This is a genomic window from Pseudoxanthomonas sacheonensis (genome assembly GCF_031455975.1).
Lineage (GTDB): Bacteria > Pseudomonadota > Gammaproteobacteria > Xanthomonadales > Xanthomonadaceae > Pseudoxanthomonas_A > Pseudoxanthomonas_A sacheonensis_A.
This window is the reverse complement of the sequence record NZ_JAVDTT010000001.1, coordinates 858,128-973,470: the sequence shown is the minus strand read 5'-3', so window position 1 is coordinate 973,470 and position 115,343 is coordinate 858,128. Positions and strand designations below refer to the sequence as shown.

96 protein-coding genes and 4 tRNA genes (2 of these 100 running past the window's edge) are annotated in these 115,343 nt (G+C 62.9%); 38 read left to right on the top strand and 62 right to left on the bottom strand.

Translation table 11 applies throughout. The features are described 5' to 3' along the window. Nucleotides 1-39, bottom strand: partial view of an FHA domain-containing protein gene (locus J2W94_RS04410; RefSeq protein ID WP_310091573.1) — the 5' end (the start) only. 765 nt of this gene lie to the left of the window's left edge; 39 of the gene's 804 nt are visible here — the first part of the coding sequence; it begins with the start codon at nucleotides 37-39; the stop codon falls past the left edge of the window. A 101-nt stretch (nucleotides 40-140) separates the two neighbouring features. Between J2W94_RS04410 and J2W94_RS04405 the strand changes: the two genes are divergently transcribed. Next, nucleotides 141-416, top strand: coding sequence for a polyhydroxyalkanoic acid system family protein (locus J2W94_RS04405; RefSeq protein ID WP_310090499.1), 276 nt, complete (start codon nucleotides 141-143; stop codon nucleotides 414-416). Between the two features lie 61 nt (nucleotides 417-477). Here J2W94_RS04405 and J2W94_RS04400 read toward each other — a convergent pair whose 3' ends face one another. Further along, nucleotides 478-1,191 carry an FFLEELY motif protein gene (locus J2W94_RS04400; protein WP_310090498.1) on the bottom strand — a complete coding sequence of 238 codons (714 nt, stop codon included), beginning with the start codon at nucleotides 1,189-1,191 and terminating at the stop codon, nucleotides 478-480. 129 nt (nucleotides 1,192-1,320) lie between these two features. On the opposite strand from J2W94_RS04400, the gene J2W94_RS04395 reads away from it, so the two are divergent. The 3 genes from J2W94_RS04395 (at nucleotide 1,321) to J2W94_RS04385 (ending at nucleotide 4,433) form a co-directional block, all read left to right on the top strand. Next, nucleotides 1,321-2,616, top strand: a complete 1,296-nt coding sequence (locus tag J2W94_RS04395; RefSeq protein WP_310090497.1) for a patatin-like phospholipase family protein — start codon at nucleotides 1,321-1,323, stop codon at nucleotides 2,614-2,616. Nucleotides 2,617-2,702: 86 nt separating this feature from the next. Beyond that, the gene (locus J2W94_RS04390) at nucleotides 2,703-3,242 is read left to right on the top strand and encodes a phasin family protein (protein ID WP_310090496.1); all 540 of its coding nucleotides are present in this window, start codon (nucleotides 2,703-2,705) and stop codon (nucleotides 3,240-3,242) included. A gap of 216 nt (nucleotides 3,243-3,458) precedes the next feature. Next, nucleotides 3,459-4,433: a restriction endonuclease gene (locus J2W94_RS04385; protein WP_310090495.1), complete on the top strand. Its 975-nt coding sequence runs from the start codon at nucleotides 3,459-3,461 to the stop codon at nucleotides 4,431-4,433. A 36-nt stretch (nucleotides 4,434-4,469) separates the two neighbouring features. Here J2W94_RS04385 and J2W94_RS04380 read toward each other — a convergent pair whose 3' ends face one another. After that, nucleotides 4,470-6,458 carry an SDR family oxidoreductase gene (locus tag J2W94_RS04380; protein ID WP_310090494.1) on the bottom strand — a complete coding sequence of 663 codons (1,989 nt, stop codon included), beginning with the start codon at nucleotides 6,456-6,458 and terminating at the stop codon, nucleotides 4,470-4,472. A 164-nt stretch (nucleotides 6,459-6,622) separates the two neighbouring features. On the opposite strand from J2W94_RS04380, the gene J2W94_RS04375 reads away from it, so the two are divergent. The 8 genes from J2W94_RS04375 to arr all read left to right on the top strand — a co-directional run bounded on the left by J2W94_RS04375 (nucleotide 6,623) and on the right by arr (nucleotide 12,020). After that, nucleotides 6,623-6,880: an acyl-CoA-binding protein gene (locus tag J2W94_RS04375; RefSeq protein WP_310090493.1), complete on the top strand. Its 258-nt coding sequence runs from the start codon at nucleotides 6,623-6,625 to the stop codon at nucleotides 6,878-6,880. Between the two features lie 25 nt (nucleotides 6,881-6,905). Beyond that, a complete protein-coding gene (locus J2W94_RS04370) occupies nucleotides 6,906-7,532 on the top strand; it encodes a TetR/AcrR family transcriptional regulator (protein WP_310090492.1) in 627 nt (208 codons plus the stop codon). 35 nt (nucleotides 7,533-7,567) lie between these two features. Continuing rightward, nucleotides 7,568-8,494, top strand: a complete 927-nt coding sequence (locus J2W94_RS04365; protein ID WP_310090491.1) for a DUF6929 family protein — start codon at nucleotides 7,568-7,570, stop codon at nucleotides 8,492-8,494. A 143-nt stretch (nucleotides 8,495-8,637) separates the two neighbouring features. After that, nucleotides 8,638-9,033: a hypothetical protein gene (locus J2W94_RS04360; RefSeq protein ID WP_310090490.1), complete on the top strand. Its 396-nt coding sequence runs from the start codon at nucleotides 8,638-8,640 to the stop codon at nucleotides 9,031-9,033. Between the two features lie 157 nt (nucleotides 9,034-9,190). After that, nucleotides 9,191-9,658, top strand: coding sequence for a LuxR family transcriptional regulator (locus J2W94_RS04355; RefSeq protein ID WP_310091571.1), 468 nt, complete (start codon nucleotides 9,191-9,193; stop codon nucleotides 9,656-9,658). Nucleotides 9,659-9,734: 76 nt separating this feature from the next. After that, nucleotides 9,735-10,139: a VOC family protein gene (locus J2W94_RS04350; protein WP_310090489.1), complete on the top strand. Its 405-nt coding sequence runs from the start codon at nucleotides 9,735-9,737 to the stop codon at nucleotides 10,137-10,139. Nucleotides 10,140-10,234: 95 nt separating this feature from the next. Continuing rightward, entirely contained in the window at nucleotides 10,235-11,371 is a 1,137-nt protein-coding gene (locus tag J2W94_RS04345; protein WP_310090488.1) for a hypothetical protein, read from the top strand. Nucleotides 11,372-11,618: 247 nt separating this feature from the next. After that, a complete protein-coding gene (gene arr, locus J2W94_RS04340; RefSeq protein ID WP_310090487.1) occupies nucleotides 11,619-12,020 on the top strand; it encodes an NAD(+)--rifampin ADP-ribosyltransferase in 402 nt (133 codons plus the stop codon). A gap of 107 nt (nucleotides 12,021-12,127) precedes the next feature. On the opposite strand, the gene J2W94_RS04335 is transcribed toward arr, so the two are convergent. Next, nucleotides 12,128-12,547, bottom strand: coding sequence for a hypothetical protein (locus J2W94_RS04335; RefSeq protein WP_310090486.1), 420 nt, complete (start codon nucleotides 12,545-12,547; stop codon nucleotides 12,128-12,130). A 166-nt stretch (nucleotides 12,548-12,713) separates the two neighbouring features. Between J2W94_RS04335 and J2W94_RS04330 the strand changes: the two genes are divergently transcribed. From J2W94_RS04330 to J2W94_RS04320, 3 genes are read left to right on the top strand one after another with little or no spacing between them, the layout of a single operon-like run. Then, entirely contained in the window at nucleotides 12,714-13,568 is an 855-nt protein-coding gene (locus tag J2W94_RS04330) for a hypothetical protein (protein WP_310090485.1), read from the top strand. Next, a complete protein-coding gene (locus J2W94_RS04325) occupies nucleotides 13,546-14,175 on the top strand; it encodes a hypothetical protein (protein WP_310090484.1) in 630 nt (209 codons plus the stop codon). The genes J2W94_RS04330 and J2W94_RS04325 overlap by 23 nt, the downstream gene beginning before the upstream one ends. 21 nt (nucleotides 14,176-14,196) lie before the next feature. Then, nucleotides 14,197-14,712, top strand: coding sequence for a hypothetical protein (locus J2W94_RS04320; protein ID WP_310090483.1), 516 nt, complete (start codon nucleotides 14,197-14,199; stop codon nucleotides 14,710-14,712). Nucleotides 14,713-14,715: 3 nt separating this feature from the next. On the opposite strand, the gene J2W94_RS04315 is transcribed toward J2W94_RS04320, so the two are convergent. The 8 genes from J2W94_RS04315 to J2W94_RS04280 all read right to left on the bottom strand — a co-directional run bounded on the left by J2W94_RS04315 (nucleotide 14,716) and on the right by J2W94_RS04280 (nucleotide 24,285). Further along, entirely contained in the window at nucleotides 14,716-15,420 is a 705-nt protein-coding gene (locus J2W94_RS04315; protein WP_310090482.1) for a pirin family protein, read from the bottom strand. A 136-nt stretch (nucleotides 15,421-15,556) separates the two neighbouring features. Further along, the gene (locus tag J2W94_RS04310; RefSeq protein ID WP_310090481.1) at nucleotides 15,557-17,029 is read right to left on the bottom strand and encodes an efflux transporter outer membrane subunit; all 1,473 of its coding nucleotides are present in this window, start codon (nucleotides 17,027-17,029) and stop codon (nucleotides 15,557-15,559) included. Then, nucleotides 17,023-17,754 (bottom strand): SDR family oxidoreductase, encoded by a 732-nt coding sequence (locus J2W94_RS04305; RefSeq protein ID WP_310090480.1) that lies wholly within the window; start codon nucleotides 17,752-17,754, stop codon nucleotides 17,023-17,025. Before J2W94_RS04305 ends, J2W94_RS04310 begins: the two co-directional genes overlap by 7 nt. Before the next feature lie 70 nt (nucleotides 17,755-17,824). After that, nucleotides 17,825-18,559, bottom strand: a complete 735-nt coding sequence (locus J2W94_RS04300) for an SDR family oxidoreductase (RefSeq protein WP_310090479.1) — start codon at nucleotides 18,557-18,559, stop codon at nucleotides 17,825-17,827. 120 nt (nucleotides 18,560-18,679) lie between these two features. Next, complete coding sequence (locus tag J2W94_RS04295; RefSeq protein WP_310090478.1) at nucleotides 18,680-21,856, bottom strand: efflux RND transporter permease subunit; 3,177 nt, start codon at nucleotides 21,854-21,856, stop codon at nucleotides 18,680-18,682. 199 nt (nucleotides 21,857-22,055) lie between these two features. Further along, nucleotides 22,056-23,258 (bottom strand): efflux RND transporter periplasmic adaptor subunit, encoded by a 1,203-nt coding sequence (locus J2W94_RS04290; RefSeq protein WP_310090477.1) that lies wholly within the window; start codon nucleotides 23,256-23,258, stop codon nucleotides 22,056-22,058. Then, nucleotides 23,255-24,028, bottom strand: coding sequence for an SDR family NAD(P)-dependent oxidoreductase (locus J2W94_RS04285; protein ID WP_310090476.1), 774 nt, complete (start codon nucleotides 24,026-24,028; stop codon nucleotides 23,255-23,257). The genes J2W94_RS04290 and J2W94_RS04285 overlap by 4 nt, the downstream gene beginning before the upstream one ends. After that, the gene (locus J2W94_RS04280; protein ID WP_310090475.1) at nucleotides 24,025-24,285 is read right to left on the bottom strand and encodes a hypothetical protein; all 261 of its coding nucleotides are present in this window, start codon (nucleotides 24,283-24,285) and stop codon (nucleotides 24,025-24,027) included. The genes J2W94_RS04285 and J2W94_RS04280 overlap by 4 nt, the downstream gene beginning before the upstream one ends. Before the next feature lie 97 nt (nucleotides 24,286-24,382). On the opposite strand from J2W94_RS04280, the gene J2W94_RS04275 reads away from it, so the two are divergent. From J2W94_RS04275 to J2W94_RS04265, 3 genes are all read left to right on the top strand, one after another. Beyond that, entirely contained in the window at nucleotides 24,383-25,405 is a 1,023-nt protein-coding gene (locus J2W94_RS04275; RefSeq protein ID WP_310090474.1) for a LysR family transcriptional regulator, read from the top strand. 258 nt (nucleotides 25,406-25,663) lie between these two features. Continuing rightward, nucleotides 25,664-26,143, top strand: a complete 480-nt coding sequence (locus J2W94_RS04270) for a hypothetical protein (RefSeq protein WP_310090473.1) — start codon at nucleotides 25,664-25,666, stop codon at nucleotides 26,141-26,143. A 195-nt stretch (nucleotides 26,144-26,338) separates the two neighbouring features. Next, the gene (locus J2W94_RS04265) at nucleotides 26,339-26,677 is read left to right on the top strand and encodes a hypothetical protein (protein ID WP_310090472.1); all 339 of its coding nucleotides are present in this window, start codon (nucleotides 26,339-26,341) and stop codon (nucleotides 26,675-26,677) included. A gap of 39 nt (nucleotides 26,678-26,716) precedes the next feature. Here J2W94_RS04265 and J2W94_RS04260 read toward each other — a convergent pair whose 3' ends face one another. From J2W94_RS04260 to J2W94_RS04250, 3 genes are read right to left on the bottom strand one after another with little or no spacing between them, the layout of a single operon-like run. Further along, the gene (locus J2W94_RS04260; RefSeq protein ID WP_310090471.1) at nucleotides 26,717-27,370 is read right to left on the bottom strand and encodes an MIP/aquaporin family protein; all 654 of its coding nucleotides are present in this window, start codon (nucleotides 27,368-27,370) and stop codon (nucleotides 26,717-26,719) included. Next, nucleotides 27,367-27,870, bottom strand: coding sequence for an arsenate reductase ArsC (locus J2W94_RS04255; RefSeq protein WP_310090470.1), 504 nt, complete (start codon nucleotides 27,868-27,870; stop codon nucleotides 27,367-27,369). Before J2W94_RS04255 ends, J2W94_RS04260 begins: the two co-directional genes overlap by 4 nt. A gap of 15 nt (nucleotides 27,871-27,885) precedes the next feature. Then, nucleotides 27,886-28,236 (bottom strand): ArsR/SmtB family transcription factor, encoded by a 351-nt coding sequence (locus J2W94_RS04250; protein ID WP_310090469.1) that lies wholly within the window; start codon nucleotides 28,234-28,236, stop codon nucleotides 27,886-27,888. A 190-nt stretch (nucleotides 28,237-28,426) separates the two neighbouring features. On the opposite strand from J2W94_RS04250, the gene J2W94_RS04245 reads away from it, so the two are divergent. After that, the gene (locus tag J2W94_RS04245) at nucleotides 28,427-29,089 is read left to right on the top strand and encodes a hypothetical protein (RefSeq protein ID WP_310090468.1); all 663 of its coding nucleotides are present in this window, start codon (nucleotides 28,427-28,429) and stop codon (nucleotides 29,087-29,089) included. An 8-nt stretch (nucleotides 29,090-29,097) separates the two neighbouring features. Here the strand turns inward: J2W94_RS04245 and J2W94_RS04240 are convergent, their stop codons facing one another. The 5 genes from J2W94_RS04240 to msrA form a co-directional block, all read right to left on the bottom strand. Beyond that, nucleotides 29,098-29,928, bottom strand: a complete 831-nt coding sequence (locus tag J2W94_RS04240; RefSeq protein ID WP_310090467.1) for a CHAD domain-containing protein — start codon at nucleotides 29,926-29,928, stop codon at nucleotides 29,098-29,100. Between the two features lie 117 nt (nucleotides 29,929-30,045). After that, on the bottom strand, nucleotides 30,046-31,080 hold the full coding sequence (locus J2W94_RS04235; RefSeq protein WP_310090466.1) for an alpha/beta hydrolase family protein: 1,035 nt from the start codon (nucleotides 31,078-31,080) through the stop codon (nucleotides 30,046-30,048). 90 nt (nucleotides 31,081-31,170) lie between these two features. After that, nucleotides 31,171-31,548, bottom strand: a complete 378-nt coding sequence (locus J2W94_RS04230) for a hypothetical protein (RefSeq protein WP_310090465.1) — start codon at nucleotides 31,546-31,548, stop codon at nucleotides 31,171-31,173. Between the two features lie 317 nt (nucleotides 31,549-31,865). Continuing rightward, on the bottom strand, nucleotides 31,866-32,402 hold the full coding sequence (locus tag J2W94_RS04225) for a GNAT family N-acetyltransferase (RefSeq protein WP_310090464.1): 537 nt from the start codon (nucleotides 32,400-32,402) through the stop codon (nucleotides 31,866-31,868). 292 nt (nucleotides 32,403-32,694) lie between these two features. Beyond that, nucleotides 32,695-33,234, bottom strand: a complete 540-nt coding sequence (msrA, locus tag J2W94_RS04220; protein ID WP_310090463.1) for a peptide-methionine (S)-S-oxide reductase MsrA — start codon at nucleotides 33,232-33,234, stop codon at nucleotides 32,695-32,697. A 179-nt stretch (nucleotides 33,235-33,413) separates the two neighbouring features. Here msrA and J2W94_RS04215 point away from each other — a divergent pair, with 179 nt between their 5' ends. Continuing rightward, nucleotides 33,414-33,869, top strand: a complete 456-nt coding sequence (locus tag J2W94_RS04215; protein ID WP_310090462.1) for a hypothetical protein — start codon at nucleotides 33,414-33,416, stop codon at nucleotides 33,867-33,869. Between the two features lie 187 nt (nucleotides 33,870-34,056). Here J2W94_RS04215 and J2W94_RS04210 read toward each other — a convergent pair whose 3' ends face one another. Further along, nucleotides 34,057-34,650: a hypothetical protein gene (locus tag J2W94_RS04210; protein ID WP_310090461.1), complete on the bottom strand. Its 594-nt coding sequence runs from the start codon at nucleotides 34,648-34,650 to the stop codon at nucleotides 34,057-34,059. A 203-nt stretch (nucleotides 34,651-34,853) separates the two neighbouring features. On the opposite strand from J2W94_RS04210, the gene J2W94_RS04205 reads away from it, so the two are divergent. Further along, a complete protein-coding gene (locus J2W94_RS04205) occupies nucleotides 34,854-35,249 on the top strand; it encodes a GFA family protein (protein WP_310090459.1) in 396 nt (131 codons plus the stop codon). Between the two features lie 33 nt (nucleotides 35,250-35,282). On the opposite strand, the gene J2W94_RS04200 is transcribed toward J2W94_RS04205, so the two are convergent. From J2W94_RS04200 to J2W94_RS04185, 4 genes are all read right to left on the bottom strand, one after another. Beyond that, nucleotides 35,283-35,732 (bottom strand): hypothetical protein, encoded by a 450-nt coding sequence (locus tag J2W94_RS04200; RefSeq protein ID WP_310090458.1) that lies wholly within the window; start codon nucleotides 35,730-35,732, stop codon nucleotides 35,283-35,285. Nucleotides 35,733-35,891: 159 nt separating this feature from the next. Further along, nucleotides 35,892-36,509: a dihydrofolate reductase family protein gene (locus J2W94_RS04195; protein WP_310090457.1), complete on the bottom strand. Its 618-nt coding sequence runs from the start codon at nucleotides 36,507-36,509 to the stop codon at nucleotides 35,892-35,894. Nucleotides 36,510-37,401: 892 nt separating this feature from the next. Then, on the bottom strand, nucleotides 37,402-37,860 hold the full coding sequence (locus J2W94_RS04190; RefSeq protein ID WP_310090456.1) for a hypothetical protein: 459 nt from the start codon (nucleotides 37,858-37,860) through the stop codon (nucleotides 37,402-37,404). A 689-nt stretch (nucleotides 37,861-38,549) separates the two neighbouring features. Further along, nucleotides 38,550-39,209, bottom strand: coding sequence for a Pr6Pr family membrane protein (locus J2W94_RS04185; protein ID WP_310090455.1), 660 nt, complete (start codon nucleotides 39,207-39,209; stop codon nucleotides 38,550-38,552). Between the two features lie 424 nt (nucleotides 39,210-39,633). On the opposite strand from J2W94_RS04185, the gene J2W94_RS04180 reads away from it, so the two are divergent. The 4 genes from J2W94_RS04180 to J2W94_RS04165 all read left to right on the top strand — a co-directional run bounded on the left by J2W94_RS04180 (nucleotide 39,634) and on the right by J2W94_RS04165 (nucleotide 43,526). Next, nucleotides 39,634-40,539, top strand: coding sequence for an AraC family transcriptional regulator (locus J2W94_RS04180; RefSeq protein WP_310090454.1), 906 nt, complete (start codon nucleotides 39,634-39,636; stop codon nucleotides 40,537-40,539). A gap of 146 nt (nucleotides 40,540-40,685) precedes the next feature. After that, complete coding sequence (locus J2W94_RS04175; RefSeq protein WP_310090453.1) at nucleotides 40,686-41,993, top strand: alpha/beta fold hydrolase; 1,308 nt, start codon at nucleotides 40,686-40,688, stop codon at nucleotides 41,991-41,993. Nucleotides 41,994-41,995: 2 nt separating this feature from the next. Further along, the gene (locus J2W94_RS04170; protein WP_310090452.1) at nucleotides 41,996-42,607 is read left to right on the top strand and encodes a hydrolase; all 612 of its coding nucleotides are present in this window, start codon (nucleotides 41,996-41,998) and stop codon (nucleotides 42,605-42,607) included. Between the two features lie 148 nt (nucleotides 42,608-42,755). Further along, on the top strand, nucleotides 42,756-43,526 hold the full coding sequence (locus tag J2W94_RS04165) for an alpha/beta fold hydrolase (protein ID WP_310090451.1): 771 nt from the start codon (nucleotides 42,756-42,758) through the stop codon (nucleotides 43,524-43,526). A 279-nt stretch (nucleotides 43,527-43,805) separates the two neighbouring features. Here the strand turns inward: J2W94_RS04165 and J2W94_RS04160 are convergent, their stop codons facing one another. The 6 genes from J2W94_RS04160 to J2W94_RS04135 form a co-directional block, all read right to left on the bottom strand. Continuing rightward, nucleotides 43,806-44,027: an XAC0095 family protein gene (locus tag J2W94_RS04160; RefSeq protein ID WP_310090450.1), complete on the bottom strand. Its 222-nt coding sequence runs from the start codon at nucleotides 44,025-44,027 to the stop codon at nucleotides 43,806-43,808. Between the two features lie 123 nt (nucleotides 44,028-44,150). Continuing rightward, nucleotides 44,151-44,861: a hypothetical protein gene (locus J2W94_RS04155; protein WP_310090449.1), complete on the bottom strand. Its 711-nt coding sequence runs from the start codon at nucleotides 44,859-44,861 to the stop codon at nucleotides 44,151-44,153. 430 nt (nucleotides 44,862-45,291) lie between these two features. Then, the gene (locus J2W94_RS04150; protein ID WP_310090448.1) at nucleotides 45,292-48,819 is read right to left on the bottom strand and encodes a hypothetical protein; all 3,528 of its coding nucleotides are present in this window, start codon (nucleotides 48,817-48,819) and stop codon (nucleotides 45,292-45,294) included. A gap of 127 nt (nucleotides 48,820-48,946) precedes the next feature. Next, entirely contained in the window at nucleotides 48,947-49,975 is a 1,029-nt protein-coding gene (locus tag J2W94_RS04145; protein ID WP_310090447.1) for a DUF3644 domain-containing protein, read from the bottom strand. A gap of 250 nt (nucleotides 49,976-50,225) precedes the next feature. Next, nucleotides 50,226-50,300: transfer RNA gene (locus J2W94_RS04140), tRNA-Val, on the bottom strand. A 333-nt stretch (nucleotides 50,301-50,633) separates the two neighbouring features. Further along, nucleotides 50,634-52,256, bottom strand: coding sequence for an FMN-binding glutamate synthase family protein (locus J2W94_RS04135; protein ID WP_310090446.1), 1,623 nt, complete (start codon nucleotides 52,254-52,256; stop codon nucleotides 50,634-50,636). Nucleotides 52,257-52,954: 698 nt separating this feature from the next. Here J2W94_RS04135 and J2W94_RS04130 point away from each other — a divergent pair. Beyond that, entirely contained in the window at nucleotides 52,955-55,816 is a 2,862-nt protein-coding gene (locus J2W94_RS04130) for a bifunctional diguanylate cyclase/phosphodiesterase (protein ID WP_310090445.1), read from the top strand. A 197-nt stretch (nucleotides 55,817-56,013) separates the two neighbouring features. On the opposite strand, the gene J2W94_RS04125 is transcribed toward J2W94_RS04130, so the two are convergent. From J2W94_RS04125 to J2W94_RS04100, 6 genes are all read right to left on the bottom strand, one after another. Then, on the bottom strand, nucleotides 56,014-57,132 hold the full coding sequence (locus J2W94_RS04125; RefSeq protein ID WP_310090444.1) for an acyl-CoA dehydrogenase family protein: 1,119 nt from the start codon (nucleotides 57,130-57,132) through the stop codon (nucleotides 56,014-56,016). Between the two features lie 9 nt (nucleotides 57,133-57,141). Continuing rightward, complete coding sequence (locus tag J2W94_RS04120; protein ID WP_310090443.1) at nucleotides 57,142-58,302, bottom strand: acyl-CoA dehydrogenase family protein; 1,161 nt, start codon at nucleotides 58,300-58,302, stop codon at nucleotides 57,142-57,144. 18 nt (nucleotides 58,303-58,320) lie between these two features. Continuing rightward, entirely contained in the window at nucleotides 58,321-58,788 is a 468-nt protein-coding gene (locus J2W94_RS04115; protein WP_310090442.1) for a MaoC family dehydratase, read from the bottom strand. Between the two features lie 14 nt (nucleotides 58,789-58,802). Beyond that, nucleotides 58,803-59,981, bottom strand: a complete 1,179-nt coding sequence (locus tag J2W94_RS04110) for an acetyl-CoA C-acyltransferase (RefSeq protein ID WP_310090441.1) — start codon at nucleotides 59,979-59,981, stop codon at nucleotides 58,803-58,805. A 105-nt stretch (nucleotides 59,982-60,086) separates the two neighbouring features. Continuing rightward, nucleotides 60,087-62,168 carry a 3-hydroxyacyl-CoA dehydrogenase NAD-binding domain-containing protein gene (locus tag J2W94_RS04105; RefSeq protein WP_310090440.1) on the bottom strand — a complete coding sequence of 694 codons (2,082 nt, stop codon included), beginning with the start codon at nucleotides 62,166-62,168 and terminating at the stop codon, nucleotides 60,087-60,089. Nucleotides 62,169-62,263: 95 nt separating this feature from the next. Continuing rightward, complete coding sequence (locus J2W94_RS04100; protein ID WP_310090439.1) at nucleotides 62,264-62,980, bottom strand: 2-phosphosulfolactate phosphatase; 717 nt, start codon at nucleotides 62,978-62,980, stop codon at nucleotides 62,264-62,266. 186 nt (nucleotides 62,981-63,166) lie between these two features. Between J2W94_RS04100 and J2W94_RS04095 the strand changes: the two genes are divergently transcribed. Together J2W94_RS04095 and J2W94_RS04090 are read left to right on the top strand one after the other, a co-directional pair. Continuing rightward, nucleotides 63,167-64,399, top strand: a complete 1,233-nt coding sequence (locus tag J2W94_RS04095; RefSeq protein WP_310090437.1) for an acyl-CoA dehydrogenase family protein — start codon at nucleotides 63,167-63,169, stop codon at nucleotides 64,397-64,399. Nucleotides 64,400-64,623: 224 nt separating this feature from the next. Then, nucleotides 64,624-65,619 carry an NADPH:quinone oxidoreductase family protein gene (locus J2W94_RS04090; protein WP_310090433.1) on the top strand — a complete coding sequence of 332 codons (996 nt, stop codon included), beginning with the start codon at nucleotides 64,624-64,626 and terminating at the stop codon, nucleotides 65,617-65,619. Between the two features lie 115 nt (nucleotides 65,620-65,734). Here J2W94_RS04090 and J2W94_RS04085 read toward each other — a convergent pair whose 3' ends face one another. From J2W94_RS04085 to J2W94_RS04055, 7 genes are all read right to left on the bottom strand, one after another. Beyond that, complete coding sequence (locus J2W94_RS04085) at nucleotides 65,735-66,469, bottom strand: N-acetylmuramoyl-L-alanine amidase (protein ID WP_310090431.1); 735 nt, start codon at nucleotides 66,467-66,469, stop codon at nucleotides 65,735-65,737. Between the two features lie 167 nt (nucleotides 66,470-66,636). Next, entirely contained in the window at nucleotides 66,637-67,659 is a 1,023-nt protein-coding gene (locus tag J2W94_RS04080; protein WP_310090430.1) for a serine hydrolase domain-containing protein, read from the bottom strand. A 65-nt stretch (nucleotides 67,660-67,724) separates the two neighbouring features. Next, nucleotides 67,725-68,504: a M15 family metallopeptidase gene (locus tag J2W94_RS04075; RefSeq protein ID WP_310090428.1), complete on the bottom strand. Its 780-nt coding sequence runs from the start codon at nucleotides 68,502-68,504 to the stop codon at nucleotides 67,725-67,727. Next, a complete protein-coding gene (locus J2W94_RS04070; RefSeq protein ID WP_310090427.1) occupies nucleotides 68,464-70,050 on the bottom strand; it encodes a serine hydrolase in 1,587 nt (528 codons plus the stop codon). The genes J2W94_RS04075 and J2W94_RS04070 overlap by 41 nt, the downstream gene beginning before the upstream one ends. Nucleotides 70,051-70,082: 32 nt before the next feature. Next, complete coding sequence (lysA, locus tag J2W94_RS04065) at nucleotides 70,083-71,399, bottom strand: diaminopimelate decarboxylase (RefSeq protein ID WP_310090426.1); 1,317 nt, start codon at nucleotides 71,397-71,399, stop codon at nucleotides 70,083-70,085. A 164-nt stretch (nucleotides 71,400-71,563) separates the two neighbouring features. Beyond that, entirely contained in the window at nucleotides 71,564-74,581 is a 3,018-nt protein-coding gene (locus J2W94_RS04060) for a TonB-dependent receptor (RefSeq protein ID WP_310090424.1), read from the bottom strand. A gap of 43 nt (nucleotides 74,582-74,624) precedes the next feature. Next, nucleotides 74,625-76,124: a transglutaminase-like domain-containing protein gene (locus J2W94_RS04055; RefSeq protein ID WP_430540538.1), complete on the bottom strand. Its 1,500-nt coding sequence runs from the start codon at nucleotides 76,122-76,124 to the stop codon at nucleotides 74,625-74,627. Between the two features lie 317 nt (nucleotides 76,125-76,441). Here J2W94_RS04055 and J2W94_RS04050 point away from each other — a divergent pair, with 317 nt between their 5' ends. The 5 genes from J2W94_RS04050 (at nucleotide 76,442) to J2W94_RS04030 (ending at nucleotide 82,026) form a co-directional block, all read left to right on the top strand. Beyond that, nucleotides 76,442-77,857: an SH3 domain-containing protein gene (locus J2W94_RS04050; protein WP_310090422.1), complete on the top strand. Its 1,416-nt coding sequence runs from the start codon at nucleotides 76,442-76,444 to the stop codon at nucleotides 77,855-77,857. Between the two features lie 39 nt (nucleotides 77,858-77,896). Beyond that, nucleotides 77,897-78,991 (top strand): dipeptide epimerase, encoded by a 1,095-nt coding sequence (locus tag J2W94_RS04045; protein WP_310090421.1) that lies wholly within the window; start codon nucleotides 77,897-77,899, stop codon nucleotides 78,989-78,991. Between the two features lie 7 nt (nucleotides 78,992-78,998). Further along, on the top strand, nucleotides 78,999-79,847 hold the full coding sequence (locus J2W94_RS04040; RefSeq protein WP_310090419.1) for a MurR/RpiR family transcriptional regulator: 849 nt from the start codon (nucleotides 78,999-79,001) through the stop codon (nucleotides 79,845-79,847). Nucleotides 79,848-80,095: 248 nt separating this feature from the next. After that, nucleotides 80,096-80,785 (top strand): L,D-transpeptidase family protein, encoded by a 690-nt coding sequence (locus J2W94_RS04035; RefSeq protein ID WP_310090417.1) that lies wholly within the window; start codon nucleotides 80,096-80,098, stop codon nucleotides 80,783-80,785. Next, entirely contained in the window at nucleotides 80,782-82,026 is a 1,245-nt protein-coding gene (locus J2W94_RS04030; RefSeq protein WP_310090415.1) for a dicarboxylate/amino acid:cation symporter, read from the top strand. The genes J2W94_RS04035 and J2W94_RS04030 overlap by 4 nt, the downstream gene beginning before the upstream one ends. Nucleotides 82,027-82,160: 134 nt before the next feature. Here J2W94_RS04030 and J2W94_RS04025 read toward each other — a convergent pair whose 3' ends face one another. Further along, entirely contained in the window at nucleotides 82,161-83,237 is a 1,077-nt protein-coding gene (locus tag J2W94_RS04025; protein ID WP_310090414.1) for a serine hydrolase domain-containing protein, read from the bottom strand. 242 nt (nucleotides 83,238-83,479) lie between these two features. On the opposite strand from J2W94_RS04025, the gene J2W94_RS04020 reads away from it, so the two are divergent. Continuing rightward, a complete protein-coding gene (locus J2W94_RS04020; RefSeq protein ID WP_310090413.1) occupies nucleotides 83,480-83,653 on the top strand; it encodes a hypothetical protein in 174 nt (57 codons plus the stop codon). Nucleotides 83,654-83,700: 47 nt separating this feature from the next. Here the strand turns inward: J2W94_RS04020 and J2W94_RS04015 are convergent. Further along, a tRNA-Leu gene (locus J2W94_RS04015) sits at nucleotides 83,701-83,787 on the bottom strand. A gap of 132 nt (nucleotides 83,788-83,919) precedes the next feature. Between J2W94_RS04015 and J2W94_RS04010 the strand changes: the two genes are divergently transcribed. Beyond that, a complete protein-coding gene (locus J2W94_RS04010) occupies nucleotides 83,920-84,681 on the top strand; it encodes a 4'-phosphopantetheinyl transferase family protein (protein ID WP_310090412.1) in 762 nt (253 codons plus the stop codon). A gap of 31 nt (nucleotides 84,682-84,712) precedes the next feature. On the opposite strand, the gene J2W94_RS04005 is transcribed toward J2W94_RS04010, so the two are convergent. Further along, nucleotides 84,713-85,549: an alpha/beta fold hydrolase gene (locus J2W94_RS04005; protein ID WP_310090411.1), complete on the bottom strand. Its 837-nt coding sequence runs from the start codon at nucleotides 85,547-85,549 to the stop codon at nucleotides 84,713-84,715. Nucleotides 85,550-85,643: 94 nt separating this feature from the next. On the opposite strand from J2W94_RS04005, the gene J2W94_RS04000 reads away from it, so the two are divergent. Continuing rightward, nucleotides 85,644-86,468, top strand: a complete 825-nt coding sequence (locus J2W94_RS04000; protein ID WP_310090410.1) for an alpha/beta fold hydrolase — start codon at nucleotides 85,644-85,646, stop codon at nucleotides 86,466-86,468. Nucleotides 86,469-86,539: 71 nt separating this feature from the next. Further along, nucleotides 86,540-99,151: a non-ribosomal peptide synthetase/type I polyketide synthase gene (locus J2W94_RS03995; RefSeq protein WP_310090409.1), complete on the top strand. Its 12,612-nt coding sequence runs from the start codon at nucleotides 86,540-86,542 to the stop codon at nucleotides 99,149-99,151. Between the two features lie 21 nt (nucleotides 99,152-99,172). On the opposite strand, the gene J2W94_RS03990 is transcribed toward J2W94_RS03995, so the two are convergent. Next, nucleotides 99,173-100,006, bottom strand: coding sequence for a methyltransferase, TIGR04325 family (locus J2W94_RS03990; RefSeq protein WP_310090408.1), 834 nt, complete (start codon nucleotides 100,004-100,006; stop codon nucleotides 99,173-99,175). A 36-nt stretch (nucleotides 100,007-100,042) separates the two neighbouring features. Between J2W94_RS03990 and J2W94_RS03985 the strand changes: the two genes are divergently transcribed. Next, nucleotides 100,043-100,948 (top strand): cupin-like domain-containing protein, encoded by a 906-nt coding sequence (locus tag J2W94_RS03985; protein ID WP_310090407.1) that lies wholly within the window; start codon nucleotides 100,043-100,045, stop codon nucleotides 100,946-100,948. 4 nt (nucleotides 100,949-100,952) lie between these two features. Here the strand turns inward: J2W94_RS03985 and J2W94_RS03980 are convergent, their stop codons facing one another. The 14 genes from J2W94_RS03980 to lolD all read right to left on the bottom strand — a co-directional run. Continuing rightward, nucleotides 100,953-102,461 carry an oligosaccharide flippase family protein gene (locus J2W94_RS03980; RefSeq protein WP_310090406.1) on the bottom strand — a complete coding sequence of 503 codons (1,509 nt, stop codon included), beginning with the start codon at nucleotides 102,459-102,461 and terminating at the stop codon, nucleotides 100,953-100,955. A gap of 209 nt (nucleotides 102,462-102,670) precedes the next feature. Beyond that, nucleotides 102,671-102,744: transfer RNA gene (locus tag J2W94_RS03975), tRNA-Cys, on the bottom strand. Between the two features lie 91 nt (nucleotides 102,745-102,835). After that, nucleotides 102,836-102,911, bottom strand: a tRNA-Gly gene (locus tag J2W94_RS03970). Next, nucleotides 102,902-103,555, bottom strand: coding sequence for a CDP-diacylglycerol--glycerol-3-phosphate 3-phosphatidyltransferase (gene pgsA / locus J2W94_RS03965; RefSeq protein WP_310090405.1), 654 nt, complete (start codon nucleotides 103,553-103,555; stop codon nucleotides 102,902-102,904). The genes J2W94_RS03970 and pgsA overlap by 10 nt, the downstream gene beginning before the upstream one ends. Beyond that, nucleotides 103,555-105,411: an excinuclease ABC subunit UvrC gene (uvrC, locus tag J2W94_RS03960; RefSeq protein ID WP_310090404.1), complete on the bottom strand. Its 1,857-nt coding sequence runs from the start codon at nucleotides 105,409-105,411 to the stop codon at nucleotides 103,555-103,557. The genes pgsA and uvrC overlap by 1 nt, the downstream gene beginning before the upstream one ends. Nucleotides 105,412-105,422: 11 nt before the next feature. Then, nucleotides 105,423-106,844 carry a hypothetical protein gene (locus J2W94_RS03955; RefSeq protein WP_310090402.1) on the bottom strand — a complete coding sequence of 474 codons (1,422 nt, stop codon included), beginning with the start codon at nucleotides 106,842-106,844 and terminating at the stop codon, nucleotides 105,423-105,425. Then, nucleotides 106,844-107,332 (bottom strand): low molecular weight protein-tyrosine-phosphatase, encoded by a 489-nt coding sequence (locus tag J2W94_RS03950; protein WP_310090401.1) that lies wholly within the window; start codon nucleotides 107,330-107,332, stop codon nucleotides 106,844-106,846. Before J2W94_RS03950 ends, J2W94_RS03955 begins: the two co-directional genes overlap by 1 nt. Beyond that, a complete protein-coding gene (gene kdsB / locus J2W94_RS03945; protein ID WP_310090399.1) occupies nucleotides 107,329-108,114 on the bottom strand; it encodes a 3-deoxy-manno-octulosonate cytidylyltransferase in 786 nt (261 codons plus the stop codon). The genes J2W94_RS03950 and kdsB overlap by 4 nt, the downstream gene beginning before the upstream one ends. 186 nt (nucleotides 108,115-108,300) lie before the next feature. Next, a complete protein-coding gene (lpxK, locus tag J2W94_RS03940; RefSeq protein ID WP_310090398.1) occupies nucleotides 108,301-109,323 on the bottom strand; it encodes a tetraacyldisaccharide 4'-kinase in 1,023 nt (340 codons plus the stop codon). Beyond that, entirely contained in the window at nucleotides 109,320-111,065 is a 1,746-nt protein-coding gene (msbA, locus tag J2W94_RS03935; protein WP_310090396.1) for a lipid A export permease/ATP-binding protein MsbA, read from the bottom strand. Before msbA ends, lpxK begins: the two co-directional genes overlap by 4 nt. After that, a complete protein-coding gene (locus tag J2W94_RS03930) occupies nucleotides 111,062-111,484 on the bottom strand; it encodes an ExbD/TolR family protein (RefSeq protein ID WP_310090395.1) in 423 nt (140 codons plus the stop codon). Before J2W94_RS03930 ends, msbA begins: the two co-directional genes overlap by 4 nt. 8 nt (nucleotides 111,485-111,492) lie before the next feature. Then, the gene (locus J2W94_RS03925; RefSeq protein ID WP_310090394.1) at nucleotides 111,493-112,158 is read right to left on the bottom strand and encodes a MotA/TolQ/ExbB proton channel family protein; all 666 of its coding nucleotides are present in this window, start codon (nucleotides 112,156-112,158) and stop codon (nucleotides 111,493-111,495) included. 2 nt (nucleotides 112,159-112,160) lie between these two features. Then, nucleotides 112,161-114,548, bottom strand: a complete 2,388-nt coding sequence (locus J2W94_RS03920) for a DNA internalization-related competence protein ComEC/Rec2 (protein ID WP_310090393.1) — start codon at nucleotides 114,546-114,548, stop codon at nucleotides 112,161-112,163. A gap of 352 nt (nucleotides 114,549-114,900) precedes the next feature. Then, nucleotides 114,901-115,343, bottom strand: partial view of a lipoprotein-releasing ABC transporter ATP-binding protein LolD gene (lolD, locus tag J2W94_RS03915; RefSeq protein WP_310090392.1) — the 3' portion only. The gene runs 295 nt beyond the window's last position; only the last 443 of its 738 coding nucleotides appear in the window; its start codon lies off the right edge, out of view — the gene reads right to left on this strand; it ends in the stop codon at nucleotides 114,901-114,903.

The window sequence follows — 115,343 nt, the reverse complement described above, 5'->3', positions numbered from 1 at the left end:
TTGTTGGCGGTTGCCGAAATGGAGTCTGAGGTTTTCCACGACGCGCGAGACTAACATGCCGCGTTGCGGCTTGGACTCGGCGGCAAGCTTGCGCACAATAAGCACAGCACAACAAGTCCAGTACAGCAGGAACCGAGCCCATGCCCAGCATCGACATCCACCACGAACACTCCAAGACGCCGAAACAGGCGCGCAAGGCGCTGGAAGACGTCGCCGAGAAACTGTCCGAACGCTTCGGCATGCAACACGAATGGGACGGCGACACGCTCACCTTCAACCGATCCGGCGTCGATGGAAAAATCAAACTGTCGCCGAAGAAACTGCACGTCACCGCGCAGCTCGGCTTCATGTTGTCGATGCTGAAGGATCCGATCGAATCCGAAATCAGGCGCGTGCTGAGCGAAAAATTCGACTGACGTAGGTCGGGGCTACGCCCCAGACGCTTCGGTGATCCGCGCGTCGGGGCGTAGCCCCGACCTACCTAAACGGATCGGGGTCGCCTTCGAACAGCCGCTCGGCCACTACGCGCTCGGATTCTTCGATATCGGCGACAAAAGCCTTGCCGTCGCCCAGCGCGGAGAAAGCGGCGAAGCCGCGCTCCAGGAAACCCTGAAGCTCCCCCAGCCCACTGGCCTTGGCCGGACCGCGCGACAGGCGCAGCAGCATGGAAACGCCGGGAGTGCGCACCGCCTTCGCCAGGCCCACGCCCACTCCCGAGATCAGATCGATCTGATGCACGCGCAACCGCGGGTGCCCCACCTGGCGATAAGCCTTTCCATACAACTCCGCGTCCAGCCGCTTGCGTGTAGGGGCGATGCGTTGCAGTGCTTCGGCCATGCGCAGATCCAGCGCATGGGTCACCGCCCCTAGCTCGATGCCGCCGGCGACCGTGCCCAATACCGCCGCAGGCAACAGGCGCTGCATCATGGGCACTACCTTGGCTATGTTCGCGTCGCGCCGGCTGAAATCGCGATCGCCGTAGACGTCGGTCAGGAAGAAAAGCGCCGCCGCGCGCCGCTGCGGGTCGTAAAGGAAATGCTCGAAGCTGTTTTCCAGCCGCTTGGTCTGCCAGCTGCGCAGGATCGGCAGCCAGCGCAACCGGTTGCGGGGTTCGCGTTCGGGGTCGTGGAGGGCCTGGTGACAGGCCAGGCGGCGTCCGAGCCGTTCGATGAGGGGGTTGCCGCGTGCCATGCACCGAATGATCGGGGGGCAAGGTACCCGATCGCAAGCTTCCACCCTACTTATTGCTATGGGGATAACGTTTACAAGCTCTAGAACTTGTCGGCTACACTCGGGCAGTTTTTCGCAGCCGGATTGTGCATGCTCTCATTACATAGCGCCCAGAAACGTGGCTCCGATGGCCGCATAGGCCTTGCCATCGCCGGCGGCGGCCCCATCGGCGGCATGTACGAACTGGGCGCATTGCGGGCTATGGACGAGGCGATGGATGGCCTGGACCTGACCCGCATGGATTGCTACGTGGGCGTCAGTTCCGGCGCTTTCCTCGCCGCCGGCCTGGCCAACCGGATGAGCACCGCCGAGATGTGCCGCATCTTCATCACCGGCACCAGCGACGATGCCGAGTTCCGCCCGGAGATATTCCTCAAGCCCAACGTAGGCGAGTACCTGCGCCGCGCCGCCACCCTGCCCCGCCTGTATGCCGACTGGGCGCGCCGGCTGATGCTCAATCCGCGCAAGGCCACACGCTTGTCGGACTTGATCCTGCGTTTCGGCGGGCTGGTGCCGACCGGCCTCTTCGACAGCGAGGGTGTGGAAAGCTTCCTGCGCGATGTATTCACCCGCCGCGGCCGCAGCAACGATTTCCGCACCCTCGGCGCCGACTTGTTCGTGGTGGCGGTGGACCTGGACAGCGGCGAAGCCGTGCGCTTCGGCGAAAAAGGCTGGGACGGCGTGCCCATTTCGCAAGCCGTGCAGGCCAGCTCCGCATTGCCGGGCCTGTATTCCCCGGTGCAGATCAACGGCCGCCATTTCCTGGATGGCGCCCTGCGCCGGACCATGCATGCTTCCACCGTGCTGGAACGCGGCATCGACCTGATGATCGGCATCAATCCGCTGGTGCCCTTCGACGCCGGCAATGCCGCGCCGCAGGCCGGCGAGGAAGAGCGGCGCGGACTGGCCAGCGGCGGCCTGCCTGCCGTGCTGTCGCAGACCCTGCGCACCCTGCTGCAATCGCGCATGCAGATCGGCATGGAGAAATACCCGCACCAGTTCCCCAACATCGACCAGCTGGTGTTCGAGCCGAACGCAGAAGACAGCGAACTGTTCTTCACCAATCTCTTCAGCTTCTCCGCGCGCCACCGGGTCTGCCAGCTCGCCTATCGCAATACCCTGGCCGACCTGCGCAAACGCGCCGACGTGCTGCGGCCGATGCTGGCCGCGCACGGCATCGGCCTGCGCGACGAAATCATCAACGACCGCCACCGTTCGCTACTGGATGGCCTGGATGTCGCCCCGCGCATGACCGAAACGACCGCGCGCCTGCGACGCGCGCTCGACGACGTCGACCAAGTGGTGGCCAAGCGCCGCGCGCGGCGTACCGCCCCTGCGTTGAAATCGACCGGCCGAGTTGGCGGCAAGGCGAGTCCACGCGCTTAGGCGACGCGCTCACGGGTGGTGTGAAAGCTCTAGACAAGCAGGCGATTCTTCGGCTTCCTCAATCATTCGATTTGTCGACGGAACCCATGGCCAAGCTGAAGAAAACCGCGCGCAAGACCACCTCCGCGAACAACCCCAACCTGCAGGCGCAGGCAGAACGTCTTTCCAAGAACCTCGGCGAATCGGCGCAGCAAGTGTGGCTTGCTGGCGTCGGCGCCTTCGGCCGCGCCCAGGCCGAAGGCAACAAACTTTTTGAAACGCTGGTGAAGGAAGGCCTCTCGGTCGAACAACTCACCCGCAAGGTCGCGGGCGGCAAGGTCGGCGCGGTACGCGATGCGGTCGAGAGCAAGGTCGGCCAGGCGCGCGAACGGGCCTCCGACACCTGGGACCGCCTGGAAAAGGTGTTCGAGGAACGCGTGCAGCGCGCGCTGCGCCGCCTGGAAGTGCCCAGCCGCGAAGACCTCAGCGCCCTGATCGACCGCGTGGATTCGTTGAATGGCGAATTGCGCAAGCTGGGCGGTGGCGCCGCGCCGCGCAAGAGCGCCGCGAAAAAGGCCGTGGCCAAGAAATCCGTTGCGAAAAAGGCCGCCCCGGCCAGGAAGAACACGAGCAAATCCGCCAAATAAGCAGCAGCTAAACTACGGCACACACCGTTCCCAAAAAATTGTTGCAAGGCACCATATAAAACGTAACAATCGTTACTAGCCCGCCAGTCCACCCGAAGTACGTATGCTCCCCTCCCCTTACGACTTCGGACTGGCGGGCTTTTTCGTGCCCGCAAATCGGTGTCGCCGGACGCTGGCGTAGAATGTGAGATTCCTCAGGTCCGTTGAAAGGTAATCATGCCCGCTTGGTTGTTCGGATCGGTCATTACGCTGCTCGTGGGTGCCGTTACCACCGCTTACCTCTGGCTGATCCGTCGCCGCGACGATGAAACCGCCGCGGGCCTACTGGCGCTTGCCGGGATGCGCTGGCGCGATTTCTCCCGCCTGATTCTGGAAGCCATGGAATTGCGCGGGCTGGAGCGGATTCCTACCGCCCATGAAGACAATCAGGAGCACAGCGCCAGTTTCCTGCTCTCTGGCGAAGGCAAGCAGCTGTTGCTGGCCTGTAAGCATGGCTCCGCCTATCGCATCGGTTCTGCCGCAGTCGACGAATTCGCCTCGGAGATACGCCTGAGGGGCGTCCAGGGCGGGATTCTGGTGACCGAGGGCGTGCTGGACAAAGGCGGCGTCGAAAAAGCCGGCCGGCATAACATCGAAGTGATCGATGGTCCGCTGCTCTGGCCGACCGTCAAGCCGATGGTGGAAGGAAACCTGCAGCGTCGCATCGCCGGCAACGCCGCGGCCAGGGCGCGCCGCCATATCGGCATCGCTTGGCTGGGGGCGGTCACCCTGGGATTGGCGTCGACGCTGGCCTTCCCCGGCAGACTGGCTCCGGTATCGGATGCTCCTGTTCTTGCAGCGCCCACCGCAAACCCCAGCAAGCCCACAGCAGTGCCCAGCCCGTTGGCGGCGCCCAAAGCCGCGACGCCCCCGGCCCCCGCCGCACCAGCAGCTGCGGTTACCGAAGCCGACACCGAAAAGCATCGCGCGGAAATCTCCAGGAAACTGTCCAGGACGCCAGGCATCATCCGCGGCGTATGGATTTCGCGGTCCACATTGTCCGTGGACCGTGCGGTCGCCGAAGAGGCCGCCTGGCCGCTGGTCTGCGACCAACTGAGGGCCTACCCCGATCTGGAGCTGACCCGGGTGCAGATGAATCCGCCGCAGGGCAGCGCCGAGCAAGTGCGTTGGCGGCAGTGCGAATCGCTTTGAAGCGAAACTGAGCGACCGACTGGCGGGCCGTTCGGCCTACCAGTGCACTCCGCGCATCAACGAGGCGAATGCGATCTGTTCCTGGCTGGGCGCCGATTCCTTCAGCGCCTTGCGGTCGCCCTTGGCCGCCGCCGAGTCGGGGAACAGTTCGAACGCAGTGCTCATGATCACCTCGTAGGCCTTCGGCGCCACCGCATTGACCAGGGCCGAGAAGATGCCCAGGCGCGTGGCGATGCGGCTCGGCTTCTCGATGATCGCCTTGACCAGCAGGTCTGCGGCTTCTTCCGGCGACAGCGTGGGCACGCTGTCGTACATCTTGGTCGGCGCGATCATCGGCGTCTTCACCAACGGCATGTTGATGGTGGTGAAGCTGATGCCCTTGCCCGACAGCTCGCCCTGCGCGCAGCGACTGAAAGCGTCCAGCGCCGCCTTCGACGCCACGTACGCCGAGAACCGCGGCGAACTGGCCAGCACGCCGATGGAGCTGATGTTGATGATGTGGCCCTTGCGGCGATGGGTCATGGTGGGCATGAAGCCCATGATCAGGCGGATGCTGCCGAAATAGTTCAGCTGCATGGTGCGCTCGAAATCGTGGAAGCGATCGTAGCTGGCTTCGATCGAACGGCGGATCGAGCGGCCGGCGTTGTTGATCAGGATATCGACGTGGCCGTGCTCCTCCAGCACCAGCTTCACCAGACGGTCGCAGTCGGCCATGTCCGCCAGATCCGCGGTGTAGGCGAAGACCTTGCCGCCCGCCTTCTTCATCTCATCGCGGGCTTTGAACAGTTCCTCCTCGCCACGCGCGACGATCACGGTGATCGCACCGGCCTCGGCAACGCGCTGGGCGGTCGACAGGCCGATGCCCGACGACCCGCCGGTGATCACCACTACCTTGTTGCGGACCTTGCCCTTCAGGGTTCGGTCGATGAACAGATCCGGGTCCAGGTGCCGTTCCCAGTAGTCCCACAACCGCCATGCATAACCTTCCAGCTTGGGCACCGCGATGCCCGAACCCTTGAGCGCCCGCTCGGCCTCGCGGCTGTCGAAGCGCGTGGGATAGGTGATGAACTTCAGCACTTCCTTCGGAATCTTGAAGTCGCGCAGCAGCATGCCGATGAAGCGCTTCACCGGCGGCAGGTTGCCGACCGCGCCGCGAATGCCGCTGGGCACGAAGGCGAACATGCGCGCATCGATGCGCATGGTCATCTCCGGCGCGTGGCCGGCGCGGCAGAAAGTGTTCAGCACTTCGCCCACGCGTAGCGGCTCGGGATCGGTCAGGTGGAAGGTGTGGCTGTCCAGCTTGGGCTTGTGCGCGATGTGGTCCATGGCGTCGGCCACATAGTCCACGGGCACGATATTGATGCGGCCGCCCTCGATGCCCAGCACCGGCATCCACGCCGGCAGGATCTCGCGCAGCTTCTTGATCAGGGTGAAGAAGTAATAAGGCCCGTCGATCTTGTCGATCTCGCCGGTCTGCGAATGCCCCACGACCATGCCGGGACGGTAGATGCGCCACTTGATGCGTTTCTCGTTGCGGACCAATCCTTCGGAATCGTGCTTGGTGCGCAGGTAGGGATCGTCCAGGCCTTCGGCCTCGTCGAACATGTCTTCGCGGAAGATGCCCGGATACAGGCCGGCGGCCGCGATCGAACTGGTGTGGTGGAACACCCCGGCCTTGATCGTCGCTGCCAGGTCCAACGCATGCTGGGTGCCGTCGATATTGGCGGCGCGCTGCGCTTCGGCGCTGGCTGCCAGGTCGTAGATGGCGGCCAGATGAAAGAAATGCTTCACCTTTCCCGACAGCGTGCGCACCTGGGTGGGCGTGAGTCCGCACTTGGCCTTGGTCATGTCGCCGTAGACCACGCTGACGCGCTTGAGGTCCCACCCCGCTTTCTTGGCGATGGCGTCGAATTTCTTCTGCGAATCCTTGCGGACCAGGACGTACACGGTTCCGCTGCGCTTGAGCAGATTGGTGACCAGGTAGCGGCCGATGAATCCCGTGGCGCCGGTGACGAAATAACTCATATGCGGTCTATCCCTGGTGTTTGGGCGCGGCCCCTCCGCTGCGCCCCTGCGGCCTAAGTTGCCAGAGATGGCGCTATTCGACAATGCCGTCACATGGCGGACGGCATTGACCCATCCTGCCCCGCGTGGTGTGATGCGCGCGATCACTGGGAGGGATCTTTACAATGGCAGATCTGAAAAGCAGCTTCGAACAGGCGTCCAAGGCGATCCAGGGCCTGTCCGAGCGACCGGACAACGACACTCTCCTCCGCCTGTATGCGCTCTACAAGCAGGGTTCGGAAGGCGACGTCAGCGGCGACAAGCCGGGATTCTTCGATTTCGTCGGCACCGCCAAATACGAGGCCTGGGCCAAGCTCAAGGGCACCGCGCAGGAAGAGGCGCAGAAGAAATACGTGGATCTGGTGAAGAAGCTGACCGCCTGACCGCCCAGCGCCGAATCCGACCCTGGTGGCACGCGACACGCGCCAACGCATCCTCGATGCCTCGCTTGCGATGTTCAACACGCAGGGCGAACCGCATGTCACCACCAACCACATCGCCGACGAGCTGGAAATAAGCCCGGGCAATCTGTACTACCACTTCCGCAACAAGGACGACATCATCGAGCAGTTGTTCGCGCGCTATGAAGAGCGCATGGACGCCGCGTTGGCGACGCCGTCCGGGCGTCTGCCGGGACTGGAGGACATCTGGCTGCAGCTGCACTTGGTGTTCGAGTGCATTTGGGACTACCGGTTCCTGTATCGCGACCTGGTGGAAATCCTCAGCCGCAACCGGCGCATCCGCATGCGCTTCGCACGCATCCTCAAGCGCGCCGACGACAGCGCGCACACGGTGATGCGGGGCATGTCCCAGGCGGGAATCATGCGCGCCTCGGCCGCGGAACTGGCCGGAACCGCCACCAACGTGCTGGTCATCGCCACTTTCTGGCTCAACTACGCCGCCGCCCGTGGCGACAAGGACGAGCAGGTCGCCATTCGCCACGGCATCGTGCAGGTGATGATGCTGCTGGCTCCGTTCCTGCGCGATGCGGAGCGGGTGCATCTGAATACCTTGACGCAGGCTTATCTGGACTAGACCGCGTCCGGACTAGACCACGTTTGGACTAGAGCATGGTCGTGACCACAAGATTCATTCGCGAGCTGGCGCTCGCATCGCCATCGGATGCGGACAACGCCCGACACATCAGCGCGGCGAGCGGCATGGTTGTCGTCGGCAAGTTCCTCTACGTAATTGCGGACGACGAGCTGCACCTGGGGGTGTTCGACGGAAACGGAGCCGGTGCCGGCTCCCTGGCCCGACTTTTCCCGGGTGAACTCCCCGATAGTGCTGCCGAGCGCAAAGCGCTCAAGCCGGACCTCGAAGCGCTGGTCCGATTGCCGAGCTTTCCCGGCTATCCGCACGGCGCTCTGTTGGCGCTTGCTTCCGGGTCCAAGCCTAACCGGCGCACCGGCGCCTTACTGAAACTGGACGAACCCGGGCGTATTGCTGGAGAGCCTCGCCCGTACGACCTGACGTTCCTCTACTCATCGCTGGAGAGCAGATTTCCCGCGTTGAATATCGAAGGCGCCGTGGTGCTCGGGGATGAGCTGATCCTTCTCCAGCGCGGAAGCAAGGCGCAACCGGAAAGCGCGCTGATCTCGTTTCCTCTGCGCGAAATTTTCCGCGCGGCGAATCCCGAAGCTGAGAACGTCTCTCCGATCGCCGCAAGCCGCGTCCAGAGTTTCGATCTAGGCGCGATCGAAGGCGCCCCGCTCTCTTTCACCGATGGCGCGGCTCTGCCTGACGGACGCATCGTGTTCAGCGCAGTGGCGGAAAACACGGAAGACAGCTACCTGGATGGCCCTTGCCTGGGCGCCGCCATCGGAATCATCGGAGCCGATGGTCGTGTGGAAACCATGCTTCGGCTCGAACCTATCGAAAAGGTCGAAGGCATCCATGCGACAGTTCAAGGCGACCGCATATGTCTGCTTCTGGTAACCGATGCGGACGATGCAAGCGTCCCGGCGAAACTGCTAGGCGTCGGGATTCCTGCCTGACTCCAATAGAAATCGCCCGGCCATCGCGGGCGGTCATGTGTTTTTCTGTGACAACCCGAACTCTGATTGACAGGGCTCCTGGACCTTACCCAGAATCCGCCCTACGCCTCACTTTTTGGCCTAACTCTAGTTAGGCATCACATATGGACTATCCCAACTCTCTGGATCCAAAAATGGTTGGTGAGTATCCCGCCTTAGCTAAGGCCGGCGGCGGTTACTTCTTTGACCATGTACTTGAGTATCGTGTGTGGTGCCACCCTGATCCGGATGCACCAGACGATGAAGATGGATCAGATTATTACTATGCTTTTGAGTCCTATTCCGAGGCTTTGGAGTTCTCAAAAAGCACAGCTCTTGCTGAGGAACCGCTCGCGCTGATTCGCCAGCTTGAGTGGATAGACGAGCCAAAGCAGGGTACCTACATCCACGAACGAGGTGAAAGAATTGCCGAGTGGCGAGCGGAGTGGTTAAGTCGCGGCTCAAGGACTCCCGGTGCTATTGAAGCTTTCATTCGGGCACGCTCCGAGAGTAATGCCTAACAATTCATTCAAGCCATACTCGCTTCGCGAATCGGATTAATTCAGACGTTGAGGCTCCATTAACAGCATCGCTCACTCAGTCAGCACAAGATTTGGCCAGGGAAGTAACGTCGAATCTCTAACAGGAGGTCACATGAAAGCAATATTCGTTGCGTTGCTGGCTGTCGTTATGCTCCAAGTCATACCCACATTCGCTGCACCGACGGCGGAGTCGCCATTGTTAGGCCGTTGGACTCTGGATATAGGCACCTTGCCGATGCCACCAGAAGCGCGACCGAAGAGCGTCACTCTGGATTTCCGTGATGCGGCTGGCGGCAAGTTGACGACTCGCGCCGAGATAGTCGACCAGAGCGACAATAAGATGCACGCGGAATCCACCCTGTCTCTAGATGGTACGCCTGGGCGAGCGTCCGGTACCTATTGGGTCGACGTTCTCGCCGCGAAGATGCCCGCTCCAAACGTGCTGGTAATGCAGTTTGTCTATGAAGGAATTCCAAGATCCACGCGGGTTTACTCGGTGAGTGCGGATGGCAGGGTCTTGACCGAGACCGAGGCATATTTCAAAGAAGATGGGACCCCGGTGATGCGCACCGCTTTTTTCACTCGCGCGCCTGGCCAGTCCTAATAATTCATTCGAGCCGTCGCCGCGTCGCGGCTTGGCTATGTCAGGCGTTAGACGACTCAACAAACTGGAAGCTACGATGGCAAAGATTACCGGAATTGGCGGCGTCTTCTTGAAGTGCAAGGGCGATAGCGCCGCGCTGGCGGCGTGGTATCAGAAGCACTTGGGCATGCAGCTGGAAAGCTGGGGCGGCGCCGTACTCAAATGGCCGGACGACAAGGCTGAAGATCTGGGTCTGACTGTGTGGAATCTCGCGGATAAGGACAGTCAGTGGTTCAGTCCCAGCGACTCTTCCTTCATGATCAACTATCGGGTCGACAACCTCGATGAAATGCTTGCGCAACTGCAGGCCGCCGGCGTGGCAATCGTTAGCGGTCCGGAGTCGCACGAGAACGGCAAGTTCGCATGGATCATGGACCCGGATGGGAACAAGGTGGAGCTTTGGGAGCCGATGCTCTGGGACGACAAGAACAAAGGCGCCTGAAGTCCTTGCCTACATCGCCCAACAACTCATTCGACCCGAACCCGGTTTCCGGCGCGGCTCAATTCAGGCATTAGCACCCGAAGGAAGTGTCTTGCATGATCTGGACGAAAAAAAGCCGCATCACGGCGCTAACGCTAGCTTTCGGCCTTATTGCAGGTTGCGGAAGCGCACCGCCAGCCGCTCAGCGCACTCCAACGCAGAGTCGCTTGCCAGTAGTGGATAGCGGCACGCTAGATAACGCACCTTATCGAGTGGACATTCCCGCCAATTGGAACGGCGGCCTGGTGATGCTGCTACACGGGTACGAGCCAAAGGGCGTTCCCCGTACGACGCCCTGGCCTCAGAACGAGGCGGCCCCCATTTTCCTATCCCAAGGCTATGCGGTTGCCGCAAGCGCCTATGCATCCCAAGGCTGGTCCGTGGCCGATGCAGTACCGGACAACGAGCGGCTTCGCTCGTACTTCGAAGGAAAGTACGGGGATTCCCGCCGAACCTATCTCGTTGGATTCTCATTGGGCGGTCACATTGCGCTCGCCAGTTTGGAAAACTACGGCTCTCTCTACGATGGCGCGCTATCGCTATGCGGGGTCAATACTCCTGCGGCAAGCGCCTTCAATGATGCGGTTCTTCCGTCACTCGTGGCATTCGATTATTTCTTTCCCGGGGTTATGGGGCTCGCCTCCGGAGGCCTTTCCGATCCGGCATCGCCGGCCATGCTGGACCCAGAAGCGATCGAATCCGCGCTGAAAGCGAACGAGCAAGCTGCTGGAATTCTATCGAGGCGCCTGGAGATTGCGAGAGCCGCTCTTCCAGGCGCACTGATGCTGAATTACATGGTGCTGCGCGAGATGCAAGCGCGAACGGGAGGGTTTCCTGCGGACAACAGGGCTACGGTCTACTCGGGCTTTGGAGACGATGCCGCCTTCAATAAAGCGGTGCGCCGTTATTCTGGCGATCAAAATGCCATGAAGTATCTTGCCGATCATGCCGATCTCACCGGTCGCGTCGGAAAGCCGCTGGTTCTTCAATCCAACAACGATGATCCTACGATTCCCAAACGACTCACCACTATCTATCCGGCGTTGGCCGCCGCGGCTGGCCGCTCCGATCGAGTGGTCGTACTACCCTCAGCGGGCGAAGGACACTGCGGCTTCGCACCCGAGCAAATTCGAAGCGCCTTCGAAACACTCATCAGCTGGGTCGATAGCGGCTATCGTCCTGCGGGCCCATAAGGCGGGCGTCAACCATTCACCCGAGCCGAAGCCGCTTCGCCGGCCGGCTTAGTTCACGCGCTAAGTGCCTCAATGAAAGCTGCGCTTCCTGCGTGGCGGGAGGTTCTGAGGCGGCCAAAATAAAAAAGGGAGGCGCCGCGCGCCTCCCCACAATCAATTTATACAACACAGGGGGGCTTGCGGCAAGCCCCTGGGCGTAATGCAGCATCGCCGGCCTGTCGACATGACAGGAAACCGGAGTGAAGCGATGACCGATTCCCAAACGTACTACCACGGCACAAAGGCCGACCTGAAAGTAGGTGACCTGATCGGACCGGGCTATGCCTCCAACTATGGCAAAAGGAAACAGGCGGCTTTCGTTTACCTGAGCGCCACGCTAGATGCGGCCACCTGGGGAGCCGAACTGGCCGTTGGCTCGGGGCGTGGCAGGATCTACATCGTGGAACCCACGGGATCCATTGAAGACGATCCGAACCTGACGAACAAGAAATTCCCCGGAAATCCTACAAAGTCATACCGTTCTCGGGATCCGTTTCGCATCATCGGCGAGGTCATGGATTGGACGGGTCACTCCCCCGAGCAGCTCAAGGAAATGCACGATAATCTTGAGAAGCTCAAGCAGCGTGGTATCGAGGCGATCGAGGAATGAAGGTGGTTCTGCCATCCAACAACTCATGCAGACCTTAGGCCCCAACACCTCAGACGAAAACGCCCCGCATTGCGGGGCGTTTTCTTATTGCCGTAAGTCGATCTTACTTAGCTGCGCGCCTTGCGCACCGTGCGCTTCGCAGCCGGTTTGCGAACCGGCGTAGCGCGTGCGCGTTTGGCGACCGCCTTCTTCGCGGGCTTGCGGCCACGCGTGGTTTTCTTGGTTTGGGGCTTCAGGCCCAGCTTGACCAGCACCGGTGCCAGACGGGCTTCGACCTCCGCGCTGAACTGACTGGCCTTGGCCTCGCCCTGTTCGCGCACGCTGGCGATACCGTCCAGCACATTGGCCTGCGCCTCGTTGGCGAACTTGTTGGCCTGCTTCTTCAACGCCTCCACCTTGGCGACGGCGTCGTTGGCGGCATTCAGGGTTTCGCGGCGGGCGACGACGACTGCGCCCAGGCCGGCGAGCCACAGGTGACGCAGGGTGGTTTCCTGCACCTTGGATTTGGTTTTCTTCTTGGCGGCCATGGGGGCTCCGGAGTACCGGCCCCGATGGCCGGTTTACACAGTGGATACTGCCCAGCGAGGCTGGAGCAAACACACTATTGGCCGCCTGAAGGCTGGATTCCGTAGGGCTTGCCAGCCGCCGTGCCGCCCGCCATGCTCGCCGTAATTCCTTGGAGGGGATTTCAATATGGCTGGAAAATCATCGAAGTGGGCCGCGTTTCCGCATGACGCCAAAGGCTTCGCCTATGCCGGCGATGCCTTGAAGAAAGCATGGCCAGCGCTGCATGCGGGCGACAACGAACCCTACCCCGATGCAAAGCGCGCGCAGGCAATGCTGGATGCTGCCGGCAAATCCGCGAAAGGCCTGGACGCCGCCACCCTTTCGGCGAAATTGCAGGAGGCTTGGCGCGCCTTCCACCACGGCGATTTCCAGGCCGCGTTCGAAACCGGCGAAGCGCTCGGTCCGCTCGGCGCCTCGGTCGCAGTGAAGGCGCTCGGTATCCACGCCACCTACCTGGTCGACGACGATGCCGAGAAACTCAAGCGTTTCGAACAGGCCGCCAAGCTGGCCGAAGCGGCGGTGAAAGCGCTGCCCGACGAAGCCAACAGCCACTACCGCCACGCCTTCGCGCTGGGCCGCTACAGCCAGGGCCTGAGCATCGCCAAAGCGCTGAAACAGGGCATCGCCGGCAAGGTGCGCGAATCGCTCAACGCCACTTTGGAACTGGCGCCCAAACATGCCGAAGCGCATACCGCCCTGGCGCTCTACCACGCCGAGATCATCGGCAAGATCGGCGCCATGATCGGCGGCCTGACTTACGGCGCCAAGACCGCCGAAGCCGAGTCGCACATCAAGACGGCCTTGAAGCTGACCCCGGACTCGCCTATCGCCCATGTCGAACACGGCAACGTTCTGTTGCTGCTGTACGGCGAAAAGAAAGAAGACGCCGCTGCCAGCGCCTTCGAAAAGGCCGGCAAGCTCAAGCCCAAGGACGCGATGGAAACGCTGGACGCGGCATATGCAAAATCGCAGCTCGAATAAGACGCTGCTCGGGGCGTCGCTGTACGCCTGCGCCTGCCTGGCGACTGCGCAGACGCCTGTGGGGAAACCCGCGATCGCTGCCGCTGCACCGATCACTGCCCCACCGATCGCCCTCCCTTCCCCCGCCGTCAGCGCGGGGGCCGACGCGCTGGCCGATGCCCTCACCTGTCGAATCAGTTACGAACGCTACCCGGGCCTGATGCAGGAGATCCGCGACGAGCGCGAAGACGATTTCAGCCAGGCCTACCGCCAGCTCAGCCAGCCGATGCTGGACGTGTACCGGCTGGAGGAGCCGATATCGGCATGGGGCAACGAAAGCGACGTCATCGTGATCGCGCCGAATCGCGTGATGATGGCGGTCAGCGGTTCGCTGGACGCGGTCACTGCCCAGCTGGAACATGCGCTCGAACAATCCAGCGAGTCGCCGCTGTCCGGCGCACTGGACGACCAGCACGCGCTGGTGATCTTCAACGCCGAGGCGCCCGGTCTTGAGGGCATGGTGCTGCTGGGCTGCGAATACCGCATCCCGGATATTTCGCTGCTGGAAAATCCAGACGATGCCTGGCGGAAACCGCCTGCCGTCCCCGCATCGCCGACCAAACCCTGATCGTCTTTGCCGGACCCGCGCTTGTCCGCCATCCTGCCCTGCCCGCTTCCCGATGCTTCGCTGCTGAGCCGTTATCGCCCGCAGCAAGGTGCGTACACGGATTGCTACTCGACCGAAATCGCCGTGCGCGTGACGCAGGCCGATTTCGTGGAGGCTTTCTACACCACTTGGGTATTCAAACTGGAGAGAACGATCCTGAAATGGGCCGTCGCCAAACCTTCCACCGATGCGCAGGCGACCTTGCTCGCCCAGGGCGGTCTCGATGCGTTCTCCGCATGGACCGTCGAGGACCGACGCGAAGATCAACTGCTGCTGTGCGATCTGCATGGCCGCACCCGATCATGGTTGATGACCGCAGCGGGCGAATCGGGCGACGACACGCGGTTGTATTTCGGCTCGGCGGTCGTCCCGGCCAAAGGATCGGAATCCGGAGCCGATATCGGCACCGGATTCCGGCTTCTGCTGGGGTTCCACAAGATGTATTCGAAAATTCTGTTAAAGGCCGCCGTTACGCGCTTGCAGGCCCGTAACGCCTGATCCTCACATCCGCGGCAAATCGAACACCAGCACTTCCGCACCCTTTCCTTCGGCAAGGCTCACCGAAGTTTCGTCCTCGAAAAGCAGCGCATCGCCCGCCGCCAGCTTGCGGCCATTCGCCACGATCCCGCCGCGCGCCACATGCACATAACCCAGCCGGCCTGGAGCCAGCGCCAGTTCGGCGCGCTCGTCGCCGTCGAACAAGCCCGCATACATCCGTGCGTCCTGGTGGATATCGACCGAGCCGTCCGCGCCATCGGGACTGACCACCAGCCGCAACCTGCCGCGCTTGTCTTCGGCGGAGAAATTCTTCTGCGCATAAGAAGGCGTCACGCCCTGCTTGGCGGGGATGATCCAGATCTGCAGGAAGTGGGTGGTGCCGGCATCGCTGTAGTTGAATTCCGAATGCTGCACGCCGGTACCGGCGCTCATGCGCTGCACGTCGCCCGGCACGATGCTGGAGCTGGTGCCCATGGAATCCTTGTGCCCCAGCGCGCCATCCAGCACGTAGCTGATGATTTCCATGTCGCGATGGCCGTGTTCGCCGAAACCGCGACCCGCAGCCACGCGGTCCTCGTTGATGACCCGCAGCGGGCCCCAATGGACATGGCTGTCGTCCTGGTAACCGGCGAAGGAAAAGCTGTGCCAGGAATCCAGCCAGCCGTGGTTGGCGTGGCCGCGTTCGCCGGCAGGTCGCAGGGTGATCATGTTTCGCGCTCCAGAAAATGGGTAGCGCAAAGAATGAGGGCCCTACCGGTGCAAAGTAAGGCCCTCGGAACCGACTAATTGTTCTACATTTAGAATAATAAGGCAGAACTTCGTCGGATTAGGCTCGTCCTTGTTATCAGCGGGAAGCAGTACTTTCCTTAGGAACGTATTGCGGCCAGCCGCCCGCCAACGCCTTGTATAGCGACACCACTGCGACCGTATTGCGCACCCTGCCCTGGGCGAATTCGTCCTCGGCCTGCAGGCTGGCGCGTTCGGCTTCCAGCACGTCCAGCACGTCGATGGCGCCGTTGTCGTAGCGCAGCCGCGCCGTGGCCGTGGCGCGTGCGCCTGCAGCGGCGGCGCGTTCCAGATGCGCGTTCTCCTCCGTGCTGCGGGACACCCGGACCAGCGCGTTTTCGGTTTCCTCCAGCGCCAGCAGCACGGTCTGTTCGTAAGCGGCCAGGTCCGCCGCCGTGGCCGCATTCGCGGCCGCGATCCGCGAACGCACCCGTCCGACATTGAGGAAGGAACCGTCGATGCCCAAGGAGATCAGGCGCGTTTCGCTGTCTCGCTCGAACAACGCACCGGCATCCAGCGCCTGCGTTCCGATCAAGCCGCCCAGAGTGAAACGCGGGAACAGATCCGCGGTCGCCACCCCGATGCGCGCAGTGGCCGCGCCTAATCTGCGTTCGGCCGCGGTCACGTCCGGGCGACGGCGCAGGAGGTCGGCGGGCGTACCCGCAGCGATGGTTTCAGGCAGCGAAGGCAACGGCGTGGCGGTATCCAGTCCGGCCAGCACGGTTTCCGGCGTCTTTCCCACCAGCACCGCAATGCGATGGGTAGCCACTGCGATCGCGGATTGCAAAGCGGGAACCCGCGAACGCGTGTTCTCCAGCTGGGTGCTGGCGCGATCCACTTCGAAGCTGCTGCTCAGGCCGGCACTGCTGCGCAGGTTGATCAGCCGCAGGGTCTGGGCCTGGTTGTCGGCGTTCTGTTGGGCGATGCGCAGCTGTTCCTGCAAACCACGCAGGCGGAAATAGGTTTCCGCCACGTCGCCCACCAGCACCACTTGCGCCGCGGCCAGATCGGCCGCGCTGGCTTCGGTCTCTGCGCGCTGGGCTTCGATGCTGCGACGGATGCGGCCGAAGAAATCCAGCTCCCATAGCGCGCTGATGCCGGCGCTGTACTGGTCGTTGTCGCGCCCCGGCCTGTCCACGCCCGGCATCTGGTCGCTGCTGCTGCGCGCGTCGCTGGCTTCGGCGCTCGCGCCCAATGTGGGCAGACGGTCGTACTTCGAATTGCGCAGCAATGCGTTGGCTTGTTCGTAATGCGCCAAGGCGATGCGCAGGTCGTGGTTGGAAAGCAGCGCTTCATCGACCAGTTGCTCCAGCACCGGATCGCCGAAACTGCGCCAGAATTCCACATCCACGGACGGCGTAGCCGTTTGCGCGGTCTGCGGCGGCGCGCCGTTGGAGGGCACGCCGTTGGAGGGCACGCTATTGGAAAACTGGTCGACCGCCGGCAAGTTCGGCCGCACGTAGTCCGGGCCGACGGTGCACGCCGCCAGCAACACGCTGGCGACGGCGACGGTAAGAGTACGGATCACCATGGCAGCACCTCGCCGCGGTGCTGGAACGTACCGGTCGGGCCAGCGTCGTCGAGCAGCGCCAGAGCCACGCTGGTAGCGGCGCCATCGGCCAGCTCAAGCTGCCCGTTGCTATTCATGTCGGTCTTCACCGAGCCCGGATCGGCGGCGTTGACTTTGATGGCGGTATCGCGCAACTCATAAGCCAGCTGGACGGTCCACGCATTGACCGCTGTCTTGGATACGTTGTAGGCCGGGACTTTGAAATCGTAGAGCTCCGAACCCGGGTCGCTATGAAACGCCAGCGAAGCCAGGCTGCTGGAAAGATTGACGATGCGTGCGGCGGGCGCACGCCGCAACAGCGGCAGCAGGGCCTGAGTGACGGCCACCATGCCGAACAGATTGGTGTCGAAGGTCTCGCGCCAGATCTCCAGGTTTTGTTCGGAAGGCGACTTGGCGAAGTCGTCCTTGAAGATACCGGCGTTGTTGACCAGGATATCCAGCCGGCCGTGGCTGTCTTCGACCTGTTTGGCAGCGGCTGCGATGCTGGCCGCGTCGCTGACATCCAGTGCGATGGCTTCTACCGGCAGTCCCTCCGACTTCAGCGCCTGGGCGGCCTCACGGGCCTTGCCCAGGTCGCGTCCGGCCAGCAGCGTGTGCACGCCGGCAGTGGCGAGTTGGCGCACGGTTTCCAGGCCGATGCCGCGGGTTGCGCCGGTCACCAGCGCGATTTTCTGACTGTTGCTCATGATCTACTCCGTTGACGCGCGCATGGCGCGCGGGATGTTTCGTGTTTCGTTCTGCGTGGTCCGCCGCTGTTCACCAGGGAAGGACGTTGTCCAGGTAACGGTACGAACCGTTGGGACCGGCATCGTCGATCAGCGCCAGGGCGACGCTGGTCTTGGCGCCGTCCGGAACATCGATCTCGCCTTCGCCCGCATTCATATCCGTCTTCACATAGCCCGGATGGATGGTGTTGACCTTGATCTTGCTGTCGCGCAGTTCGTAGGCCAGCTGCACGGTCCAGGCGTTCACCGCGCTCTTGGAGACGTTGTAGGCGGGAATCTTGAAGTCGTAGATCGGCGACGTAGGATCGCTGTGCAGCGTCATCGAACCCAGCAGGCTGGAGACGTTGACGATGCGGCCGGCCGGCGATTTGTGCAGCAATGGCAGGAACGACTGGGTGACGGCGATCAGGCCGAACAGATTGGTATCGAAGGTCTCGCGCCAGGCCTGCAAGGTCTGTTCCGAGATCTTCTTGCCCTGCTCGTCGCGCAGGATGCCGGCGTTGTTGACCAGGATGTCGAGGTGGCCGTACTTCTTCGCCACTTCATCGGCGGCCGCGGCGATGCTGGCCGTGTCGGTGACGTCGAGGACGATCGCCTCCACCGGCAGGCCCTCGGCCTGCAGTTTCAGCGCCGCTTCGACGGCCTTGGTGCGGTCGCGGCCGGCCAGCAAAGTGTGGACGCCGGTCTGGGCCAACTGGCGGACGGTTTCGAAACCGATGCCGCGGGTGGCGCCGGTAACGAGTGCGGTCTTGGATGCGTTGCTCATGGGGGATGCTCCGAATTTGTGGGGGAGTTGCTGATACGGGGCGGCGGATTGGCGCCGCCCATGCAATCGATAGGATGGGTCGCGCCGCCAACCGGCGCTATCCGATTCCTGCTTTCGCAATCAAGCCTGCACCGCGTGCGGCGCCGGCAGGGAGGGTTCGCCGTGTGTAACCAGCGGACGTCCCGACAGTTTGCGCAGGGCGACATAGAACACCGGGGTCAGGAACAGACCGAACAAGGTCACGCCCAACATGCCGGCGAACACGGTGATGCCGGTGACCGAGCGCACTTCCGCGCCGGCGCCATGCGACAGCACCAACGGCACCGTGCCGGCGATGAACGCCACCGACGTCATCACGATCGGGCGCAGACGCAGGCGGCACGCTTCCAGTGCGGATTCGACGATGCCCTTGCCCTGCATTTCCAGCTCGCGGGCGAACTCGACGATCAGGATCGCGTTCTTGCACGCCAGGCCCATCAACACCACCAGACCGACCTGCACAAACACGTTGTTGTCGCCGCCGGTCAGCCACACGCCGGCCAACGCGGACAGCAGCGTCATCGGCACGATCAGGATCACCGCCAGCGGCAGGGTCCAGCTCTCGTACAGCGCGGCCAACACCAGGAAGGCGAGCAACACCGCCAGCGGGAACACCACCAGCGCGGCCTTGCCCTGGGTGGCCTGCTGGTAGCTCAGGTCGCTCCAGTCGATGCCCATGCCCGGCGGCAGCACCTGCCCGGCCAGCTCGGTCACCTTGGCCATCGCCTCACCCGAGGACATCACCCGCGGGTCGGCGTCGCCCAGCAGATCGGCCGCCGGATAGCCGTTGAAGCGGATCACCGGATCCGGACCGTAGGTCCGCTTGATGTTCACCATCGAACCGATCGGCACCATCTCGCCGTTGGCGTTACGCGTGCGCAGGTTGGCGATGTCTTCCACGTTGTCGCGGAACTGGCCGTCGGCCTGCGCGATCACCTGCCAGGTGCGGCCGAACATGTTGAAGTCGTTGACGTAGGCCGAACCCAGGTAGGTCTGCAGCGTGTCGAACAACTCGGTCAACGGCACACCCTGGGCCTTGGCCTTCACCCGGTCCACTTCCGCGTCCAGCTGCGGCACGTTGGCTTGGTAGCTGCTGATCGGGAAGCCCAGGCCCGGCGTCTGCGAGGCCGCGCCCTGGAACGATTGCACCGCGGTCTGCAGCGCGCCGTAACCCAGATTGGTGCGGTCCTCGACGAACAGCGACCAGCCCGAACCGTTGCCCAGGCCCTGGATGGGCGGCGGCATCAGCGCGAACGCGAAGCCTTCCTGGATACCGGAGATCTTCTGGTTCAACTCGGCGGTGATCGCCGCCGCGCTGTTCTTGCGCTGGTCGAATGGCTTCAGGGTGAAGAACACCACGCCGTTATTGGGCGTATTGGTGAACTGCAGCGGGTTCAGGCCGGGGAATGCGACTTCGCTTTCCACGCCCTCGATTCCCTTCGCGATCGTCGCGATCTTCTTCAGCACCGCGTCCGTGCGCTCGATCGACGCGCCTTCCGGCATCTTCACGCCCGCGATCAGATACAGCTTGTCCTGCAACGGAATGAAGCCCGCCGGCACCGCCTTGAACATCACGCCCGCACCGATCAGCAACACCACGTACACGGCGAACACCGCGCCGCGCTTGCTGAGCGCGCGCGACACCGCGCCCTCGTAGCGCTGCGAGTTCTTCTTGAAGAAACGGTTGAACGGGCGGAACAGCCAGCCGAACAGGCGCTCGATCAAACGCGAAGGCGCATCCTTGGCCGCGTCGTGAGGCTTCAGCAGCTTGGCGGCCAGCGCCGGCGACAGGGTCAGCGAGTTGATCGCCGAAATCACCGTGGAAATGGCGATGGTCACCGCGAACTGCTTGTAGAACTGGCCGGTCACGCCGGTCAAGAAGGCCATCGGCACGAACACCGCGCATAGCACGAGTGCGATCGCGATGATCGGCCCGGACACTTCCTTCATCGCCAGATGCGCGGCCTCCAGCGGGCTCGCGCCCAGCTCGATGTGCCGTTCCACGTTCTCCACCACCACGATGGCGTCGTCGACCACGATGCCGATGGCCAGCACCAGGCCGAACAAGGTCAGCGTGTTGATCGAGAATCCAAGCAAATACAAAGCGGCGAAAGTACCGACGATGGATACCGGCACCGCGATCAACGGAATGATCGACGCGCGCCAGGTCTGCAGGAACAGGATCACCACCAGCACCACCAGCAAGGTGGCTTCCAGCAGCGTGGTCACCACGGCCTTGATCGAATCGCGCACGAAGATGGTGGTGTCGTAGATCGACTCGTACTTCACGCCCGGCGGCAAGGTCTTGGCGATCTCGTCCATCTTGGCGATGACCGAGTCGCGGATCTCCAGCGCATTGGCGCCGGGGGCCTGGAAGATGCCGATGGCCGCGGCATTCATGCCGTCCAGGCGCGCACGCAGGGTGTAATCGCCTGCGGCCAGCTCGATGCGGGCCACGTCGGACAACTTCACGATCTCGCCGGCGGCACCGCTCTTGAGCACGATGTCGCCGAACTCCTCGGTGGTGCTCAGGCGGCCCTTGGCGTTGATCGGCAGCAGGAAATCGCTGCCGTTGGCCATCGGTTCGGCGCCGAGCTGGCCGGCCGAAACCTGCACATTCTGCTCGCGCACCGCGCGCAGCACATCGCTGGCGGTCAGACCGCGTGAGGCGACCTTCTCCGGATCCAACCACAGGCGCATGGCGTAGTCGCCGCCGCCGAAGGCCTGCGCATCGCCGACGCCCGGGATCTTGGCCAGTTCGTCCTTCACGTGCAGACGCATGTAGTTGCGCAGGTACAGCGAGTCGTACTTGCCGTCGGTGGACACCAGGTGCACCACCATCAGGAACACCGGCGACTGCTTCTGCGTGGTCACGCCCTGCCGGCGCACATCCTCGGGCAGCCGCGCCAGCGCCTGGCTGACCCGGTTCTGCACGCGCACGGCGGCGTCATCGGCGTCGACGCCGGGCTTGAAGGTGACGGTCAGCTGCAGCACGCCATCGGAGCCGGCGATGGACTTGACGTACATCATGTCCTCGACGCCGTTGATGGCTTCTTCCAATGGCGTGGCCACGGTTTCGGCGATCACCTTGGGGTTGGCGCCGGGATAGACAGTGCGCACCACCACGGAGGGCGGCACCACTTCCGGGTATTCGCCGATAGGCAGCATCGGGATCGCGATCAGGCCTGCGGCGAAGATCACGATCGACAACACCGCGGCGAAGATCGGCCGGTCGATGAAGAATCTTGAGAAGTCCATGGGTGGATTTCCTGTAACTGGAGAATCTGAAAAAGAGAACCCGTCTCCCTGCAAAGCAAGAAGTCGAACCCTTCCCCTGTTTCACGGGGGAAGGTGCCCGAAGGGCGGATGGGGGCAAGCTTTTGCCTTTCGGGGAGGTAGCGCGAAGAGCACCCCTCCCCAACCCTCCCCTGCTACGCAAGGGAGGGGGCTTTCATGGCTACTTCATCGCTACTTTCGGCGCGGGTTCTGGTGCGCCCATCGTCACGGTCTTCGCCTTCACCGGCATGCCGGGGAAGAACACCTTCTGCACGCCGCTGACGATCACTTTGTCGCCGCTGGCCAGGCCTTTTTCGACGATGCGCAGTCCGTTGGCGGTGCGTCCGAGTTCCACGTCCTTGCGCTGCGCCTGGCCCTTGGCGTCGACCACGTACACGTACTTGCGGTCCTGGTCGGTCAGCACCGCCTTGTCGTCGATCAGCATCGCCTTGAACTCGCCGCTGCCCAGCACGCGAACCCGTGCGAACAGGCCCGGCGTGAACACACGGTCGGCGTTGTCCAGCAAAGCGCGCGCGCGGATGGTGCCGGTGGCCGGATCGACCTGGTTGTCCAGGAAATCGACCACGCCGGTGTGCGGGAAACCTTCCTCGCCCACCAGTCCGACCTGCACCGGCACACCCGCACCGTTCTCGCTCGGACGCTCGCCCTTGCGTGCCAGCTCGGCGTAATGCAGGAAGGTGCGTTCGTCGGTATCGAAGTGCACATGCATCTTGTCCAGCGATACCAGCGTGGTCAGCACGCTGGCCGAGTCGCCGGCGCTGACCAGATTGCCGGCGGTGACCAGCGCGCGACCGGCGCGGCCGCTGATGGGCGCACGCACCTGGGTGAATTCCAGATTCAACCGCGCCGCATCGACCGCGGCCTGGGCGGCGGCGACATTGGCCTTCGCTTCGGCGGCGGCGGAGCGCCGCTGTTCGTAGGACTCGGTGGAAATGGCCTGTAGATCGGAGAGCTTCTTCGCGCGTGTCGCCTCGCTGCGGCCCAGTTCGGCCTGGCTGCGGGCGCGGGCCAGATCGGCCTGGGCGCGCGCGAGCTCGGCGCGATAGCTGCGCGAATCGATGGTGAAGAGCACATCGCCCTTGCGGACTTCCTGGCCTTCTTCGTAGTTCACGCGGTCGATGTAACCGGACACGCGCGGGCGCAGGTCGACGTTTTCCACCGCTTCCACGCGGCCGCTGAAATCGTCCCACTGGCTGACCTGCTTGATCAGCACCGGCGCGGCGCTGACTTCCGGCGGCGGCGGCATCCCGGTTTCGGCGGCCTGGCCGCTGCAACCCGAAATCACCGCGACGGACAGCGCGAGCATCACGCCCAGCGCTGTGGTGCGTAGCGCACGGTTTTCAAGAAAAGAGATGGCGTTCATCGATTGGTCTCGTGGGTGGACAAGGGGAAAGGGAAACGGTTGAAAAGCGGCTGCGGCGGCGTCAGCGCGCGGCCCGCGTCGAAACGCACCACCGGCTGCGCGCGCTCGGTGCGGGTCAGCAGCGACACCGCATGGCGGCCCACGGCAATGGCGCTGGGCCATTCGGCGCAGGCATTGCGTGCGTTCTCGGGCGTGCACACCGGCTGATCTACGGACAGCATCTGCACGCGCACGCCCAACGGGTGCGACTCTTCGTGCAGCACGTTGGTCAGCATGCGCAGCGCGGCGGCGGTGATGGAGGCATGGCCGTAACCGGCCCAGCCGCGTTCGGCGTAAGGCCCGCCGATCAGGATGTAATGCGAAGTGCCTTCGCTCTCGGCCAGCAGCGGCACCAGATGGCGCGCGGCGGCAAGGTGCGGCAGCATATCCATGTCCAGTTTGCGGCGCAGGAAGTCGGTGGGCTTGTCCATCAGCCGGCCGCCTTCCAGCGGACTGGCCAGGCTGGCGAACACCGCGCGCAACGGACGCTTGCGTTTGCGCAGGTTCGCCACCAGCTTCGCCGCATCCTCATCGCTGGTGATGCAGCCGGTGGTCATCAGTTCCAGCGCGGGTTCGCCGGCGAAGTGTTCGGCCAACGCTTGCATGCGTGGTCCGTCGCGCCCTACCGCAAGCACGGGGCTGCCGGCTTCCAGCAATGCGCCGACAACACCGAAGCCCACCGTGCCGCCGGCGCCAAGCACCAGGATCTCGGGGTTCAATATCCCACTCATGGGACTTTTACTCCCGTCGATGGGATAATCCCAATAGTAGCGATAGTCCCACGACCCTTCCGTCCAAGCCGCACCCCGCCGCCGGTCTGGCTGCGATGGGGGGAGGTGAATTCGCGAAAAGCCGTACCGGACAAGCGATTGGTCAGCGCTTTCAGCTCTGAAAGCGTTGTCTCTTCGTTGATTTCGGGGTCCGGCTCGGAGCGGAAGAAGCGGGAAAACAGCATGGCGGCAGCGGGCTCTTTGGGGCGTGCCGACAAGATAAACCTGCAATCAGGACTTGATTAGTCCGAATTAAAGGGAATAATAATCCCGTCAGCGGTCCAATACCCGTACCACCCCCACCGGGAGTTCCTCATGAGCCACGATCTCAACGACACCCTGATCTTCGTCAAGGTGGTCGAACACGGCAGCTTCATCGCCGCGGCCAATTCGCTGCGTCTGCCCAAGACCACGGTCAGCCGCAAAGTGCAGGAACTGGAAACGCGCCTCGGCGCGCAACTCCTGCATCGCACCACCCGCAAGCTGGGCCTTACCGAAGCCGGCAACATCTATTACGAACACTGCCAGCGCATCGCCCGCGAATTGACCGAAGCCGAGAGCGCGGTCAGCCAGTTGCACGCCGGCCCGCGCGGCTGGCTGAAGTTCACCGCGCCCTACTCCATCGGCATCGACAAGATCGCGCCGCTGCTGGGCGAGTTCCATGCGCGCCATCCGGAAGTGCGGGTGGAGATGATCCTCAGCAACGAACCGCTGGACCTGATCGGCGGCGAGATCGATGTCGCCCTGCGCATCGGCAACCTGCCCGATTCAAACCTGGTCGCACGTCGCCTGGGCAGCCTGCGCACGCAGGTATACGCCAGCACCACCTACATCGCCAAACACGGCGAGCCCTTGCATCCGGACGACCTGCAGCACCATCGCACCATGGCCATGCCCAAGCATCGCCACGGCAATAGTTATCAGTGGACCTTGAACGACGGCGTCGGCGATCGCGACTTCACCGTCAATCCGATCCTGGTCGCCAACGATCCGGCCGCGCTCAAGGGCGCTTTGCTGTGCGGCGAAGGCGTGCTGATCGCCGCCGACGTGATGGTCAAGCCGTTCGTGGAGATGGGCCATGTGCAGCGCGTGCTGGCCGGCTGGACGGGAGGGGAGTACGAATTGAACGCGGTGTTCCCACGCGGCCACGTGCAGTCGCCCAAGGTGCGCGCTTTCGTGGACTTCCTGCTGGAGCGGCTCAATCTGGAGATCGACTACATGAGCGTGCACTGCCCGCTGCTGATGGCGCAGACCGAGCTTGCCAAAGTTCGGGAAGACGCTGTCGAAGCCGAGACCGCCGCGGTCGGCCAGCGTATTTTGGAGACAGTGGCTCCTTGATGCCTGCGAAGCTCTGATCTCAACCATCGTCATCCCGGCGAACGCGGGGATGACGGACACACCAGTTCCGTAGGTCGGCCCCCGTATCAAGTACGGGGCGGGTTCTACGTGGCCGACGCAACGTAAATCCGCAACATTACGTAACGTCGGGGACGTAGCCCCGACCTACGTGACACCAAACTGAAACAAAACCGACGCAAACTTGTTGCCTGGGCGTAATGCCGGGCGCTGCCTGGCCGCTCCGTTGGAGAAACCGGCATGTCCGCAAAGTTCGCCCTTGCTTTGACGCTTGTTCTGGCGTCTTTCGCCGTACTGGCCAAGCAGCCCTATGTGGATATCGAACAACGCCTGACCGCCGAGCAACTGCACGCGACCGGGTTGGACCAGCTGTCGCCCGAGCAACTGAAGCTGTTGAACGGCCTGCTGCGCGAGGACGTGGTCAAGGCCGTCGAAGCCAGCAAGACGGAAGCGGAAACCGAACGCGCCTCCTCCTCGTCCCTGATCGGCCTCAACGATGAGCCCATCCGCAGCCGCGTGAAAGGCTCGGTCGGCGGTTGGGAACCCGGCACCGTGTTCGAGCTGGAGAACGGCCAGAACTGGAAGGTGCTCAAGGGCAGCATGAAACTGCGCAAACCTTTCGAGTCGCCCGAGATCGTCGTCGTCCCCGGCATCGCCGGACGCTGGTTCCTGCAGGTGGATGAGGACCTGCCGAAGGCGCGGGTTTACCGGATCGACTGAGTCCGCATCGTCGGAACCGGGATCTGCGTTGGCTCCTACCTGAACCATTCCCCGAGGAATTGCACGGATATCCGTCGCAATGCCCGCTTCCACCGTACGCAAAGGCCATTCGGTCGCTGCGTTCAGACTGGTGCTGTATAGCTGGCATGTCGCTGCAAGAGCGACGCTGATGGCTGACGCCACGGAGGCTTGCTTATGCCTATGAACAACTCCGCCGCACAAGCGGCAATGGACTGGATGCCGGATCTGGGGCGGGAACTCCTGCACTGGCAACGCAGTTATCCCGATGGGCCGTATTTCAAGTCCGGCCTGGAGTTCGAACGCTATATCGCCACTTTCAAGTTCGGCTACGACACTTTCCTGCTCAACCACCGAAAGAGTCCCGCCGAATTGCAGTCCAAGCTGTGCCATCAATACAAGGACGGTGTGGCAGCTTGCGACCGCATCGACTGGGCCGAGGCCGAGATGATCGTCTCGGCCACTTGGGCGCGGTTGGCGGATGCGGATTCCGCGCGGGCGGCGATCAGGCTTTAGCGGGAAAAGCTCGACCTCCAGTCGCAATGGGTTCCGGAATCAGATCTTCTGCTCTGGGCCAAGAAGTTTGTGGATACCGACGCCGATCGCCGCGCCGATGCTTTCGGCAATGACGAAACCCGGCACGTCGGACGGTGCGATTCCAGCGAAACTGTCGCTGAACATGCGTCCGAACGCGGCAGCGGGATTGGCGAACGACGTAGATGAGGTGAACCAGTACGCCGCGCCGATATAAGCGGCGACCATCGCCGCAACGCGCGACGACGGCGCACGCAACACCACCAGCAGCAGCCCGGCGGTGGCGACCGCCTCGGCCAGCCATCGCCCGCCGCCATGCCGCGGCTTGTCGGAGAATTGGAGGATGGACATATCGAACATCGCATGTGCGAGCCATGCTCCGCACGCGGCACCCGCCAACTGGACCACGAGGTAGCCCGGCAGCAACTTCCAAGGCAACTCGCCACGGGTGGCCATCACCGCGCTCACCGCCGGATTCATGTGCGCGCCACTGATCGGACCGAACACTTCGATCAGGATGTAGAGCCCGCCCATGGTCGCAAGCGTATTGGCGAGCAAGGCGATCGCATCGTTACCGCCCGCCAGCCGTTCGGCCATGATTCCCGAGCCGATGACCGTAGTGAGCAGCAGTCCGGTTGCGATGAACTCGGACAGGAGCCGGCGTGGCGGACTCATCCGGCTTCAACCTTCCCGATTTCGCGCAGCTTCGTCTGCGCCGCCAGGCGGTCGAGGCTTTCCAGCGGTAACGACAGCAGAAGTTCGACGCGGCGGCGGAGCGTGGCGAACGCCGCGGTGTAGGCATGCCTGCGGGCGGCCTCATCGCCGGTTGCCGCCACCGGATCGGCAACGCCCCAGTGGGCGAGCGCCGGATGGCCCAACCATATCGGACAGGCTTCGCCGGCCGCGTTGTCGCAGACGGTGATGACGATATCCATCTCGGGCGCGCCTTCGGCAGCGAATTCGTCCCAGTTTTTGCTGCGCACCTGGCTGGTGTCGTAGCCGATCGCCTCGGCAAGTTCTTTCGCCATCGGCTGCACGTGGCCGCTCGGACTGCTGCCGGCGCTGAACGCCTTGAAGCGGTCCTTGCCCAGTACGTTCAGGATCGCTTCCGCCATGACGCTCCGCGCCGAATTACCGGTACAAAGGAATAGCACGTTGTAGATTTTGTCTGCCATCGTTGGCTCTCGAGGTCACAAGGAGGGATTCAGCGCCATGCTTTCTTTCGGATCAGAAACATACGATTGACCGCCGCACGATCGGCCGCCGCAACAATTTTCGGTCAAGAAGCCGAGCAACGCGTTCATGTGCTCATAGTCGGCGCGGACACGGATCACCCGCCCCTCGCGTTCGTCCGTGACCAGCCCTGCGGCGCGAAGCTGGTTCAAGTGGGAAGTCAAAGTGGCGGCAGGCAAATCGAGCGCATCGCGCAACTGGCCCACCGCCAATCCTTCCTGCCCCGCCTGCACTAGCGCCCGATAGGCCGCGAGGCGATGACCATGGGCGAGCGCACGGAGGGCGTTGACGGTTTGAGCGGTATCCATCTTTCAACATTTCCCGAATAGTCGAATGTTTACAAGGAAAGATTGCATCTTTGTTACAAAGGGAGACCCGCTCCGCCGACCGATGGATGAGACCTGGGCGGCGCCCGTCAGGACCATCCTGTCTTGACCCTGTCACGACATGAGCATCGAATCCTCCGCAACCGCGCAGAATCGGGGAGAGAGGGGCGACATGGCTTCATTTCACAAGCAGGCCGCGCTAGCGCCGCACGCAGCCATCAGGCTTCTGGTTTTGCTGCTGCTCCTGCCAGCCGCACTGGCCATTTCCGGCCGCGCGCAGGCTCAGCAATGGCGTATCGCCAGCGAAAAAGACGGCATACGAATGGAGACCCGGCAGCTTCCGGGCGAGCGCTTCGACGAACTGCGCGTCAGCACCTCGCTGAAGGCTTCGCCGCAAACCGTCGCCGATTATCTGTTCGGAAAGTACCTGGACGAGAAGAACAGAAACATCCGCCGCACGTTCATCAAACGCGAGCGGGAACTCACGATCTGGTCGGACGTGCTCAATACGCCGATGATCAGCGAGCGTTGCTATTCCATGCGTTTCGAAAGACAGGCCCATGCCAACGGCGAAATCCGGGTGCGGTTCGTTTCGCTCGATTACGTGGGCAATAAACCCAAGCCGGATTGCATCGCGCTGCGCTCGCGCGGCGAATGGGTGATGACCCCGAGCGGCACCGGCACCCGGCTGACCTATGCCTCCCTGACCGATGTCGGCGGCAAGGTTCCCGTGTCTTTGGCGCGCCACTCGCTGTCGGCCGCCGCGATTTCGAGCGTGCGCAAGGTGGTCGCGGGTGCGTCCGGTTTGGCCCTGCCGCGCGGAATCGGCGACTGAGGTCCGCTCTAGGCTTCGACCGTTTGACTGGCGAGGGTCTTTCGCAGCGATCCGAGTTTTTTCTCGACCAAGCGATTGAGCTGATTGCGATCGGTCCAACGGATCGGCGAGCGGTCCGATTCGCAGAATTCGAGCAACAGCGAACAATCCTGCTGCTGGCCGAGCAAGGAAGCGATTCCCCTGTCGTCGTACTCCACGGTGGATTTGATTCCCGCCTCGGCCAGGATCCGTTGTTGCTGCGACTGCCGCCTCGCCTTGCGTCGCCAACGGTGCCAGTCTTCGTCTTCGCCGGTTTTGTGGGCTTTCTTTGCGGCTTTTCGGGTCTTTTCCTTGCCCAGGGAAAACGCGGCTTCGACTTCGCGGTTAGCCACGCTACTCCATGCCAGTCCGTCCAGAGCGACGTTGATGCTTGCCAGCAGGTTTCTAGCCTGGAGAAAATCCGGGTCCGCGGCGATCGCCGCTTGCAGCACGATCCGTCTGGCCGCGACCGCGCTTCTACGCGCCCTGACCAGAAGCCGCAGCCATTTCTCACCATGGGTCTGGGCCGCAAGGTGGTCGATCGCTTCCACCAGCGCCTGCGCGTCGCGGACGCGGGAAAGGCCTTGGTTGATTTCGGAAAGCAGATAGCTGAGGGCCTCCGCACCAGGGCCCAGCGTTGCGCCTGCCAGCGCCAGAATCGAACGCACCCGCCGGATCGACTTGCGCGCCTGATGCACGCCTTTGTGCCGATGCCCGCCCTTCCAGCCCAGGCACTGGCTCGCACGCGTCAATTGGTGATCCGCAATGCCGCGCAAAGCGGCGCCCAGATCCTTCGGCGCATCTTTCGAGTGAGCGTTCATGACTGGCGTAGCGGGCCGCGATCCGCCCAGCATACGGCAAATACGGCGCCCTCAATTTAAGACCAAAGTCCGGTGCCGCAGGTCGAACCTGGGCACCGTCGAGCGCCCCAATAGCGGCTAGCGGCGCTCCACGTACTCGGAAAACAGCGCCCGGTGTTTGCGTTCCCACAGATCCAGGGTATCGGCCTGTCCGAAGACCTGATCGAGGAAGGCCAGCGACAATCCTTCCGTCGCGGTCTTGACCTCGGTCGCCACTTCCAGCGAATCGAAATAACGCCGCTCGGTGAAGACGTTGTGGCTACCCTGCTTGTACACGGCCAGCGCCTTGAACGGGCCGCCGGTGGCGTCGAATATCTTCAGCCGGTCCTCGAGTCCCGATCCGAAACCCGGAATGCGGATGACATCGTCGGCGGTGGTGACATGCAAGGTGGGGATAGCGATACCGGACAGGATCGGCGCGAAATCCTTTTCGCCGTAGAAAGGCGGCGCCGAGATCACGATGGCGGCGCGAATGCGCGGATCGCGGAACTGCAGCAGGCGCCCGTCGCGCACGACTTTGGCGCCAGCGGCCAGCAGCGTGGTGTTGGCCCCATAAGAATGGCCGGCAGCGACGATACGGTCGCGGGCGATGTGCGCGCCGCGTCCGCTTTGCAGCAGGCGATCGAGCGCAAAGCTGAAGTCGTGCACGCGGGCGATCGCTTCCTGATCGCCGGCGGCCCGCTGGAAACGCGCGACCAGCGAGAACACGTTGCCCTGCCAGAGGGCGCGGTCGCTTCCCACATGCTGCAGGTGCAGGCTGGCGATGCCATGGCTGGCCCAGTACCGCCCCAGGTAGGAATATCCATCGCGCGAGCTGCCGATGCCATGCGAGAAAACGATCAGCGGCACTTTCCCAGTACTCGCCGATTCCGGCCAGAACAAACGCGCCGGCACGCGCCGCGCACGGCCGGCATCGGTCCATTCCAGGTCGGTAACGGTGAAATGCTCCTGCCCGGGAGTGGCCTGCGCGGCAAAAGAGGCGACGGAATTCGCGTTCGCGTGCAGCCAGGCCGACATCGTCGCCAGCGCGACCGCCAGCAACATCAGCCCACCGATGCGCAGACGGGCCGAACGGCGGAACAGAGAAGAGAGCGGCAGGTTCTTGAGCTTCATGATGTCGAGGGTCTTACGGTGGGGATGACGCAAAGACGACTGCCCCGCCGGATCGGCGGGACGATGGCCTTGCGCGAGGTCGCGGCAGGCTTAGTTTTTGGGGCGTCCGGCTTTGAGCGGGCGCAGCGCGTCCAGCGCCGTGCGCAACTTCGCCTGGTCCAGGCTTGCCAACACTTGCAGGCCGGCGCGCAGGAGTTCGCTTTTCTTGGTCGGCCGCTTGAAGTCCAGCGCCCGGTCCTTGAGCGCGGCGATTAACTCGAAATCCTCGCGCGGCAAGGTGAAGCTGTCGCGGACCAGTTTGTCTTTCTTTGGCGGCTGCGCCGGCAAGGCCGCCATAGGGGAAGATTTCCGCTTCGCTGGCGTTGCCGGCTTTTCCGCCTTGACCGGCTTTTCGGACTTGATCTTTTCGGACTTGATCTTTTCCGCCGGTGATTTTCGGCTGCCGCCCTTCGGTTGATTTCGCTTCATTGCGGAAACCTTATTAATTATTTATACCATTTATATCATATAACCGATTCTGCGCAAATTGGCGGCGGCTGCTGGAGTCAGCGTCCAGCCGGTCGCTAGATCGCGGGGTACTCGCTTTCCCCGACAGCCGGTCGTCCGGCCATCTCGGCTGCAATTCACCTATAAGGTGAATTAGTCGGCGATTTACATTATCTGGAAGCGGAAATTCCCTACTCTTTCCTGTGGCAGCATCCGCACGTCAATGTACGCATCGCGTTCATTGCGGTGTAACCTACGGCGTGCCGAACGGCTTCCAAAGGCCGGCCGGGCCTGAGTCGTTAGCTTTCACCGCAATTAATGGCGAAGACGTGCTCAACGCAGGGATGCCCCTTGAACACGGCATCTACCGTGCTGGTCATGCGCATCCCTACCCGCTCAAGCAGTCTGATGGCCGGGACGTTGCGGGCGTCGGTAATGGCGATCACCCGGGCAACAGGGGTATGCATGAAAAGCAGATCGAGGACCGCCCGGACCGCCTCATTCCCGAACCCTCTGCCTTGCGACGGGGCGCCAAGGGAAAAACCGATCTCCGCCTGTTCCAGATCGTCGGCGACGCAAACACCCACGTCTCCGATCAGCTGGTCGTCGCCGCGAGTCGCTATGCCGAGTTGGCACCAGTGGTCTGGCTGCAACAGGGAGGCCGAGCTTTGCTCATGCAGAAAGGCGGCAGCTTCCGATTCCGACATGGTCGACCAGCCCTGATACCTGGCTACCTCGGGGTCGCTGCGATAGGCATGAAAGGCGCGCAGGTCGGACGGCCGCAGTCTGCGGATCGATACACGGTCGCAGTGATGGGGTAGCGGCAGGAGTGTCACTTGCGAAGCATCCACCATCGATGCAGATAGTCGAACGCGTGCCCCGCAGACAGAAACGACAGGACCACGGTAATCAGGAAAAGACCAATGAGGAGATAGTCGATCCAGTTTGTGCCCGGAGCGTCAAAGCCAAATGCGACTATGAACATGCAGGAGAAACCAAAAAACGCCAAGGCTCTAAGCCGCTTTACTGTTTGCAGCCTAGGTTTCTGACCAGTCATACGCATTCAGCTCTTCAAGTAGATCTCAATTGCTCGGCCTCTTGAGATCGGACGATCCCTGCTGCGGCACCCTAGTCCCGCATGAAGTGACAGCTATACCCGCCCGGATGCTTACGCAGGTAATCCTGGTGGTAGGACTCGGCGCTGTACCAGGTGGCGGCCGGTTCGATGGAGGTGGTGATGGGCTGTTTCCATTTGCCCGAGGCGTTCACGCGCGCTATCACCTGTTCGGCCGTCGCCTTTTGCTCGGGAGTGTGCGGAAACAGCGCGGACCGGTACTGGGTGCCGACGTCGTTGCCCTGGCGGTTGAGCGTGGTGGGGTCGTGCAGTTTGAAGAACCACTTTTCCAGCAGATCTTCGTAGCTCAGGATGGACGGATCGAAGGTGATCCGGATGGCTTCGGCGTGGCCGGACTTGCTGTCGTGGGTGTCGTCGTAGGTCGGGTTCTCCAGCCAGCCGCCGGTGTAGCCCACGTCGGTGTCGATCACCCCGGGCACCTCGCGCAGGATTTCCTCCACGCCCCAGAAGCAGCCGCCGGCAAGGGTTGCGATCTCGGTGCCCTGCCCCCCGGGGGCTGATGGATTGTTGGCGGCGGTGTCGTGTTCGCTCATATCGGCTTTCCTCATCGCATTATGCGGATCCTGAGGGGAATCGTATTCCACTTTCCCGTCCCGGCGCGGTGTTTTGGATGAAGCCCGCAGCCGCCTTGGGGGAACCTGCCTGCCGGGCTGGTTGCGGCCGCCTTAGTGCGCTATTTTGCCTCTGCCGACCATGGAGCAGGGACACGAAGATGAAAGCAACGATCCTGATTTCGCTTTTGATTGCCGGGTTGTGGATCCACGACGCGACGGCCGCGGCCGCCGAGCCGCCCATGCTGGAGCAGATAGTGCTCCAACAGAAAGAGATACGCGGGGATGTGCTGGCGGGCACTGGACGCTACAAGGACATGCCCACCGTCACCAAGGAACGGCTGCTATCGAAACAGGCGCGGCTGCTCGACATGATCGGCGATAAGCGTTACGCGTCGGAGCTGAGCAAGAAACAGCGCGTCGAGGCATTCAATGCGCTCGAATGGATAGAAGCGACGATCAACAACGATCCCGACAACCGACTGGTCTGCGCGCAAGAGCGCAAGGTCGGAAGCAACCGCATCATCGATGTCTGCAGGACGGAGCGGCAGATAAAGAAAGACCACGATCGCGCACGCCGCCAGTTGGTCGAAGGGACCATGCCGCTGGAGATCTGACCGGGCTTACCCGAAAGAATCGTCTTCGAGTTCGCGCACGGCTCGGAAACGGCACTCATTGATCTAAAGGACATCTCGGTCTCCAGCCATCCGGCTCAGCAAGGTAGACCCGTTCGCGATCTGTCGCTGACGCCAAACACCCGCCAATCTACCGCCAGCGTGCGCAGAAGCTGGCCGGACTACCGGCTTACCCCACTCGACCCAATGCGATCGCCGATCCCGTGAACGGCAGCACCAGGTCGTAGCCCGGCGGCGGCGGAACCACGGGGGTGACTGCGGCGGTGCCGAACTGGGTGACGCCCTGTCCCAGGCTGTAGGCGACGTCGTGGCGAAGGCCGCCGAACTCGAACGGCGTGCTGGCGATCAGGCGCGCGGAGAACACGTTGTCGCCCATCAACGGCTCCGCTGTCGTACCGAGGGTGGCGGCGACCGTCGTGCCCACCACCAGGCTGGCGCGGCGGAAGGTGGCGATGCATTCGCCCTGCGCGAACGAAGCCGGGTCGTCGAAGTTTCCCGCCGGTTGCCGCTGCAGGTACAAGGAGAATTCGCCGATCGGATCGAGCCCGAGCGACAGCGCGCCGTTGGTCACGGCCTGCGACTTGAACGGCGTGGCGGCGAAGGTGAAATGCGCGGTCGTCTCCCCGGGTTGGCCGTCGAAGAGCGGCACGTCGAATAGGGGCAGATGCAGGAAGTAACCGTAATCGGCCAGCGAGCCATCGTTGGTGCGATAGAAGCGGCCGGTGGCGTACCAGGCGAGTTCGGCGGGTAGCAGAGCGGTCATGAGGTTCGATCCTTCGATTGGAAGTTGTTCGGCGGTTTGCGTGCGTGGCACACGTTACTGCAGCCATGACCGGGCCTGGGAGAATCCGGTTCCAATTATTGCTTCCAGCAGCGGCGGGCGAATCCGAAAGGGGGAGCCGCCGCAGGCGATGATCCGCTACGCTCTACCCGCGCTACGGCACTTGTTTTTAGAGGAGACGCAGCATGGAACGATTCACCGGTGGTTGCCTGTGCGGCAACGTCCGCATCGTGGCGTCGGGACGCCCCTACCGGGTCGGCCTTTGTCACTGTCTCGATTGCCGTAAGCATCATGGGGCCCTCTTCCATGCTTCGGCGGTGTTCCCGCAGGAGGCGGTGACGATCGAGGGCGAGACACGCGACTACGCCGGGCGGTTCTTCTGCCCCCGCTGCGGCTCGTCGGTTTTCGGGCGCAGTGCGGACGAAGTCGAAGTGAACCTGGGAACGCTGGATGCTCCCGACCAACTGAGGCCGACCTACGAGCTCTGGACCCTTCGTCGCGAGTCCTGGTTGCCGCTGTTTCCGCTCGCCAGACGATACGAACGCGATCGTGAGTCGGCGGGTCGCTTTGAGAACCCGTAAGACGGAACCGCCGCAAGCGATGCGAGGTTCGCCTTATGCGGGCTCTGCCGGGCGTACGGCCGTAGCCACTATCCGATGGTGCTCATGCATCTCGATGGCCGCCTTCAACAGCCCGACGTATCCAAGCCCCAGCATCAGCACGCCGAAGCTGACTTCCTTGAGGATGCCGCCCTTGGAAACGAAAAAGCCGAACATCCCCAGAGCTAGAAAGAGCAGCGTCGTGCCCGAGATCACCATCAGCGCGAGCGTCCCCTTGCGCGGGTCCTCCCATATCTTCTTGGAGAAATTGTTCTGCGTCTTGGTGGTGTCCTGCAGCGTCGAAAAACTGATCGCCAGCCCGCTGAAGATCAGCGCACTATTGATGGATGTCCAGAATTTTTCGAAACCCGCGAAGTACGGATAGACCACATAACCCAGCGCAACCAGCAGCAGCGGGTACTGCAGATAGCTGATGACCTGGAATAATTGCTTCACCTTGCCCATGCGCGGTCCTCCCGACCCTGGTATTGCCGACGATCTACCGTCCAATCTCTTAAAATCCCCGGCCGCGCTAGCCGATGTGCCGGCGACCCTGCACGATTTATAAGCGACCGACGACATCAACTCAACAAGAATAATCCGCACGGTTCTACCCGGGCTAGATCACTCAGAATCTTTGAACGTTCCTGTACGCACCCCGCCGCTGCATGCATAGCGGGCGAGCAGCACGCCACTGGCCGTGCGGGTCGAGTGGGTCACGGCGAAGGCCGACGGTTGTGCGTTGTCGTCGAACAGGCGCTTGCCGCGCCCAAGTACGACGGGATAAATCATGAGCCGGAACTCGTCCACCAACCCGGCGGCAAGCAGTTGGCGCACCATATCGCCGCTGCCCCACGTCATCAGGTTGGCGCCGTCCTGCTTTTTGAGCGCGCGTACCGCGTCGGCCAGGTCGCCCTGCAGCGCATGGCTGTTGTGCCAGTCCAGCGTGTCGGGTCGATGAGTGGCCACGTGCTTGGGCACGCTGTTGAACCGGTCGGCGATTGCATTGCCGGCTCGTACGTGCGGCCAGTACGCCGCCCATATGTCGTAGGTGCGGCGCCCTAATAGCAACTCGAACGGCTGCGAGAACAGGTCCTGCAAGTTCTGGCCGATGGCTTCGTCGGAATACGGTACCGTCCAGCCGCCGAGGCGGAATTCGCCGCTGGGATCTTCTTCAGGCCCGCCGGGGCCTTGAATCACGCCATCCAGACTGAGGTGTTCGGCGACGATGAGTTTGCGCATAGTGTTCTCCGACTCGGCGGACCCGAGCGGTCCTATGGATACGACGAACGATTTGCATGCGGATCGACAACTGACCCAACGATCAGCCGTAGGGTGGGCCCTGGCCCACCACTGCCATGTTTCCGGTTGTAATGACTTCGGAGAGACTACGTTGACTCCCCTCTCCCTTGATGGGAGAGGGTGGCCGAAGGCCGGGAGAGGGTGCGCCGGAGCCTTCAGTAGCGAACAAACAGAAAGATCACGAGTGAGAAAAAGCCAAAGCACGCAAGGCCAGGTAAAGGCCGCCGAATCATTGATTGCCGTCCGTATGTCAGTCCTGCACCAACCCAGTCGGTCGCCCTTCCCTTCTTCTTTCGATCATACCTTCCCGTGGGATCAGCCTGGGCTCGAGCTTCGCCACCCGGCCCAAAAGCAGTAGGTGCGACCTGTAACGTGCCGACATCGGCACGTTCCGCCTTGCGCATGGGGCTTGGAATCCTATGCATGGCCTGCGGAATCCCACCTTTGGCTCTTTTTCACCCGTTCGCTAGCCTGCAAGCCTCGTTTTCGCGAAGCCCGGAGCTTCACGCCCGACCTTCCGAAGCCGGCGGCGGAGCTATTTGCCTTGCGGCCAATTCCCGGAACCCGGCCGATGATGCTTGGAGGCCGGAATCTGCAAGGCTTTTTGCTTTGCGGCTGCGTTCGGATTGCCGCGTTCGGGGCTCGGAGCGTTGCGTGTGGGGTGCGGATGCCCGGACGATGGCTCTTTTAGGGTTGCGGCTGGGTGTGCGGAAAAGAGGACGCCGATGCCGCCATTGTGGACGTAGCTCTCAATGTAATGGTTGAAATAGTCCACGTGATCCGTCGCCCGAACTAAGCCGGCCCGCGAAGCGGGCTCGGCTTGAATGAATTGCTAGCTCTCAAGAGAGAGCAGCTCTCTGCTGACCAAAACCTCAATCTCCTTCCTGGTGAGAGTCACTTCCCTAACCTCGCGGCAGACACTCTCAAACATTACGTCCTTGAAACACGCGATGTAGTGCTTGTCGCGGCTAAACGAAGAATCAGAGTGTCGTGGATGAACACGATTGGCAACCATCATCTCGTGAATCCATGGCGAGTTCTCGACAACATACAGCCCATAGAGACCTAGCCCGTACTTTGCCAATGGATGGCCGCCGCGGGCCTCGTCATTGGAGCCGCCGTATCTGCAGCGGGCCGAGTCAAAATGCAGAGCCTGCGTAGTGTCGCCATTCTTCTCGAGGAACAGGTAAGCGTCACTTTGCGTCAGGATGACGAAGTTCTCATACATGAAAGGGTAATCCCGATTGAGCTTTACCTCGGACACGGAGACAGTTGGTTCCTTTTCAAACATGTCGTGATCTTTCCCTGAGAACTAACGCCTGAATAAGTCGACTCGCAGCACGGCGTTCGGCTTGATTTAACTATTAGCCCACTACCGAGTTTCTTTACCTTTGTCTAAGCAAGGTGGCGGTGGTGGGCGCATAGAACTAATCTCGTCTACCCCGTAAGCAAACGCTACCTCCAGCCTACTCTTTCCACGCAGCACTGCCTCCAGTCTGTCTGCCTCCTCTCGGTCAAATTCCTGCCAGAGTGGCAACACGTTGCCTGCATTTGCATCAAAGCGTGCTGCATCAGAGGAGAGGAACCCTATGTAGTACTTGCCGACCTCAAGGCGAGACCCGCAGCACCAGTCTGTTGAATAGCGAATCTGCTGAGCCTTTGTCCGGCCCCGTACATGGGCGACGACCTTGATAGTTCCGACCACCGAATCGCTAGCGTCGTGATCTATATGGGCATCTATCAGTTGAAACACAAAGACATTACGAGCAGTCTGCGCACGCTTAGTGTCGAGTGGAATATACGAGCACTGGCAAGCCTCCGCAGCGCCTCCCAATAGGAGCCCTACTAACAGTACAAGGGTTCTCATGTGGCCCAACCACCCAATTGCCGGACTCGTCCGTGTAACGGCGATCATACCGGCCGGTGAGGCCAGCCAGGAATAGGCTTTCGGGATCTGCCCCCAGCAAAGCTGGTCATCCGCTACGCGGGTTCCGCCCTATGGGGACTACGATTCCGCAATCTCGCAATAGCAAGGACGACCGCGCCCAAGACGATGAACGCGATGAGTAGCCCAAAAGAATTCCGCATCGCCTGCGGGTACCCGATCTGAGTTACGTCAATGAAATAGTACGGGTATGACCGTAGCAATTCCCCGCGGGTGAACACATAAACGAAGTAGCCCGCCGGATATAGGCACCATGCAATCGGTGCCCACAGATTCAGTCTGGCGCGCGGCGGAAAGGCGATCCAATACAGCAACGCCAGAATCGGCACTGCGTAGTGGAGTACGTTGTCGGCGACGAGTTGCAATCCCTGCGGTTGCCAAACGTTTCGCAGCAGCAAGTGATACGTTATTCCTACGATCGCTATCGACGTCACCGCGCAGCCCAACACGATGGGCCGCGCGAACCAGCGACCTGGCCCTGTGTTTCCGGCAACCAACGGTAGCGTGGCCGTAATGGCGACGAAGAGATTGGTCAAGACGGTGAAATACCCCAGGAAAACGATAGCGCCATCGACTGCGGTTTTGCCGTTCGCTATGGCGAGATTGACCGACAGCCAGAATTGGAGCAAAACACCGCTCCATGCAATTACTGCAAGTAAAGCTAACGCTGCTTTGTTCGCGGCTTGCCCGTTCATTGAGTTCCCCAATGCCCCGCGTGAGCGTACTCTCTGTCGCGCGCCGGGACAATTTGCGTCGCGATTTTCCGGCAACGTAAATCGGGCTGCGGCTGAGGTATTGGGTTGGTGAAGCCAACCCTGCCTGCGGCCCTAAAGCCCACCCTACGGGATCTGCAGGGCCTTACTCCGGCTGGAAGATGGCCGCGACTACGATCTAGTCGGCAGCCTCGACCAGTTGGGTGAAGCAGTGGTCCAGGCCGGCGCGGGCAGGATGACGTGGTTGGGTTGACGCGACTGCGTCTGCTTTCCGCCAAAAGCGGGCATTCAACTCCTGAGGCCGCCGCGGCCCCAGGCCGCAAGCCCACCTTCCAATCGTCCTGTATGCTCGGCAAACTTCGTCCCCTCATTCGCGCACCGGAGCTCCGGCCGTAGGGAGGATTACATGCAACCGATCACCGGGGCCTACGGCGACGGCCTGGCGAGATACTTCCGAGCCGATGCGAGTTCGCATCTCGTTATCAGCGCCTTGAGGAAGTCGAAGCTTGCCGTGACGCGCATCCGGCATGACGCACCGGGACACGGAATGACGTCGCCGCTGCCCGCAGAATCCGCATTCTCGGTTCTCCTGCAATTGAGGGACTCGCCCAAACGCGAACTCTTCATTGGCGGGCGTTCCGTCTATCGCGGAGGCTATGGCGCAAGGACCACCAGCATCGTCGATCTGGAACAGGAGCCGACCGCCAACCTGCAGAGCCCCTTCGACGTTCTGCATTTCTACGTGTCGCGTACCGCGCTCGATGAAATCACGGACCAGCAGGGTGCGCCGAGAATCGCAACGCTTGCCTGCGAACGCGGTGCTTTCGATGCGACAGTTTGGCACCTGGGTCAAGCGCTCCTGCCTGCGCTCGAGCGGCCGCAAGAAATAGGCGAGATGTATGCAGATCATCTGCTGATGGCAACGCACACCTATTTCGCGGTTGCCTTCGGCGGCATGCGCCTGCCTGAGTACGGAAGGCGCGGCGCGTTGGCGCCTTGGCAGGTACGGTGCGCCACCGAACTGATGATCGAGCGGATGGGCGAAGACGTGTCACTCTCCGAGCCGGCCGCAGCGTGCGGACTTTCGTCGAGCTACTTCGCCCGCGCCTTTAAAAAAAGCATGGGGATGCCGCCCCATCGCTGGATGCTGCTGCAGCGTGTGCTGCGCGCCAAATCGCTGTTGCGTGATGCCGATCGATCGCTCAGCGACATCGCCGCAGCCTGTGGTTTCGCCGATCAGAGCCATTTCACGCGCGTCTTCACCGGCACGGTGGGCGCCAGTCCCGGCGCCTGGCGAAAGCAGGTCCTATGAACACGACGGCGGTTTTTGCAAAAAACCGATAGAAGCCTTCAAGACCTTCCCCGCGCGGACGACCAACCTCAAAGCTGCAACTTTCTTTTGAGGACATGTCCATGGGAATGCATAGCCTATTCCGGATCTGCGTGTGGGTCGCAGCGTTGTTCTCCGCGGCCCTGCCGGCGCTAGCCGGTACGTTCGACTTCCCCGCTGGTTTCCGCACGCAGGAGATCCAAACCAACGGAACCACCCTGCATGTTCGCATCGGTGGAACGGGCCCCGCCGTAGTACTCATCCACGGGTACGGCGACACCGGTGACATGTGGGCACCCCTGGCCGCGGATCTGATGCGCGACCACACCGTCGTCGCACCGGACCTGCGGGGAATGGGGCTCTCGGCGATAGCAGCGGAAGGTTTCACCAAGAAGAACCAAGCCGAAGACATCGCCGGGGTGCTGGATGCGTTGCGCATCGACCGCGCCGATGTCGTCGGGCACGACATTGGCAACATGGTCGCGTTTGCATTCGCCCAGGCCCACCCGGCCCGCACGACGCGGTTGGTGGTGATGGACGCGCCGGTGCCAGGGATAGGCCCGTGGGACGAGATTCTCAAGAACCCGCTGCTTTGGCATTTCCGTTTCGGCGGGCCCGACATGGAACGTCTGGTGGCCGGGCGAGAGCGCATCTATCTCGACCGGTTCTGGAACGAGTTTTCCGCCAAGCCGGCGCGTTTCACGGAAGATGCGCGCCGTCATTACGCGGCGCTGTATGCGCGGCCAGGTCGCATGCACGCGGGCTTCCTGCAGTTCGCGGCTTTCGACCAGGACGCGATCGACAACCGCGCGGGGTTGACGGCTGGGCGCCTGCAAATGCCCCTGCTCGCCGTCGGCGGCGACCGTTCCTTCGGACCGACCATGGCCTTCGTGATGCGTTTTGCCGCCGACGACGTGCACCAGGTCGTCATCTCCGATGCAGGGCATTGGCTGATGGAAGAACAGCCGCAAGCGACGGTCGCGGCCATCCGCGCCTTCCTCGACGCGAACGCGAAGCTCACGCAAGCCCGCCTGACGTCTTCCGAAGTCGACGCTGTCGCGCGAGGCGCCGCCGGAGCCGGAACATCCGGCATTAGCGGCGTCCAGACAACCCTCCTTTCGGGAAATCCGAATGCGCCGGGGCCGTACGCGATCGAAATCCGCGTTCCACCCCGTACGCGCATCGCTTCGCACAGCCACCGCGACAACCGCACCGCGCTTGTCGTTTCCGGCGAATGGAATTTCGGATATGGCGAGCAGGCCAGTGAAGCGACGGCCCGTACGTTGGGGCCGGGCAGTTTCTACACCGAGCCGGCGAGCGACCCGCACTTCGCCTTCACTGGAGATCAGCCGGCGGTCGTCTACATCACCGGTCAGGGTCCGACGGATACGACCTACATTGTCGCCGCGCACGCATCCAGCAAGCCAGGGGAATAGCCATGGCCTCGTTCGCAACAATCCGCGATCCGCTGACTGATCACCTGCTCACGCCCGAGAATTCCGCGCTGGTGATCATCGACTTCCAACCTGTGCAGGTCTCGTCGATCCAGTCCCGTCCTAAACGCGAGCTGGTCGCCAACATCACCGCACTCGCCCGCATCGGCAAGCTCTACGAATTACCGGTCGTGCTGTCCACGGTGAACGTGAAGACCGGGCGCAATCAACCGACCATCCACCAGATCGTGGACGTACTGCCCGACGTCCGCCCTATCGATCGCACCTCCATTAATGCATGGGAGGACGAGGATTTCGTGCGGGCCGTGAAAGCCACTGGGCGGAGGAAGCTCATCATGGCCGCCCTGTGGACTGAAGTTTGCTTGGTCCACCCCGCACTCGACGCCATCAACGAAGGTTTCGAGGTCTATCCGGTCATCGACTGCGTCGGCGGAACATCGCCGGAAGCGCATGCGCTTGGCGTTCAACGCCTCGTCCAGGCCGGTGGTAAACCGGTGGGATGGGTGCAGCTGATCTGCGAACTGCAACGCGATTGGAACCGCGAGAAAACGATCCCGGGATTTGCGGACATTCTTTTCGCAATCGAAGGTCATTGATCCCGCGCGGATAAGAGACCTATATTCGATATGGCGGAACGCGCTATCCAAGCTGGCGTGGGACGCTTGCTCGATCTGAAGGCCCGGTCGCCCTTTGCGCCGTAGTCGCCATCTGCCACGCCCTCCACGGAGAGAAAGGAAAATGATCATGCCCAAGCTGACTGTCATGCTCGCCATCGCCGGTGCGTTGTTCTCCGGCCTGGCGTTTGCACAATCCCCCACCAAGCCTACGGTAGTGCTTGTCCACGGTGCCTTCGCCGACTCGTCCAGTTGGAACGGCGTCGTTGGAATCCTCGAAAAAGACGGCTACCGCGTAGTCGCCGCAGCCAACCCCCTTCGCAGCCTTTCCGGCGATGCCACCTACGTCTCCTCCCTCATCGACAGCATCGAAGGTCCCGTCGTCCTCGTCGGCCATTCCTATGGCGGACAGGTGATCACCACGGCCGCGAACGGCCATGAAAACGTCAAGTCGCTCGTCTATGTGGCGGCGTTCGCACCGGATGCCGGGGAAGCTGCGGCCGAACTTGCCGGCAAGTTCCCGGGCGGCACTCTGGGCCAGGCCCTTGCGCCGCCGGTGAAACTCGCGAGCGGCGGCATCGACCTGTATATCGACAAAGGGAAGTTCCAGCAGCAGTTCGCCCAGGACGTGCCCGTTGCGGAAGCGGCGCTGATGGCGGCCGGACAGCGCCCTATCACGGAAGACGCGCTGAAGGAAAAGTCGGGTGAGCCCGCCTGGAAGAAGCTGCCCTCGTGGTTCATCTACGGCGACGATGACAGGAACATTCCGGCCAAGGCCTTGGGTTTCATGGCGGAACGCGCGAGCTCGCGGCGCACCGTCGTGATCAAGGACGCGTCGCACGTCGTAATGGTTTCGCAGCCCGGAGAAGTCGCTGCTTTGATCGAGGAGGCGGCGAAGTAGTCGTGAAATGGCCGCGGCATCGGAATGTGCCGCGGCCTTTTCGTAGAGCGTTGGTGAAACACCCACCTCAAGCCATGCCCGCCAGCACCATAACTTCCAGAGGCCGCTTTGGGTCGGAAGCGGACCTCATTGAATGGCTGTCGTATTGAGCCTTCACCTTGTCATGGCCGCCTGCCTGTGTGATCAGGGCACCTAGGGCGGGACCATTACTCAGCGTTCGCGCGAAATGGAGGCGGTTAATCCGGATAATCGCTTCTGTCCCCCGCTCCGCCTGCAGTCTTACCCTGGCTTGAAGGTGGTTGCGACGACGATCTGGTCGGCGGCTTCGGCGAGTTGGGTGAAGCAGTGGGCCAGGCCGGCGCGGGGCAGGATGAGGGCGTCGGGATCGGTGTGTTCGGGTTGGCTTAGTTCGGCCAGCAGGTGCAGGTAGTGGCTGAGGGATTGCTGGTGGGCTTCTTCCGGCAGGAAATAGCCGGGCTCGCATGGCTTTCCTTGGCGCATGGCGGTCTCCTTTCTTCTTCGCGATGGAATGCCTTGCGCGCGTGCGCGCAAGGTGTCGGGAGGTTCGAAACCGCTCGAAAGCGTCTTTGCGATGACCCGTCCGTACAAAGTAAACAGGCTATGTCACTTTCCACACGCTCCAAGTTCACCAATAGATTTCGCGCCGTTGGTCCACTGAATGGTCATCACCGTTTTTTCATCAAGTGATAGCTTGAATCTTTGCGAATCACGCATTCCATCCAGGGCCGCTTGCAGACCAGGCACGGCAAACGTAACTACCCCCAGGTTCCTCGTCTTCGTGTAATTGAACACCTCAACAGTTTGCGGTGGTTCCTCGTCCTGCTGAAGGGCGATCTTCATTTTCTTGACTTTCCGTGGTTTAGGCAGTCCTCCCCCTTGAAAAATCAGCCACGCCTCCTGCTTGGGTTGTTGGAACCCCATGATAGTGACCACCCCGCCTTCCGAGTTATCCTCTCCGCTCGTATATTTTGCAAACGTCGCGGCGCATAACCGACCGTCGGGCGTCGGGATCGATTCGTTCTTCCATAACCCCTTGGTGAGCTGCTCTCTTTCCTTCGCGTCTGCTTCCCGCTTTAGCTTTTCGGTGCGTGCAAACTCTGCGCGTTGTTCAGGGGTGTAGGCGTTGAAATCTACGGGAGCTCGATCGGAACCAATTGCATCAATTGCAGCACGCTGATCCCGAAGCATGTCCCATCCGGTGTACTCATACGGAGGACTACATCCATTCCCGTTGAACACCATGCCGGTCGGGCAAGCGAGTGCCGTCATCGGCAGCGAACCCACAACTAACGCCAAAAGTGCAAGATGTTTCATCTTCTCCCCCTATTCGATCCGCTCGTGATTTTGATTGTTCTTGCGCGACGGACTCGTCCGTATAGCCGAGATCATACCTGCCGGTGAGATCAGCCAGGAACAGGCTGCCGGGATCTGCCACCAGCGAAGCTGGTCATCCAGCTGAGAATGGGGTCAGAAGCTAAGAATGGGGTCAGAGAGTAAATGCGTTTGAAACGAATATGTTCTCTGACCCCTTTATTGCCTTACTACCTTAGTTTCCGTCGGCTCGTTTTCACCTTGCCAACGATGATCGCCGGCCACGGAAGGCGGGTTAAAACTCGCCCTACGCACCTTTTCTGTGGGCGGGCTTTAACCCAGCTTCCGTAAGGGGTACAGATACCAAGGCATCAAGCGATGTTAACTCGCCTTACGCGCTTATGCCCTAAAGCCCGCGTGATGAGCCTGGGAGCTAAACTTCATGCTCCGTCATAACTCGGGCTGCTTCACGGTCATATGACATAGCCAACTCTTTAAGTGTTGCAGCGAATCGCTGGAAGCCCGCATTTTCAACATCATCAGCTTTACGCCGATAATGATCTGCCAGTTCCTTTTCTGGTTTCCCAGTTGGGTCTACCCAGTGCACCCCGCGAGAATTAAAGACTGCGGTCCGATATCCGTTCCGCATATCCTGATCATCCCTATCATTTAGCGCTGCACCCACAGTCTTATCTATCCAAAGCCCATCAGGATCGGAAGGCGCATGTATCAAGACACCCCCCACATGTATTAGCGCAACTTCTAGATGACCAGACTTTGCGCAAGCAGCCTTCACTGCGCTCAGCCATTCAATAAAATGGCTTTCTGAGAATGAGCCATCGAGTTGCATACCTGGTGGTGTCCTCCAATCATGCAATAGCCGCCAAGCGTTTGTAGCAACCTCTTTCGCACTTTCCGAGTGCTGGGTCAGGCTTGCATCGTCGTTCTTTGAGCGATAAATGAGCCGAATCAGCTCGCAAAAGAACTCTGGCTCTGCGGCCAACTTGCGCTCAAGATAATTTGGATTTCCCTCGTCACGGGAGGTCAGAAGCGGCAAGTACGCCCATTCGACCTTGAAGAGGTCGATCTCCGACACCGAGGGCTCAGATTGCAGGAACTCTATCAGGCGAACAACATGGTGGGATACGAGCGACCCAGACTTCTCAGGAGAGGACACAGCAAGAAGCAGCGCCTCCACAGACTGCTCAACGCTCGCCGTCTTGTTATCAAGAAGCATCTTGTAAAGACACTCTATTGCTGCGTAGGGTCTGCCATATTCGTTGAGCTTCTCAACTGCAATCGAGAGATCATCTTCTGAATGATATGGGTTTGCCCATACTTGCGACCAATACAACTTTTCCTGTTCACCGAGCCAGATCGTTGCACGATCCCATGTGCCCTTGCTAAAGGGCAATTCGCACAGAAATCGCGCCTTCTGTTCCCTTGACCAATCCAAACCGACTACGCTATCGCTCCATCCCCAGCCCCATATGATGTGACGCCTCCAAATGAAGGCGCCGATAAACTGCTTGAGCTTGGTCGGTGATTCATTGAGAAAGCTAGGCAGAATACTGTGGTCGATCGATGAATCTTCAATAGCGCCTAACGCATAGCCAACTTGACGCGCTGATACGACAGCTTCCGCAAAAAGCATAACCTCACTTAGCCCACCTTCCACAAGAATCGCATTGACGGCGGATTCTCTTTTCTCTTCAAGCTTTCTTTGCTGATCTTGCCAATCGCCATTCTCGTCGTAAAGATCAAAATCTCGGTCGCTAAAGAGGTGCCGGTTAAGTTCAAAAGCGCTTTCTGGCTCTAGCGCTTTTGCCGCTTCTTCTATGCGGGTAACTAAGCCCTCAGGCAACGCCCAATCAGCGTCGGAAAATTTTCTGTGCTTACTGGTAAAACCGACCAATGCGTCCCAAATTTCACGACGCCGTTGCTCGGCCAACCCGATTATCCCTGGGGACGTCAGCTCATTCAGTAGCTTATCGAAGGCAGATGGGGGAAGATCGTCAAGTCGCGACACCAGCTGAGTCAACTTTTCCGGATCACCGATTGATGCGTTAACCGCGAGATCTGCATATGCGGATACTTGGTCCCAGTACTCGCCTTGCGTGACCCCTGACTCCCAATCTTCCGAGATCACATTTCTCCATTGCGGTTTGTGTGCGCCAGACGACGTTTGTTGATGGCCAGGCAGCAAATGAAGTAGCAGGTTCCAACCTGCCTCCGGTTGCTCAGTTAGTACGGTTTGAACCGCCACTTTGCGCTTCTCAATTGCAGCCAATGTTTGAGGTAACCAAGGAAGCAGAATCGTTGAAAGCGAATTGGCCGGACGATTGCTCCACTTACCTCCGGGATCGTGACTAGCCAATTCAGCGAGCAACACACTCGCCCGCACGAGAACATCCGGGTCCCATGCCAATCCTTCGAGTGCCCACAGCAATCCTGCCAGATAGCTACCTCCGGTAATTCCATTGCCTTCTTGAGCGAAAAGCTCATCAAACGGCGACGGGGAACGCTGCAAAGAAGATTCGACTGCATCAATGAACTGAAGCGGAGCTGCCTCAGCCAAAGCGGGAAGGAGATTGCTCAGACTTCCCCATACTTGCCAGTCGGCGTCGGAAAGAATACCGCGAACTGCGAGGATACTAGTTGCTTCAGCCTTTCCTTGCGTAGAGTTAGTTGCTGCCTCGGGATGGCTTCCAACAAGCGCGAGTCCCTCGGCGACTCCCTTGCGCAAGGATTGCGAATAAGTCGTTATCTTTCCGCGTATATTCGCTGCATATCGCTCATCGGTAGGAAGTTCTAACGCAGGGTCGTGCTCCGTAAGAACTTTTATTCCGAGGCGCTGGAAGACATCGAGATTTTGATCCAGTATCCGTGAACCGAGCTTCGACCAAAGCTCTGGTCGACGGGAAACCTTCCAAATGCCATTCTTAATCGAAAGAGGGGTATCTGGGGCTTGCAGCATATCTCTCGCCTTACCAAGCCATTCTTCGTAGCTAATACCTAGAAAGGTAGATATTTCTTGGGTGTCGCTCTTGTTGTTGTCGTCCCAGGAACCAATTAACAATGCCAGCGCTAGGTACGAAGCATCAGGATGGCGTCCCCAGTCAATGGTCTCTTGTTGCCCAACCACCGCTAGTTCTTTCGGAAAAGCTGCGACAACCCTCCTCTTGAATGCCTCCAATATATCTTCCGGAATATTTTGCAGAGTGATCGTGCCTGCAGCTTTGTTCCACGTCTGAACAAAATTGACTATCCGGGGCCATATCCATTGTGCAAGCTTGCTATCGAACTGGGAGATGTGCGAGTGAAGCAAAGACAGTACAACACCCGATTCATTGTCTAAATCGTATCCAACAACATGAAAATGCCTGAGGAACTCGTAGAGTTGATCCTTGGATACAGCGGAACCGCCATTAGCGGCTTCCAGATGAAACTCGATAGCCGCCAGTTTCTCTTCGCAATTCTCTGGGCTGAAATTCGCCGTCTTAACGTGAAGATAGAATTCACCAACATCTTTGGTACGCCGCGCATGCTCTAGTAACCAAAGAACGTTTCTCTGATCAATGGCACTCATTGGGCCCGTAATAAGCGCTAGTACGTCCTTGCCTTTCGTGAAATTATCGAGATTGTTGAAATCATTCCACGCCGCCTGAATTACCTCACCAAAGACCTTACTGCCCTTTGTTATAGGGAGAGAGTGTTTGATTTGACCTAACAGTCTGCGCTGCCCTCCACCTTCAGCGTCTTCGATCAGAACGATAAGGTCATCCGTGTCAAATCCATGAATCTTGCCTTGAAGCTTGATTTCAACGATTGGCCAGCACGGAAGACATGGCGAGTGGCCTCCGGTGACCATTAGGGTTACAAAAGCAGCTTGAATGTTAGCTTCAAAGAAACTGCCACCGCCGCCGGTAGAAAATGAATTACTGAGCCGCTTCTGTTTCACCATTTCCCCTAGAAGTCGTAGGGCGGAACCACCGCAGGTGATTCCGCCGAATGTCGATGGCACCAAAGACCGCCTCCGCGCAGAGACATGCGGCGGAATCCGCTACATGGGTTCCGCCCTACGCGGGCTAAAAATCATCTTGTAACTTAGGTTCACGGCTCGTAATCTGCCTAAATGTCTCAGCTCTCGAGAACGCTTCGATACAACGACTCACCCAAGCCTGCGTATATAAATAATCTTTGTGGGCTTCGTCGTATACGCAGAAGGCCGTATCGCACTGCTCAGGCTTCTTAGCACCAGTTTTAGGGCGAACTTTGTAATAGCGCCATGCATCTGAATGTGCGTTCTGGCTAACGATGAACGGCGCACTTGCATTGATTCTGGTAACTACATCCCCAGGCTTCAGAAGTTCCAGATTCGCAATTGGAATCTTCTTCTCTCTAATCAGAACATTCAAACGCTCCAAGCGTAGCAACTCTTCTTCGCTAGCCTCATCTACTTTGACGAACTCTACGGATGCATCGGCTGCACTCTGACGATTCGCAACCTTAGGAACAAGATAGACGTTGTACGAGTACTTCATGCTACTCAATACAGTGGAAGGCAGGTTTCCACGAAATGTCTCTACATATTCTTTAACAGATCGCGCATTGCTGACAGCCAACGCCCTTGCCGCCTTTTTCTTTTCCGGGGGGACAACCGTGGAAAACTGAAGAGAGACTGCAAGCTGCTCTTGCAACGCGTACTTCGAGCCAAATGTATGAACCAGAAGCTCCTCAAGATTCAAGAGCGATGCCTGGCATTCACCATATAAGGATGGGTCAAGCTCTGGAAGGTGTCTGTGTTCAATCTTGTTGCGAAGCCCAATGAGGAATTCAATATTTTTCCTCTCTGCTGGATGGTTAGCGCCGTAGAACCTCTTCACGCACTCAGCCAAATCCCAGTGTTTAGGGTCACCATCAATACGCTCAAAACGGCCGTTCTTCTTGTACCAGGGCTTTACATTCCTCCGGTAGTACACGGCGTGGAATAGTGCAGTCCAGGCAATGACGATCATTACCAGAAACTGTGCCGTCCTAAAGCTACGCCCTGGCCGATTGTATGCCTCCACTGCAGCTATCGCAGCGAGTTGGCATTTTTCCAGATTGTCCTTCACAACCTGTGGCAATCCCCTAGGCATCGCTACTCCCTGCGCTCATAGCTAGTTTCTTCGATGTTACACGCCTTCACCTTTCATCAAATCAGCGGGACAGGACAGCCACCAGAGAGTAAATATTTCACACTCCGCGAGACTTACAGGGGACTTATAAGGGACGGACTTATAGGGGACAGAGGCAGTTAACTCAAATGCCCTCAAGCAAAAAAGCCGAAGGCCGCTCAAGAGCGGTCTTCGGCTTTGTTCCAACTGGTGGGCGGTGCAGGGTTCGAACCTGCGACCCTTGCCGTGTGAAGGCAATGCTCTACCGCTGAGCTAACCGCCCGAATGGGTGCGAATCGGGCCGCAGATGTTAAAGGTCGCCGCCCTTTTGGTCAAACCGGCCCAGGGCTGGCGGGCCTGTCTGCCTACCAGGCAAAGGCCTCCCCGCCCGGGAGACTCTTGAATCCCGTTCGTGGTGAGCCTGTCGAACCACGCTTTTCGCGGTGGAAGCGGGTTGCCGTACGCCTGGGCTGCTGCGCCAAGAGCGTGGTTCGACAGGCTCACCACGAACGGATCTTCGACAGGCTCACCGCGAACGGATCTTCGACAGGCTCACCGCGAACGGATCTTCAGACAGGCCCACCACGAACGGTTTGCGCTTTGGAGCAGCCCCGCCCTACCGCGACTTGGAAGCCCGCAGCGCACTGACCCGGGCCGGCGGTGCGAACGAATCGCTGCGCGCGTCCGCCCAGAAATCCCGGAAAACCGCGTGCTCCGGCACCTTGCTCAACAACTCCCCCGGCTCCAGGAAATTGAACAACGCCGCCAGCGACCGGATCTCCACCGGCGAAATCCGCCGCAGAATGTGCTCCGGCCCCAACTGCGCCGGATGCTCCAACCCCGCCGCCCCCAGCAAATCCCGCAGCGCCTTCAGCGTATTGCCGTGGTACTGCTGCACCCGGATCGCCTTGTCCGCCACGTCCAGATGCTGCCAACGGTTCGGATTCTGCGTCGCCACCCCCGTCGGACACTTATCGTTATGGCAACTCTGCGACTGGATGCAGCCCAGCGCGAACATGAACCCCCGCGCCGAGTTGCACCAGTCCGCCCCCATCGCCATGGTCCGGGCCAGATCGAAGGCACTGGTGATGCGCCCGGCCGCCCCGATCCGGACCCGATCGCGCAGACCCAGCCCCACCAGCGTGTTGTGCACCAGCATCAGCGCCTCGTGCATGGGTACGCCCACGTGATCGATGAACTCCGCCGGCGCCGCGCCCGTGCCGCCCTCAGCCCCGTCCACCACGATGTAGTCCGGCAACAGGCCGGTCTCCTGCATCGCCTTGGCGATGCCGAACCATTCCCAGGGATGGCCGATGGCCAACTTGAACCCGGTCGGCTTGCCGCCCGACAGCTCGCGTAGCCGCACCACGAATTCCAACAGACCCTTCGGCGTGGAGAACGCCGAATGCCTGGCCGGCGACACGCAGTCCACCCCCATCGGCACCCCGCGCGTGGCCGCGATCTCCGCACTGACCTTGGCCGCCGGCAGCACCCCGCCATGACCGGGCTTGGCCCCCTGCGACAGCTTCACCTCGATCATCTTCACCTGCGGCGTGCAGGCGTTGGCGACGAAGCGCTCCTCGCTGAAAGTCCCATCGTCGGCGCGGCAACCGAAATAACCCGAACCGATTTCCCAGACCAGATCGCCGCCCGGTTCCCGGTGGTAGGGCGAAATCGAACCCTCCCCGGTGTCGTGATAGAAATGCCCGCGCCTGGCGCCCTTGTTGAGCGCGCGGATGGCATTGGCCGACAGCGCCCCGAAACTCATCGCCGAAATATTGAACACGCTGGCGCTGTACGGCTGCGCGGATTCGCCACCGATGACGATGCGGAAATCGTGCGATTCGATTTTTATCGGCGCTATCGAATGGTTGAGCCACTCGTAATCGACGCTGTACACGCTTTGCTGGCTGCCGAACGGCACCACATCCATCACGCCCTTGGAGCGCTGATAGACCAGCGCCCGCTGCTGGCGCGAGAACGGCACCTCGGCGGTATCGCCTTCGATGAAGTACTGGCGCATCTCCGGGCCCACCGATTCCAGCCCGTAGCGGAAGTGCGCCAGGATCGGATAATTGCGGCGCAGCGTGCTGCGCTTCTGCAGCACGTCCCAAGTGCCCAGCAGCGCCACGGCACCGAATCCGGCCACGCCCCACCACCAGGCAGGCGAATGCAAGGCCATCGAGAAAGACAGAAAAGCCAGCGCGATGCTCAACCCATAGGCCAGATAACGACTCATCGCGCTCCTCGGAGGTACTGCCTTGGGACGGCGCGCGCTCGCAGGAACCCGCATGCCGGTGCTGATCGACATGTTAGGCGTTAATCGGAGTTGGGCAAACCGGTGCGGGGTTGGCCGCACCCGCCGCTCCCGCAGGATGGCTCCTGGGCCGGGATCCGTTCGTGGTGAGCCCCCGAACCGTTCGTGGTGAGCCTGTCGAACCACGCTCTTTGCGAACCGCGTCAGCCCACGAATGGTTTGCTTGTCGCTCGAAAAGCGTGGTTCGACAGGCTCACCACGAACGGATCTTAGACAAGCTCACCACGAACGGATCTTAGACAGGCTCACCACGAAAGGGTTCGAGGTTGAGCTGCGAAGTGCCGCAGCGCAGTTCGAACGCCAGCGGGCGTTTGAAACAGCGGCTCCGGCTCGCCTGCGCTACCGCATGTCACTCCAAACCGTGATGGGGGTCCGCGTTCAGTACTCCGAAGCGAATGAACGAACCATGGCGTTAACTCCGTTCCGACAACAATGCGGGGGCGATTAGTGCATGCTGTTTCGTGATCGGAATCAAAACGATCATTTTTCACCCTGCATTACGATCTTTGCTCGACGGGGGCGACCCATTGGAAGAAAGCAGGAAGTCTGACAGCGGACGATCGCGTCCCACCAGTTCGGCCCGCGTTTTTGCGATCTCAGGATTGATACTGGCGTTGTTGTTGGCGCTCGGACTCGCCTACGTGGTCGTCAACGACCGCACCGTCAGGCTGGAGGGCGCGCAGAGGCAAAGTTCCGCGCTCGCCGCCGGCGCGGCACGCCTGCTGAAGTACGAATTCCGCAACGTGGAGCGGGCGATGCTGGGCGTGGCCGGCGACGCCGAGCTGCTGTCCACCAACCCGGATCCGAGCGTGCTGCTGGAGAACATCGCTGGCGTGGCCAGCAGACAGCGCGAGCTCGAGAATATCATCCTCGTCGATCCTCAAGGCCGCGCATTGCTCGGCGGGCAAGGCGATCCCACGCTGCCGCGCTGGATCGCGGCAAGCAAGCCGGGGCCAGGCAGCGCGTTGCGGATCGGCCGTTTGTACAAGTCGCCCCGCGGCCGCTGGCTGCTGCCGGTAGCGGTGCCGTTGAAACGCGACGGTTATGTGCTCGCACGCTTCAGAGTCTACGAACTGCGCAGCGTCATCGCCGGCCTCGACACGGGCAAAAACGGCACTGTCGCCATCACCGACCGGGACGGCACCTTGCTGGCCCACAACCCGGAAGCGGTGAGACTGGTCGGAAAGACTTTTCCCATACCGCATGCGGCGGCGAAATCGAACGTTCCGCAAGCCAGCGAAATCGATGGCGTCCCTCGCCTGGTCGCGACTTCCGATCTGCCGGAATATTCGGTTCGTCTTACCGCAGGCGTCGCCGCCGGCGATGTGCTGAAGCCGTGGCACCTGCTGCTGGCGACCGCCATTGCGGTTTATCTGGCCTACCTCCTGATTTACGTCTACCTGCTGATCGTCCTGAAGAAAACCGGCGCCGCGCAGGAAAAACTGTTGGCCGAAATACAGGAAGGCGCGTCGAACCTCAGCCTGGCCCAGCAGGTCGGTGGCGTAGGCACCTGGATCATGTGGAAAGATTCCGGTCGCCTGCAATGGTCGGACAACGTGGCCCAGATGCTGGGCATTTCCGCTGCGCAGTCGTCGGCTTCGCTCGAGGAGTTCTATGCGCTGGCGCATCCCGACGACCGCGTAGCACTCGCGGCCGTTATCGAAAACGCGTGGACCACGCAGGAGAAGTTCGAGACCGAATACCGGACAGACGCCAGGAATGGTCTGGTCAAGTGGATTTCGTTGCGGGGCGCATCGGTTCGCGAGCGCGATGCGCGATTGAAGATCACCGGAACGATCGCCGACGTGACTCCGCGGGTGGAGGCCCAGAAGCGGGTCACCGATGCGGAACGGCAGTTCAGGCTGATATTCAACGAGAACCCGTTGCCGTTCTGGGTGTTCGACGCCGCGACCTTGAAATTCCTCGAAGCCAATTCCGCCGCGGTGGCGCAGTACGGCTATTCGCGGGACGAGTTCCTGAGCATGTCGATACTCGACCTGCGGCCGGACGAAGACAAGGACAAACTGCTGGCCGACATATCGGCGGGCCGCGAGGGCTTCCATCTTCCCCAGGTATGGACCCACCGCCGCAAGGACGGTTCGCTGTTCGAGGTCAATATCCATACCGCGGATCTGGAGTTCGGCGGCAAGCCGGCACGGCTGATCCTGGCCGAGGACATCAGCGCCAGCATCGAATACGAGCAGCAACTCTCCTTCCGCGCGTCCCGGGACTTGACCACCGGCTTGCTCAATATCGACGAGCTGACCAACCGATTGGAACGGGACGTGGAGGACGGACTTCCGTTCCATGTGGCGAACGTCCAGATAAAAGGGCTGGATCTGATCGCCGATGCGCAAGGCCGCGCGTCGAGCGAAGCGCTGTTGAGGGCGATAAGCCACCGGCTCACGGAACTCGTCGACGAAGAGGATTGGGTGGCCCACCTGCCCTCCGATACGTTCGTCGTGGCCGCACGGCATCCGGACTCGACGCGCGCGGCCAACGAAGCACTGATCGATGCCATCCTGCAGCCGATCGAATCGCAGGGCCGGTCCTACCATCTGGAAGCATGGGTCGGCTTTTCCGAATTCCCCGCGGATGGCGGCGACGCCGCGGAGATCATCAGGAACGCCGCTCTCGCCGCCCACGTGGCCAGCGCCAGAAAAGTCCGCTCAACCCCCTACGTCCCGGCGATGAGCGTGGCCGCGATAGAGCAGCAGGAACTGGTCCTGCGCATAAGACAGGCCATGAACGCCGGCGAGCTGGTGCTGCATTTCCAGACCATCGCAGACGCCGACAGCCTAAAAACCAGCGCCCTGGAAGCGCTGGTGCGCTGGCCGCAGCCGGACGGCACCTTCATTCCTCCCGCCGAATTCATTCCGCTGGCCGAAAGCTACGGTCTGATCACCCAGTTGGGCCAGTACGTACTGGAGCAGGCCGCCGCCAGCCACAAGCTCCTGGAACTCGCCGGTTTCGGCCACATCCCCATCGCGATCAACGTCTCGGCCCAGCAGTTCCTCGACACGGATTTCGACCGTTCCGTTTCCGCCGCGGTTTCCAAACACGGGCTTCGTCGCGGCGCGCTGCATGTCGAACTGACCGAAAGCATCATCATGAGCGAACCCGAACAGGCGATAGAAGCGATGCGCCGCCTGCAAGCCGCGGGCGTTCTCACGTCGATCGATGATTTCGGCACGGGTTTCTCCAGCCTCTCCTATCTCAAACATCTCCCTCTCGACTTCCTCAAAATCGATCAGTCGTTCGTGGCCGATGTCCATTCCAATCCCGGCAGCGCGGCGATATGCCGCGCGCTGCTGACCCTGGCCCATTCCCTGGGTCTATCGGTGGTGGCCGAAGGCGTCGAAACCCCGGACCAGTACCGGTGGCTCAAGGAAAACGGCTGCGAACACCTGCAGGGTTATTTCATCGCGCGGCCGCAGCCGCTGAACGCAGTGATCCGCGCCCTCCGGAAAGGCGCGAGCTAACGCCGGAAGCATGGATGCACCTGGCAACTGTTTGTGGCGAGCTCGAGAAGCCGTTCGTGATGAGCCAAGAAACCGTTCGTGGTGAGCCTGTCGAACCACGCTTTTCGACATAAAAACAGAACACAGTGCGCTGATGAAGATCGCATAGAGCGTGGTTCGACAGGCTCACCACGAACGGATTTAGTTTTGTGCGTTATTCAAGCCGCCCGCAGCTGCCGCCTGTAATTTTCGAGATGCTGGTCGGTGGTGCCGCAGCGCAGTTCGAACGCGAGCAGCCGTTTGAAGTAATGGCTGACGTCCAACTCATCGGTCATGCCCATGCCGCCGTGCAACTGCACCGCCTGCTGGCCGATATAGCGCGCCGCCTGACCCATCAGCATCTTGGCGGCGGACAGCGCGGCGTGGCGCGCGGCCGGGTCGGGATCGGTGCAGCGCGAAGTCGCCAGGTACGACATCGAACGCGCCTGCTCCAGATGCATCAGCATTTCCGCCATGCGGTGCTGCAGCGCCTGGAAGCTGCCGATGGGCGCGCCGAACTGCACGCGCGAACGGCTGTAGGAAAGGGTTGCGGCCAGGATGCGGTCCATCGCGCCGAAAGCCTCAGCGCATAACGCGGCCAGTGCGTAGTCGAGGACCGCCTGCAGCGAATCGCGGGCCTCTCCGCCCAGGCGCGAATCGGCGGACAACGCCACCTTGTCGAAAACGATATCCGCGGCCCGCTGCTCGTCCACCGTGACGCACGGCGCCAGGCCGACGCCCACGGCATCGGCGGCGACCGCGAATACGCCCAGTCCGTCGCCGACCCTTGCCGACACCAGCAGCAGGTTCGCCGCTGGCGCGTGATAGACCGCGGATTTGCGGCCGCTCAGTGCCCAGCCGTCGCCGCTGGGCGTGGCCCGGGTTTCGACATTCATCGCCTCGAAGCGCGTGGAGGCTTCGTCGTGCGCCAGCACCGCGATCGATTCGCCGCTGGCCAGCGCTGGCAGCCAGGCCGCACGCTGATCGGGCGACGCCATGCGCACGATGGCATGGGTCGCGACCACGGCGCTGGACCAGAACGGCTCCAGCAGCATGCCCTCGCCTATCGCGTTGCCGACCAGCAGGGTGCCGACCGGTCCGGCGCCGATGCCGCCTTCCTCTTCGGGAATATTGATCGCCAGCAAGCCGAGTTCGGCCAGTTGCGTCCACACTTCGCGCGACCAGCCCTCGGCCGAGGCGCGCACCTGGTTGCGATGTTCGAAACCGTAGCGCTCGGCGATGAAGCGGCGCGTGGTATCCAGCAGCATCTGCTGTTCGTCGTTGAAGGAAAAATCCATGAGGCGTTCCTAGAGTCCGAGGATCATGTGGGCGATGATGTTGCGCTGGATCTCATTGGATCCACCGAAGATGCTCAGCTTGCGCAGGTTGAGATAGGCGGCGGTGGCGCGCGAGGCATCATCGTCGGGCCGATAGGCCAATGCGCCCGGACCCAGCAGTTCCACCTGCAGCTCGGAAATGCGCTGCATGATCTCGGTGCCGCGGATCTTCAGCATCGATGCCTCCGGCCCCGGCGCGTGATTGGCGGCTTCGGCGAAGATCACCCGCATGTTGGTGACTTCCAGCGCGGTCAGTTCGATCTCGACCTGGGCGACCTTGCTGCCGAACAGAGGATCCTCGAGCAGGCTGCGGCCGCCCTTCTCGACCTTCGCCGCGTCCTGCTTCAAACGCTGCAACTCGCGTTTGCAGGCGCCGATGCCGGCGATATTGGTGCGCTCGTGGCCGAGCAGGAACTTGGCGTAGGTCCAGCCCTGGTTTTCCTCGCCCACGCGATTGGATGCGGGCACGCGCACCTCGTCGAACCAGATCTCGTTGACTTCGAAGGTTCCATCCAGCAAGCGCGTCGGCCGCACGCTGATGCCGGGCGTCTTCATGTCGATCAGCAGGAAAGAGATGCCTTTCTGCGGCTTGGCGGCCGGATCGGTGCGCACCAGGCAGAAGATCCAGTCGGCGAACTGGCCCAGCGTGTTCCAGACCTTGCGGCCGTTGAGCACGTAATCGTCGCCGTCGCGCTCGGCTTTCATCTTCAGCGAGGCCAGATCCGAACCGGAACCGGTTTCCGAATAGCCCTGGCACCACCAGTCTTCCGCGGCCAGGATCCGCGGCAGGAATTGCTGCTGCTGTTCGGCGCTGCCGTAACGCATGATCACCGGCGCCACCATCTTGATGCCGAAGGCGAGCTGTGCCGGCGCGTCGGCCAGGGCGCATTCGGTTTCGAACAGGTATTGCTGGGTCTTGCTCCAGCCGGTGCCGCCGAACTCCACCGGCCAGGCCGGTGCGCCCCATCCTTTCGCATGCAGGATCTTCTGCCAGCGCACGATGTCGTCGCGGATCTGGCTGGCATCGTCGCGGCTCATGCGGTCGCGGATATCGGCCGGCAGTTCGGCGGCGAGGAACTGCCGCACCTCGTCGCGGAACGCCTGTTCTTCCAGGTTGAAATCGAGATCCATGCGGACTCCGTTGTCGAATCAGGGGGTGGTTGAGGGGTAGTAGCGGACCAGCATCTGCGCGACGCAGACTGGTTTGTCGCTTTGTTCCAGTTCGATGGTTGCGTCCCAGTGCGCCTGCAAGCCGCCGGCAACCGATTGCAGGCGCTCCAGTATCAATCGCGCCCGAACGCGCTGGCCGGCGGGCAGCGGCGCGGGAAAACGCACGCGATCCAGGCCGTAGTTGACCGACATGCCGACGCCGTCGATGCGCAGGCAGCTTTCCAGCAGCTGCGGCAAAAGCGAGAGGGTCAGATAGCCGTGGGCGATGGTGGTTTTGTAAGGCGATTCGAGTTGGGCGCGCGCGGGATCGGTGTGGATCCATTGCTGGTCGCCGGTGGCGTCGGCGAAGCGCTGGATGCGCGCCTGGTCGACGCTCAGCCAGTCGCTGCAGGCGACTTCCTGCCCGATCCACGCAGGCAGGGCATCGAGATTTTCGATTATGCGCATGAGCGAACCTTGAGTCAGACGATCTCGAACAAACCGGCCGCACCCTGGCCGCCGCCCACGCACATGGTGACCACGGCGTACTTCACGCCGCGGCGCTTGCCTTCGATCAGCGCATGGCCGACCAGGCGCGCGCCGCTGACGCCATAGGGATGGCCCACCGCGATCGCGCCGCCGTTGACGTTGATGCGCTCATGCGGAATTTTCAGACTATCCATGCAGTACAGCACCTGCACGGCGAACGCTTCGTTCAATTCCCATAGGCCGATGTCGTCGACCCTCAGGCCGGCGCGCTTGAGCAGCTTGGGTACGGCGAACACCGGACCGATGCCCATTTCGTCCGGCTCGCAACCGGCCACCGCGAAGCCGCGGAAGATGCCGAGCGGTTGCAGGCCGCGCCGTTCGGCCAGCTTGGCGTCCATCACCACCGCGGCGGAAGCGCCATCGGAAAACTGGCTGGCGTTGCCCGCGGAGATCACGCCGCCGGGCACTGCGCTACGGATTTTCGCGACGCCTTCGTAAGTCGTGTCGGCACGGATGCCTTCATCGGCAGACAAGGTCACTACTCGCGTCATCAACTGGCGGGTTTCCGGATCGGCGGCACCGGCCAGCACGGTGATCGGCACGATCTCGTCGTCGAACTTGCCGGCGGCCGCCGCGGCCGCGGCGCGCTGCTGGCTTTCGGCGCCGTAACGGTCCTGGCGTTCGCGTGAAATGCGGTAACGCTTGGCCACGGTTTCGGCGGTCTGCAGCATCGGCCAGTACAGCTCCGGCTTGTGCCGCAGCAACCAGCCTTCGCTGAGCATGTGCTGGTTCATGTACGGCTGCACGCAGGAAATGCTTTCCACCCCGCCGGCGACATGGATATCGCCTTCGCCCGCGAGCACGCGTTGCGCGGCCATGGCGATGGTCTGCAAACCGGAGGAACAGAAGCGGTTCACGGTGGCGCCGGGAACGCTGACCGGCAAACCGGCACGGAGGGCGCTCTGGCGCGCGATATTGACGCCGGTCGCGCCTTCGGGATTGGCGCAGCCCATCAGCACGTCCTCGACTTCGGCCGGATCGACGCCGGCGCGGGCGACCGCGTGCTGCACCACATGGCCGCCCAGGGTCGCGCCATGGGTCATGTTGAGGGCGCCTTTCCAGCTCTTGGCCAGGCCGGTGCGTGCGGTGGAAACGATGACGGCTTCTTTCACGTTATTTTCCCGGTCGAATGCGTTATGACATCTGATTGGTTTGCTCGTCATCCCAGCTTGACCAGCCATTCGGCTGTTTAAAGCCGCTGGGATGACGATGGAACTCTATGGATTGAAAGAATTTCCGGACTCGGCCAGTTTCACCAGCAGCGGCGCGGGTTCCCAGGCCTGGCCTTCATGCCCCTTGGCGTAGCGGCGCATCGCGGCCAGCACGTTGTAGAGGCCGACGCTGTCGGCGTAGAACATCGGGCCGCCGCGCCAGATCGGGAAGCCGTAGCCGGCCAGGTAAACGATGTCGATGTCCGAGGCCTTGGCGGCGATGCCTTCTTCGAGGAGATACGCGCCCTCGTTGACCAGCGCGTACACCAGGCGTTCGACGATCTCCTCGTCGCTGATAGCGCGACGCGCGATGCCGAGATCCTTCGAGTTCTTTTCGATCAGCTCGTCGACTATCGGCGAGGGATACGCGGTGCGGTCGCCGGCTTTGTAGTCGTACCAGCCGGCGCCGGTCTTCTGCCCGTAGCGGCCGAGTTCGGCGACCCGATCGGCCGTCTTCGAATAGGTCATGTGCGGCTTTTCCACATAGCGGCGCTTGCGGATCGCCCAGCCGATGTCGTTGCCGGCCAGGTCGCCCATGCGGAACGGCCCCATGGCGAAACCGAACTTCTCCATGGCCCGATCCACCTGCTGCGGCAGCGCGCCCTCATCGAGCAGGAAACCCGCCTGGCGGCTGTACTGTTCGATCATGCGGTTGCCGATAAAGCCGTCGCAGACGCCGGACACCACCGCGGTCTTGCCGATCTGCTTGGCCAGCGCCATCGCCGTGGCCAGCACGTCCTTGGCCGTGGCCTTGCCGCGCACGACTTCCAACAGCTTCATCACGTTGGCCGGACTGAAGAAATGCATGCCCAGCACGTCCTGCGGGCGCTGGGTGAAGGCGGCGATGCGGTCCACGTCCAGCGTGGAAGTGTTGCTGGCGAGAATGGCGCCTTGCTTGGCGACCGCGTCCAACTGGGTGAACACCGCTTGCTTGACACTGTATTCCTCGAATACCGCTTCGACGATCAGGTCGGCGTCCTTCAGCGCGTCGTAGGACAGCGTGGGTACGATCAAGCCCATGCGCTGCTCGACCTGTTCGCTGGTCAGCTTGCCCTTCTTGGCGCTGTTCTCGTAGTTCTTGCGGATAGTGGCCAGCCCACGTTCCAGCGCGTCTTGGTTGCTTTCCAGCAGCGTCACTGGAAAGCCGGCGTTGAGGAAATTCATGGCGATGCCGCCGCCCATGGTGCCGGCGCCGATCACGCCGACCTGCTTCACCTCGCGCAAGGCGACTTCCGGTCCGATATCGGCGATCTTGCCGGCGGCGCGTTCGCCGAAGAAGCCGTGGCGCAGCGCTTTCGATTCCGGTGTCTGGATCAGCAGAGCGAAGGCTTCGCGCTCGGCGTCGATGCCTTTGTCGAAGGGCTGCTTCACCGCCGCTTCGATCGCCTCCAGGCATTTCAGCGGCGCTGGATAGTTGGCCGATGCCGCGGCGACGGCGGTGCGCGCGAAGCCGAGGAAACCTTCGGCGTTGGGATGTTCGATCTTCCAGTCGCGCACTTTGGACAACGCGCCCGAGGCGGCGGCTTCATTGGCCACGGCGATAGCCGCCCCCAGCGTGTCGTTCTCGACCACGCGGTCGAACAGTTTCGTGGCGGCCAGCTTCCCTGCCGGAACAGGCGTACCCGAAACGATCATGTTCACCGCCGTTTCCAGCCCTACCGCACGCGGGAAGCGCTGGGTGCCGCCCGCGCCGGGCAGAAGCCCCAGCTTCACTTCCGGCAGGCCGATCTGCGCGCGCTTGTCGGCGACGCGATGATGCATGCCCAGCGCCAGTTCCAGTCCGCCGCCCAGCGCCAGACCTTCGATGGCCGCGATCACCGGCTTGCTGCTGCGTTCGAAGGCTGCGATCACCGTGGGCAGCGTGGGCTCCATGCCGGCTTCGGGTTTGCCGAACTCGCGGATATCGGCGCCGCCGGAGAAGGCGCGCGGACCTCCCGTCACCACGATGGCTTTCACCGTCACGTCGTCCAGCGCCCGCGTCAGCCCCTCAAGCAAGCCGCGCCGCGTGTCCAGGCCGAGCCCGTTGACCGGCGGATTCTGCAAGGTGAGGATCGCGACGCCCTCGCGGGTTTCATACTTGACTGACATAGGTGCTTCCTGTTTTTGGCGTAGCGACGCCTCGTGAATGACCGCAAGCCGGCGATCGGTGATCGTTGCGATGAGTGAGGACGCGATGCCGGCGTTCACGCCGCCGCCAGCCGCAGGCACCCGTCGTTGAGTTCCGGGACCACGTCGTGCGTATCGAACTGCGCGGCGCAATCGACCTCATGCTGCAGCCCATGCGCTTGCATGATCCGTCCCACCCGCGAGGCGCGCAGGGTGGTCGACGCATCGCAACCGCGATAAAGCAGCACCGCCGCCAGCGCGGCGTCGGTCAGCGCATAGCCGCCGGTGCGTTCGAAGTGCGCGGCGATATGCCCGGCGCCGTAGAAGTCTTCCAGGTTGAAACTGTCGACCGAACCCGCACACAACAACAACACCTGGGTCTGCGGATGCCTGCGCGCGACGTAAGCGGCCAAGGCCGCGCCGTTCAACAGGGCGCCGACATAAACGTGCGCGGCGGCGGCCGCGTTGTGCAAGGCCACGGTGCCGTTGGTGGTGGCGTAGACCAGGGTGGAACCCCGGATACCGGTGTTGGCGAGCGCCAAGGGCGTAGGCGGTCCGAAGCCCGGCAGCCCCTCGGCGAGGTACTCGCCGGCCAGCATCGGTGCGTGCAGACGTGCGGCGATGCGCTGCGCGTCCGCGGCGTCGCGTGCGGGCCAGATGCGATCGATGCCCTGGGCGAAGGCGTGCACGATGGTGGAAGTCGCGAACAGCACGTCGAGCACGATCACTACTTTGTCCTGGAGGCGTGCCGGGTCCAGTTCCTCCTTCTTGAAAAGCACGTGCAGCTTGGGCATCGATGTTTTCTCAAAGTTCCACACAATGGAACTATTGGCCTGCGTATGAACCATCGTACTTAGCCGTCGCCGCTTCGACAAGGCGAAAAATGCTTGCTTGCCAGAACTCCGTTCGCCCTCTTAGGATGCGCTACGATTCTTAGAACCTAGTTCCGTTATATGGAACTATGCTCGCCTGGAGTTCGCATGGATTTCTCTTACAGCCCCAAGGTCGAAAATCTGCGCGCCGAGCTGATGCGCTTTTTCGATGCCTCCCTCTATCCCAATGAGGCCGTGTATCAGCAGCAGGTTCGCCGAAACCGCGCTGCGGGCAATGCCTGGGTACCGGTGCAAGTCATCGAGGACCTGAAGCCCTTGGCGCGCGAGCGCGGTCTGTGGAATCTGTTCCTGCCGAAGTCCTCGCGCGCGCCGCAGGGATTGTCGAACCTCGAATACGCGCCGCTCTGCGAAATCATGGGCCGGGTGATGTGGGCGCCGGAGGTGTTCAACTGCTCGGCGCCGGACACCGGCAACATGGAAACCCTGGAGCGCTACGGCAGCGATGCGCAGAAGGATCGGTGGTTGGAGCCGTTGCTGGCCGGCGATATCCGCTCCGCTTTCCTGATGACAGAACCGGCGGTGGCTTCTTCCGACGCCACCAACATCCAGTGCTCGGTCCGCCGCGACGGCGACGACTACGTGATCAATGGACGCAAGTGGTTCGCTTCCGGCGCCGGCGATCCGCGCTGCGCGCTCTATATCGTCATGGGCAAGACCGATCCGGCCGCGCCGACCCATCAACAGCAATCGATGGTGCTGGTGCCCGCGAACACGCCCGGCATCGAGGTGATCCGCCCGCTGCCGGTATTCGGTTACGACGATGCGCCGCATGGCCACATGGAAATAGAACTGCGCGAGGTGCGTGTGCCCGTCGGCAACCTGCTGTTGGGCGAAGGGCGCGGCTTCGAAATCGCGCAGGGGCGTCTGGGACCCGGCCGCATCCACCATTGCATGCGCACCATAGGCGTCGCCGAGCGCGCGCTGGAGCTGTTATGCAAGCGCGTGCAGTCGCGCGAGGCCTTCGGCAAGCGCATCGCCGACCATTCCGTCTGGCATGAGCGCATCGCCGAAGCGCGCTGCATGATCGAACAGGCGCGTCTGCTCACGCTGAAGGCCGCCTACCTGATGGATACGGTAGGCAACAAGGTCGCACGTGCGGAGATCGCGATGATCAAGGTGGTGGCCCCCAACATGGCCTGCCAGATCATCGACTGGGCCATCCAGGCCCATGGCGGCGCCGGCGTCACCGAAGATTTTCCGCTGGCCGGCCTGTACGCCGGCATCCGCACGCTGCGCATCGCCGACGGTCCCGATGAGGTCCATCGCGGCACCATCGCCCGGCTGGAATTGGCCAAGCATGCGATCCGGTTGGAGCAATGAGCTTGGAGCTCATTGTTGTTCTAGCTAAGGGAATGCCTTGATCCCTTTCCAGCTCTTTGGGTTCGATTCTCCGCCGCCTGCGACGCGAACGTACTGGGTAGGGCGGGCCCTGCCCGCCATGGGCTTGACTCGCGAAAGGCGGCGGGCAGTGCCCGCCCTACTGCTGAAAATACCCCACAGCTTGCAGCGGGTTTGTTTATTTTTGGATTGACAACAGGAACTCTATGAAAGCCATCGTCTGCGAAGCCTGGGGACCTCCCTCCTCGCTGCAGTTGCGTGACCTGTCTTCGCCCATTCCTGGTCCCGCGCAGGTGCTGGTACGCACACGAGTGGCGGCGGTGAATTTTCCCGACGCCTTGATGGTCGCGGGAAAGTACCAGTTCAAACCCGAGCTGCCGTTCTCGCCGGGCGGCGAACTGTCCGGGGAAATCATCGCCGTCGGCAGCGAGGTCAAGCGGTTTGCGGTCGGAAACAAGGTGGTCGGGATCACCATGTTCGGCGCCTATTCCCAAGAGGTGTTGGTCGAGGCGAGCAATATTCTTCCGTTGCCGAACGACATCAGCGACGAGGATCTGGAACTGGCCGGCAGTTTCGTGCTGACCTATGGCACCTCGCTGCACGCATTGAAGGATCGGGCGCAGGCGCAGGCCGGCGAAACTCTGCTGGTGCTCGGTGCCGGCGGCGGCGTGGGTCTTGCCGCGGTGGAAATCGGAAAGCTGTTGGGCATGCGCGTCATCGCCGCCGCGTCCTCGGCGGACAAACTGGCGGCCACGAAGGAACTGGGCGCCGACGAGGCCATCGATTACGCCAGCGAGGACCTGCGGGAACGGATCAAGGCGCTGACCGGCGGACGCGGTGTGGATGTCGTCTACGACCCGGTCGGCGGCGATCTGGCCGAACCGGCGCTGCGCAGCGTGGGCTGGCGCGGACGCTATCTGGTGGTCGGCTTCGCCGCTGGAGACATTCCGAAAATCCCCGCGAACCTGCTACTGCTGAAAGGCAGTTCGCTGGTAGGCGTGTTCTGGGGCGAATTCGTGCGCCGCGAACCCGCGTTGAACGCGGAAAACATGGGCTTGCTGTTCTCTTGGCTGAGGGAACGCAAGATCCATCCGCTGATCTCCGAACGCTACCCGCTTTCGCGGGCATCGGACGCGCTGGACAGGCTGCTTGCGCGCAAAGCGATCGGCAAGCTGGTGGTGCTGCCGCAGCAGGTCGAATAAACAACCTCACGGCAAGCCGTTGTAGGGCGGGCACTGCCCGCCGTCGCCTTTCGCGAACCAAGCTCATGGCGGGCAATGCCCGCCCTACCCCGCAACCCCGTTCTTGAGCTGCTCGCTACTCAGGAATATTCACCAGCGCGTACAGCACGCGCAGATCTTCGATCGACAACTCTGTGGCATCGGCGTCGATTCCGCGGTAATGCAAGCGGAATGCGCGTGTCGCAGCGGCGTAGTCGTCCATCGAATAGCCGAGGATCCTGAGCGCGGACCGGGGATCGAAATTCGCGGGCGGATCGACCAAGGGCCCGCTTGGCCAACGCCCGAAACCGGCTTCGGCAAGCCGTGCCCAGGGAAACAGCGGGCCCGGATCGGTCTTGCGGGTAGGCGCCATATCGGCGTGGGCGATGACCTGGTAGCGCGGAATATCCAGACGCTTGCAGAGGTCCTCCAGCAACACCAGCAGTTTGTCGATCTGTTCGGAGGAAAAGGGCTCGCTGCCGTTATTGTCCAGCTCGATGCCGATGGAAGCGGAATTGACGTCGCTGATCGTCCCCCAGCTGCCGGGACCGGCATGCCATGCACGCCGATCCTCGGCGACCAGCTGGTAGAGCGCGCCGTCGCGGCCGATCAGATAGTGGGAACTGACCGGACCGCCGCTGTTGCGTGTGCGCAGGGTGTGCAGGCTTTGTTCGACCGAATCCTGCGTGGTGGCGTGGATCACGATCAGCGTGGCTTCGCGCGCGTTGTGGTTGGGCGATGGCACCCAGCGCGCCAGCGGATTGTGCGGCGGTGTGTGCGCGCAGCTCGCAAGCAACACCGCCAGTAACGCCGCTCCGACTCGCGGCCACAAGCACCATTTGCTAGAGAACCTCTGAACAACTCGATTGTCATCCCGAGCGCAGCGAGGGATCTGCTGTTTTGCAGGTGGAAACAGGTCCCTCGCTACGCTCGGGATGACAGGACAAGGGTTGTTCAGAGTTCCGCCAATGAAACGGCCTGGATCGCAGCATGCCATGCTCAAGGTTCCTGCTCGATCGCCAGCCCGGCGATCTTCCTGGCGGTCGCATACGGCTCCGGATCGTCCCGGTTGCTGAGCACGATCACCGTCAGGCGCCGCTGCGGATAGCGCACGATCACGTTGCGGAAACCGATGCTTTCGCCCGAATGCCATAGAGTCTCGCCGGTGATGCGCCAGCCGAAACCATAACGGATGTCGGGCTCGTCCGTGTCTATGTGGGGCGCGAACATGAGCTTGCGCGACGGATCGCTCAACAAGCGGTCGTCGTATAGCGCGGCATCCCATTTGGCCAGATCGTCGAGGGAGGAATAGATGCCGCCATCGCCTAACACCGCACTGGTCGTACTTTGGTCGGTGCGGATCCAGCCGGCTGCCGACTCGCTATAGCCGTAGGCCCGGTCGGCGACTGCGGGAACGCCTTCCACGAAGGCCAGTGTGCGCGCCATGCCCAGCGGCTGGAAGATGCGCAACCGCAGGAAGTCGGCGAACGATTGTCCGGAAGCGCGTTCCACCATCAGTGCCAGCAGTGCATAGCCGCTGTTGCTGTAACGATAACCGGTGCCCGGCGGGAAATAGGTTTTCTCCTGGGTTTCCAGCAGGCGCAGCACATCGGCATCGTGCAGCTGTCCGGTGAAATCGGACGGCATCACGTCCTCGTAATCGATCAGGCCGGAACTGTGGGTCAGCAGATGGCGTGCGGTGATGGAGTCGGCCAAGGCCGGCAGCGACGGCAACCAACGCCGTACGCTGTCGTCCAGGCTCACGCGCTCTTCTTCCACCAGCAACAAGATCGCAGCGGCGGTGAACTGTTTGCTGATCGAAGCCAGCCGGTAGTTGGTGGCCGGCGTGGCGGCGATCTTCCGCTCCCTGTCGGCCAGGCCGTAGGCCTTGCGCAGTATGGGAACGCCATCGCGCAGCACCAGCACCGAAGCGCCGGGCGCATCGCCGGCGTAGCTTTCCATCATCGCGTCCACCTTTGCGGCGGGGAATCCATTCTCGGCGATAGCGGAAACAGGCGTCATAAGCATAAGCAGAAGTAGGAGAAGCATACGCATGGAGGGAGTTCCGCACAGACGTGCAAGACAGACTATTCGATGGGGATGTCGTAGAGCGGCGGATCCTCGGAGGCCAGCGTGTAGTGCCACCATTCCATTGGATAGTTCCTGAAACCCTGTTGCGTCATGGCCCGTAGCAGGCGCTGGCGGTTGTCGCGCTGCGCCTGCGTGATCCGTGGCGAATCGGTGTTTGCGAGCGTGTCGAAGAAGTCGAATTCCGTGCCCATGTCCAGCGGAAGGCATCGATTATCCGCTCCGCGACAATCCAGCAAGGTGAGATCCAGGGTGGCGCCGCGGCTATGGCCGGAGACGGGCGCGATGTAGTCGCCGAGCAGTTGGGTCTTGTCTAGATTGGGGTAATAACGCGTTTTGGTGCGCTGGTCCTGCAGATCGGCGGCCCAGCGCACGAAATGGCGAACCGCACGCGCCGGGCGATAGCAATCGAATACTCGCAAACGGAATCCTTCCCTGCGCAACGACTGCTCGACGCGCTGCAGGGCCTGCGCCGCAGGTTCGCGCAGGTAGCAGCGGGCTGCGTTATAGCCTTCTACCGGAACGCCAACGAAATTTTCCGAGCCGGCATAACGGATCTGCTGGGAGATGTCAGGCACCAGAGTGCGGATATCGACCAGTCCGGCTTCGGCGAACGTGCGCGCTGTCGATAGCTCAGGCGACGACGCAGGCGATGGCGTCGGAACGGAGGCGCAGCTCGCGCACGCGAGGGCGATCCACGCGAGCAGCACGGCGCCACGGAGCGCACGCCGCCCCGGCTCACTCACAACCGCGTATCCGTTCGAAGGCCAGGTCTTCATAGTCGTAGCTGAAGTCCGCTTCCGGATCGACCTTGGCTAGGGTCAGCCGGACCGGCTGGGAAGAATCGCCCTTGTGGAAATCCAGCCATGCTTCCGCATCCACGCTGTCGCGGTCCCAGTCCACTAGATACCGGGAACCGCTGCGCATGATGCGGCCGGAGAGCAGCGGCGACTTTTCCGCAACGAAGCGCGCCTGCCCGCCTTCTCGGCAGATGCGCACCTCGCCGAACCAGGGATCGCGATAGACGCCCCACCATTGGGCGAATTGCTCCGACGTGGGCGTCTCGCGCCCGACGGCAGGCTCTGACGTCGCAGGTTGTTTCGATTCGGATTCCTTTGCGAGTTCGTCGGCGTAATACGCCACCCCGCGACTCTCCGCCGGCTTGGTGAATCGCTTCAGCAGCACTTCGTTCAACACCGTGCGCGCCGCTTCCGCTTCCCCGTTGATCAGCACCACGAAACCCGACCGGCGGTCCGGCAACAGGGACATGACCGAATACATGCCCGACAGGGTTCCGGTATGCGACACGGTGTACGCGCCATCGATATCGGCGATGCGCCAGCCGTATCCGTAAGCGTACAGGCGGGTACCGTCCCAGGCGCGGCGGCGAGCGGAGATCGGCATGGGCGTACGCGGAACCCAGGCAGCCTGCCGCTGTTCGGCCGACAACCACGCTTGCTGCGTTGCGTCCGGCGCCAGCCAGTTCTTCGCCCACAGCAGCATGTCGTCGAGACTGCAGCGGATGCCGCCGGCCGCCGCGGAAACCAGCGGATCCACGGTTGCGCCATCCGCCTTGACCACCACGTTGCGGCCATCGACTCGGTTGTGGGGCTGGGCGACGTCGGCGACCTGATCCGAGCGCCACGCGCCCACCCGACATCGCGACAGACCCAGCGGCCGGAACAATTCGCGCTGCACCAGTTCCTCGTAGGAAGCGCCTCCCGCCGCCGCGGCCACTTCGCCAGCCACCACGTACAGAAGGTTGTCGTAGGCATAGCCGGAACGGAAGCTGTAAGCAGGCTTGATATGCGCCAGTCCGGCGATGATGTCGGCGCGGGTGAAACGGTTGGGTTCCGGCCACAGCATCAGGTCGCCGCCACCTTCGGGCAGGCCGCTGTTGTGCACCAGCAGATCCTTGACCTGCATGTTCTGGGTGACCCACGGGTCGTACATGCGGAACGACGGCAGGTATTTGATCACCGGATCTTCCCAGCGCAGCTTGCCCGCGTCGACCAGCCGGGCGAGCACGCTGGCGGTCATGGCCTTGCTGTTGGAAGCGATCTTGAACAGGGTGTTGGAGGTGATGGGCTGGCCGGAACCGCTGCCGATCTCGCCACGGGTTCCCACGTAGACGACCTTGCCGTCCTCGATCACGCCCACAGCGATTCCGGGAAGCTGATAATGGCCGACGACTTCATCGAGGATAGCGTCGAACTCTGCCTGATTGATCGGCGCTGAGGAAGGAATCGTCGTCGGCACGTCGCCGGCAGTCGCGAGCCACGACGCTGGCAAGCCGGCGACGAGCAGGCAGGCGGTAAATGTCATCCTGGACGCAATCGGAAGCCCCTGCCTCGGTTTCATGCGGTTCTCCACAATGTCGCCGCCTGTTCTCCTGCGATCATTTCGTCGAACGACTGCCTACGACGGATCACCGCGTAGCTACCATCGTCGACCAGCACCTCGGCTGCCAACGGCCGCGAGTTGTAGGTGGACGACATCGATGCTCCATAAGCACCCGTGCAACGGATGGCCAGCAGGTCGCCGGCACGGCACTGCGGCAGCTGGCGTCCGATCGCGAAAGTATCGCTGGTTTCGCAGACCGGGCCGACGATGTCGTAGACGGTGCCGGGGCGCAAGTCGTTCCGATCGGATTCTTCGTCGATCAGCTCGATGTCATGCCATGCATCGTACAGACTGGGGCGAAGCAGGTCGTTCATGGCGGCATCGACGATGAGGAAATTGCGGGTCGCGCCCTGCTTGGTGCGAATTACGCGGGTCAGCAGTATTCCCGCTTCGGCCACCAGATAGCGGCCGGGTTCCAGCACGATACGTCCTTCGAATCCAGTCAGCGCTTCGCGGATAGTATGCACGTAGTCACCGACATTCACTGGTTTGTCCCGAGCCCCACGATAGACCACGCCAAGTCCGCCACCCACGTCGATGCTGTTGATCGAGTGCCCAGCCAGGACCAATTCACGCCAGAACACGGACACATGATGCAAAGCCTGACGGAAAGGTTCCAGCTCCAGGATCTGTGAGCCGATATGCACGTGCAGGCCATCCAGTCGGACGTTTTCCTTGCAACTGACCGCAGCGAACCATCGCCGGGCTTCGGTGATGCTGACGCCGAATTTGTTGTCCGATTTTCCGGTGGATATTTTGTCGTGGGTACCGGCATCGACATCGGGATTGATGCGGACCGAAGCCCGCACTATCGCTTCTCGCGTCCGCGCTGCGCGTTGCAGGGCTTCTAGTTCCTCCGACGACTCCACATTGAAGCGTCCCACGCCCACATCGATCGCTTCGCCCATTTCGGCTTCGGTCTTGCCGACGCCGGAAAACACGATGCGATTGGCAGGAATGCCTGCCTTGAGACTACGACGGAGCTCGCCCGACGACACGATATCGGCCCCCAGGCCGCTTTGCGCCATGATCTGCAGAATGGCAAGGCTCGGGTTCGCCTTTACTGCGAAGCAGATCGCGGCGTTCAAGCCATCGAGTGCCGCCTGCAACCCCGATATACGCTGCCGTATCGTATTGGCGGAATAGGCATGGAATGGAGTCGGCAACGCCGCGCCCAACGCGATCAGATCCATACCATCGAAAAGCCGCGGGAACGGCGACTCCAAAGCCTCCTGAGAGGGTGCGGCCACCTGGGCACCTATAAGTTCCATATGCATCGCTCTCCGGTCGCCACGCAACGCCTCATCGTCCGGCCAGAAGCTGCCGCGCACCTACGACCTTGCCGTCAAGGGGCACATCCACGAGGCTCGCAGCACGCTCTATACGTTGGCGCCCGCCTGGCCGGCGGGCGCCAAAGATCTCTTCCTCACTACGATCAGAAGTTCACCGAAACGATGAGCTGTGCATAACGCGGCGCCTGGAAGCCATAGCCTTGTCCGAAGAACTCGTTCAATTGAGGAACGGTCGGATCGTCTTCGTTCATGCCGACACTGGGCTGGAGCTCCTGATCCACTCGAGTCGTGCGCTGGTGGTCGAGCAGGTTGTAAATCGCGAATTTGACGCTCAGATCCGCCGCACCGAACGATTTCAAGTAGGTCACGCTGGCGCCGAGATCGAACGTCCAGGGCATGCGTCCGTAGCCGCCTCGCGGGGATAGCTCGTAGACCTGCTCGGTGATGTCGGCCGCATCGCAGTTGGCTACGCAGATGTAGTAGCTGTGGTACCGGGTGGCGTCGTACGGGTTGCCCGTACCGAAGCCGGTGATCGGCCCGCCTGAGCGTGCGTCGAGCGTGCCTGCGACCTGCCAGTTCTCGTTGAGGGCATAGGATCCCCGCAGCTTCAGCTGATGCCGGTGATCGTTGGCCAAGGGACCCTCGCCATTGAGATTGACCCACGGATCGTCGAAGTTCTCGGTACGGCCGGTATCGCTGAAATTGGTGTCCGAATTGACGGGACCCTCGGCATTGCCTTCACTCCAGGACAGTGTGTAGGAAGCATTGAACTCCCATTTGTCGTCCCATGCGCGGTCGATCTGGAACTCCAACGCCTTATAGGTACGCTTGGGCTTTTCCCAGCCACGCTGACCCAGGTAATTGTCGTTCTCGTCATACATCGCCCAACCTTCCTTGGAGGTGTCTACCGTGATCCAGCCATCGGCGCTGCCATCGCAGTCGGTGTCGCCCCACACCGTGACATCTTCTCCCGGATTGGCCATGACCCATCCCACATAACCATCCGGACCGCACTGACCGGTGGCGCTGATTTCCATATCGTCGATTGCGTTCTCCAGACGGCGGTAAATACCGCGCACGCCCCACGACCACTTGTCGTTGATCATGGTCTGGAAACCAAGGATCAATTCGTCCTGATAGACCGGATCCATATCCCGGTCCACTTCGGAGCGCAGATCGCCCACCGTGCCGTCGCCCTGCGAAACATCCACGGTACCGATCTGAGGACCCAGACGTGGAACTGCGTACTGGTTTCCGTTGAGTTCGCGGATCTCCCAGCCGTCGAACGCATAGTACGTACGCTCGTCCAGCAACGCACCCGCCTGCTTGATATTGATGACGTTGGCCACCGGCAGGAAATAGCGACCGATATTGCCGAACACCTTGGTGGTGCCGTCTCCTTTCACGTCCAAGGAAAAGCCAAGCCGCGGCGCCCACATTTTATCCATCTCGATATACGTGTTTCCTTCGCCGTCCTTGTTATCGAACGCCTCGTGGCGCAGACCCAGATTGAGCACCAGGTTGTCGGTGACCGACCAGTTGTCCTCCAGGTACCAGGCGGAATTGGTGCTCTCGAAAGTTCCGAATATCTCGTTCCTGCGCGCACGCACGTAGCCCGAGTAGCCCGCTGGGACCACGCCGCCGGGCGGATTGGGGATCGAGCTTCCGGCGCTGCCGGGATACACGTTGTAGAAAATCGCACCGGGACCGGCGTAGTACTGGATATGTTCTGAAGTGTTGATCTCATGGTCGAAACCGAAGCGCAACAAATGGTCTCCAAGCGACCATTCGAAATCTGCGCGCGCTTGCTCGCGCGTGTCGTCGCGCGAGAACACAGTGGAATTGGTGCTGCAACCCAAGGGAACCGAAGGCGCTGCGGGAGCTCCACTTGCCCTGACCACGCGGTTGCACTCCAAGTCCAGCAACGAACGGGTGAAAGTGGAGCGCTCGTTCTCGCCGTACATCAATTTCATCGACAGGTTGTCGGTGAAATTGGAAGTCCAGGTAAGCGCCCAGTTGTCGCCGCCGGTATCGCTATATATTTCGTTCCTCTTGGTGCCGACCTGGGTAAGGTCGTAGTCGTAGCCGTACACGTCACCGACGCTTTCGTTCTTGTTTGAGAACGCCATCAAACTGAGGATATTGCTGTCGGTGACGTACCAGTCGATGGTGCCGCCCCAGAACCCGTTTCCGGAATGGTTCTTGGTCAGCGTGGTGCCTTCGTCATTGGTGTTCCAGGGATCGAAGGCCCGTGCCTCATACATGGCGAAGAAGAACAGTCGATCCTTGATCAGTGGACCCGAAGCCCAAACATCCAGCTTGGTCGAACTGTAGTTATCCCGGCTGTTGGTCAGATAGCGTTCGCCATTGAAATAGCGATCTTTCGCTTCCGACTGCCATGCTCGCGGCTCGAAAGTCAGTTCCGCACCCGATTCGAACTCGTTTCCGCCGGAGCGAGCTAGCGCGTTGATGACGCCACCCGTGGTACGGCCGAATTCGACGGAATAGCCGCCGGTCTTGACCTGGAATTCCCTGTAGAAGCCGAAAGGCGCTTCGGAGAATCCGTTCCTGTTGTAGAAATCGGTGACGTTGAGGCCGTTGATATAGGTGGCGTTCTCCGCCACTGACGAGCCGCCGAACGAAATTCCGCCGAAGGAGGATTCCCCTTTGCTCACTCCTGGTGCCATCAAGGCCACGGAAGAAACGTTGCGGTCGACGGGCAGCCGGCGCAATTCTTCAGCGGTGATGTTCAGGGCCGACTCGGTCGAACTGACGTCCACCGGGGTGACGATGCGCGAGCCGATTACCTGGACCGCGGCCATGTTGACCGCGCCATCGCCACCGATGTTGACGGTGGTGGCGTTGCCCAGGGTTACGGCGACCTGCACCGGTTGACCGATCGCCTTTCCATCTCGATTGGTTTGCAGCGAATAGTTTCCCACCGGCAGTTGGGCGAGGCGGTAATTGCCGCTGCTGTCAGCGGTGACGCTGCGGGTGAGGCCTGTCTCCGTATTGGTGATGACTATCTGATCACCGGCACTGGCGCGTCCCGTCACCGAACCCGCGACGTTCTGCGCCCATACTGTGGCCGGCACCATGGACGCCATGCACGCCCCAAGCGCCATATAGAGTGTGGCCTTGCGAAAAATTCTACCGTTCATCCCCGATCTCTCCTGCTGAGTTAGTTGGTTGGTTCCCGCCCGGCTATTCGGCGCTGCTCTTCAGCGGCAGCATTTTCCATTCGAATCCGTAATCCCATTGATCGAAATAGAGGTTGCCGCCCCTCCATTCCGCTTCCCCGCGCTGCAGATCCACCGTCTCCGAACGGAAGTGCCGCTTTGCCGGGACCAAGTCCCTCGAGTAGTCGTCGTTGAAAGCGATGCGATACGCGTCCTGCCCACCCAGGTAGAAGCCCGCGATCTGCGGGTCCGCATCGTCAAGACGACCGGTGGTGACGTCCATCGGCACCCACCCGTACGGCGCCAGGTAAAGCGCGCCCCAATCGTGCAGGTTGTCGTAATCGCCGTCGGAATAAACCATGCCGGACTGCCAACGCGCGGGAATGCCGTTGAGGCGCAGCAGCGTGATCAGCAGCAGAGTCTGCTGCCCGCAGTCCGCGTGACCCGCATGCAACGCGTAGTCGCTGATGTTGGTGATGGTCGAATACTCGCGCGCGCCCGCCCAGGGGATTTTGTCCACGGCCGCATAGAGCTTCTGCGCGATGCGGTAAGGATTCTTCTCGTCGCCGACCACCTTGCGGGAAAACTCGCGGATCGCCGGAGTGAACACCACATGCGGAGACCGCTCGGCCACGAAAGGCGCCAGTTCGGCAGTGAGCGGCGCCGCGACCACCCGATCGGGATCGATGGCGTGGTATTGACCGCGGATGGTCAGCTCATAAGTGATGGAGAACGCCGTCGGCGTACCCGCGACCGCGGGCTTCTCCAGGTACACCGTACGCTGCAGCGCCGATTCCGGAGCGATGCTGTGCGCCAGGGGCGCGCTTTCGATGAAACGGATGTTTTCCTGCTGCCCCGCTATCGCACGCGGATAGGGAATCCAGGCGCGCACCGTTTCGCCCGCAGGCACCGCGTCGGCATCAACGGTCAGCGACTGGGTGACGCGGATCCGGCGCGTGCCGGCGTCGGCATCGGCATCGGCATGTTCCAACGCCGCGTCCCGGACTTCGCGATGATGCGCGTTGGCCGACTCCATCGGCCCGTCGACGAAAGGCGTCTGCACCTTTCGCCGCGCCCTGGCCTCGACGCTGATCCGGAACAGGTTGGACGGCGCACGACTGAAATACAGTTTGCGTCCATCGATCACCTGGTGCTCGATCAGTCCGGCGGCATCCCAGCGGGCGAATTCTTCGTCGCGCAGATCCGGTATTTTCTCGCGCACCCGTGCTTTGGCCGTCGGCTCATCCAGAGTGAAGTCCAGCAGGATCCGCCGCATGCGTTCGCGCTGGAACTCGAGCGCCGCTCTGCCCTCCGCAGAAAGATCGTCAGCAGCAAGACCCTTGGCGATCGACGATTCGGCATCGGCGAATCGCCCCGCGTCCACCAGCGTGATCGCTTCCGCCAGGCTGCCATCGGCGTCCTGCGACATCGCCGGTCCGGTCAACAGCAAGGCCAATGCGAACGCCGCAGCGACGCCTCTCCAGCCGGGTCGTTCGACCAATGCACTGAGGGACAACCGGGCCATTCGGGTCGCGACGCCTCTGCGGTTTCTGACAGGAAGATGACTGTCTAACACGCAGAATCCCGCCCGTCAATAATTTATTCTTCAAAGATGTGCTATAAGAATCAGGTATTCCATCACGCCGGGCATCGACCGGTACCGGCCAAGGGGGAAGGAATGATCCGCACGGTCTGGCCCAATCCAGCGACGGCACTAGTGGCCCCGAGCCATGGTCTCCCACTGGCGTTCTGCCGGCGCTACCGCGCTATATCCTCGGCACCGGTTCCGGTCTGCTGATGGCACCGTTCTTTTCCTATCCGGCTTCAGCGTGAAGGTGAACCATGCGAATCCATCGTCCGATCCTCGTTGCCGCCGCGCTGCTGCTGTGCGGCGCGTACCTAACGCCGACGCAAGCGCGTGAACTCCCTCCGCCGTCTCCGGGGACCGTCCCGCCGCATGGCGTAGTCGGCATGTCGGAAGCGCAGCTTTCTCCGGATTTCTGGGTGGACAGGCTCAAGCAGCCGAATCGCGTCGTCCTGAGTTCCAAGGCCATCGCCGCGCAGAACGAAAAACTGTTCCGCCTCGACAGTTCCATGAACGACTTGCGAGCCTTGCCGGAAACGACGAAGAAGGAAGATGTCGTCGCCTCCATCAGCGAGCTGTCCGCCCTGCCCGATGAGTCTTTGTACGATGAGGAAGGCAAGCCCGTGCCCACCGGCACGTTGCGGCAGCTGGTGCAGTCGTTGGATCTGGATGCGATCCCGGAACAAGTGACCATTCGCTACGGACTGGCGCTGAAGCGAACGGCGTTGCGCAAATTCCCGACCGAGCTGCGCGTCTTCAGCAGACAGGGAGATACCGACATCGACCGTTTCCAGGAAAGCGCGCTGTTTCCCGGAACGCCGGTGGCCATCTCGCACCGCAGCCGGGACGGCAAATGGCTATGGGTGGCGAGCCCCAACTACAAGGCGTGGGTGCTTGCGCGGGACATCGTGACCGGCGCGAAAGCGGCGGTGTTCGGACACGCGGAAAAAACCCCTTACCGCATCGTCCTGGGCGCCAAGGTCTCCACCGTCTTCACCCGCGAACAGCCGCAGCTTTCCGAGCTGCAACTGGATATGGGCGTACGCGTGCCCTTGGCCAGCGTCGCCTCCGATGCGCTGGTCAACGGCCAGCATTCCTATACTTCCTGGGTGGTCGAACTCCCGGTGCGCGACGCCAACGGAACGCTCGCCTTCGCCCCCGCGCTGTTGCAGAAGAACCAGGACACCGCCGCCGCGTATCTGCCGCTTACGCGCGCCAATCTCATCCGCCAGGCGTTCAAGTTCCTCGGCGAACGGTATGGGTGGGGCCATTCCTACAACGGCCGCGACTGCAGCGGATTCGTTTCCGAGGTCTACCGCAGCATGGGCGTGGAATTGCCGCGCAACACCAGCGACCAGAGCATCAGCCCGGCGCTCAACCATACGACTTTCGGCAAGGACGACGGACCCGGCCCGCGCCGGGCGGCGGTCGATACGCTGCAGGTGGGCGACCTGATCTACATCCCCGGCCACGTGATGATGATGATAGGCCGCATCGACGGCGCGCCTTACGTGATCCACGACACCAATGGCGGCTCGTTCCTGGACGCGGACGGAAACATGCGCTCCATGCACCTCAACGCCGTCTCGGTCACGCCTTTGCTGCCGTTACGGTTCAATGAGAAGAATACCTACGTCGACCGCATCACCAGCATCGTCCGCATCCGTCCCTGAGACGAACCCTAGAATCGGCCAAGAGCACAAGAACCGACCATGAAAATAACTGACATCAAATTCGGCATGCTGCGGGTTCCGCTGAAGACGCCGTTCAAGACCGCCTTGCGCACGGTGGACCGCGTGGAGGACATCGTGATCATGGTGCATACCGACAGCGGCCATATCGGTTACGGCGAAGCCCCGGCCACCGCGGTGATCACCGGCGACACCCACGGCTCCATCGTCGACGCCATCCGCCACTACATCTCGCCGCGCCTGATCGGCGAAGACATCGCCAATCTCAACCGTCTGACCCAGTTGATCCAGAACGCGATGGAGAAGAACTCCAGCGCCAAGGCGGCGGTCGAGATCGCGATCTACGATCTGTTCGGCCAACTCTACGGCGCCCCGCTCTACAAGTTGCTGGGCGGCGGCGACCCGGTCATCACCACCGACATCACCATCAGCGTCGACTACATCGACAAGATGGTGGCCGATTCCATCGCCGCGGTGGATCGGGGCTTCGAATCGTTGAAGATCAAGGTCGGCAAGGACATCGGGGTGGACATCGAACGGGTCAAGGCGATCTACGCGGCGGTGGAAGACCGCGCCCTGCTGCGACTGGACGCCAACCAGGGCTGGACCGCGAAGCAGGCGGTCTATGCGCTGCAGACCCTGGAGGATGCCGGCGTGCGGCTGGAGCTGGTCGAGCAACCGGTGAAGGCGCACGACTTGGAAGGCATGCGCTACGTGACCGAGCGCGTGCACACGCCGATCATGGCCGACGAAAGCGTGTTCGGCCCGATGGAGGTGGTGGAACTGATCCGCATGCGCGCGGCGGACATCATCAACATCAAGCTGATGAAGACCGGCGGCATCTCCAACGCCATCCGCATCGCCGACATCGCCGCCATGCACGGCATCGAATGCATGATCGGCTGCATGCTGGAGACCAGCATCAGCGTCGCCGCCGCGGTGCACGTGGCCGTGGCCAAGGCCGACATCATCACCAAGGTCGATCTGGACGGGCCCTCGCTTTGCCTGTTCAATCCGGTGGAGGGAGGCGTGATCTTCAACGAGTCCGAAATCACCATCACCGATGCGCCCGGCCTGGGCATCCGCGAGATCCGCGGCCTTGAACTCATCGAGTAAATCCGACATGTCGCCACTGGTGAAAATCCGCTCCGAGCGCGATCAGATGTCGGCGATCGAGCGCCGCATCGCCGACTTCATTTTGGAGAACGCGCAGCTGCTCCGCGACTATTCCTCCCAACAGCTGGCCACCGCGCTGCGCATCAGCCAATCCAGCGTGGTCAAGTTCAGCCAGAAGCTCGGCTTCAAGGGCTATCCCGACCTCAAGTATTCGATCGGCGAAGCGGTGGCGCGCGCGGAGAGCGGCGACGACGCGGTGGTGGCGGCGGCGGCGATCCAGGACCCCAACGGGGCCAGCGGCAGCCAGTTGTGGCGCCGAAAATCCGAAGCCGAGGAAGAAACCCGCCTGATCAATCCGCCCGACGCGGTGCGCGCGGTCGCCGACGCGCTCGGCAATGCGGGCAAGGTCTTCATCATCGGTCTGGGCGAGGACGACATCCACGCACGGGCGTTCGCATGGAGGCTTTCGCTGCTGGGAATCCTCACCGTGCACAACTTCGACACCGCGCACATGATCGCCAGCGTATCGGCGGCCAACGCCGGCGACGCGCTGCTGGTGTTCTGCGAGGACGGCAAGCAGACCGCGCTTTCGCAGATCTGCCAGCAGTTCCGCAAGGCCAAGGGCAAGGTCATCACGGTGACTCGCCATACCTCCAACGCCCTGCGCGCCCATGCCGATCTGGCGCTGTTGGTCTCCGCGCACGACGAGCGTCCGCACATCGAGCCCCTTCTGTACCACTCCGCGCTGCAGCACCTGCTGGACGGCATCTACGTCATGCTCTGCGAAGGCAGCAAGAAGCGCTATGGAATACTGCAGGCGAACCTGGAACGGATCCAGCCGATGCTCAAACCATGAATGAAGGAATGGCCAGCTTGAACCCGATGCGAGAAATGACCAGCAGGGAAGGCCCGAACACCCCTTGCCCTGTCATCCCGAGCGTAGCGAGGGATCTGCTTTCCCCTGCAGAACAGCAGATCCCTCGCTACGCTCGGGATGACATCCGAGTCGTTCAATGGTCACCTAGAGAGCTGCTGGTATCGATCATCGCCCTTTCCGCGCTGGCGCTCGCGGGCTGCGCGCATCGTGGGTCTCCATCGGCCGACATGGAGTGGAAACGAGCCCGGCAGGCGGTAGTCGTGGTCACTCCTGACTGGAACGCCGACCACGGCACGCTGCATACCTACGAACGTTCGAATGGCGCCTGGCGCGAAGTGGGCGTGCGACAACCAGTGATGATCGGCCGCAAGGGCTCGGCCTGGGGAATAGGACTGCATCCCGGCGGGCTTCCAGGCCCGGTCAAGCAGGAAGGCGACGGCCGCAGCCCCGCTGGCGTCTTCGGCATCGGCGAGGCTTTTGGCTACGCGGAGAAAGGCCAGACCGCCCTGCCCTATGCCGCCATGCAGGCGTCGCACTACTGCATGGACGTAAGCGCCTCGCCGCTCTACAACCGGATCGTCGATGCGCGTAAGGTCGGCGCCGACGCGGTCGCCGGATCGACCGAACCGATGCGCCTGGATCTGCGTACGGCAGGCGACCAGCGCTACCGGCTGGGATTCGTGATCGAACACAACCCGCAAGCCCAACCCAACGCGGGCAGCTGCATTTTCGCCCATCTTTGGAAGCGTCCGGGCGACGCCACCGCCGGATGCACGGCGATGGCGGACTCGACCATGGACCGCTTGCAGGGCTGGCTGCGGCCTGACGGCCATCCTGTCTTCGTACTGATGCCCGCGGAGCAATACCACAACCTGCACGCGGGATGGAATCTGCCCTCACTGGACGAGCAACCATGAAGCCCACTACTCGCGTCATGCTCGGGCTCGCCTTTGGCGCCGTCATCGGACTGATGCTGGCCTGGTCGGACACCTCGCTGGCGACGAAGGTGGCGGCGACGGTGCAGCCGATCGGCAAGCTGTGGTTGAACGCGTTGCAGATGACGGTGGTGCCGCTGGTGCTGTCGCTGGTCATCATAGGAGTGACGACGGCGAGCGATACCGCATCGTCGGGCCGCACCGCGCGGCGCGCCTTGCTGGTGTTCGTGATACTGCTGAGTTTCGGTTCCTTTTTCACCGCTCTTGCCGCGCCGGCACTGCTGTCGCTGGTGCCGCGCGACCCTGCCCTGGCGCAAGCCTTGAGCGGTCCGACCGAAGCGGCCGCCGCCGTTGCGGCGTCCACGAGCTGGAGCTCTGCGCTGACGGCGATCATCCCGAGCAATGCGATCGCCGCCGCCGCCCAAAGCGCGATGTTGCCGCTGGTCGTGTTCGCGCTGTTCTTCGGCTTCGCGCTGACCCGGATAGAAAAACCGCGCCGCGATCTGGTGGTGGATTTCTTTCAGGCCATCGCCGACGCGATGATCGTGATCGTGAGGTGGGTGCTGTGGGCGGCGCCGGTAGGCGTGTTCGCGCTGGTGCTGGCGGTGTGCGCGCAATCCGGCTTGAGCATGGTCAGCGCGCTGGGGGTCTACATCCTGCTGCAATGCGTGCTCTATCTGGCGGTCACGGTGATGATGTTGCCGGTTGCGGTCTACTGGGGCGGCGAAGGAATCCGCAAGTTCGCTGCGGCGATTCTTCCGGCGCAGGTCGTGGCCGCCAGCACCCAGTCTTCGCTGGCTTCGCTGCCGGCCATGCTTGAAATCGCGCAACGGCGCCTGGGTTATTCGCCGCAGGTCACTGCGCTGGTCCTGCCGATGGCGGTTTCGCTGTTCCGGATCAACAGCCCGGTGCAGTACGTCAGCGCCGCCGCCTTCATTGCCTGGGCCTATGGCATCGACTTGTCCGCGGCGCAGCTTGCGACCGGTGCGGCGCTTGCGGTGATCATCAGTTGCGGCGCGGTGGGATTGCCGGGCCAGGTCAGCTACATGGCGACCAACCTGCCGGTCACGCAAGCCATGGGATTGCCGATCGCACCATTGGGCCTGTTGCTCGCCGTCGACACGATCCCCGATGTATTTGCCACGGTCGGCAATGTCACTGCCGATCTGGCCGCCACCAGTGTGGTGGCAACGCAATCCGGAAAGGAGCGTCCCAGCGATTGAACGCAAGTTTTGCAGCCGGAACACGTGGCGGCCGGGCAATCATTCCTGCGATATCGCCCTCTCCGAGGCGCATGTAGTCTCATTTGCGTGTTGTCGCCGTGCTGCTGTGGTGGATACGCTCACCCTATTCGCCACTACTGCCCGCCGACGATCACTTGCTTGGCAATCTTCGAGACAAATTCGTCCGTATCCGTGGTGTCGGTATTGCCCAGAAGGACCACGGTGACATCAGGTTCCAACACATGGAAGAGCTGGCTCTGCGCGCCCATGATGCGTCCCGGCCGCTTGACTGCGTGCACCTTGCGACCCTGCATTTTGGTGCCATACGACCATACGCCATAGCCGTAGTCGTCCAGCCCCGGCGAGATCATCGACGCACGGCTGGCGTCGCTGATCAGGCCCGAGCCGAATAAGGCATCTGAGAACTTCAGCAAGTCGTCGACCGTGGAATACATCGCGCCCGCCGCGTACCAGTTTTCCGGATAGACCGGCAGGTCGGCGGTGAGTTTTCCGCTGGAATCGCGCTGGAAGTAGGTTTCGGCCAGACCCTCGATGATGTCGCCCTGTCGCAACAGGCCGGTATGGTTCATACCCAGGGGACGCAGAATGTTTTCCTGGAGCAATTGCCCGTATTGCATGCCGGAAACCTGCTCGACGATCTTGCCGAGCACGATGTAGTCGCAGTTGTTGTAGTCGAACACGGCGCCTGGCACATGGACCGGTTTACCGCTGCAGAATTTAGAAAGCAGTTGGTCGCTGGTGTAGGGCGTCTGGTAAGTCGGCAACCCTTTGGTCAACGCCTCGGCCGCATCGGTTACGGTGTCGAAGTTGGGCAGCCCCGAAGTATGATTGAGCAGTTGATGCACAGTGATGCGGTCGCCGCCCTCGCCCGCGTAGTCGGGCAGATAGAACCGTATGGATCGCTGCAGGTCCAGCTTCCCCTGCTCCCGCAGTTGCAGCACCAGCACTGCCGTAAATGCCTTGGTGATTGACGCGATCTTGTAGGGCGTCTGCCGGGAAGTGGGTACTTTGAAGGCGAGACTGGCCAAGCCGAAGCTTCCCGCATATACGACATTGCCTTCTTCCTGCACCAGGATCGAACCGCTGAACCGGTGCTCCTTGGCGTAGGACTCCACAAAAGCACGGGGATCCGCGGCTTGCGCCATTGCGGGCACCATCAACAGCAGGGCGACGAACAGCCGGATTCTCATCGGTGGCCTCGATTTTCTGGAATGGAAGGAAACGGGGTTCGGGCGACCCCGCGCTGGAAACCTGATGCTGCAGCGTATCCGGCGTCCTCGCGCTTCAGTGTGGTAGAGCGACGAAACCGCAATTGGGGCGACAAACCCAAGCCAAGACGGGTCGAACAGGTCCTGACCGGAGAACAATCGCCCCGCAGTGTTCGCCACGATCCCTGCCCCATCTTCAGGGCAGCCTGCCCGATGCCATCTACATGACCTGCTGCATACCGATGCTGGTCGGCATACACCGCATCCGCCGCTATTTCATCGGACAAGAGAGACCCAGCAATGTGGCCATCGATTCGCTCGCGCCGAGCACCGGCAACGTCTATCCGATGGATGGCGGCAATTTGCGGCTTGAGCAGGATTTCTACGTCATTGCCTGACGCGTTGACAGCGACAGCGGACGGCCAGGGGTAAGAGTCTCGACCTTTGGTGCCCGGAGCCGGAATCGAACCGGCATGGGGTTGCCCCCGGCAGATTTTAAGTCTGATGCGTCTACCAATTTCGCCACCCGGGCGGGTCAGCTGCCCCGCCGTGGACGGGTAGAGAGAATGATACGGGCCGCCGACGAAAAACGCCCGTGATGGCAGGCGTATTCGTCGAACTTACCGCACATTGCCGGGATTTCTCGGTCCTATACACTGCGGCCATGCACGAACCCGCCCCCGGCATCCAGGTGTTCCTTGCCACGCCTGAGGCCCTTCTGGGTCCGCAGCCCATGCACGATGCCTTGCGATCCCTGGACGAACAGGACCGCTCGCATATCGCGCGCTTTCGCTTCCCACGCGACCGCGACCTCGCCGCCGCTTCCCGCTTGTTGCAACGCCTGGCCGTGGCCCACTGCGCGCGAATAGCGCCGGAGGCCGTAACCGATCTCCGCTTCTCCAGCGAACCAGGCGCTCGGCCCGTAGTGCTAGCGCCAGCGCTGGCACAGGCGTTCTTTTTCAGCGCGGCCAACACGCGCGGGATGGTGGCGTGCGCCGTCTCCGCGACCAACAACGTCGGCCTGGACGTGGAAGAGATCAAAGAAAAGCTGGCGCCGGAGTTGGTCGATCATTGCTGCACGGCGGACGAGCGAGCCGAACTCTGGTCCCTGCGCGAAGAAGAGCGTCGCAAGGCCTTCTTCCAACTCTGGACCCTGAAGGAGTCCTACCTGAAGGCGCGCGGCACCGGCTTGCAGGTTTCGCCGCATCTCATCGGTTTCCCCGGATCAGGGCGAAGCGCCACTCCCACTCTTCATGCCGACCCCACCACCGAGCCGCATCCTGCGCATTGGTATTTCCGGACGCTGGACGCAGGCCCAGGCCATGCCGCTGCGCTTTGCATCCATGGCGCGCTCGAACCACCAACCGTCGACGTGTGGCGGGTCCAATGGATTCAAGGCGAGTTGAAGCTTTTCGCGCAGGCCTGACCTGATCAGACCCTCAGAAGTGAAGTGGCGACTATGGTGCAGCCGCTTCCCACCGTTTGCACCAGCTGAGCACGCGCGCTTGCAGCGCAGCCTGCGCCGAGAGCTCGGTGAAGGTGTGGTTGGCATCGGGGAAATAGACGCAATCCACCTTGCCCTTCAATTCGGGAAACGCTTCGAACAACTGGTCTTCGTGGTTGTACCGCGCTCCGAGCACGCCGGAGTAGATCGCAAGAATGCGGATATCGCGCTGGACCAAGGCGTTCAACTGCCGGCGGTATTCCTCTATCGGCGGCAATTCCCGCCCGCCTTCGGCGACCGGCATCGACGAGCGTGTTTTGAAAAGCTTCGTGTTGAGAACCCTCGCACCGCGCCGCAAAGCCGCCAGCGCGACACGCATAGGCAAATGCAACCATGCCCGCCCTCCTTCCAGACGGCCTCGGGCATGCCGAAGTTTGGAGCCGGGGGTGGCGTACGCCGGAGGATCGACCAGCACCAGGCCGCGAATACGAGGATCGGCCTGGGCCGCCGCCAGCGCATTGTCCGCCCCCGAACAGACGCCGAACAGGATGAACCCGTTGGAATCTCCCTCGTCCACGAGACTGTCTAGCGTCGTCCTGATATCGGCTACGGAGCTTTCGCGGAACGTCATGCGGCCCGGCAGCGCGCGGCTGTCGCCGATGCCCGAAAGGTCCAGCCGTGCGACACGGTGCCCAGCGGCGGCGAGGCTGCGCGCGAGGTGCACGTGCAGGCGATGCGGCCCCACCCGGTGCAATACACCGGCGTTCAAAATCAATACGTTCGGCACTTTTTTGGGAGGCGACGGTTCGGAAACGATGGCGACCAGATTCTCCTCGTCGCCGAACCACACCACCCGTTCCGTCACCATCGCTTGCTCGAGCGACATCGGCCATCAACCTACGCAGGATCTGCGTGTATCGTACCCGCAGTCAGGGGGGCTATCGATGAAAGTGGACTACTTCGGTGCGAACGGCCGGAGCTTACTGGGCACGTTGCATTTCTCGCCGCGGCTGCATGCCGGCAGCGCCTCGGTAGTGCTGTGCAACCCCTTCGGCGAAGAAGCCGCCCGCGTGCACCGTGCCTATCGGGTATTGGCCGGCAAACTGCAGGAGGCCGGGTACGCCACCTTGCGCTTCGATTATTCCGGCACCGGCGACTCCTCCGGCGACGCAGCCGACTGCACGGTCGAAGCGTGGCTGGACGATTTGGAGGCCGCCATCGACGAATTGCGGCGCCAGTCGGGTAGTCCCCGCGTGGTCCTGGTGGGCTTGCGCTTCGGCGCTGCGCTGGCCGCCCTATGCGCGCAGCGCGAACATCTGCGGGTCGCGCACCTGGTGCTGTGGGACCCGGTAGTCCGAGGAGACCATTACCTGCAAGAACTGGCCGCAATGCACCGCGCCTACATGAACGAGGAACTGGGCCAGCGCTGGAAGGCCCCTTCGCCGAGCGACGGCGCCCGCTTTCCCACCGAAGCTTTGGGAATGCCGATCAGCGATGCCCTGGCCTCGCAGATGGCCGGCATCGATATCGCGGCCACCCTGCCGCGCGCGAACCACGTCACCGTCCTCAGCACCCGCGACTCGGCGGATATGCAGCGATTGCGCTCCCAGTGGCAGGCTTGTCCGGCCTTGCGCTGGATCGACGTTATAGGAGGGACTTCCTGGAATTCGGATGCGGCGCTGAACAGCGCGCTGGTGCCGGCCAAGGAAATCGCAACGATCGTGTCAGGGGTCACGGAATGCAGTCCACGAAGCCGGGGGGCGGACTGATTGGAGCCGAAGGGCGACATCAGTCTGGCGAGGGGAATCACAATCAGACCAATTTTCGGCCTGAAGCGACGGTGCACGGGCTGTTCCGCGAACGCGCCGCAGCGCATCCGGCGCGCCCTGCCCTGGTCTGGCAAGGCGGCCAACTCGACTACGCGGGGCTGGACAGCCGTTCCGACGCGGTCGCGCGCCATCTGATCTCACTGGGCTGCAAGCCCGACCAGCCCGTCGCCCTGTGCCTGCCGCGTTCCGCCGGGGCCGTGATCGCGGCATTGGGCATCCTCAAAGCGGGCGGCGCCTATCTACCGCTCGATCCTTCCTATCCTCGCGCACGCCTGCAGTCGATCCTTGCCGATGCCGGGGTCGAAATCGTAATCGCCAACGATGCCGATCGTGGTCCGCTGGAAGGGCTCTCGGCCCATCTGGTTTCGCTGGAATCGCTGGAAACCGCCGACCACGGCGAAACCCGCTCCCTGCCCGAAACCACTTCGGCCAATGGCCTGGCCTATGTGATGTACACCTCTGGTTCGACCGGCATGCCCAAGGGCGTGCAGATCGAGCATCGCTCCATCGTGCGCCTGGTCGGCGAAGTGGACTACGTAACGCTGGATGCCGACACCTGCTTCCTGCACGCCGCCCCGCTGGGGTTCGACGCTTCCACCCTGGAGCTGTGGGGGCCGCTGCTCAACGGCGGCCGTTGCGCCGTGTTCGCTGCGCCGGTGCCGGACGCGCGTTCGCTGGCGGCCTGCATCGAGACTTTCGGGGTCACCAGCGCGTGGCTGACCGCGGCCCTGTTCAATTCCATCGTCGACGAAGATCCCTCGGCGCTGGCGGGTCTGCGCGAACTGCTGACCGGGGGCGAAGCGCTTTCGCCGCAGCATGTGCGCGCCGCGCTGCGTGCCCTGCCCGGCCTGTCGTTGAGCAACGGTTACGGTCCGACCGAATGCACCACCTTCGCTACGACCTATGCGATACCGCACGACCTGCCGGCCGACGCGACAGCCATCCCGATCGGCCGCGCCATCGCCGATACGTCGCTGCACGTGCTGGACGCGCAAGGCGCTCCCGTCGCGCGCGGCGAAACCGGCGAACTGCACATCGGCGGCCGCGGCCTGGCGCGCGGATACCTGGGACGTCCGGACCTGGATGCCGAACGCTTCGTCACCGACGCATCCGGCCAGCGCCTGTACCGCACCGGCGACCTGGTGAGCTGGGGCGAGGACGGCACCCTGCGATTCGTCGGCCGCGCCGACCAGCAAGTGAAGATCCGCGGTTTCCGCATCGAACCCGGCGAGATCGAAGCCGCGCTGTCCGCAGATGCCAATGTGAAATCCTGCGCAGTCGTCGCCCTGCCCGGGCCCGGCGCGGACAAACGGCTGGTCGCCTACGTCGTGCCGCGCACGGGAAATTGCGATATCGCCGGGCTGCGCCGTCACCTGCAGCAATCGCTACCCGACTACATGGTGCCTGCATTGTTCATGCAGCTTTCCGCCCTGCCTGTCACCGCCAATGGCAAGCTGGATCGTGCCGCCCTGCCCGCTCCGGACAACGCACGGCCGGAACTGGCGCATCCGTACCGCGCGCCGCGCGGCGAGTTGGAGACGGCGCTGTGCGATGCCTTCGCCTCGGTGCTGGGTCTGGAACGCGTAGGTGCGGACGACGGCTTCTTCGAACTCGGCGGCGATTCGCTGCTGGCGATACGCGTGCTGCATCAGCTTCGCGCTGCTGGCGTCGCGGACTTCGCACCGATGCGTCTGTTCGAATCGCCCACGCCTGCGGGATTGGCGAAAACGCAGGCCGTGCTCACTTCCGAAAAACAGGCAGGCGCTTCGCAGCCCGATGAGCCCATCGCCATCGTCGGCATGGCCGGACGATTCCCGGGCGCCGACGATATCGAGGCGTTCTGGAAGAATCTCTGCGCCGGCACCGAATCGATCCGGATGTTCTCGCCGGAAGAGATCGATCCTTCCATTCCGTCCGCGCTGCGCGATCATCCGGATTACGTGCGCGCACGCGGCGTGCTCAACGACACCGCCGGTTTCGACGCCGCTTTCTTCGGCATTTCGCCGCTGGAAGCGCAGCTCATGGATCCCCAGCACCGCCATTTCCTGGAAACGGCCTGGCATGCTTTGGAACACGCGGGATACGTGCCGGAAATCGCGCCGGGACGCGTCGGCGTCTTCGGCGGCATGTACAACGCCACTTATTACCAGAAGCACGTATTGCCGCGTCCGGAAACCATCGCACGGCTGGGCGAACTGCCCACCATGCTGGCCAACGAGAAGGATTACCTGACCAGCCGCGTGGCTTACAAGCTGGGGCTCAACGGCCCCGCAGTCGGCGTGCACACCGCCTGCTCTACTTCGCTGGTGGCGACGGTGATGGCGATGGAGAGCCTGCGCCGCGGCGATTGCGAACTCGCCCTCGCCGGCGGCGTGGCCATCACCTGCCCGCCGGACAGCGGCTATTTGTATCAGGAAGGCGCGATGGCCTCCCCCGACGGGCATACGCGCACTTTCGACGCCGACGCGGCGGGCACCGTTTTTTCCGATGGCGTGGCCATGCTCGCGTTGCGGCGGCTGTCGGACGCGATCGCCGCCGGCGACACGGTCTACGCGGTGCTGCTGGGTGGCGCCGTCAACAACGATGGCGCCGAACGCGCCAGCTTTACCGCGCCCAGTCCCAGCGGCCAGGCCAGCGTCATCGCGCTGGCGCACGACCGCGCTGGAATAGACGCGCGCAGCATTTCCTACCTGGAAGCGCACGGCACCGCGACCCCGTTGGGCGATCCCATCGAGATCGAAGGCCTGACCCGCGCTTTCCGCCGGCACACGCAAGACAATGGCTTCTGCGCCATCGGCTCGCTCAAGAGCAACGTCGGCCATCTGGTGATCGCCGCCGGCGCCGCCAGCCTGATCAAGACCTCGTTGGCGTTGCATCGGCGTACGTTGCCGCCGACGATCGGTTTCGACAAACCGAATCCGCATATCGATTTCGCCGCCTCGCCGTTCGTTCCGCAGTCCCGACTGAGCGACTGGCCGCAAGCTTCCGGACCGCGCCGCGCCGGCGTCAGCGCCTTCGGCTTCGGCGGCACCAACGCGCATGTGGTGCTGGAAGAGGCCCCCGCTACGGCACCGCATGCCGACTCCGCACGCACGGCGCAACTGTTGGTGGTTTCGGCACGCACGCCGGAAGCGCTGGAAGCGAGCTGCCAGCGGCTCGGATCGTACTTAGCCGGTGCCGACGCAACAGAAGACCAAACTCCCGCCCTTGCGGACATCGCGCATACGCTGCAGGTCGGGCGGCGGGTCTTCGCCCATCGCCATGCCATCGTCGCTGGTTCTGCTTCGGAAGCGTCGCGACTGCTTTCCGAACCCCTCGCGCAACGCGCGCTTGCGGACACCACGCCCGACCTGGCTTTCCTGTGCCCGGGTCAGGGCTCGCAGTACGCGGCGATGGGTCACGGCCTGTACCAGACCGAGCCGGCATTCCGCGCCGCCTACGACCAATGCTGCGAAATACTGCGGACATTGACCGGAAGCGATCCGCGCCTCGAATTCTTCTCCAGCGACCCCGCTGCGCTGCTGCCTACCCGTATCACCCAGCCGGCGATCTTCGTGCTGGAGTACGCGCTGGCCAGGCTGTGGATGCATTGGGGCATCGTTCCCACTGCGCTGATCGGCCACAGCGTCGGCGAATTCGTCTGTGCGGTGCTGGCCGGAGTCATGCCGCTGCAGGATGCGCTGGCACTGGTCGAACTGCGCGGCCGGCTGATGCAGGCGCTGCCGGCCGGCAGCATGCTCTCCGTGCGGCTGGCCGCCAGCGAGTTGTCCGCGCACTTGGAAGACGGCGTCGAGCTGGCCGCGGAAAACGGTCCGCACCTATGCGTGGTCGCTGGCCCCACGCCCGCCATCGAACGCGTGGAAGCACGGCTGGGCGCAGCGGGCATCGCCGCACGCAAACTGGTGACTTCGCATGCCTTCCATTCGGCGATGATGGAGCCGGTGATCGCGCCGATGCGCGAGCGCCTGCAATCCATCGCGCTGCAGGCGCCCAAGATTCCCCTCCTGTCCACCGTCACCGCCGAATGGCTGAGCGACGAGCAGGCGTGCGACCCCGACTACTGGGCACAGCACCTGCGCAAACCGGTTCGCTTCGCGCCAGCGGTTTCGAAACTGGTATCCGATCCTTCGCGCCTGCTGATCGAGATCGGCCCCCGCGCCACGCTGACCACGCTCGCGCATCAGGCCGCGGTCGGCAAGCGCAGGCAGACGGTGGCGGTCGCCAGCCTGTCGGATTCGGCGGAAGGTGAATCGGCGGCGATCGCGGCGGCGCTCGGCAAGTTGTGGACGCTGGGCGTCTGTCCCGACTGGCAGGCCTACACGGCGCACGAATCGCGCCGTCGCGTGGCGGTGCCGGGCTATCCCTTCCAGCACCAACGCTATTGGCTGGATGCGGTGCCTGCGCTCGAATCGGGGGTGTCGGCGACGGCGCTCGACGCGGACGCTTCACGGAAAGCGGAGAACACGCCCGTCGCGGAGAGCATGCCAGCGGACAGCGCGGCAGGCGATGCCAGACGCAAGGCCTTGTTCGCGCGCCTGCAGTCGGTGATCGAGGAAGTCTCCGGACTGGAAGTGGAGGAAAACGAAAGCGCCACGCCGTGGCTGGAACTGGGGCTGGATTCCCTGGCGCTTACCCAGCTTTCCTTGCAGGTGCAGCGCAGCTTCAAGGTGAAAGTGTCGTTCCGACAGATGATGGAGCAGTACGGCTCGATGGCGAGTCTGCTCGACTTCCTGGCAACGGCAAGCGACGAGGCCAAGTCGACTGCAACGTCCGCGAACACCGCCGCGACAACTTCCGCCGGTGATGAAGAAGACGCCGACGGCAAGCCGCTCACCTACGACGTGAAGAAGGCGTTCGGCGCGATCGCCCGCATCCACAGCCAGGCCGATCCACTGACGCCGCTGCAGCGCGAACGGTTGGATGCGCTGGTGGCGCGCTATACCGCGCGCACCGGCAAGTCGAAAACCTACACCGCCAAGCATCGCGGCCACATGGCCGATCCGCGCGTGGTCAACGGCTTCCGTCCGCTGACCAAGGAACTGGCCTACCAACTGGTGATCGAACGCTCGCGCGGTTCGCATATGTGGGACCTGGACGGCAACGAATACGTGGACGTGCTGTCGGGGTTCGGCATGAACCTGTTCGGCTGGCAGCCGGATTTCCTGCGCGAAGTCCTGCATCAGCAGATCGAGGACGGCTACGAGATCGGTCCGCAGCACGTACTGGCCGGCGAAACCGCGGAGCTGTTCGCCGAACTCACCCACGCCGAGCGGGTGGCGTTCTGCAATACCGGTTCCGAAGCGGTGATGGGCGCGATGCGCATCGCCCGCACCGTGACCGGGCGCAACACCATCGCCATTTTCACCGGCGCCTACCATGGCATCTTCGATGAAGTGATCGTGCGCGGCACGCGCAAGCTGCGCAGCATTCCCGCCGCGCCCGGCATCATGGCCTCGGCATCGCAGAACGTGCTGGTGCTGGACTACGGCACCGAAGAATCGATGCGGATCCTGCGCGAACGCGCGCACGAGCTGGCCGCGATCCTGGTCGAACCCGTGCAGAGCCGGCGCCCGGATTTCCAGCCGGTGGAATTCCTGCGCGAGCTGCGCAGCCTGACCCGGGAAAGCGGTTCGGTGCTGATCTTCGACGAGGTGGTCACCGGTTTCCGAGCCCATCCACGCGGCATCCAGGGCCTGTTCGGCATCGAGGCCGACCTGGCGTGCTATGGCAAGGTGGTCGGCGGCGGCTTCCCCATCGGTGTGATCGCGGGCAAGCGTCCTTTCATGGATGCGCTGGACGGCGGCCATTGGGAATACGGCGACGACTCCACGCCCACCGTGGGCGTGACCTACTTCGCCGGCACTTTCGTGCGCCACCCGCTGGCGCTGGCGGCGGCCAAGGCCAGCCTGCAACGGCTGCGCGATGCGGGCCCGGAACTGCAGGAAGGATTGAACCGGCGCACCGCCGAGATGGTGACGTCGGTCAACGCCGCGATGCGTGAACTCGGCGCGCCGTTCAAGCTGGCCACGTTCGCCTCGCTATGGCGCAACGTATTCACCGAAGACCTGCCCTACGGCGATCTGCTGTACGTGATGTTGCGCGATCGCGGCATCCATATCCTGGACAACTTCCCTTGCTTCCTGACCACCGCCCACACCGATGAGGACATCGCGCGCATCGTGGCGGCGTATCGGGAGGCAGCGGCGGAAATGATCGAAAGCGGCTTCTTCCCCGTAATACGGACTGAAGTGGAAGCCGGTAGCGGGCTTGCGGCGTCCGCCGGCCAGGCGCGCGTCGTCCCCACCACCGAGCAGCAGCGCGAAGTCTGGCTGGCCGACCGGATGGGGGCCGAAGCGTCGCTGGCGTACAACGAATCGATCTCGCTGCACCTGCGCGGAATGCTGGACGTGGACGCCCTGCGCCCCGCTATCCAATCGCTGATCGGGCGCCATGACGCGTTGCGTTCGACCTTCTCTGCCGATGGCCTGTCGTTGCACGCGCACGCGGCAATGCCGACGCTGGATCTGAATCTGCACGATCTCTCTAGCCTCACACCTGCCGAGGCCGCAGCGGGACTCGCCGGCCTGGTCGACCAGCACGTCTCGCGGCCTTTCGATCTAGTCGACGGACCCTTGGTGCGAACGGCATTGGTGCGGATGGACGAAGCGCATCATGTCTTCGTACTCACCGGACACCACATCGTGCTGGACGGCTGGTCGTTCTGGGTGTTGGTGAAGGAACTGGCCGCCGAGTACGCGCGCTTCAAGCACGGAACCGGCGCCTCGCTTCCTGAAGCGCCTTCCTTCGCCGACTACGCGCTGCTTGCGTCGAATGAGGCCGGCACCGACAGCGAGGATCTTCAATGGTGGTCGCAGCAATACGCCGACGGCGGCCCGGTGCTCGAGCTTCCCACCGACCGTCCGCGTCCGCGCCTGCGTACCCAGACCGCGGGCCGGCACGACCACCTGCTTCCCGCGCAACTGGTCGCCTCGCTGCGCAAAGTGGGCGCCAAACGCGGCACCAGCCTGTTCGCCAGCCTGTTGGCCGGCTTCTCCACGCTGTTGCATCGCCTGACCCATCAAGACGACGTGGTGATCGGCATTCCCGTGGCCGGACAGGCCGCCGGCAACGAAGGGCTGGTCGGACACTGCGTCAGCATGTTGCCGCTGCGGTTGCGCATGCAGCGCGCGATGCCGTTCGCGCAGTTGCTGGAATCCAGCCGGGTGGCGATGCTCGACGCCTACGACCACCAGCGCGTCACCTTCGGACGCCTGCTGCAAGCCCTGCCGCTGGCGCGCGACACCGCACGCCTGCCGCTGATCAGCGTGATGTTCAACATCGACCAGGCGATGACCCTGGAACGCGATGCGGTGCCCGGGCTGGAGTTCGAAGTCGCCGGCAATGCGCGGCGGTTCGAAACCTTCGAGCTGTTCGTCAACGCCGTGGACCTGGGCGCCGACGGCATGCGCCTGGAATGCCAGTACAACCGCGACCTGTTCGACGCCGAAACCGTGGCGCGCTGGATGTCGGCTTTCGAAAGCCTGCTGTCCGATGCCGCTGCCGACCCCGAACGCGCGCTCGGCGCATTGGCCCTGCTGGGCGACCAGGACCGGCGCCAGCTCGACCACTGGAACGCGACGGACGCCGAATATCCGCGCGACCGGCGCGTCGAAGACCTGATCCTCGAACAAGCCCGTCGCTCGGCCGACGCCATCGCCCTGCGTGCGGGCGCGCAATCGCTGAGCTACGCACAGTTGGACGCGCGTTCCCATGCCATCGCCTGTGCGCTGCAGTCGGCCGGCGTCTCGGCGGGCGACCGCGTGGGACTGTTGCTGGAGCGGGATATCGACCTGGTGCCTGCGCTGCTGGGTGCCTGGCGCGCAGGCGCGTGCTATGTCCCCATGGACCCGGCGTTTCCGGTCGAACGCCTCGCCTACATGGCCAGCGATGCGGGCCTGCGTTTCGTAGTCAGCACCCAGGCTCTTGCGGAAAGGCTGGAAGCCGCTGTCGGCAATGCGACCGTCATCCCTGTCGAAGCCATTTCGGCCTTCAGCGAGCGAACGCTGCCGCCACCAGGAACCGCGAGCGACGACGCCTACGTCATCTACACCTCCGGGTCGACCGGACAGCCGAAGGGCGTGTGCGTGCCGCATCGCGCGGTGGCGAACTTCCTGCAATCGATGCGCACTGCGCCGGGACTCGACGCACAAGCCCGCTTCGCTGCGGTGACGACGCTGTCGTTCGACATCGCCGTGCTGGAGTTGCTGCTGCCGCTGCTGGTCGGCGCACAGGTGCTGCTGGTGGAACGCGAACAGGCTATCGATGGCCAGGCCCTGCGCACCCTGCTGGAAAGCAACGACATCAACGCCATGCAGGCCACGCCAATGACCTGGCGCCTGCTGCTGGAGTCGGGCTGGCGCGGCGGTCGGCAATGGAAAGCCCTCTGCGGCGGCGAACCGATGCCGCTCGAAATCGCCGACGCTCTGCTCGAGCGTACGGGAGAGCTGTGGAACCTTTACGGGCCCACCGAAACCACGGTCTGGTCCAGCGCGCATCGCATCGTCGACGCAACCCCGCCGCTTCCCATCGGCAGGCCGATCGCCAATACCCAATTGCATGTCATGGATGCCGATCTGAAACGCGTCCCGATCGGCGTGGTGGGCGAGCTCTGCATCGGCGGCGATGGCGTCGCCCGCGGCTACCTCGACCGTCCGCAGCTCACGGCCGAACGCTTCGTCGATAGCGAACACGGCCGCCTCTACCGCACCGGCGACCTGGCCCGCTGGCGCAACGACGGCACGATGGAATGCCTGGGCCGCAACGACTTCCAGGTGAAGCTGCGCGGTTACCGCATCGAACTGGGCGAGGTCGAACAGCAGCTGGCGACCCATCCTGCGGTGGCGCAGGCGGTGGCGGTCACCCACGCATTCGGCGACAGCGACATCAGGCTACTGGCGTATGTGGTGCCAGCCACGCCTTCCTCTTTGGACGAAGAGGCACTGCGGGCCTACCTCGTCTCGCGCCTGCCGGCTTACATGGTGCCCAGTCGCTTCATTCCACTCGCCTCGTTGCCGTTGACCGGTAGCGGCAAGATCGATCGCAAGGCATTGCCGGCACCGGGCATCGCGCAAGCGAGCCTCGTCGACCGATCCCAACAAGACCTTGCCGACCCGCTTCAGGCGCAGGTCGCCGCGCATTACCGCCAGGTGCTCGGTCTGGCGCAGGTCGGCATCCACGACAATTTCTTCTCCATCGGCGGGCATTCGCTGCTGGCCGCGCAACTCACCGCGCGCCTGGGCAGCGAGCTGCGCACCAATGTGCCGTTGCGCGTCGCCTTCGAGCATCCCACCGTCGCCGGACTTGCCGCCTGGATCGGCATGCAGGAGAAGGACGGCGGAGACACGCAATCCATCGCACGCCTGCCTTCGGGCAGCAACGCGCCGCTGTCGCTGATGCAACAGCGCCTGTGGTACCTGGAACAGCTGCAGCCCGGGCGCACGGTTTACAACGTGCCCTCCGCGCATCACCTGCGCGGCGCACTGGATTTCGATGCGCTGGAGCGCGCGCTGGCCCGCATGGTCGAACGCCAGGACGTGCTGCGTACCGTGGTCGGCACGCAGGATGGCGAGCCTTACCAGCAGGTACAAGCGCAGGTCGACGTTTCCCTGCCTCGTGAAGACCTTTCCCAGCTGCCGCATGGGCAACGCGAGCCCGAACTCATGCGCAGGCTGGAGGACCAGATCGCGCGGCCCTTCGATCTGTCCCGCGGCCCGCTGTTCCGCGCACGTCTCTATGTATTGGATGAAGACCACCACGTGCTGTTCTTCATGGCCCATCACCTGATCTGGGACGGCTGGTCGTTCGATCTCTTCTACGACGAGATGTCGGCGCTGTACCAGGCCTATGCCGATGGCGGCAACGATCCGCTCGCGGCCACTACGGTGAGCTATGCGGATTTCTCCGCCTGGCACCGCGAATGGCTGGCGGGCCCGGAACTTTCCCGTCAGCTGCAGCACTGGCAGACGAAACTCGCCGATGCGCCGGAAGCCTTGGATCTGCCGGTGGACCACGCGCGTCCCTCGACGCCCAGCAACGAAGGCGACACGGTCTGGCTGCGCATTCCGCAGGGCACGGTGGAAGCCTTGCGCACGCAGGCCCAGTCGCAGGGCGCTACGTTGTTCATGACTTTGCTGTCGGCGTGGTCGCTGTTGTTGCACCAACTCAGCGGCCAACGCGACCTGGTGATCGGCACGCCCGTGCGTGGACGCAGCCAACCGGGCCTCGAATCGCTGATGGGCTTCTTCGTCAACGCGCTGCCCTTGCGGCTGCGTGTGGATCCCGATCAAAGCTTCGCTTCGCTGTTGCAGGAAGTGCGCGACGAGGTCGTCGATGCCTTCGGCTCGCAGGACGTGCCGTTCGAGCATCTGGTGCGGGTGCTGGACAAACGCCGCGACGCCAGTCGCTTCCCCATCTACCAGGCCTTCTTCTCCTACCAGGACGCACGCCAGCGGCCATCGTGCTGGGGCGCACTTGCGCACCAGAACCTGCCGGTGTTCCAGCCGGCCGCCGCGCAGGATCTGGCCTTGTGGTTCCTGGAGGGCAGCGACGGACTGGTGGGCGGCCTCAACTTCAATACCGACATCCTGCTGCGCGAAACCGCCGAGCTGCTGAAGCAGCGCTATCTGTCCCTGCTGGAAGGCATCGCTTCCGGAGCAAGCGCGCGCGTACGCCAACTGCTCGCCATCGACCCGCGCGAAACCGCCCGCCTGGCCGAATGGAACGCGACTTCCGCACCGGTACCGCCCATGCAGGGGATTTCGGCCTACCTGCAACCCGCCTTCGCCGCGAACGCCGCGCGCATCGCCGTCCTGCAGGGCGACGAAGCGCTCACCTATGCCCAACTCGATGCGCAAGCGACGCGCATCGCGCGAGCGCTGCAATCGCGTGGCGTACGCGACGGTTCGCTGATAGGCCTGCACCTGCAGCGTACGCCGCACATGCTCGCGGCGTTGCTGGGCGTGCTGCGCTCGGGCGCGGCCTACCTGCCGCTGGATCCGGACTTTCCGACCGAGCGGCTCGCCTTCATGCTGGAAGATTCGGGCGCCGTGCTCGTGCTGCACGATGGCGCGCAGGCGCCGTTCGCCGATTTCGCCGGCGAGCAGATCGCGCTGGAAACGCTGCTTGAAGAATCTGCCGAAGACGCGGCGCCGTTGGTCGCTCCCACGCTGTCGTCCGATGCCTTGGCGTACGTGATCTACACCTCCGGCTCCACCGGGCAACCCAAGGGCGTGCGTGTACCGCAGCGGGCCGTGGTGAATTTCCTGGAGTCGATGAAGTCCAAACCGGGATTCGATGCCTCCACCCGTCTTGCGGCCGTGACCACATTGTCGTTCGACATCGCGGTGCTGGAACTGCTCATGCCCTTGGCCGTCGGCGGCGCAGTAGTGTTGGTCGGTCGCGAAGACGCTACCGATGGCCGCGCGCTGCGCGCGGTGTGCGAACGACACAAAGTCAACGTGATGCAAGCCACCCCACTGACCTGGCGCTTGCTGCTGGAATCGGGCTGGCGTGGCGGCAAGCAGTGGAAGGCGCTGTGCGGCGGCGAGGCGATGCCGGTGGAAGTGGCCGAGGCCCTGCTGCCGCGCGTCGGCGAATTGTGGAACATGTACGGACCCACCGAAACCACCGTGTGGTCGACCTGCGCGCGCATCGCCGCCGGACAGGGCGACGTCGTCATCGGCCGGCCCATCGCCAACACCCAGGTACGGGTGGTCGACGCCGATGGCGCAGCGTGTCCTATCGGGATACCCGGCGAAATCGTGATCGACGGCCACGGCGTGACCCTGGGCTACCATGCGCGGCCGCAGCTCACGGCCGAGAAATTCGTCGCCGATTCCACCGATGCGCGTCGCGCGTCGTACCGTACCGGCGACCTGGGACGCTGGCGTAGCGATGGCCAGCTGCAACATCTCGGCCGCCTGGACCAACAGGTGAAGCTGCGCGGCTATCGCATCGAAACCGGTGAAATAGAGGTGGCGCTGTCGCGCCATGCCGCCGTCTTCCAGGCCGTGGCGCATCTGGTGCCGGGCCCAGGCGGCGAGAAGATGCTGGCCGCCTACGTGGTGCTGCGCGACGCGCAGACGCTGCAGCCCGACGAACTGCGTGCGCATCTGCGGCGCACGCTTCCCGACTACATGGTGCCGGGCATTTTCGTCGCGCTGGAGGCATTGCCCACTACCCGCAACGGCAAGGTGGATCGCAACGCGCTGTCGATGCCGGCGCAGGCCGCACCGGCGCTGCATTCGCTCTCGCGTCAGCAACCGCGCACGTCCACCGAGCGCACGGTCGCCGCATTGTGGTGCGAATTGCTGGAGGTCGAGGAAGTCGGATTGCTGGACAACTTCCTGGACCTCGGCGGCCATTCGCTGCTGGTCATGCGGGCCGTCGCGCTTCTGCAGGCGCGTACCGGCGCGAGCCTCAGCCCGCGCGCCTTCGTGTTCCAGACCCTGGAACAGATCGCCGCCGAATGCGACGCCGCCGTGCAAAAATCGGAACCCGTCGAAGAATCGCGCGGACTGCTGAAGCGGGTGATCGCACGCTTCGGAAGGACCGCACGGAAATGAAATGCGAACGCGGACTCGGAATCAGCGAACGGAATCGTCGCGGACGAAGTAGTACCCGCTGTAGGCGTCGATGTCGCGGCCGCGGGTGAACGGGATGCGGCAGTACTGCTCGCGGTTGCTCCAGTGATCGACGACGCGGTAGCCGAGACCGGTCATGGACGCCACGAACTCGTCGCGGTTGCTGATGCGGTAGGGATGGAAGGCGCGGCCGGTGGATTGCACGGTGACGAAGGTTTCGCCGTCGTAGAGCGGCATCTTGTTGACCAGCACGTGTTGCGGGCGGTTGCCCATTTTTTCCAGGAGTTGCGGCATGTCCAGATCCACGTACTGCAATGAACCGGCAACCAGCAAGACGTTGCAATCGCGGCCGTCGGCGATGTCCGAGGTGAAGTCCAGTCCCGTCGCGCCGCGTTCTTCGGCCAGTTTCGCGCCCTCCTCGATGATCGCCGGCACGTCGCATACCCGCCAGCGCAGACCCGGCGGGTATCCCGCCGGCGGATGGCCCAGATATTGCTCCCATCCATAGAAGCTGACGCCCACATGCCCACCAAAATCGAACAACACGGTGTCCGCATCCACGATGCGCTGCAGCCAGAACAGGACGGCGTAGTCGCTCTGGCAGGCGCGCTCCATCCGGTTCCGGTACATGCCGGAGAGGGCGTCGTGGTCGTAGCCGATGCGGCGCCCCTGGGGAATGGAGCGCTCGGCCTCGGCGAAACCGGGGAAGACGCCGCGGAACTTGTTGGGCGGCATGCGCGCGAAGCTGCGCGCGTAGTCCATGGCCAGGATCCGACCGACGACGGGAATCCGCCATGCATGGCGCGCGATGCGTTCGCCGGTGTCGATAAGCCCCATGCTGTAAGGATACCAGCAGATGTATATTCCCGAGCCATGGCCCGGCCGCTGATTTCCCTAGAATCCGATACCTTCGATCCCTGGAAACTCCAGGCGGTTACTCACCAGCTGTGCGCCCATCCCCTGCTGCAGATCGAATCGTTGGTGGAGCTGGGCCGCCGCCTGGAAGCGCGCAAGCTGGTGCGCACCCACAGCGACACCGCCACCGCCGGCACCGCGTTCGGCGATGCGCCCGCGCTGCACCCCAACCAGCGCAGCGCCGAGGAGACGCTCGCCGGAATCGCCGATGCGCGCGCCTGGATGTCGCTGCTCAACGTGCAGGCCGATCCGCTCTACCGCACGCTGGTCGATGAGGTCCTGGATGCGGTCAGACCGTTCGTCGAGCGGGTCGATCCCGGCATGAGCTATCGCGGCGGCTGGATCTTCGTCAGCTCGCCCGGGGCGGTCACGCCCTTCCACATGGACCACGAACACAACTTCATCCTGCAGATCCGCGGCAGCAAGAAGCTCTACACCTGGGACCCGATGGACCGCGGCATCATCAGCGAACGCGCGCAGGAACTCTTCCACGACCAGCATTCGCGCGAGGAAGTCCGCTGGGACGAATCGTTCCGCGCCAAAGCCCGCGTCTTCGACCTCCAGCCCGGTATGGGCGGTTACATGCCCTCCACCGCCGCGCACATGGTCGAGAACGGAAACGAGCCGTCGATCACCGTCAGCTTCACCTACTACACCGCCGCCACGCGCCGTCGCGAACTGCTGTATCGCGGCAACGCGCGCATGCGCAGGCACGGCTTCGATCCCTCGCCGGTCGGCGCTTCGCCCGCCCGCGACAACGCGAAGGCCGCGCTGCTTTCCGCCTACACCGAAGGGCGCGCAGGAATATTGCGCGCGCTGGGGCGCGGCGTACGCGACAACAAGGTCGCTTACGCGCCCGCGTGAGCGATTAGAGTTTGCCGCCCAGGCGTCCGCCCGAAATTCTGGACAGGAGAATGCGCGCGTATTCGGCATCGGCTTCATGCAGGCAACGCAGCAGCCAAAGCGCCAGCAGGTAAGCCAATACGAAGACGATGCCGCCGACCGCGAGCGCAAGCAGCGGCGGATGCAGCCAGGCCGCCGGCCAACTGCACAATGCGGCAAGGGCCGCGGCGATCGCTATCCGCGATAGGCGCGCCCAAGGCAGCGACGATCGGGTCTCGCGCAGAGCCAATTCGAGCGTAGAACCCGTGCCCAACAATGCGAGCACGGCCGATGCGACCACCGCCCCCTTCAAGCCGAAATAGAACGTACTCACGCCCGCGCCCACCAAGCGCAGCAGGGTGAAAAGCAGGGTCAGTTTCATCAATGCCGTCTGCCGGTCGGCGCTCACCAGATAAGCGGAGGCCCCCTGTCCCAGCGTGCTCGCCACGCGCGCGACCAGCAGGATGCTCAAGGCCTGTGCGGCCGGTGCGTACGCCGAGCCGTAGAGCAGCGTGATCAACTGGTGCGAGAACACCGCGCCAATCGCGATCAAAGGCGCGCCCAGGATGAATAGCCACGCGGTCGAGCCGCTGATCAAGGATGCCGCCTCTTCCCTGCCCCGTCCGTAGGCGCTGGCCATCATCGGCAACAGCTGCGCACTGAGTACCCCCGGCGCCAGCAGGGCCGCGCCCATGGCCAGAGCATTGGCGACCTTGAACATGCCCGCCTGATCGGGACCCGCCAGCAGGTTGAGGAACGGCAACTCGATCTCGCTGGTGCCCACCGAGCCCAGGATGATGGTGAAGGCGACCACCCGTAAATGATGGGTGATGCGCGCTTCCAGTTCGGCGGGCAGCGGCGCCTGCGATCGCCGCGCCGCGCGCTGCATCGGAACGGTGCGCCAGTGCGACACAAGGTAAAAGACCACGCCCGATACCGCATAGATCGCAACGAATGCCGGAAGCGCAGCGCGCCATGCCAGCGCAGCGGAGACCATCGCAAGATTGGCGGCTGCGCTGATGCCGGCGATGACCGCAATGGAACGGAAATCCTGCCCGCCCTTAGCCAACGCGATATTGAACATGTACGGCGCACGCAACAGTACCGAGGCGACGATGAGGCCCAGTACCCACAGGTCCAAACCCGGGGCGATGCGATGGCGGCTTGCGTACAACAGCACCGATACGCCGACGGCGACCAACAGCAACATGAATCTCTGCAGCCGTTGCAGTTTCCGGATCAGCGCGCCGACCAGATCCACCCGGCCCGATCCGTTCAACTCGGCCACGAACTTGATGGCGGCCGTGGTGATGCCGGCATTGGCCACGATCACGGCCGTGGACACGATCCAGACCAGCAGGCTGTAGATGCCCAGGTCCGCGGGACCCAGCGCACGTGCGATCAGGATCGAGGCGATCAGGCCGAACAGGTATTCGATATAGAGGCCGGCCGACGAATAGGCGGCGTTGGAAAGGGTCTTGCCGCGCGCGCTCATGGCCTCAGCGACCCGGACCGATGGCAGGCAAGCGAATCCCGCGACGCCCTTGCATCTTCCTACTGCAGCCCATGGAACCCCCGGTCAGGATGTGGGCAGTCTAGCGCGACCGCATCTTGCAAGCGGCCGAGCTCGAAGTTGACTCGAAGTTGAAAGGTGGCTGCGTCGGACATGGCTTCGCGGCCCTGTGGGCCGCGAATCATTGAAAATGGAGGCCTGGGTCGGAATCGAACCGGCGTACGCGGCTTTGCAGGCCGCTACATGACCACTCTGCCACCAGGCCGGTGACTGTCACGCCGAGACTGGCGCAATCGCAGGGCCTTTTCAAGCACCCTACAAAACAAAACCCCGAGAACGGGGTTTCGTCGTGAAACTGGAGCGGGAAAAGGGACTCGAACCCTCGACCCCGACCTTGGCAAGGTCGTGCTCTACCAACTGAGCTATTCCCGCGTAGTGAGGGGCGGAATTTTACCGTCCTTACGAGAACTGTCAACAGCTGCTTGTTCATCCTCTCGCAAGGTCGGCCAGGCGGCACGCAGATATTGCAGTCCAGACCACAAGGTCAGAATTGCTGCAATGGCCAGCAGCCAGTCGCCGATGAGGAATACTTCCCTGCCCATCCAGATGCCGGTGCCGACCGGGAGGGTGCTGTTGGGCGTGACCGAATACAGCAGGCAGCCCAGCGCCACCATCTGCACGATAGTCTTGAACTTGCCCAGCGCGGCCACCTTGACCATGGCGCGCTGGCCCATTTCGGCCATCCACTCGCGCAACGCCGACACCGCGATCTCACGGCCGACGATGATTGCGGCCCAGATCGCCATCCAGATGGTGTGATGGCCCTGCACGATCAGAAACAGGGAAACGGCCACCATCAGCTTGTCCGCGACGGGGTCCAGAAAGGCCCCGAAGGCTGAATATTGGTTGTAGCGGCGCGCGATCCAGCCATCCAGCCAGTCGGTCAGCGCGGCCAGTACGAACACGAAAACCGCGGCGAAATTGGTCCAGCCGTACGGAAGATAGAACACCGCGACCAGCACCGGGATCAGCACGATCCTCAGCAGGGTCAACCAGGTGGGAACGGTCAACTTCATTAAGAGCCTTGCTCGCTTCCTGCAGCCGGAGGCGCCACCGCGGGCGCCAGCCCATGCAGGTTAGCGTAGATTCGTTCGGCCAGTGCGGCGTTGATGCCGTCCACGCGGGCGATCTCGTCGATGCCTGCGGCCTTCAGGCCGACGATACCGCCGAAATGCTTGAGCAGGCTGGAGCGGCGGCGCGGGCCGATGCCGGCGATATCTTCCAGCTTGCTGGTCATGCGCGCCTTCTGGCGCTTCCCGCGGTGGCCGGTGATGGCGAAGCGGTGCGCCTCATCGCGCACTTGCTGAACCAGTTGCAACGCGGGCGAAGCGGCGCCGGGCCGTACCTCGCGGCCATCGGCCAGGATGAGGGTCTCGTGGCCCGCGCGGCGTTCTTCGCCCTTGGCCACGCCCACCAGCGTCACGCTGTCCACGCCCAGTTCGGCCAACGCGGACCGCGCCTGGGTCAGCTGCCCCGCACCGCCGTCGATGAGCAGCACCTCGGGCAGTACTCCACCCTCTTCCACCGCGCGGCGGAATCGGCGTTCTATCGCCTGGCGCATGGCCGCGTAGTCGTCGCCGGGTTCGATGCCGGTGATGTTGTAGCGGCGATACTGCGAACGCAGCGGCCCGTTGGCGTCGAACACCACGCAGGAAGCGACCGTGGCCTCGCCCATGGTATGGCTGATGTCGAAGCATTCGACGCGCTTGGCCGGCTCCGACAGGCCCAGCAGATCGCGCAGCGCCTCGCTGCGCACCTGCTGCGCGTTGCGGCTGGACAGTTCGCTGGCCAGGGTGATCTCGGCGTTGCGGGTCGCCAGCTGCAGGTAACCGGCGCGTTCGCCACGCACGTTCCATTTCAGCTGCACCTTGCGTTCGGCGGCGGCCGACAACGCGGTTTCGATCAGCGCCGCGTCGGGAATTTCGCGATCCAGCACGATTTCCTGCGGTGGAGTCTGTTCGGCGTAGTACTGCGATACGAATGCCGACAGCACTTCCGCTGCGCTGTCCTCGCCGTTGGTCTTCGGGAAAAAGGACCGGGTGCCCAGGTTGCGGCCGTCGCGGAACGCCAGCAACAACACGCACGCGCCCGTACCCTGCATGGCGCAGGCCAGCACGTCCAAGTCGGCCGCGCGTCCGTCGACGTACTGGCGGGATTGCATGCTGCGCAAAGAACCGATCAGATCGCGCAGGCGTGCGGCCTGTTCGAAATCCAGACGCGCGCTGGCGGCCTCCATCGCGGTACCCAGCTCGGCGGTCAGTTCGTCGCTGCGTCCGTCCAGGAACAGCGCGGCACGGCGTACCGAATCCGCGTAATCCGGCACCTGCACCAGACCCACGCACGGCGCGCTGCAACGACCGATCTGGTGCTGCAAACAGGGCCGGGTGCGGTTGCGGAACACGCTGTCCTCGCAGTTGCGGATCTTGAACAGCTTCTGCATCAGGTTGAGGGTATCGCGCACCGCGCCGACGCCCGGGTAAGGACCGAAATAACGTCCCGGCACCGCCCGCGGGCCGCGATGCATGGCGATGCGCGGCCACTGCTCGGTGGTGAGCAGGACGTAGGGATAGCTCTTGTCGTCCCGCAAGGAGACATTGAAACGCGGCGTCAGCGACTTGATCAGCTGGTTTTCCAGCAGCAGCGCTTCGCCCTCGGTGCGGGTGACGGTGACATCCATGCGCGCCACCTGGGCGAGCATGGCGTAGGTGCGTGGGCTCTTGGGCGTATTGCTGAAATAGCTGGCCACGCGCTTGCGCAACGCGCCGGCCTTGCCAACATAGAGCAGGCTGTCGTCCGCCGCGTACATACGATAAACGCCCGGCGCGGTACTCAGTCCCGCCGCGTATTCCTTGCCATCGAATCCGGTCGCCACGCCTGCGCCACTCACTCGTCGATCGCAACCCGGCCCAGCTCACCGGTGGAGAGGTCGTAGCGCAGTACGGCGTGCGCATCGGTTTCTGCGATCCACAGCGCGCCCGCCGCGATCGAGAGGCCGGCGACGCCGTGCAGGCGGCGCGACAACGGTACCGTGGCCACTTCGCCGCCGCCCAGGCGCAAGGTGCGCAGGCTGCCGTTGCCGCTGTCGGCGATCCACAGCAACGGGGAGTCGGGGCTCAAGGCGATGGCTTGCGGGTTCTGCAGGCGCGCGCGTTCGCGCGGGCCGTCGGCATCGCCGAATTCCCAAATGCCCTGTCCCACCAGTGTCTGCACGATGTCGTTGCGCAATTGCAGGGAACGCACCGCCGAACCCAGCGCGTCGCAGACGTACAGCATCTGCTGCACCGCGGCCAACGCCACGGGCTGGGCGAAGGCGGCCATCTGTCCGCTGCCGTCGCGCATCTCCAGCTGGCCTGAGCCGGCGCGGAAAGTCAGCTCGCCACGCCCGAGTCCATAGGTCCAGATGCGGTTGTCCCCGGCCAGGGCCAGATGCACTTCGCTATCGGTCGCGGCTACTGCCTGCGGCTGGTTCAAAGCGACGTCGCGCGCCGAGGCGACGATGCCTTCCACCGGTTCCCCCGCGCGCCCATTGCCGCAGATCGTATCCACACGCCCGTTGCGCAGCATGATGCGGCGCAGGGCATGGTTGCCGGTATCGGCCACGTACAGTACGTCGCGCACCAGCGACAAGCCTTGAGGGCGCCGGAACGCAGCCTGTTCCAGATCGCCGTCGACGAAATCCGCCGTGCCCATGCCGAACTGACGCAGCACGCGGCCGGTATGGTTGCATTCCAGGATGCGGTGATGGCCGCTGTCGGCCACATAGAGGCGATCGGCGGTGGCCGCAATGCCGCTGGGGAAACGCAACGGCAAGCGCGGCTCCGCTGCGGTCTCGATGGTCGCACGAGCATCGTCGTCGGTCGGCATCGGCAGCCCATCGCACAACGCAGCCAGCGGCCGCTCCAGCTCGGCTGTCGAATCCAGCCCAACCACCCGTTCGCGTATCTGGCCGTTGGCATCGATCAACAGCACCGTGGGCCAGGCTTCCACGCCGAAGCGCTGCCAGGCGTGCCAGTCGCCGTCGTGCAGGATCGGGAACGATATGCCCTGCCGGCGCAGCTGCTTCAACACGTACTGGGGGTCGCGTTCGCAATCGAAACGCGGTACGTGCACCGCCAGCGGCTGCAGGCGTCCGGGATAACGGGTCTGCAATTGGGCGAGATCGCGCAGACGCTGCCACGACCACGCGGAGGCCGCGTTGACGAACGCCAGCGCCACCACACGCCCGCGCTGCTCGTGCAGCGAGCTCGACGGCGCATTGAGCCATTGCAGGCTCTTGGGAAGCTCGGGGGCCGGAGTAGTACTCATCAGTCCCTGATTATGCCGGAGTCCCACTCCGCGCACAGGCGAGTCACGACCGCCCGTGCGGCCGAATCGACCAGTCGCCAAGCCTGCTCGAACTCGGCAGAGCCGCCGTTATAGGGATCCGGAACAGGGCATCCCTCGTGGACACCCGCCCACTCCGTCAGCAGGACCACCTTGCCGCGGCTCGAGGGCGGGGCCTCACGCAGCACATCGCGCAGATTCTGGCCATCGGCGCACAGCAACCAGTCGAAGTCGGCGTAGTCCCGCTGGCGCAACTGCCGGGCCCGCAACATGGAGATATCCACCCCATGCCCACGCGCGCAGGCAATGGCGCGCGGATCCGGCGGCTGACCGGCATGCCAGTCGCCGGTCCCCGCGGAATCGACCTGCACCCGGCCGGCGAGCGGCGAAGCATCGATGCGCGCACGCAAGGCGCCTTCGGCCAACGGCGACCGGCAGATATTGCCCAGGCAGACCACCAGCAGCTTCAACGCCCACCAGCGGCCAGATAGGCCTCCGCGCGCGCCAGATCCTCGGGGGTGTCGACACCCGGTGGGAATTCCTCGGGCGTCAACGCGACCGCAATGCGGAAACCCGTCTCCAACACGCGCAGCTGTTCCAGTGACTCGATCGTTTCCAGCCGCCCTGGCGGCATCTTCGCGAACTTCCGCAGGAATCCTGCACGGTAGGCATAGATGCCGATATGCCGCAGCCATTCGCCCGGCGGCAAGCTGTCGCGATCCCGGGCGAAGGCATCGCGATGCCAGGGAATTGGTGCGCGGCTGAAGTACAGCGCATCGCCCCACCCCGCCTCGGACGCGGCGCGCACCAGCTTCACTGTATTGGGATCGAACAGGGCCGCGGCCTCCGTAACCGGCGTGGCCAACGTGGCCATCTGCGCGCCGCTGGCGGCCAGTGTTTCGGCGACGGCGCGGATCCCCCGTGCGGGAGCGAAAGGTTCGTCGCCCTGCAGGTTCACGATCAGGGTGTCGTCGGCCCAACCCGCGATGTCGGCGCATTCGGCCAAGCGATCGCTGCCCGACACGTGCGCGGCGGAGGTCATGGCCACGCGCACGCCGCTGTCGCGCAGAACATCGGCAATACGCTCATCGTCCGCCGCAACCCATACCTCACGCGCACCGGCGGCCAGTGCGCGGCGAGCGACATGCGCGACCAGGGGCTCGCCGCCTAGCAGGCGCAATGGCTTTCCCGGCAGCCGCGAGGCCGCATAGCGGGCTGGAATGGCCACAACGAAATCGAGTGGTGTATTCATGTCGGTGTCGGTGTCTGGAAAAGGAGCGCGGTTGTTCTTGCCCGTCATCCCAGCGAAAGCTGGGATCCATTTTGACTTTTCTGGTTTCTATGCACGGCGAAGAACCAAATCAAGATCAAGATGGATCCCAGCTTTCGCTGGGATGACGGACGATTCAAGCAGAATGACGGGCGCGGAAAACGAATTCTACTTCTGAACAAGCCCGGCTTCGCTTGGCTGCCCGCTTCGCTTCTCCGGCAACTTGTCCAACAGAGCGACCCAGAACGCCTCCGGAAGCTCCGCGGTCACAGGCACGCTGTAATACCATTCATTGGCGAAGCCGGCGCATTTGACCGCATCCTTTTCCGTCATCAACACCGGCAACTCGCTGCCGAAATCGAAATCGCCGGCGACGTAACGATGATGATCGGCGAACGCATGCGGCACCACGCCTATGCCAAGACCGCGCAACATCTCGAAGAAGCGCTTCGGGTTGCCGATTCCCGCCACCGCATGCACACGGTGGCCGCCGAATGAGGCGAGCGGCCGACTGCGGCCGCCCTGCAACGGCACCGCATTGTCGGCGCGCAGTTGCATGGACCATTCGCCAAAGCTGGCGTCGCCTCCGTTGACCACACGGAAATCGCATTGGGCGCTGCGCTGCGCGGGTTCGCGCAGGGGGCCTGCAGGAAGCAGGCGGTTGTTTCCGTAGCGGCGTCCGCCGTCGATCACTTCTATCTCCACGTCGCGGCGCAGGCGGTAATGCTGGAGGCCGTCGTCGCAAACGATCACATCGCATCCGGCGGCGACCAGCGCACGCGCGGCGGAGGTGCGGTCGCGGTCCACGCGCACCTTGGCCCCGGTACGCCGTGCGATCAGCACCGGCTCGTCGCCGCCCTCGGACGGCGCAGTGCCGCCTTCCACCCAGGCAGCGGCGGCTTCGTTGCGCCTTCCATAGCCGCGACTGGCAACCCCTGGAGCCCAACCTTCCTTCTGCAACCTCTGTACCAATGCGATGGTCAACGGCGTTTTGCCGGTACCGCCTACAGAGAGGTTGCCGACCACCACCACCGGCACCGGGACCCGGCGGCTGCGCAGGACGCCGGCGCGGAACAGCTTGGCGCGCAAAGCGACCACCCAGCCGTACAGCCCGGCCAGCATGCGCGCGGACAACGGAGGCGTCGCGTCGCCATACCAATACGCGGGGGTCTTGTCCTGCGACTTGCTCACTCGGCCTCGCGGAATTGCATGCCGTGCAGGTGCGAATACAACCCGCCTTTGGCCAACAGCTCGGCGTGCGTGCCCTGCTCCACCAGCTTGCCGTGATCGAGCACCAGCACCTGATCGGCGTGTTCGATAGTGGACAGGCGATGGGCGATGACCAGAGTGGTGCGATCGGGCATCAGTTTCTGCAAAGCGTTCTGCACCAGGCGCTCGGATTCGTTGTCCAGTGCCGCGGTGGCTTCGTCCAGGATCAGGATCGGCGCATCGCGCAGGATCGCGCGCGCGATGGCGAGGCGCTGGCGCTGGCCACCGGAGAGCAAAGCGCCGTTCTCGCCGATCGCGGTGTCCATTTGTTGCGGCAGGCGCTCGATGAATTCCCAGGCATTGGCCGCTTCCGCAGCCGCGCGGAGTTTCGCCGGGTCTGCCGGCGCGCCATAGGCGATGTTGGCGCCGATGCTGTCGTCGAACAACATCACCTTCTGCCCCACCAGCGCGATCTGCCGGCGCAAATCCGCAAGCTTGTATTCGTCCAGCGGCAGGCCGTCCAAGGTAATGACGCCCGCCGTCGGCTGGTAGAAGCGCGGAACCAGCCGCACCAGACTGGTCTTGCCGCTGCCGGAGCGACCGACGATGGCCGTTACCGTGCCCGGCTGCGCGGTGAAACTGATGTCGGTGAGCACCAGCCCATCGTGTCTCGCATAACTCAGGCTCACGTGATCGAACACGAGCTCGCCGCGCGCACGCACGAGCGACACCTGTCCGCGGTCCTGCTCTTCGGGTGCATCGAGCACGCTGAAAAGGCGCTCAGCGGCGGCTACGCCGCGCGAAATCTGGGTCTGGATGCTAGTGATCCGGCGCAGGGACGGAATGATCGCCATCATCGAAGTCATCAGAGTCACGAACTGGCCGGCGTTCAACCTGCCGCCCAGCGCTTCGCGCGTCGCCACCCAGACGATGGCCGCAAGCGCGAAGGCGGCCAGGAACTGGACCGTGCCCGAAGCGAGCGCACGGGTCGTTTCGACCTTCATGTTCAGGCTGAGGATCCGATTGGCTAGCTTCGCGTAGCGCGTGGTCTCGAGCGCCTGGGCGCCATGCACTTTCACATCCTGCTGCGCCGACAACGACTGCTCGGCGCTATGCGCCATCTTGCCCATCCCATCCTGGATGCCGCCGCTGATCTTCCGGTAGCGCTTGCCCACAAACGACACGATCACGCCGATCAACGGAGCGATGATGACCAGGGCCAGGGTGACCTTGATGCTCATCTGCAGCATCAGGACGACCATGGCAACGATGGTCAGGCTGTCGGCCACCATGGTTTTCAACGCGTCCGCGCTGGCTTGGGTGACCTGCTCGGTGTCGAAATTGAGCCGGCTCACCATTATCGGAGTGGCTTCGGTATCGAAATGCGAGGAAGGCAGCCGCAGGTACTTCGACAGTACCTGTTCGCGCAGGTCCCGAACCACACTGCGTCCGGTACGGGCCATGCCGTAGTCCGACACGAAAGTGGCGAGGCTGCGCATCACGAACAACCCGATGATCGCAAGCGGCAGAAACGTCGCCATGTAAGGCTCGGGCTTTACGAAGCCGCGATTGACCAGCGGATCCATCAAACGCACGAAACCGTATCCGGCGGACGCTTCCACGATCATGCCCAGCAGAGCCGCGCCAAGGAACCACTTGTAGCGCCCCGTATATCCAAGCAAACGCTTGTAGATCGGCCAGACCGGCGGCGGCGCCTTGTTCATTTCTTCTGCTCGGGCGCGGTGGCGATCAGGATGCGGCGGAATCCGAGTTGTCCCAGCGCGTCGTATGCGGTGACTACCGCCTGATGCTGGGTGCGCGCATCGGCGCGCAGCAGCACCGGGCGATTGCGATCGCTGCCCCCGGCGGCGGCCAGCGCCTGCTTGAGCGCGTCGATGTCGGTGCGCAACACTTCCTGGTCGCCCACGAAGTAACGGCCCTCGGCATTGATCAGCACGCTCAGCGACTTGGTCTGATCGGCTATCGGTTCGCCTTTCGCGTTGGGCAATTGCAACTGCAGGGTGGAACGCGCGTCGAAGGTGGTCGTGATCACGAAAAAGATGATCAGTACCAGGATGACGTCGATCAACGGAATCAGGTTGATTTCGGGTTCGTCGTGAGCGCGGTCGTCGCGGATGCGCATCGGCGAACTCAGCCCAAGGTCGCCGCAGCGGCAGGGTCGGCCGAAGCCACCCGGGTACGCGCGGTGACGACGGCTCTTGCGTCCAATGCGTCCAGCAGCGCGGTGGCCTGCTGCTCCATATCGATCACATAACCGGCTACGCGGCCACGGAAATAGCGATGGAACATCAGCGCCGGAATCGCCACGATCATGCCGGTGGCCGTGCACACCAGCGCTTTGCCGATACCACCGGCCAACTGGTTCACGTCGCCCACGCCATGGTCCAGGATGCCCAGGAACATCTGGATCATGCCAACCACCGTGCCCAGCAGCCCCAGCAACGGACCTGCGGCGGCGATGGTGCCTAGCGTGTTCAGGAATTTCTCCATCCGGTGCACTAGGTGCCGGCCGGTATCCTCGATGCGTTCGCGGATCTGCTCGCGCGGGCGGTTGCGCATGTCCAGCGCCGCGGCCAGCAGCGCGCCCAACGGGGAATTGCGGCGCAGGGATTCGATGTGGGCCGGATCCAGCTGACCGCGCGCGGCCCAACTGCGTACCTCCTCGCCCAGGTTGGGGGGCAGCACTTCCTTGCGCCGCAAGGTCCAGAACCGCTCAATCACTATCGCCAACGCCAATACCGCCAGCAACAACAAGGGAATCATGGGCCAGCCACCGGCCTTGACCAATTCCAGCACTTTCAGTCCTCCGGCACTCGGGGCCGTTCGTTCGCAAGCCGATAGGATAGCGTAGCCGCCTCCCTCAGCCTCACCGCATCCCAAAGCCGGGCCTGGTCGCGACGCCTTTCCCGTACCTGCAGCCCCTGCCTGCCTAGCCAGAGGCGGATTGCGCCGCTGTCTGCGGTATTCAGCACTTCCGTGCCATGACCCTGCCAGCGACTCACGACCTCCCGTTTGGGATGGCCGAAACGATTGGCGAAGCCCGCCGACACCAACGCCAGGCGCGCGCCCGTCGCGGCCACGAAATCGGGGTCGGACGAACCGCCGCTGCCGTGATGCGCCGCCAGCACCACATCGGCACGGATGCCGGCGGGATCGCGCCGCAGCAGCTCACGCTCGATCACGTCGCCTATGTCCCCGGTCAGCAGTACCGCGCCATGCCTGCTTTCTATCCGCAACACGCAGCTGGCTTCGTTGCCGAGATAAGGAAAATGCCGCGTCGGATGCAAGAAACGGAAGTCCACCCCTTCCCATCGCCACGACTGCCCCGCCACGCACGGCGAGTCGGCGGGCACCGGCGAGCCTTCCGGGGTCAACGATTCGCCTATCGGGAGCAGCGCGCTCACGGAAGCGAAACCGCCCGCATGATCGTTGTCCCCATGGCTGAGTACGACCCGATCCAGTTGCGCCACACCCAGTGCGCGCAACGCAGGTACGACTGCACGCTCGCCGGCATCGAAACCATCGCGCACCGCCGGCCCGGTGTCGTATAGCAGCGCGTGGTCCGCCGTGCGGACCAGCACCGAGAGCCCCTGCCCTACGTCGATCACCAGCAGCTCCACTTCGCCTTGCTTCGGCGATCCCATATCCGGCCACAGCAGCGGCAACCACAGCAGTACGGCCAGCCACTTGCCTGGCACGCCACGCGGCAATAGCAGCCAGAACGCGCCCAGCAAGGCCAACGGCAAGGCGTACCAGGCCGCTTCCGGCAGCCACCACAAGGAAAAACGGCTCTCCGCAAGCCAGGTGAACAGCGGCCAGGTCAGATCGAAACACCATGCGGCGACACGCCACGCCCAACCACCCGCGCCCGCATGCATGGCCTCCAGCGCAGTACCTACCAGCGACAGCGGCACCACGACCAGACTCCACCAGGGAATCGCGACCAGATTGACCAACGGACCCACCGCCGAGGCCTGCCCGAACAGCCCTACGGTCAGCGGCAACAGTCCCAGCGTGGCCGCCCCTTGTGCGGACAGGAACCCTTTCGCCCAATGCTGCGATTGCGGCAAGCACCACGCCAGCCAAGCGACGCCGGCGAAACTGAGCCAGAAGCCCGCAGCAAGCACCGACAGCGGGTCGAAAAGCAGCACCACGATCACCGCGAGCGCCAGCGAATCGACGATTCTTGCCTGACGCCGCGAAAGCCGGGCCAGCACCACCACTGCGATCATCAGCACGGTTCGTGCGGTAGGCAATGCGAAACCGGCGAGCGCCGCATAGCCGAACGCTCCAAGCAACCCCGCCAGGCCAGCGATCTGCGGCCGTGGCGTGCGTCGCGCCCAGAGGGGAACGCATCGCCACAATCCAGCGGCGCACAGCGCGAAGAATCCCGCCACCAGACCGACATGGAAACCGGAAATCGCGATCAGGTGGGTCACGCCGGTGGCGCGCAGGATCTCCCAATCCCGATCCTCCAGTCCGCGCGTATCGCCCAGCGCCAATGCGCGGACGTAACGCGAGGAAGCGGAAGGCACGGCGCGCTGGATGCGCGCGGACATGCCTTCACGCCAAGCGTCGATACCTTCCGGTTTCGACCGCTGGCGTGCCCGGCCGGCCTCGCGCACATACCCGGTGGCGGCGATACGCTGGGAAAGCGCGTGCCGTTCGCTGTCGAATCCGCCTGGATTGCTCAACCCTCGTGGCGCACGCACTTGCACCACCATTTTCCAGCGCGCGCCCGCACGCAGTTGCGTACGCGGCCCCGGCTCTTTCGCATCGAAATCGTCGTACCAGGAAAGCTGCAGCGATTTTCCGCGCAAGGGTTCCGGTTGAGCAGCATCGTCATCGACACGGAATCGGAAGCGCGTGCGCCGCAACTCGGCTTGGGGAAGATCGTCAATACGTCCTTCGACGATCAGGTCGCGCTTTTCCCACGAGGGCGGAAGCTGCGCGGAGAGCACCAGCGCCGCCTGCACTCCGGCCCAGCCGAATCCGATCAGGCACGATCCCAACCAGCGCCAGCGTGGTCCGCGCCACCACCACGCCAGGCCGAGGGCGACCGATATAACCAGGATCGGCGGAGGAAGCAGGCCCGGCAATAGCAGGCATGCACCTACTCCAGCCAGCAACGCGATAGCGTTGGTAGCACCGAATGAACTTGCGGCAATTCCGTCGCCTTGGGACATCTGGAGATAGCAACCCGGCGTTGTGGACTATGCCGCCGAAGATGATCGCCTCCGTTGTCCGGCGCTATCGGCGTCCCTCCCCGCGTCAGGTAGGAAAGCCCCGATGGCAAGGGCTTATGCGTCGAGCGAGTTCGGCCACTTTCCATGCAGATGCTTTTTTTGCGCCGACTGAACCCTCATATCGTCATCCCGACGAAAGCCGGGACCCAACTCGCCGACAACGGACGCTTGAGTCCCGGCTTTCGCCGGGATGACGACTTTATTTTTGAAATTTTCCGAGCGGCATCGGCGAACTGCATTTGGGATCGCAAGCAAGGCAGCCTAGCAAGTCCGCCCTACAACAGGATCGGCTTCAGACGTCGGAGAGAGACAGTTCCCGCAGGCGGCCTTCATGCAGTTCCAGCACGCGATCCAGCTTGCGCGCCAGGCGCCGGTCGTGGGTCACCAGCACCAGGCTGGTCTTCTGGGCGCGGTTGAGTTCCAGCATCAGCTCGAATACGGTCGCGGCGGTCTTCTCGTCCAGGTTGCCGGTGGGCTCGTCGCCGAGCACGCAGGCGGGCTGGTTGACCAACGCACGGGCGACAGCGGCACGTTGGCGTTCGCCTCCGGAAAGCTCGCCCGGCTTGTGTTCTATGCGATGGCCCAACCCCACTTTTTCCAATAGCGCCTGGGCGCGCTGCGCGGCGGCCTTCACGTCGGCGCCGCCTAGCATTACCGGCATCATCACATTCTCGAGCGCGGTGAATTCGGGCAGCAGATGGTGGAACTGGTAAACGAAACCGAGCGCACGGTTGC

Excerpts from the sequence above, each read along its gene's own strand:
- J2W94_RS04240 (WP_310090467.1), bottom strand. The coding sequence starts at position 29,928 with ATGAACGCTCACTCGAAAGATGCGCCGAAGGATCTGGGCGCCGCTTTG.
- J2W94_RS04080 (WP_310090430.1), bottom strand. The coding sequence starts at position 67,659 with ATGACGCCTGTTTCCGCTATCGCCGAGAATGGATTCCCCGCCGCAAAG.
- J2W94_RS04075 (WP_310090428.1), bottom strand. The coding sequence starts at position 68,504 with ATGAAGACCTGGCCTTCGAACGGATACGCGGTTGTGAGTGAGCCGGGG.
- J2W94_RS04270 (WP_310090473.1), top strand. The coding sequence starts at position 25,664 with ATGTCCGCAAAGTTCGCCCTTGCTTTGACGCTTGTTCTGGCGTCTTTC.
- J2W94_RS03920 (WP_310090393.1), bottom strand. The coding sequence starts at position 114,548 with ATGTCCCAAGGCGACGGAATTGCCGCAAGTTCATTCGGTGCTACCAAC.
- msrA (WP_310090463.1), bottom strand. The coding sequence starts at position 33,234 with ATGAGCGAACACGACACCGCCGCCAACAATCCATCAGCCCCCGGGGGG.
- J2W94_RS04170 (WP_310090452.1), top strand. The coding sequence starts at position 41,996 with ATGGCCTCGTTCGCAACAATCCGCGATCCGCTGACTGATCACCTGCTC.
- J2W94_RS04205 (WP_310090459.1), top strand. The coding sequence starts at position 34,854 with ATGGAACGATTCACCGGTGGTTGCCTGTGCGGCAACGTCCGCATCGTG.
- J2W94_RS04120 (WP_310090443.1), bottom strand. The coding sequence starts at position 58,302 with ATGGATCTCGATTTCAACCTGGAAGAACAGGCGTTCCGCGACGAGGTG.
- J2W94_RS04190 (WP_310090456.1), bottom strand. The coding sequence starts at position 37,860 with ATGTTTGAAAAGGAACCAACTGTCTCCGTGTCCGAGGTAAAGCTCAAT.
- J2W94_RS04160 (WP_310090450.1), bottom strand. The coding sequence starts at position 44,027 with ATGCGCCAAGGAAAGCCATGCGAGCCCGGCTATTTCCTGCCGGAAGAA.
- J2W94_RS04330 (WP_310090485.1), top strand. The coding sequence starts at position 12,714 with ATGGCTGGAAAATCATCGAAGTGGGCCGCGTTTCCGCATGACGCCAAA.
- J2W94_RS04235 (WP_310090466.1), bottom strand. The coding sequence starts at position 31,080 with ATGAAGCTCAAGAACCTGCCGCTCTCTTCTCTGTTCCGCCGTTCGGCC.
- J2W94_RS04325 (WP_310090484.1), top strand. The coding sequence starts at position 13,546 with ATGCAAAATCGCAGCTCGAATAAGACGCTGCTCGGGGCGTCGCTGTAC.
- J2W94_RS04250 (WP_310090469.1), bottom strand. The coding sequence starts at position 28,236 with ATGGATACCGCTCAAACCGTCAACGCCCTCCGTGCGCTCGCCCATGGT.
- J2W94_RS04155 (WP_310090449.1), bottom strand. The coding sequence starts at position 44,861 with ATGAAACATCTTGCACTTTTGGCGTTAGTTGTGGGTTCGCTGCCGATG.
- J2W94_RS03990 (WP_310090408.1), bottom strand. The coding sequence starts at position 100,006 with ATGGGGCTTATCGACACCGGCGAACGCATCGCGCGCCATGCATGGCGG.
- J2W94_RS04010 (WP_310090412.1), top strand. The coding sequence starts at position 83,920 with ATGCACGAACCCGCCCCCGGCATCCAGGTGTTCCTTGCCACGCCTGAG.
- J2W94_RS03930 (WP_310090395.1), bottom strand. The coding sequence starts at position 111,484 with ATGCGCATCCGCGACGACCGCGCTCACGACGAACCCGAAATCAACCTG.
- J2W94_RS04000 (WP_310090410.1), top strand. The coding sequence starts at position 85,644 with ATGAAAGTGGACTACTTCGGTGCGAACGGCCGGAGCTTACTGGGCACG.
- J2W94_RS04180 (WP_310090454.1), top strand. The coding sequence starts at position 39,634 with ATGCAACCGATCACCGGGGCCTACGGCGACGGCCTGGCGAGATACTTC.
- J2W94_RS04060 (WP_310090424.1), bottom strand. The coding sequence starts at position 74,581 with ATGAACGGTAGAATTTTTCGCAAGGCCACACTCTATATGGCGCTTGGG.
- J2W94_RS04350 (WP_310090489.1), top strand. The coding sequence starts at position 9,735 with ATGGCAAAGATTACCGGAATTGGCGGCGTCTTCTTGAAGTGCAAGGGC.
- J2W94_RS04035 (WP_310090417.1), top strand. The coding sequence starts at position 80,096 with ATGGAGTGGAAACGAGCCCGGCAGGCGGTAGTCGTGGTCACTCCTGAC.
- J2W94_RS04260 (WP_310090471.1), bottom strand. The coding sequence starts at position 27,370 with ATGAGTCCGCCACGCCGGCTCCTGTCCGAGTTCATCGCAACCGGACTG.
- J2W94_RS04255 (WP_310090470.1), bottom strand. The coding sequence starts at position 27,870 with ATGGCAGACAAAATCTACAACGTGCTATTCCTTTGTACCGGTAATTCG.
- J2W94_RS03985 (WP_310090407.1), top strand. The coding sequence starts at position 100,043 with ATGGCCCGGCCGCTGATTTCCCTAGAATCCGATACCTTCGATCCCTGG.
- J2W94_RS04070 (WP_310090427.1), bottom strand. The coding sequence starts at position 70,050 with ATGACATTTACCGCCTGCCTGCTCGTCGCCGGCTTGCCAGCGTCGTGG.
- J2W94_RS04020 (WP_310090413.1), top strand. The coding sequence starts at position 83,480 with ATGACCTGCTGCATACCGATGCTGGTCGGCATACACCGCATCCGCCGC.
- J2W94_RS04380 (WP_310090494.1), bottom strand. The coding sequence starts at position 6,458 with ATGAGTTATTTCGTCACCGGCGCCACGGGATTCATCGGCCGCTACCTG.
- J2W94_RS04395 (WP_310090497.1), top strand. The coding sequence starts at position 1,321 with ATGCTCTCATTACATAGCGCCCAGAAACGTGGCTCCGATGGCCGCATA.
- arr (WP_310090487.1), top strand. The coding sequence starts at position 11,619 with ATGACCGATTCCCAAACGTACTACCACGGCACAAAGGCCGACCTGAAA.
- J2W94_RS04050 (WP_310090422.1), top strand. The coding sequence starts at position 76,442 with ATGCGAATCCATCGTCCGATCCTCGTTGCCGCCGCGCTGCTGCTGTGC.
- J2W94_RS04200 (WP_310090458.1), bottom strand. The coding sequence starts at position 35,732 with ATGGGCAAGGTGAAGCAATTATTCCAGGTCATCAGCTATCTGCAGTAC.
- J2W94_RS04135 (WP_310090446.1), bottom strand. The coding sequence starts at position 52,256 with ATGAGTCGTTATCTGGCCTATGGGTTGAGCATCGCGCTGGCTTTTCTG.
- J2W94_RS04115 (WP_310090442.1), bottom strand. The coding sequence starts at position 58,788 with ATGCGCATAATCGAAAATCTCGATGCCCTGCCTGCGTGGATCGGGCAG.
- J2W94_RS04315 (WP_310090482.1), bottom strand. The coding sequence starts at position 15,420 with ATGATCACCCTGCGACCTGCCGGCGAACGCGGCCACGCCAACCACGGC.
- J2W94_RS04360 (WP_310090490.1), top strand. The coding sequence starts at position 8,638 with ATGGACTATCCCAACTCTCTGGATCCAAAAATGGTTGGTGAGTATCCC.
- J2W94_RS04400 (WP_310090498.1), bottom strand. The coding sequence starts at position 1,191 with ATGGCACGCGGCAACCCCCTCATCGAACGGCTCGGACGCCGCCTGGCC.
- J2W94_RS04030 (WP_310090415.1), top strand. The coding sequence starts at position 80,782 with ATGAAGCCCACTACTCGCGTCATGCTCGGGCTCGCCTTTGGCGCCGTC.
- J2W94_RS04335 (WP_310090486.1), bottom strand. The coding sequence starts at position 12,547 with ATGGCCGCCAAGAAGAAAACCAAATCCAAGGTGCAGGAAACCACCCTG.
- J2W94_RS04040 (WP_310090419.1), top strand. The coding sequence starts at position 78,999 with ATGTCGCCACTGGTGAAAATCCGCTCCGAGCGCGATCAGATGTCGGCG.
- J2W94_RS04265 (WP_310090472.1), top strand. The coding sequence starts at position 26,339 with ATGCCTATGAACAACTCCGCCGCACAAGCGGCAATGGACTGGATGCCG.
- J2W94_RS04245 (WP_310090468.1), top strand. The coding sequence starts at position 28,427 with ATGGCTTCATTTCACAAGCAGGCCGCGCTAGCGCCGCACGCAGCCATC.
- msbA (WP_310090396.1), bottom strand. The coding sequence starts at position 111,065 with ATGAACAAGGCGCCGCCGCCGGTCTGGCCGATCTACAAGCGTTTGCTT.
- J2W94_RS04290 (WP_310090477.1), bottom strand. The coding sequence starts at position 23,258 with ATGAACGCCATCTCTTTTCTTGAAAACCGTGCGCTACGCACCACAGCG.
- J2W94_RS04210 (WP_310090461.1), bottom strand. The coding sequence starts at position 34,650 with ATGACCGCTCTGCTACCCGCCGAACTCGCCTGGTACGCCACCGGCCGC.
- J2W94_RS04105 (WP_310090440.1), bottom strand. The coding sequence starts at position 62,168 with ATGTCAGTCAAGTATGAAACCCGCGAGGGCGTCGCGATCCTCACCTTG.
- J2W94_RS04305 (WP_310090480.1), bottom strand. The coding sequence starts at position 17,754 with ATGAGCAACAGTCAGAAAATCGCGCTGGTGACCGGCGCAACCCGCGGC.
- J2W94_RS04195 (WP_310090457.1), bottom strand. The coding sequence starts at position 36,509 with ATGCGCAAACTCATCGTCGCCGAACACCTCAGTCTGGATGGCGTGATT.
- J2W94_RS03955 (WP_310090402.1), bottom strand. The coding sequence starts at position 106,844 with ATGAGTACTACTCCGGCCCCCGAGCTTCCCAAGAGCCTGCAATGGCTC.
- J2W94_RS04300 (WP_310090479.1), bottom strand. The coding sequence starts at position 18,559 with ATGAGCAACGCATCCAAGACCGCACTCGTTACCGGCGCCACCCGCGGC.
- J2W94_RS04125 (WP_310090444.1), bottom strand. The coding sequence starts at position 57,132 with ATGGATTTTTCCTTCAACGACGAACAGCAGATGCTGCTGGATACCACG.
- J2W94_RS04045 (WP_310090421.1), top strand. The coding sequence starts at position 77,897 with ATGAAAATAACTGACATCAAATTCGGCATGCTGCGGGTTCCGCTGAAG.
- J2W94_RS04385 (WP_310090495.1), top strand. The coding sequence starts at position 3,459 with ATGCCCGCTTGGTTGTTCGGATCGGTCATTACGCTGCTCGTGGGTGCC.
- J2W94_RS04230 (WP_310090465.1), bottom strand. The coding sequence starts at position 31,548 with ATGAAGCGAAATCAACCGAAGGGCGGCAGCCGAAAATCACCGGCGGAA.
- lysA (WP_310090426.1), bottom strand. The coding sequence starts at position 71,399 with ATGGAACTTATAGGTGCCCAGGTGGCCGCACCCTCTCAGGAGGCTTTG.
- kdsB (WP_310090399.1), bottom strand. The coding sequence starts at position 108,114 with ATGAATACACCACTCGATTTCGTTGTGGCCATTCCAGCCCGCTATGCG.
- J2W94_RS04095 (WP_310090437.1), top strand. The coding sequence starts at position 63,167 with ATGGATTTCTCTTACAGCCCCAAGGTCGAAAATCTGCGCGCCGAGCTG.
- J2W94_RS04375 (WP_310090493.1), top strand. The coding sequence starts at position 6,623 with ATGGCAGATCTGAAAAGCAGCTTCGAACAGGCGTCCAAGGCGATCCAG.
- J2W94_RS04165 (WP_310090451.1), top strand. The coding sequence starts at position 42,756 with ATGCCCAAGCTGACTGTCATGCTCGCCATCGCCGGTGCGTTGTTCTCC.
- J2W94_RS04345 (WP_310090488.1), top strand. The coding sequence starts at position 10,235 with ATGATCTGGACGAAAAAAAGCCGCATCACGGCGCTAACGCTAGCTTTC.
- J2W94_RS04365 (WP_310090491.1), top strand. The coding sequence starts at position 7,568 with ATGGTCGTGACCACAAGATTCATTCGCGAGCTGGCGCTCGCATCGCCA.
- J2W94_RS04055 (WP_430540538.1), bottom strand. The coding sequence starts at position 76,124 with ATGGCCCGGTTGTCCCTCAGTGCATTGGTCGAACGACCCGGCTGGAGA.
- J2W94_RS04390 (WP_310090496.1), top strand. The coding sequence starts at position 2,703 with ATGGCCAAGCTGAAGAAAACCGCGCGCAAGACCACCTCCGCGAACAAC.
- J2W94_RS04285 (WP_310090476.1), bottom strand. The coding sequence starts at position 24,028 with ATGAGTGGGATATTGAACCCCGAGATCCTGGTGCTTGGCGCCGGCGGC.
- pgsA (WP_310090405.1), bottom strand. The coding sequence starts at position 103,555 with ATGAAGTTGACCGTTCCCACCTGGTTGACCCTGCTGAGGATCGTGCTG.
- J2W94_RS04025 (WP_310090414.1), bottom strand. The coding sequence starts at position 83,237 with ATGAGAATCCGGCTGTTCGTCGCCCTGCTGTTGATGGTGCCCGCAATG.
- J2W94_RS04275 (WP_310090474.1), top strand. The coding sequence starts at position 24,383 with ATGAGCCACGATCTCAACGACACCCTGATCTTCGTCAAGGTGGTCGAA.
- J2W94_RS04090 (WP_310090433.1), top strand. The coding sequence starts at position 64,624 with ATGAAAGCCATCGTCTGCGAAGCCTGGGGACCTCCCTCCTCGCTGCAG.
- J2W94_RS04295 (WP_310090478.1), bottom strand. The coding sequence starts at position 21,856 with ATGGACTTCTCAAGATTCTTCATCGACCGGCCGATCTTCGCCGCGGTG.
- J2W94_RS04100 (WP_310090439.1), bottom strand. The coding sequence starts at position 62,980 with ATGCCCAAGCTGCACGTGCTTTTCAAGAAGGAGGAACTGGACCCGGCA.
- J2W94_RS04185 (WP_310090455.1), bottom strand. The coding sequence starts at position 39,209 with ATGAACGGGCAAGCCGCGAACAAAGCAGCGTTAGCTTTACTTGCAGTA.
- J2W94_RS04215 (WP_310090462.1), top strand. The coding sequence starts at position 33,414 with ATGAAAGCAACGATCCTGATTTCGCTTTTGATTGCCGGGTTGTGGATC.
- J2W94_RS04405 (WP_310090499.1), top strand. The coding sequence starts at position 141 with ATGCCCAGCATCGACATCCACCACGAACACTCCAAGACGCCGAAACAG.
- J2W94_RS03980 (WP_310090406.1), bottom strand. The coding sequence starts at position 102,461 with ATGAGCGCGCGCGGCAAGACCCTTTCCAACGCCGCCTATTCGTCGGCC.
- J2W94_RS04310 (WP_310090481.1), bottom strand. The coding sequence starts at position 17,029 with ATGGTGATCCGTACTCTTACCGTCGCCGTCGCCAGCGTGTTGCTGGCG.